This window comes from Sinomonas sp. T428B (genome assembly GCF_056780155.1).
The window spans coordinates 1,115,924-1,228,859 of sequence record NZ_JBRAZR010000001.1 but is presented as its reverse complement, the minus strand read 5'-3'; the positions used below and the strand labels follow the sequence as shown (position 1 = coordinate 1,228,859).

The window sequence follows — 112,936 nt, the reverse complement described above, 5'->3', positions numbered from 1 at the left end:
GGCTGGAATTCCCGCCGCATGTGGCTCGTGGACCCCAGTCCCGCGGGCGGGCGCGGCGCCGCGGAGGCCCTGCGGGAGCGGCTCCTCGGGCCCCTCACGCCGTGGCGCGACCTGGCCGGGCGCGAGCGGCTCCTCGGGTGGCTCGTGCCGCTCGCCGTCGGCCTTGTCGCGGCGATCATCCGGTTCACCTCGCTCGACCGCCCGCACGCCCTCGTCTTCGACGAGACCTACTACGTCAAGGACGCCTACTCGTACCTCGTCTCGGGCGTCGAGCGGAACTGGGCCGAGGGCGCGAACGACCTCTTCGTCAACGGCGACACGAGCGGGCTGCTCGCGACCCCCGAATACGTCGTCCACCCGCCCGTGGGCAAGTGGATGATCTCCCTCGGGCTCGCGCTCTTCGGGCCCGGCAGCTCGTTCGGCTGGCGGTTCACCGCGGCCCTCGTCGGGACCCTCTCGGTCGTGCTCACCGCCTGGGCCGCGCACCGGCTCTTCCGCTCGCACGTCCTCGCGGCCTCGGCCGGGCTGCTGCTCGCCGTGGACGGGCACCACATCGTGCTGTCGCGCACCGGGATCCTGGACATCTTCCTCTCCTTCTGGGTGCTCGCGGCCTTCTGCGCCCTGCTCCTGGACCGCGACGACGGCCGACGGCGGCTCGCGGCCCGGCTGGGTGCGCTCGCCTCCCCGGACGGCCGGCTCGCCCCCGCCGTGCTCGCCGTCGGGCCGCGGCTCGGCGTGCGCTGGTGGCGGATCGCCGCCGGCGTGTGCCTCGGCCTCGCGGTCGGGGTCAAGTGGTCGGGGCTCGCGTTCGTCGTCGCGTTCGGTCTCCTGACCGTGCTCTGGGACGCCTCGGCCCGCCGCACGGCGGGCATCCACGGATGGCTCCCCGCGGCCGTCCTGCGCGACGCCCCCGGCGCGTTCGCGAGCATCGTGCTGCTCGGCGCGGCCGTCTACACGGCGTCGTGGTCCGGGTGGTTCGCCTCGGACCTGGGCTACTTCCGCACGTGGGCCGCCGAGCACCCCGACCCCGCCTGGGGATGGGTGCCGGAGGCCCTCCGCTCGCTCGCGCACTACCACGCCGAGGCCTACTCGTTCCACAACGGCCTGTCCTCGCCGCACCCCTACGCCTCCACGCCGTGGAGCTGGCTCGTGCAGGGCCGGCCCACGTCCTTCTACTACACGGAGCCCACGGGCGCCTGCGGGACGGACCACTGCTCCTCGACCGTGCTCTCGGTGGGCAATCCCCTCATCTGGTGGGGCGGGACAGTCGCGCTAGGGATCGTGGCCCTGCTGTGGGCCGGCCGCCGCGACTGGCGCGCCGGGGCGGTCCTCGCCGGCGTCGCGGCGGGCTACCTGCCGTGGTTCCTGTACCCGAACCGGACGATGTTCGCGTTCTACTCGGTGGCCTTCGAGCCGTACCTCGTCCTCGCGCTCGTGCTCGCGCTGGGGCTCGTGCTCGGCCGCCGGTCGGACCCCACGTGGCGGCGCCAGGCCGGGCTCCTCGCTGTCGGGGTGTTCCTGCTCGCGGTCCTCGCGGTCTCGGCGTACCTCATGCCGATCTGGAACGCCGAGCCCATCCCGTATCTCGAGTGGCGCCTGCGGATGTGGATGCCCAGCTGGACGTAGACCTGGACCTGCAACTACCCAAGGGAGGAGAGGGCACATGAGCGCCGAGGACGTCCACGGCTCCGGCTCCCCGCGCCGCGAGGCGGCGGCGGACGCCGTCGCGGACCTCGATCCATCCGTCAACGTCACCCAGCTGCTCCTCGACCGGGCGGCGTCGGCGCCCGACGCCGAGCTCTTCGCCCGTCGCACGGACGCCGGCTGGGCCCCGGTCACGGCCGCGCAGTTCCTCGAGCAGGTGCGGGCCCTCGCCCGCGGGCTCATCGCGAGCGGCCTCGACACGGGCGACCGCGTGGCCATCGTCTCGGCGAGCAGCTACGAGTGGGCCCTGGTCGACTTCGCCGTATGGTTCGCCGGCGGCGTGCCCGTTCCCGTCTACGAGACCGCCTCGACGTCGCAGATCGCGTTCATCCTCGCCGACTCGGGCGCGCGGCGAGTCTTCGTCCAGGACGCGGACACCGCCCGCCGGGTCGAGGACGCCGTGCACGGCCACGCCGCGCTCGCGGACACGCTGCTGCCCATCACCGTCATGGCCGACGACGGCGAGGGCGCGACGCTGCGCAGCCTCGCTGGGCCGGGGCTCGGGGTGAGCGAGGCCGAGCTCGAGCGGCACCGCGCTGCCGCGGGGCTCGAGGCCCTCGCGACGCTCGTCTACACGTCGGGGACGACGGGCAGGCCCAAGGCCTGCGAGGTCACGCACGGCAACCTCGCCCTGCTCGCGGTGAACCTCCGCGCCCACCTGCCCTCCGTCGTCGGGCCCGGCGCGCGGACGCTCATGTTCCTCCCGCTCGCCCACGTGCTCGCCCGCGCTGTCCAGGTCACGTGCCTGGCCGCGGGCGTCGTGGTCGGCCATTCGCGCCAGGCGGACCTCGTCGAGGACCTCGGAACGTTCCGGCCCACCTTCCTGCTCGCGGTGCCGCGCGTCTTCGAGAAGGTGTACGCCGCGGCGCACGCGCGGGCCTCGCAGGGGCTGCGCGGCGCGGTCTTCGAGCAGGCCGCCCGCACCGCGCGGGAATACTCGCAGGCGCTCGACGACGAGGCCTCGGGCCTCGGCGACGGGCCCGGCCGGCGGCTGCGCGTCCGCCACGCCGTCTTCGACCGGCTCGTCTACGCGAGGCTCCGCGCCGCGTTCGGCGGAAGCCTTTCCACGATCGTCTCCGGGGCCAGCGCGCTGAGCCCCACTCTCGCGCACTTCTTCCGGGGGGTCGGCCTCACTGTGCTCGAGGGCTACGGGCTCACCGAGACCACCGCGCCGTGCACCGTCAACACCCCCGAGGCGACGCGCGTGGGGACCGTGGGCCGCCCCGTGCCGGGCACCTCGCTCCGCATCTCCGACTCCGGCGAGGTCCTCGTCAGGGGCATCGGGGTCGCCGCCGGCTACCGCGGGGCGGCGCCGGGCTCGCCGGAGTCCCAGGCCTTCACCCCCGACGGCTGGCTCGCGACGGGCGATCTGGGCCGGCTCGACGAGGACGGGTACCTGCGCATCACGGGCAGGGTCAAGGACATCCTCGTGACGGCCGGGGGCAAGAACGTCGTGCCGGGACCGCTCGAGGAGGCCCTGCGCGAGTCCGAGATCATCGCGCACGCCGTCGTCGTGGGCGAGGGACGGCCCTTCGTGGGCGCGCTCGTGGCGCTCGACGCCGACGGGCTGGCCGCGTGGTGCCGGCACCGCGGGCGGTCGCTCGGCATCGCGGAGGCGGCGGCCGATCCGGAGGTCGCCGCTGAGGTGCAGCGCGCCGTCGAGGCGGCGAACGCCGGCGTGTCCCGGGCCGAGTCGATCCGCCGATTCGAGATCCTGCCGCGCGAGCTCAGCCTCGGGGACGGCGACCTCACGCCGTCGCTCAAGCTGCGCCGCCAGGCCGTCCTCGAGGCCTTCGCGGGCACGGTCGAGGCCCTCTACTCCTAGGAGGCCGCACGGGGCCTAGCCCTGCTGCGCGGCCCATTCCTGGACGCGTCGGCTGCTCTCCTCCTCGGAAAGGTCCTCGACTCGGGTCATGACGGACCAGCGGACGCCGAAGGGGTCTCGGATGCTGGCATAGCGGTCGCCCGAGACGAAGGTCGCGAGGGGCTCGCGGATGGCTGCCCCGGCCTCCTCGGCCCGCTTCACGAGGTCGTCCGCATTCGAGCAGTACAGGCCCAGCGAGTAGCAGTCCTTCCCGCCCGCCGGCGCCGGAACCAGGTCGTACTCCGGGTTGGGCTCGCCGAGCTGGAGGCGGCCGTTGCCGAAGTCGAGCTCTGCGTGAACCACAACCCCGCCCATCTCCGTGGCGCTGATGAGGCGGGCGCCGAAGACGTCCCGGTAGAACGCGATGGCCTTCGTGGCGTCGGCGACGGCAAGGAACGGGGTGATGCTCGTGAGCCCCTTCGGGATCCCGTGGACGGTGTGCTCGCCGTGGGCGGCCGTGCTTGCCTGAGTGCTTGTAATGTCGTTCATGCCTGTGACGCTACGTGCCGTGGCGGTCCCGGCGCTTGAGGATTCGCGACAGTCTGGGGGTCTCGTGGAGGGTTCGTTCAAGGGCATCCTGTACCCGGCCCGCCTACCCGCATTCCACCGGCTCCCGGCTCCTTCCTCCGTCGCCGACCTGGTCCAGTGGTTCTGGATCCCCGAGTGGGACATCGAGCCCGGCCGCACCTCACGGCAGCACGTGATCGCGTACCCGAGTTCGAATCTGGTCGTGCAGCCTGACGGCGTCATCTTCTCCGGCCCGACAACCCGTGCCTCGTACCGCGACCTGAGCGGCCGTGGCTGGGCGGTTGGCGCGCTCCTGCGCCCAGCCGCCGTGCCACTGTTCACGGACGACCCCGCCGGGCTGTGCGACGCGGAGGCCGCCCTGACTCTCGAGAACCTCCGCCTTCCCGTCGCGACGGCGATGAGCGCGTCCGAGGGCGAGAGTCGTCTGGCGCACGCAGTGGAGGCCTTTGCGAGGTGGTTGGGCCCCTTCGGCGGAGACTCCGTCTCGGAGGAAGGCCTGCTGGCGAACCGCCTCCTGGACGCGGTGGATTCGGACGCCTCCTTGACCCGGGTTGAGGAGGTGGCTGCGCGATTGTCCGCATCGCCGCGGACCCTGCAGCGCGTGGCCAGGAAGTACATCGGCCTCAGCCCTGCCGCTCTGATCCGCCGTCGGAGGCTCCAAGACGCCACCGAGCGCGCGCGGCTGGACGCTTCAGCGGATCTCGCGAAGATTGCCGCCGAGGTCGGCTACGCCGACCATGCCCACCTGACGAATGACTTCCAGAAGCACCTGGGGCTCACGCCGAGTTCGTACCGGCGGGCCGTCGGCGGGGAGGAGTCCTAGCCGGGAGTTAGGAGGCTGCGGGCTCCGTGCCCTCCACCGTCTGGGCGCGCGACGCGCGCCGCTTGGGCGTGGGCCAGCAGAAGATGGCCACGAGCACCGACGTCAGCAGCACGAGGACGCCGATCGTCACGGCGGCGTCCATCCAGAACTGCCCGGGGAACAGCCTGATGAGCGTGTCCTCGAGCCGGAAGGTCCAGGTGCCGTCTGCGAAGAAGATCCGGTGGAACTCCGTGAAGAACTGCTCCCATCCCAGGAACGCGAGGACCGCGAGGGCGGCAATGAGGCCGAGGGTCACGAGAGACCCGGCGAAGAGGCCGCGCGCGAACGCGCCGCGTGCCTTGCGCAGGCCGAAGAAGGCGGCGATGAAGAAGACCAGGAGCAGGGCGCCCGCCCCGTAGGCGGAGAGGACCACGAGCTTGACGTCCGCCATGTGGCTGACCTCCCCCGCAGTGAACAGGCGGTCCCCGTTGGAGAACACGAGATCGCCGAGGTAGCGCGGCGAGGCGGCGTTGGCCAGGTAATCGACGGCGTACGAGGCGTAGGTCAGCCGGTCGTCGGCGGAGAAGCCGTAGCCATCCCCAGGGAAGCCCGGGCGGTGGTACTCGGCCCACAGGAACAGCGGGCTCGCGACGACGCGCACGGCGGCGATGAGGATCAGGAACGGGAACAGGATCGCCATGAGCACCTGGAGCACGCGCGGCGCCACCGGCTTCGCCCGGGCCGCGGCATCGCGCTCGGCGCTGCGGCGCTGGACCTCCTCCTCGGGCGGGCGGGCGTTGAGCACCCCGGTGGGCGAGGGCTCCGTCCTCCCCTCGGCGGGCTGGGTTCCTGCGGGCCGCGACTCGGCGGGCTGGTCGTTGCCGTTGGGCCGGGCATCGCCGTTGGGCCGTGCCTCGCCGGGGACCGCCGCGTGCCGCCCGACGCTCGTCTCGCCCCGCATCCACTCGAACGCGGGCTCGTCGCTGTCCTGGGACTCGTCGAACCCGGTGCCGGGCTCTGATCCGGATCGTTTGTCGGTCAACACAGTCACCGTCCAGTCACGGCCCTCCAGGGACCTCGGTCAGCATGGTCTGACTCCACCGTACCCGCTGCCCCCTGCGGCTCCCGGGCACGGCAGGCACGTGTGGCCGAAGCGTTACCCTCAGCGCTTCGCGTACGTCGCCCAGTCCAGATTCCAGTCGCCCCAGCCCTCGAGGGGCTCGACGGCGGGCGCGCCCGTGTTGAGCGTCTGGACGATGTCGCCGGGCTTGAAGGTGGCGAAGAACCAGGCGGCGTCCGCGGGCAGGAGCCCGACGCACCCGTGCGAGACGTTCCGCACGCCCACGTAGGGGATCGCGGAGTCGAGGGCCTGATGCACGTAGACGCCCGAGGTCGTGAGCCGGTTCGCATGCTCGACCGTGAGCGGCGGGTAGTAGCCCTTGTCACCCGGCTTGAGGCCGATGCTGCCGGCGTTGAAGTTCGAGCGGCGCTCCTGCTCCATGATCACCGCGTAGCCCGTGGGCGAGAGCCAGTCGGGGTCGCCGAGCGTGACGGGGAAGGTCTTGACGTGGGCCCCGTCGATGAAGACCTGCATCGTCTTGGTCCTGTCGTCGACGACCGCCAAGCGGGACGGGCCGGTGGTGAAGCTCACGTCTGCGTCGAAGTTGCCGACCATCCCGCCGCCGAACTCCACCCCGAAGAGCTTGAGGGAGACGGTTACCTTCGAGTTGCCCGCCCAGAACGTCTCGGGCCGGATCCGCGCCATCCTGTCGCTGTACCAGTGCCAGCGCACGGGCTGGTTGGACGTCGAGGTCACCGTCACGGCCTTCTCGACGGCCTCCTTGTTCGTGACCGGCTCACTGAAGGTGATCTGGATCGGCTGGCCCGTGCCGACGGTCGAGCCGTCACGCGGGAAGACGGCGGCGTCGGCCTCGTTCTTGGCCGTGACGGTGTGGAAGGTCTGCTTCTTGGTGGTCTTGCGGCCCGCGCCGTCGGCGAGCGTGAACTCGTAGGTGTAGTTCATGTTGAACTCGAGCGCGCCCGTGGCGGTCCACGTCGAGCCGTCGGCGCTCGTCTCGCCGGGGACCACGGCGCCGTTCGCGTCCACGAGCCGCACGGACACGACCGTCCCGTTGACGGCCTTGACCTGCGGGCTGATCGCCGGGTTGACCTCCTCGGCGCCGTCGGTGGGCGTCACGCCGAGCTCGAGCGGCTTGATGACCGGGACCACGAGCCCGGGCTCGGTGCGCAGCGGGCTTCCGGCCTCGGACGACGGCGCCGGGCGGGCCCAGGTGGGCGCTGTCGCCACGCCGGCGGCGCCGCCGAGGACGCCGACGACGAGCAGCGCCGTCAAGGCGATCTTGGAGCCCCGGCCGAGCCCGCGGCGCTGGGGCTGACCTCGTTCCGGCTGCCCGTGCACAGTACGGTGCTGTCCCACAGTGCTGTCCCCCTGGTCCGCTCGAAATGACTCCTTCAAGCCTACGGCAGGGCAGGACATGCCCCGGTCACGCCCAGGACGCGGTCAGGGCACGATCGGGGCATGCCCTCCAAGGCAGCTCCGGCCCCGCCACACGGGCGGGACGGCGATGGGGCTCAGTAGCGGTAGTGGTCCGGCTTGTACGGCCCGGCGACGTCGAGGCCGAGGTATTCGGCCTGGTCCTTGGTCAGCTCGGTGAGCTCGACGCCGAGGGCGTCGAGGTGCAGCCGCGCGACCTTCTCGTCCAGGACCTTGGGCAGGACGTAGACCTGGTTATTGTACTCGCGCTCGCCTTCCGGCTGGTCGCGCTTGGTCCACAGCTCGATCTGGGCGATCGTCTGGTTCGCGAACGAGTTGCTCATGACGAACGAGGGGTGGCCCGTCGCGTTGCCGAGGTTCATGAGGCGGCCCTCGGAGAGCACGATGATCGAGCGCTCCGGGCGCCCGTCGGCGGCGGGGAAGACCCACTCGTGGACCTGCGGCTTGATCTCGACCTTGGTCACGCCCGGGACCTTGGCCAGCCCGGCCATGTCGATCTCGTTGTCGAAGTGGCCGACGTTGCCGACGATCGCCTTGTCCTTCATCGCGGTCATGTGCTCGGCGAGGATGATGTCCTTGCCGCCCGTCGTCGTGATGAAGATGTCGCCCTGCCCCAGCACGGACTCGAGGCGGGCCACCTGGTACCCGTCCATGGCCGCCTGGAGCGCGCAGATCGGGTCGATCTCGGTCACGACGACGCGCGCGCCCTGGCCGCGCAGGGCCTCGGCGGCGCCCTTGCCGACGTCGCCGTAGCCGCACACGACGGCGACCTTTCCGCCCATGAGCACGTCGGTCGCCCGGTTGATGCCATCCGGGAGGGAGTGGCGGATGCCGTACTTGTTGTCGAACTTGCTCTTCGTCACGGCGTCGTTGACGTTGATCGCCGGGAACAGGAGCTTGCCCTGCTCGGCGAGCTGGTAGAGCCGGTGCACGCCGGTCGTCGTCTCCTCGGAGACGCCCTTGATGCCGGCGGCGATGCGGGTCCACTTCTGCGGGTCCTGGGCCTGGCCCGCGCGCAGGACGTCGAGGATGATCCGGTACTCCTCGGGGTCGTCGGCAGTGGCCTGCGGGACGGCGCCGGCCGCCTCGAACTCGGCGCCCTTGTGCACGAGCAGCGTCGCGTCCCCGCCGTCGTCGAGGATCATGTTCGGGCCGAGCGAAGGGTCCTCGGCCGCGCCGGGCCACGTGAGGATCTGCTCGGCGGTCCACCAGTACTCCTCGAGGGTCTCCCCCTTCCACGCGAAGACGGGGACGCCCCGAGGGTCCTCGGCGGTCCCGGTGCCGACGACGACGGCGGCCGCGGCCTCGTCCTGGGTCGAGAAGATGTTGCACGAGGCCCAGCGGACCTCGGCGCCGAGCGCCGTGAGGGTCTCGATGAGCACGGCCGTCTGGACGGTCATGTGCAGGGACCCCGCAATCCGCGCGCCCGCGAGCGGCTGGGAGGCGCCGAACTCCTCGCGCAGGGCCATGAGGCCGGGCATCTCGTGCTCGGCCAGGCGGATCTGGTGCCGGCCCGCCTCGTGGAGGGAGATGTCGGCAACCTTGTACTCGAGGGTCATGCGTGCTCCTGGGCGGTGCTGTCGTCGTTCGTGGCGCGGGGGATGCCGGGGCCGTGCTGGCCGCTGCCGGCGCCCTGCGCAGCCGGAAGGTGCTCCGGGGGGAGCAGGACGGGGATGCCGTCCTCGATCGGGTAGCGCAGCTCGGCGCCGTCGGGCCCGGGGGCTGTCGCGACGAGCTCGTCGCCGTCCTGGACGAGGGCTGAGCCCGTCACGGGGCACCGGAGCACGGCAAGCAGCGAGGGGCTGAGATTCGGCATGCGCACTAGCCTACAGCCGCCCGCCTCTCGGGGCGGCCCGGGGCGGCCGTGCCAGGAACGCGAGGGTTCAGGAGGCCGCGAGGTTCAGGAGGGCTCGCGCAGGAGCCTCAGGTGCCGGCGGGTCATGGCCTCGCCGGGGGCGGGCGGCTCGAGCGGGGTGCGGGGCCCGCGCTCGGCGGAGGTGGCCGGCTCCTCCGGCGCCGCTGGGGCCTCGGCCTCGCGCACGGCCTCGGCGAGCGCGACGAGGTCGTCGGGTGCCACGGGCGGGCCCGCGGGGATCGCGAGGCGCAGGACCTCCCAACCCCTCGGGACGGTGAGTCGCTCGGCATGGGCGGCGCACAGGTCGTAGCTGTGGGGCTCCGCGAACGTCGCGAGCGGGCCGAGGACGGCTGTCGAATCGGCGTAGACATACGTCAGCGTGGCCACCGCGGCCTGGCGGCAGGCAGATCGAGAACAATGGCGTAGTGGGCCCACGGCACAGAACCCTACCGCCCGCCGGGGCGTTCGCCGGGCATTGACCGACGCCGGCCCCCTCCGCGCCGCACTCCCGCCGAACAGCCCCGCCGCCCCACGCCGCCGAGCGCGGGGCCGGCGCGCCCGGTCCGGCTCGCCGCTCGGGCCGGGGGCGACTACAGTCGATACATGCAGGATCGTTCGTCTCCGGCGGCGCCCCGGGATCCCGTCCCCGGGCACAGCCTCAGCATCCGGCCCGTTCCTCCCGCTGGAGAGCCGGGCGCGGGCCAGGGCCGCAGCTTCCGCAGCCGGCACCGGAACCGCCACGGCCGGGGGCTGCGCGGCGAGATCCTCCCCGCCGTCCTCCCCGCGAGCCGGACCCGCGCCGAGCGCTTCGAGGACTGGGTCTTCGACGCGGCCGACAGGCTCCAGGACCTCCGCGGCTCCGAGCTCGACGGCGTCGAGTACGCCGTCGAGGAGATCCCCCCGGGCCTCGAGCAGCTCCTGCGCGACCGCGGGCGGCCGCCGCAGGGGCACTTCACCCCGGGCGGCCCCGGCCGGGCCCCGCGCATCACCGTCTACCGCCGCGTCGTCGAGACCGCGGCCGGCACCCAGGCCGAGCTGCAGGACCTCGTGCACGACGTCGTCGTGGAGTACACCGCGCTCATGCTCAACGTCGCCCCCGAGACGCTCGACCCCTACTACCGCTTCCGCTGACTCCGCCGGCCCCGACGCACCGGCGGGTCAGGCGTCATTGGCCGAGCGTGACGGGCAGCGATTGCGCCCCGCCGACGGGCGGGACGAACGCGGCGTCGGCGATCTCGTTCCCCTCGCCCGTGGTCACGAGCGAGCCGTACGCGGGGTCCCCGGACGCCGAGACGATGTAGCCGGCCACCGCCGACCCCTCGACGGAGTCGGCGGCCTCGAGGACCGCCGTCGTGCCTCCCGCGACGTCGATCGTGACGGCGGAGTGCTGGCGCCCGTCCTCGGTCACCGGGACGGCGCGTACCTCGGCCCGGCCCTCGGGTACTCCGACCACGATGGACCGCGTCCCGCCTGCGCCCACCGGCACCACGTGGCTGTCGCCGAGGCGCACCGAGGCCCCGGGCGCGGCGAAGTCGAGCGGCTGGGCTGCGTCGAGCCCGCGCGTGACCCGGGCGCCCGCCGTGAAGAAGACGTCCGCGCTCGCCGAGACGGAGTACGTCCCGGCCGGGAGCCCGGCCAGGGAGACAGTCGTGACCGAGCCAGCCTTGGCCGTGACCACGCCCCCGCCGGGCAGGTTCACCTGTCCGTTGCGCCCGTACACGCGCAGCTGCACGACGGCGTCGACGGCGCCCGGGACCGTGAGCTGGACTGACGCGCCGGCGTCGGCGAAGCCGCTCCGCGAGGCGAGCTCGCGGGCACGGCCCGGGTCCTGGAGCTCGAGGCCCGTCACGGTCTGGCGGGACGCCGGAGGGGCCGCGGGCGTGAGGAACTCGACCCCGCCCGGGGTCAGGCCGCGCAGCGTGGACTGCTGGATCGAGGCGGCAACGGGGCCGCCCCTGCTGAGCACGTGCACCGACAGGCTCGACTGCCCGGGCAGGAAGCCCGCGAGCGCGATCGACTTGGACGACCCTGGGGCGACCTGGAGGCCGCGGCTGCCCGGGGGCGCCTGCTCGAGGGGCTTGTCGCCGAAGAACTCGAGGTCCACGGTCGCGGGCGTGCGGCTCGTGTTCGTCAGCGTCAGGACCGACGTGCGGCCCACGAGGGTCGAGGCGCCCACGAGCCACTGGTCGTTCGACGGCGCTGTGCAGGCGGCCGTGGCCAGGCCCCGGAGGTCGCCGTCGCCGGCGGAGAAGCGGAAGAGCGCCGCCGCGGACGACGCGCGCCCGCCCTCGGCCTCGACCTCCAGCGTCGCGGGGGCGTCCACGGCCTCGCGCGGCAGGACGGTGGCATGCGGCTGGGCCCCGGCCCCGGTGTCGGCGAGCCGCTGCTCGACGGGACGGAGCACGCCGCCCTCCGGGGACTCGAGGGCCCCTGCCGGGAGGGCGCCGGTGGCCGTCGAGGGGATGATGGCGCTCAGCGAGCTCTCCGCCGTCGTGCTCACGGGGCTGAACTGGGCGTCGCCCGCCACCGGCGTGCCCTCGAGCAGCCGGGCGGGCCCCGGGCACGTCCGCACGGTGTTGCCAGCGGGGACCTCGGCGAGGCGGGGCGTCCCGGGCGCGAGGGACGACGGCACGGGCAGGCCCGATGCCGCGACGGCGAGGCCCGCCCCCGCGGCGACGAGCAGCGTCCCGAGGGCGGCGGAGAGGGCGGCGCGCGCTCGGCGGCGGTTCCGGACAGGGCGATTCTGGGCGGTGCGCTCAGACGCGGGCTTCACGGCCGCTGGCCTCCTTCCCCTCGGCGGCAGTCTCATCGGTCTCGGTCACGGTATGCCTCTGGTCATCGGCCGCCGGCGCCGGCGGGTCCCCGGGCTCGCCTCCGCCCGGCACGGGGTCGCGCCCCTCCCCCGGTGCGGGACCGCCCCGCGGGCGGGCGGGGCCGCCCGCGGCGAGCGCGCGGTCCCGTGCGGCCAGGGCGACCCGCAGGGACCCGCCGCCGAGCCCGGGCGACGACGAGGACCGGCGCGTGCGGGCGGGGACGGCGAGGAGCACGGTCACGACGAGGACCACCGCGGCGAGGAGGCCGAGGGGCCACGAGGCGGGGTGCGCGTAGCGGACCTCGAGGTGCCCGCCCGCGGCGGGAAGCTCGAACGCCTGGGCCCAGCCGTCGGCGCCCATCCTCCCCACCGAAAGGGCCTGGCCGTCGAGCCGGGCGTCCCAGCCGGTGCTCGAGCGTTCGGCGAGCACGAGCCGGCGGCCCTCACCGCCGGCCGGGATGTCCACGGAGATGCGCTCGGGGCCCGAGGGGACGAACGTGAGGGTCGTGCCGCGGGAGTCGACGATCCGGGCGCGGTGCGCGATCGAAAGACCCTCGGCGACCTCGCCCGAGCGCGGTGTCACGCGCCAGAGCCAGCCGGCGTCGGTGCGCCCGACGGCCACGAGCCCGGGGACGGCGTCCACCCGCGAGGCGAGGAGGGCGTCCCCGGCGTCGCGCTCCTGCAGCACGATGAAGCCGACGCCGAGGTCCTCGAGCTCGTCCCCCGGGTCGACCCCCTGGGCAGCCACGATCGTGGCGGCTGCCTCGCGGACGGCGGCGTCGGCCGAGTCGGGGTCGGCGATCCGCTCCTCGCCCCACTCGCCCGTGATGCGGCTCGCCGAGGCGGTCGCGGAGAGCGTGTCGAGCGTCGTTCCGGCGCCCCGCATGAGCGAGGCCACGATCCCGCCCCCCTCCGCCGTGCGCAGCACGAGGGTCCGGGTCTGCTGGCTCCCCAGGCCGAGGTCCGAGGCCGTCGCAGGGAGCGTGCGTCCGCGCGAGGGCTCGACGAGCCGCTCGGGGCCGAGCCCAGCGGTCGGCTCGGCGGCGGGCAGCATGCCCGCCGAGGCCCAGTGCGCGAGGGCCGCGACCGGGCCGACGCCCGCCAGCGCGAGCGCGGCGGCCGCGCAGGCCGCGACGGCGCGGTGGCGATGTTCACCGAGTTTCCCGAGTTTGCCGGGCCGTGCCGCCAGGGCGCGGCGGTGCTCGAGGAGCCGGTCGGCGCCCAGCACGGCGGCGGCGAGGAAGCCGAGCATCCCCGCCCCGACCGCGGGGCCGGCGGACGGGGCCACGAGGCTGTCCCCGGAGACCGCCGTCGGGATGCGGGAGACCGCCCACGCGTACGCGAGGGCGAGCACGCCCGCGCCGACGAGCGCGCGGGCGGCGCTGCCGCGCCGGCCCTGGAGCACAATGGCGGATGCGGCGGCGCCTGCGAGCACGGGGGCGCCGAGTGCGAGGGCGGCGACGAGGGACCACGGGACGCCCGCAGGGAGCCAGCCGAGGCCCGCGAGCCCCGCGCCGCCGTCGAACGCGACGGGCTGGCCGAGCGCGAGCTGCCACGGGGCCGCGGGCTCGGAGGCGAGCGGCACGCCGGGATCGGCGATCCACGCGCGGGGGTCGTCCAGGGCGGCGACCCACACCGGCAGGAAGAGGGCGACGGAGGGGACGAGGGTCCACCACAGCGAGCGGGCCCGGGAGCGCAGCGCGAGGGTCACGAACAGGACGACGGCGGCCGCGAGCGGCAGCAGGGACGGCGCGCCGGCGGTCGCGACGGCGAGGGCGAGGCCGCCCGCCGCGGCGGCAGTCCAGGACGGCACCCCTCCGGACCCGGCCCGGGCGGCCGAGTCGGACCCGATCGTGCGCACGCGCGCCGCGCCGACCGCGCGCAGCATGCCGAGGAGCGCCCACGGCAGCGCCGCGTGCGCGAGGGCCGCGCCGAGCCGGCCCTGGCCGACGGCGACGAGCAGGACGGGAGCGGAGGCCCACGTCAGCGCCGCGAGCACGCGCGGGGTGCGGTGCGCGGTGAGGGAGGCCGCGAGAGCCCAGGCGCCGAGGGCCGCGAGCGGCGCGGCGGCGAGGAAGGCGACGACCACTGCGCGGTTCGCGTCGCCGAGGCCGAGGAGCCCGAGTAGGACGAGGAGGAGCCCGAAGGGGTCGCCGTGCCCGGGGACGCCGGCCCCGACCTGCGTCCACCAGCCGGTGGCGTGCGCGAAGAGTTCCCCGAGCGTCGCGGAGACGGGCAGGAGGGCGCCGCCGGCGGCGGCCGGGGCACCGAGGAGCGGCGCGAGCGCGATCGCCGAGGCCAGGAGCGCGACGCCCGCGGCGACGAGGGCCCCGGTCCCGGCCCAGCCGCGGGTCGCGACCGCGAGGGCAGCGAAGTCGTGCTGGGAGTCGCCCGTCGGCTCCTCCGGGCCGTCCGCGATGCCGGTGCCGTCCCCGGCGACGGAGTCCGACTCCGCGGCGGCGGATTCGAGGAGCGCGCGGCGGTAGGCCCAGATCTCGGCCCGCGAGGTCGCGAGCGAGCGCAGGAGCGCGCGGGAGACGCTGCGCGTGCGGGCCGCGCGGCGTCGGCCGCGCACGAGGGGGCCGACGGCGACGAGCGCGGCGAGGCTCGCCCCGAGGCGGGCAGCGCCGAGGCCGGGCTCCTTGAGGACGATCCCGGCCACGAGCTGCCACAGCCCGCCGAGCAGGGCCCCGACGGCCTGGAACGGGAGCTGCCACAGCGGCGCGTGCTTGAGCCGCGAGTACACCTCGGCGCGGCGGGCCGCGTACGCCGAGCCCGCCGCGTGGGCGTGCTGAAGGTGGTAGACGCGGGCCGAGGGCACGACGACGACGCGGTGCCCGGCGAGGCGCGCCCGCCAGCAGTAGTCGACGTCGTCGCCCGTGGCCGGCAGTGCCGGATCGAAGCCCCCCAGCTGCTCCCAGACGTCGCGGCGGACGATCATCCCAGCCGAGTTCACGGCGAAGACGTCGCTGCGCGCGTCGTACTGGCCCTGGTCCTGCTCGTCGACGTCGACGAGCGCGAGCCGCTCGGCCCAGCGGCTCACCGAGAGCCCGACGTCGACGAGCCGCCGCGGGTCCGCCGCGTCGAGCTGCTTGCATCCGGCCACGGCGACGCTCGGGGCGCGCTCGACGGCCGCGAGCAGCTCGGCGAGGGCGTCCGGGGCTGGCGCCGAGTCGTCGTGCAGGAGCCACAGCCACTCGGCCGCAGGGTCGGGCCCCGCGGGGGCGAGCGCGGCGAGGCCTCGGGCCACGGCCCCGCCGAAGCCGCCGTGGCCGCGCGACGCCACGACGGCGTCCGGGCCGAGGGTCGCCAGCAGGAGCTCCGTGGAGCCGTCATGCGAGCCGGCATCGACGCCGATGACCGCATCGGCGGGACGGGTCTGGGCCGCGAGGGAGGCGAGGGTCGCTGGGAAGTGGGCTTCGCCGTCGTGCGCAACGACGACGGCAGTGACGCTGACGGACTCCAGGATCAGACCGCCCGCTTGCGCAGCCGGCGGCGCTCCCGCTCCGAGAGGCCGCCCCAGATGCCGAACCGCTCATCGTTAGCGAGGGCGTACTCGAGGCACTGGGCCCGCACGGCGCAGGATCCGCACACCTTCTTGGCGTCCCGGGTCGAGCCGCCCTTCTCGGGGAAGAAAGCCTCGGGGTCCGTCTGGGCGCACAGCGCGTCCGCCTGCCACGCGAGCTCGCCCTCCTCGGGCTCCCCCGGGTGGGCGAGTCCGATCAGGACCGGCTGGACGCTGTGCCGCTCGGGGCTCGCGAGGGCGCGCTCGACGGCGTCGTCCCCGGCCTCTCCCTCCGCGTCTTCCTCCGCCTCGTCGTCGAGGTCCTCGGGCTCGTCGTCCTCGTGCGCGGTCAGGAAGGCCGTTGCCGCGTCCTCGAGGGACTGCGCGGACAAGGCCGCGTACCTCTCACGGGCCTCCGGGTCTGCCGGGTCGACATACCAGTCCGCAGGAATCCCCCTCGACCGATACGTGGCCGATGCCTCTCGCGCAACGGCCGACTCATACTGGATACGCTCCGCCTGTCCCACGGTGCTCCTCCTCGGGTCGTTTTCTGCTGGGCGTGCCGCAGTTGACCAGCGCCAGGAGGATTCCCGGTGCCGGACCCCCCGGTACATCGGATGAGAACCCCCACTGAGTCTCAACCGAGAACCGCCGGCGCAGTTACTGTCCCTGCTAATTACATGCTTGTAAGTACGGCGGAGTCAAGCCGTGGCCGCGAATTCTAGCTATCCGCTGTGGGACTTTCCGGAGCCAACACGCCGGATGTGCGTCACGCCCCCAGGCCCATGCCGGACGCGGCCGGTGTGGGCCGTGGCGTACGACGGGAATTTCATCCGCTTTGCCTCGATGATTCCTCACCTGTTCCCCGCTGGGAATACCCGAGAGATGCGCTCCCAAAACGTGGCAACGACCACGTCGGGTGAAGAGTTCCCGCCGCCCGCGGACGCGCCGGCAGAATTTCCCCGGACTTTTGCGAGGCCATTTGCGGCCGGCCGCTTCCGGGCCGTTCCGCCTCGCCCTGCCCACGGGCAAGAATGGGGTCCATGGCTTCCACGATCCTTGACCTGCTCCACCGCCTGCGCAGCGGCAACTCCGGCGCCCCGCGGCTCACTTGGTACGGCCCGGGAGGCGAGCGCGTCGAGCTCTCAGGGCGCGTTCTGGACAACTGGGTCTCCAAGACCTCGAACCTCCTCACGGAGGAGCTCGACGCCGAGCCGGGCACCCGCGTGCGGCTCGAGCTGCCCCCGCACTGGAAGACCGCCGTCGTCGCCCTCGCCGCATGGCAGGCGGGCGCCATCGTCGTGGACGACGACGGCGACGCCGACGTCACGTTCGTCGGCCCGCCGGACGCCTCGGCCGAAGGCGGACCGGCGCTGTCAGGGGCGGGGCAGGCCCGTGCGCGGACCGGGGCGCGCGTCGCCGTCGCCCTCGGGGCCCTCGAGACCGCGTATCCCGGGCCGCTGCCCGACGGCGCACTCGACTACGCGGCGCTCGTGCGCCAGTTCGCGGACTCCTTCGACCCCTTCGATGTCCCCTCGCCCGGCGACGAGGCCCTGCGGACCGTGGACGGGTCCTTCACCCAATCCTCGCTGCTGGACGAGTTCGCGACGTCGACGAGTGCCGGTGCCCGGGTCCTGCTCTCCTCCAGCGACGGGCTGCGTTCGGTCCTCGCCGGCCTCCTGGGGGCGTGGGCGGCCGACGGCTCGGCCGTCCTCCTGCATCCCGACGTCGAGGACACGGAGCACCTCCGCCAGACCGAGCAGGTCACGGCCTGAGCGGTCACGCCAGGGGCGATCAGGCCCCCGGCGATCAGGCCCGGGCGCTCAGCTCCCGTCGGCGGCCCGGCCCTCGATCGGGACGTCGGGCGCGCTGTCCCGCGCTGCGGCATTCCGCGCCGCAGCGCCCGGGACCGCCCGGTGCTCGGGATGGTGGTGGATCTCGATGAGCTCGTGGTCCGCCTCGAAGCCGGGCTCGGCGTCGAGCTCCTCGTTGAAGACCCAGAAGCGGTAGGCGAAGAAGCGGAAGATCGTGCCGAGGATGAGCCCGACGATCGAGCCGGCCACGAAGATCGAGACCTTGTCCGTCATGTCGAGGATGTACTTCGTGAAGCCCACGCAGCCGGCCGCGATGAGCAGGCCGATGCCGTTCATGATCGCGAACATGACGGCCTCGCGGACGGCGTTGGCCTGCTTGCGGTGCCGGAAGGTCCAGTAGCGGTTGGCCACCCACGAGAAGATGCTCGCCACGACGGTTGCGATGGACTTGGCCCAGACCTCGCCGCTGTGCAGGGGCCCATTGAGCAGCCAGATGAACACCGCGGAGTCGATCACGAAGGCGATCCCGCCGACCGTTCCGAACTTGGCGACCTCACGCCAGAAGAGCGAGACGAGGCCGCGCAGGCGGTCGGAAATGGTGCTGATCATGATCCTCCACAGATGGTGTCCGGCCTCCCGCGGGCAGGCCGAACGCGGCACGGGCTCGTGAATTGTACCGCCGCGTCCTTGGAGCGGCCCGAGGGGCCGCAGCCGGTTGGGTAGGCTGTGGGGGTGAGTTTTCCTGTGATCGGTGTCGTCGGCGGCGGCCAGCTTGCCCGCATGATGGCCCCCGCCGCGACCGCCCTCGGCCTCGAACTGCGCGTCCTCGCCGAAGCGGAGGACGTCTCGGCCGTCCCCGCCGTCCCCAGCGCCCCCGTGGGCGACTACCGCAGCCTCAAGGACCTGCGCGAGTTCGCCCGCGGCGTCGACGTCCTGACCTTCGACCATGAGCACGTGCCGACCGAGCACCTCGCTCAGCTCATTGACGAGGGGGTGAACATCCAGCCCGGCCCGGCCGCGCTCGTGCATGCCCAGGACAAGCTGCGGATGCGCGCCGCCATCGACGAACTCGGCCTGCCCAACCCGCGCTGGGCCGCGGTCCACCACGTCGAGGAGCTCGTCGAGTTCGGCGAGCGGATCGGGTGGCCGATCGTCCTGAAGACGCCCCGCGGCGGCTACGACGGCAAGGGGGTGCGCGTCCTGCGCTCGCCCCTTGACGCCGAGGAGTCGATCGACTGGTTCGGCACGATGACCCCGCTCCTCGCCGAGGAGATGGTCGAGTTCTCGCGGGAGCTCTCCGCGCTCGTGGCCCGCACGCCCGACGGCGCGTCCCGGGCCTGGCCCGTGGTCCACACGATCCAGGTCAACGGCGTGTGCGACGAGGTCATCGCGCCCGCCCCGGGCCTCGACCCCGAGGTGGCCGAGGCCGCCCAGTCGGCAGCCCTGCGCATCGCCGAGGAGCTCGGCGTCACGGGGGTCATGGCCGCGGAGCTCTTCGAGACCCCCGGCCGCGGAGCCGGCTTCCTCGTCAACGAGCTCGCGATGCGCCCGCACAACACGGGCCACTGGACCCAGGACGGGTCGGTGACGAGCCAGTTCGAGCAGCACCTGCGCGCCGTCCTCGGCCTGCCCCTCGGAGCGACTGACGTCCTCGGCGACTGGGCCGTCATGAAGAACTACCTCGGCGGCGCGAACCAGGACCTCTACAGCGCCTACCCCGCCGCGCTCGCGGCGGATCCCGCGGCCAAGGTGCACAGCTACGGCAAGACCGTGCGCCCCGGCCGCAAGATCGGCCACGTCAACCTCGTCGGCGGGCCTGGCTCCGACCCCGAGGACCTGCGCGCCCGCGCCTCCCGGGTGGCCGCGATCGTCCGCGACGGAGCACCCACGACTGCCACGGCCGAGGAGAACGCATGAGCACGCACGCAGCGCAGGGTACGCCAGCCCAGGACACGGCCCAGCCCCTCGTCGGGCTCGTCATGGGCTCGGACTCGGACTGGCCCGTCATGGAGGCCGCTGCGGACGTCCTCGCAGAGTTCCGCGTCCCGTTCGAGGCGGACGTCGTCTCCGCGCACCGCATGCCCGAGGAGATGATCGCGTACGGCAAGAGCGCGCGCGAGCGGGGCCTGCGCGCGATCATCGCCGGCGCCGGCGGGGCCGCCCACCTGCCGGGCATGCTGGCCTCGGTCACGACCCTCCCGGTGATCGGCGTCCCCGTGCCGCTCAAGACGCTCGACGGCATGGACTCCCTGCTGTCGATCGTGCAGATGCCCGCCGGCGTGCCGGTCGCGACCGTCTCGATCGGCGGCGCGCGCAACGCGGGCCTCCTCGCCGTCCGTCTCCTGGCCTCGGCACCTGACGAGCTCGGCGAGCGCCTCGCCGGCGAGCTCACGGAGTTCGCCGCCGAGCTCAACGCGACCGCCACCCGCAAGGGCGAGGCCCTGCGGCACAAGGTCGCGGATGTCTTCGCCGCCGGCCACGCCCAGGCCCGGAGCGCCCGCTAGGGCGCAGCCGGAACCGCAGCCAGGACAGCAGCCCAGACAGCAGCCAGGACAGCAAGGAGGAGCATGGCCCTGCACAGCCCCGGCCGCATGCACCAGACGGACCCGATTCGCCACCCTGAGTCGGCGCCGCCGTCGGTCCTCACCAAGCGGGCGGTCATGCTCCTGGTCCTCACCGTGGTCCTGCCCGGCAGCGCCCAGCTCGTCGCGGGCAGCCGCCGGCTGGCCCGCCGCGCCCTGGCCGTGACCCTCGGGGCGTGGGCCGTGCTCCTGCTGCTGCTCGTCGTCGGCCTCGTGAACCGGGCCGCGGCGCTGACCATCGTCACGCACCCGGTCATCTCGCTCATCGTGATCGCGGTCCTCGTGCTGCTCGCCGTGGCCTGGGCGGCGCTGTTCCTCAACACGCTGCGACTCATCCGGGTCCCGCTGCTCGAGAGGCGCATGCGGCCCGTCATCGTCGTTGCCCTCGTCGCCTCGATGGTGCTCACGAGCGGGAGCCTGGGCTACGCGGCCTACCTCATCGGGGTCGGCCGCGGCGCGATCAGCAGCATCTTCGGCGGCGGCCCGGCGATCGAGCCTGTCGAGGGCCGGTACAACTTCCTCGTCCTGGGCGGCGACGCCGGCGCCGACCGGCTCGGCCGCCGGCCGGACAGCCTCTCCGTCATCAGCGTCGACGCGCAGTCGGGCCGCACGGCCCTCATCTCGATTCCGCGCAACCTCCAGAACGCGCAGTTCGCCGAGGGCTCCCCCATGCGCAGGGTCTACCCGGACGGCTACAGCTGCGGCGACGAGTGCCTCATCAACGCGATCAACACCGAGGTCAACGAGAAGTACCGCGACCTCTACCCGGACTCCGACGACCCGGGCGCGCAGGCCACGATGGAGGCCGTCTCGGGGACACTCGGACTGACCATCCAGGCCTACGTGATCGTGGACATGGGCGGCTTCGAGCAGCTCATCGACGCCCTCGGCGGCGTGCGCGTCAAGGCCGGCGGCTGGGTCCCCATCAGCGGCGCGTCCCTCGACGAGTCCGGCACGCACGCCCAGCCGGAGGGCTGGATCGCCCCGGGCGAGCAGACCCTCGACGGCTTCCACGCCCTCTGGTACGGGCGCAGCCGCGAGTTCGCGAGCGACTACGACCGCATCGCCCGCCAGCAGTGCATCCAGCAGGCCATGATCAACCAGCTCAGCCCGGCCGCCGTGCTGACCAAGTTCCAGGAGATCGCCAACGCCGGGACGAAGGTCGTCGAGTCCAACATCTCCTCGTCCCAGCTCGGGAGCTTCGTGGACCTCGCGCTCGAGGGCAAGGGCGAGCCCGTGAACCGCCTCGTGATCGGCCCGCCCGACTTCGACGCGTCCTTCCCGACGTACCCCGACTTCGACGCGATCCACGCCAGGGTCGACGAGGTCATCGCCGCGAGCACGGGGAAGAGCTCGCCGAGCGCCTCGTCCGGCTCCGCGGCCGGCTCTGGGACTGGCGCGGCGCGGACGACGGCGCCCGTCGCGGGCGGCGCGGGCCTCGCCGGCGGCGTCGGGCTGGCGGCTCCCGGACTCGTGCCCGCCGTCCCCGTGCAGGGAGCCCGCGTGCCGGCCGGGCCCTACAACGACATCGGCCCCGACGGCGTCCCCGTCACGGCGGAGCGGCTGAACTACCTCTTCAGCACCGGACAGAACGACCTCCTGACGGCGATCGTCGCCGGCAACGGCGAATGCACGCCCCTCTGAGACCGCCTGGAACAGCGAGGACCCCTCACATGCACCTGCTGCACAACACCCTGCGCGACTACGCGTGGGGCTCGAAGACCGCGATCGCGGCCCTGCTGGGGCGGGTCCCGAGCGGCGGCCCCGAGGCCGAGCTGTGGATCGGGGCGCACCCGGGCGCGCCGTCGGTCCTCGCCGATGACCAGCGCGCGGGCTCCGCCAGGACGCTCGAGGAGCTCATCGCCGCCGACCCGGCCGGCACGCTCGGGCCCGAGAGCGTCGAGGCCTTCGGGCCGCGGCTGCCGTTCCTGCTCAAGGTCCTCGCGGCGGACGGCCCGCTCTCGCTCCAGGTCCACCCCACGCTCGAGCAGGCCCGGGCAGGCTTCGCGGCCGAGGAGGCCGCGCGCATCGACCGCGCGGCCCCGCACCGGAACTACCGGGACGACAACCACAAGCCCGAGCTGGTCTTCGCGCTCACCCCGTTCGAGGCGCTCTCCGGCTTCCGGGCGCCCGGCGAGGCCGCGGTCCTCTTCGAGGAGCTCACGGCCCTCCTGACAGCCAAGGGCGACGAGGAGGCGGCCGAGGTCACGGAGCAGGTGGCCGAGCTCCTGCGCACCCCCGACGAGGCCGACGCCCTCCGCACGGCCTTCGCACGGCTCATCGCCGGCGGCGACCAGGTGCACGCGTGCGTGGACGCGGCAGCCGCGGCCGTCGCCGCCTCGGGCACCCAGGACCCCGGTATGCTCACCATCGTGGAGCTCGCCGACGAGTACCCCTCGGACCCGGGCGTGCTCGTCTCGCTCATGCTCAACCGCGTCTCCCTCGCCCCCGGGGAGGCCCTCTACCTCGCTGCGGGGAACGTGCACGCGTACCTCAAGGGCCTCGCGATCGAGGTCATGGCCTCCTCCGACAACGTCCTGCGGGGCGGGCTCACGCCCAAGCACGTCGACATCTCCGAGCTCCTGCGCACCGTGGTCTTCGCGGCCGTCGGGGTTCCCCGCCTGGCGGCGGAGGAGTCCGAGCTCGGGCAGGAGGTGTACCGGCCGCCGTTCGCCGAGTTCCAGCTGCAGCGCATCGATGCGGCCCCCGGCGGGGAGCCGGTGCCCGTCGCGCAGTCCGGCCCCGCCGTCGTGCTGTGCGTGAGGGGGAGCCTCACCCTCGACTCGCCGCGGGGCGACCTCGCCCTGCATCGCGGGGACAGCGCGTTCATCCCCGCCTCGGAGGCCCCCGCCGTCGCCCATCCCGGCCCCGGCGGCACGCTCGCGTTCGCCGTCACGACGGGCCTCGCCGTCCACCGGATCGAGGCCCGGGACGCGGGGGTGCGCGCCTGATGGAGCATTTCCTCCAGACGCCCCTGTGGGGCGAGGTCCAGCGCGCCCTCGGGCGGACCGTCGTCGAGCGCGCCGGATCCGGCTGGCGCTACCTCGCGACGCTCGAGCGCAACGCTCTCGGCACCATCCTCTATGCCCCCTACGGCCCTGTGGCCGAGACCGCCGAGGCCCTGCGCGCGGCCCTCGCGTCCCTCGCGGGCGAGGCGCGCCGCCTCGGGGCGATGGCCGTGCGCGTCGAGCCCGTCGAGGCCCCCTTGGACGAGGAGGCGGCGGCCGGCCTGCGCGCGCTCGGCCTCACTCGCGCCCCCTCGAACCAGCAGCCCGAGCTGACGTGGGTCATCGACCTGCGCGGGGACGAGAAGGACATCCTCGGGGCCATGAAGCCCACCAACCGGAACCTGCACCGCAACATCCACAAGAAGGGCGTCTCGATCCGCTCGAGCCAGGACCCGGCGGAGCTTGAGATCCTGCTCGGGTTCCTCCATTCCACCGCGGCCAGGGGCGCCTTCACGCCCCAGAGCGACTCCTACCTGCGGACCGTCGCGCAGACGCTCATGCCCCCCGGGGCCGCGAGCCTCTGGATCGCCGAGCTCGAGGGCACGCCGATCGCCGCGGCGCTCGTCTACGACACCGCGGACACGCGCACCTACGCGCACGCGGCGATCGACGACGAGCACCGCAGGCTCAGCGCGGGCATCCCGCTCGTCGTCGCCCTCATCCTGGACGCGAAGGCCAAGGGGCTCACGTGGGTCGACCTCTGGGGGGTCGCGCCCAGCGACCAGCCGGGCCACCGCTGGGCCGGGTTCAGCGCGTTCAAGAAGTCCTTCGGGGGCCAGGAGGTCTCCCGCACCGGCACGTGGGACCTGCCCGTCAACCGGGCGCGGTACGCCGCCTACCAGGGCGTGCGGAACGTGCGCGGGATCGTCCGCTCGGTGGCCCGGACCGTCCTCTCACGCGGAAAGGCCCTGCTGCAGCGCGGCTGAAGCCGGCGGCAGCAGGGCCTGCGGCCCGCCCCTGGACGGGGGCGGGCCGCATCTTTCAGCAGGGTGCGCTCAGGCCTGGCGGGCCCAGGGCTCCCACTTGCTCGCGTGGTGCTCGGCGTCGACGAAGCGGACCGTTCCGGACTTCGAGCGCATGACGATCGACTGGGTCTTGACCCGGTTCTTCTCGTAGCGCACGCCGCGGAGCAGATCGCCGTCCGTGATGCCGGTCGCGGCGAAGTAGCAGTTGTCGCTCGTGACGAGGTCGTTCGTGGTCAGGACGCGGTCGAGGTCGTGGCCGGCGTCGAGCGCCTTCTGCTTCTCCTCGTCGCTCGTCGGCCAGAGCCGGCCCTGGATGACGCCGCCCAGGGACTTGATCGCGCACGCCGCGACGATGCCCTCCGGCGTGCCCCCGACGCCCATGAGCGCGTCGACGCCGGTGCCCGAGCGGGCCGCGGCGATCGCGCCGGCGACGTCGCCGTCCATGATGAACTTCGTGCGCGCGCCTGCGGCGCGGATCTCCTCCACGAGCGGCTTGTGGCGGTCGCGGTCCAGGACGCAGACCGTGACCTGGTTGATCTTGACGCCCTTGGCCTTGGCGATGAGGTGCAGGTTCTGCTTGACGGGCAGGCGCAGGTCCACGAGGTCCGCCGCCTCGGGGCCCGTGACGAGCTTCTCCATGTAGAACACCGCGGACGGGTCGAACATCGTGCCGCGCTCGGCGACCGCGAGGACCGCGAGGGCGTTGTTGATGCCCATGGCCGTCAGCCGCGTGCCGTCGATCGGGTCGACGGCGACGTCCACCTCGGGGCCCGTGCCGTCACCGACGCGCTCGCCGTTGAAGAGCATGGGCGCCTCGTCCTTCTCGCCCTCGCCGATCACGACCACGCCGTTGAAGTGCACGGTGTGCAGGAAGGAGCGCATAGCGTCCACGGCGGCGCCGTCGGCCTTGTTCTTGTCGCCGAAGCCCACCCAGTGGCCGCCCGCGATGGCGGCGGCCTCCGTGACGCGGACGAGTTCGAGGGCGAGGTTGCGGTCCGGCTCGTCGACTCCGACGTTGAGGGAGCTGGACAGGGTCGAGTACTGGCTGTCGATCGGCGCTTCGGGCACGGTGACCTCTTCTTCGAGCGGGCTTTGTGATGATCATAGTCTTCCCGGCCCCGCGGGTCCGAGACGATGACGCAGCTCACAGCGGGGGCGTCCGGTTCGCCGCGGGGCCACGAGTGCGGGACCATGGAGGGGTGAGCAGCACCGACCACTCCCCCCAGACGCCGCAGACGCCGGAAGCGCCCCGGACGGACGTTCCCGCCAAGCCCGTCATCACCGCCGCCGCGGCCAAGCGCGCAAACGCGAGCGTCATCGGCATGATCCTGGCCCTCGCCGTGAGCGTCCTCGCGTTCCTGCCCGTCGTGCTGCTCAATGCCGCTCCCAAGACCGACGGCTACCGGCCCGCCGTCGACGTCGCCGCCGTCGCCCGCAACGCGGCCCCGGTGGCCGGGTTCGACCCGGTGGCGCCTGCCCTGCCCGAGGGCTACTCCCCCAACTACGCGCGCTGGAGCGCCGCGGGCGCCGACGGCGTCTCGCACTGGGACGTCGGGTGGGTGACGCCGGAGCAGCAGTTCGTCTCGCTCGTCCAGACAGCGACGGCGAACCCCACGTGGCTCCTGACCCAGGTCAAGCAGGCGCCTGTGACCGGCACCCGCGAGGTCGGCGGCGTCGAGTGGACGCTGTACGACAAGCCGGGGATCGAGAAGAGCCTCGTGGGGCAGGTCGAGGGCACCACGGTGGTCCTGAGCGGCTCGGCCGGCTTCGCCGAGCTCGACGTCCTGGCTGAGTCCGTCGTCACATCGGCAACCCGCTAGGCGGGCCTCGCCCGGGCCCCGCTAAAGTAGCCCCCGTGCCCGAGACTCTTACCCCTGCCCAGGCCTGGCGCGCTCTGCGCGAAGGCAACCAGCGCTTCGTGGATGGCACCACCAGCCATCCCAATCAGGACGCCGCCCGCCGCGACGAACTCGTGAGCGGCCAGAACCCCTTCTGCGTCATCTTCGGCTGCTCCGACTCGCGCCTCGCCGCCGAGATCATCTTCGACCTCGGCCTCGGCGACGCCTTCGTCGTGCGCTCGGCCGGCCAGGTCATCGACGAGGCCGTGCTCGGCTCGCTCGAGTATGCGGTCGGCGTGCTCGGCACCCCGCTCATCGTGATCCTCGGCCATGACTCATGCGGCGCCGTCACGGCGACGGTCGGCGCGTACGAGACCGGGGAGATGCCCACCGGCTTCGTGCGCGATCTCGTCGAACGGATCATGCCCTCGGTCCTCACCGCGCAGCGCAACGGCGTGACCGACATCAACGAGACGGTCGTCGAGCACGTCAAGCAGACGGGCAAGCGCCTCCTCGAGACCTCCCAGGTGCTCGCCGAGGCCGTCGAGGAGGGCCGCACGGCCGTCCTGGGCGTGTGCTACCGCCTCAAGGAGGGCAAGGCCGAGCTCGTCTCCGGCGTCGGCGACGTCTGACGCCGGCCGCCTCCGTGAGGGAGCGGCCCCGGCGTCGGCGGCGTCGGTGATCTCCGTCGCACGCCGGTCGGGGCCGCTCCGCGCGGGACTATTCTGGGTCCCATGACTGACTCCGCAGTGCAGGCCCCTGCCACCGACTACCGCATCGAGCATGACACGATGGGCGAGGTGCGTGTCCCCGCCTCGGCGCTCTACCGCGCCCAGACCCAGCGCGCCGTCGAGAACTTCCCGATCTCGGGCAAGACCCTCGAGCGCAAGCACATCGAGGCCCTCGCGCGCGTCAAGAAGGCCGCCGCCCTCGCCAACGCCGAGCTGGGGGTGCTCGACGACGAGCGCGCCCAGGCGATCGCGGCCGCCGCCGACCGCGTCGCGTCCGGCGAGTTCGACGCGCACTTCCCGATCGACGTGTTCCAGACCGGCTCCGGCACCTCGAGCAACATGAACACGAACGAGGTCCTCGCCGAGCTCGCGAGCCGCGCCCTCGAGGACGCCGGCAGCACGACGACGGTCCACCCGAACGACCACGTCAACGCCTCGCAGTCCTCGAACGACGTGTTCCCGACGTCCGTGCACGTCGCCGCGACGGACGCCCTCCTGAACGACCTCGTCCCGGCCCTCGAGTACCTCGCCGCCTCGCTCGAGCGCAAGGCAGAGGAGTTCAAGGACGTCGTCAAGTCCGGCCGCACGCACCTCATGGACGCCACGCCGGTGACCCTCGGCCAGGAGTTCGGCGGCTACGCCGCCCAGGTGCGCTACGGCGTCGAGCGCATCCACGCCTCGCTGCCGCGCGTCGCCGAGGTCCCGCTGGGCGGCACCGCCGTCGGCACCGGCATCAACACCCCGGCTGGCTTCCCCCAGCGCGTCATCGAGCTCCTCGCGGCGGACACCAAGCTGCCCATCACCGAGGCGCGCGACCACTTCGAGGCCCAGGCCAACCGCGACGGCCTCATCGAGGCCTCGGGCCAGCTGCGCAACATTGCGTACTCGTTCATCAAGATCAACAACGACCTGCGCTGGATGGGCTCCGGCCCCAACACGGGCCTCGGCGAGATCGCGATCCCGGACCTCCAGCCGGGCTCCTCGATCATGCCGGGCAAGGTCAACCCGGTCATCTGCGAGGCCGCCATCATGGTCGCCGCCCAGGTGGTCGGCAACGACACGACGATCGCCCTGTCCTCCACGAACGGCGCGTTCGAGCTCAACGTCGGCATCCCGGTCATGGCGGCGAACCTGCTCGAGTCCATCCGCCTGCTCGCGAACACCTCGCGCGTCATGGCGGACAAGATGATCGACGGCATCACCGCCAACGTCGAGCGCGCGCGCTTCCTCGCGGAGGCCTCGCCGTCGATCGTGACGCCGCTGAACAAGTACATCGGCTACGAGAACGCGGCCAAGATCGCCAAGACCGCCGTCAAGGAGGGGCTGACCATCCGCCAGGCCACCGAGAAGCTCGGCTTCGTCGGCGAGGGCGAGGGCAAGGTCTCGGAGGCCGAGCTCGACAAGGCCCTCGACGTCACGACCATGACGGGCCCGGCCAAGGCCTGACCCCCCGCGGTCCCGTTGCGGGGTCACCTCCCAGCGTTGCGGGGTCACCTCCCAGCGTTGCGGGGTCACCTCCCTGCGTTGCGGGTTGCTCCTATGTCAATGGGCGGCCCGTTCCTCGGGCTGTGAGTGTGCCCGTGTCCTTGCCGTGGTCAAGGCCGGGGCCTTCCGGGTGGCCTGCGGCCAGCCTTGACCTCGGCTGCGGCCATCGGGCGGGCAGCCTGGATCGGGGACGGGCCTTGTAGTGGTGGTCAGGCGGCGGCTGGGAGGGAGCTGCTGTTTTCGTGGGTATGGGCGTCGGCGAGCAGGGCCCGGTAGACGGTGTTGCTGATCCGGCGTTTGAGGCAGCGCAGGGCTTCGCGCCTGCTCTTGCCGGAGCTGAGCTGGCGCTTGTAGTAGTCCTGTCCGGGGCCGGGCAGGCGGGCTTGGGTCACGGCGATCCGGTGCAGGGCGGCGTTGGCCTTGCGGTCGCCGCCGCGGTTGAGCCTGACCCTGCCGTGGGTGGCCCCGGACCAGGCCTGGATCGGCGCGGTGCCGTTGAACATCGCGAACGCGTCCGCGGACCGGAACCGGGCCACGGGGCCGGTATCGGCGATCAGCCGGGCGGCCGACAGCGGCCCGCAGCCGCGGATCTGCAGCAGGGCGCAATCCCTGACCAGCGCGGCGATCTCCTTCCCCAACGCGGCGATCTTCGCGGTGAGGTCCTCGATCCGGGCCAGCTCGTCGCGGGCGATCCGCGCCACCACGCCGGCCTGGCCGTGGAGCCACCGGGCCAAGGCGGCGCGCACCTTGGCCCGGTCCAGGGTCCGCGGCGCGGGCTCCCGCTCGGGGTCCAGGCGCTGCAGGAGCTCGCGCAGCCGGTTCTCGTCCCGGGTGCGTTCGCCGACCACCGCGTCGCGGTAGTCGACCAGCAGCTTCAGCTCCTCGGCGGCGGCATCGTGCGCTGGGCCGGGCAGGCCGGGCTCGCGCAGGACCGCCCTGGCGATGGCGAGGGCGTCGATCGGGTCCGACTTCCCCCGGGTCCGGGCCGAGGCGCGGGTGCGTGCGGTCAGCTTCGCCGGGACCCGCACCACGTGCTCCCCCGCGGCCAGCTCGGCCTCGAGTCGCGCGGAGACGGTCCGGCAATCCTCGATCCCCCAGATCCGCTCGCCGTCGCCCAGTCCGATGGCCCAGGCCAGTGCTTGGCGGTGTCCGGCAGCGGTTGCCGGGACGGTGATCTCGTCCAGGCGCCGGCCGTTGCCGTCGACCGCGACCAACGTGTGGGTCTTCTTATGGACGTCAATGCCCAGGACCACGACCATGGTCAGTGACCCTCCCTTTCAATCCGCAACTTGCAGGGGCTCGGGTCGGGACCGGTCGGCGGGCACACCTTGGTGGGGAAGCGCACTCCACGCTCCTATCAAGCCATTGCCGACCGGAACCCTTCCCTCCGGGGGCGCCGGCAGAACCCGCACAAGCCGCCCACCGCGGCAGTCACTTCAAGAGCCAGACGCCCTCGGACGGAAGGATCCAACCACCGGGAACGCCCCGGCACCAGAGAGCATCACACCAAGGTCACCTCGGCGAGTACGACGGCGGCCGCGGCCCTCTCACGAGGCCGCGGCCGCCGTCGTGCTCCCCTTAGGCTGGGACCATGCCGATTCCCGACTTCATCCTGGCCCTGCGCGACAAGATTGGCGGCCATCCCCTGTGGCTCCCCGGGGTCAAGGCAGTCGTGACGGACGACGGCGGGCGCCTGCTCCTCGTGCGCCGGGCCGACAACGGACGGTGGACTGTCCCGGCCGGCATCGTCGAGCCCGGCGAGGAGCCGGCCGCCACGGCGGTGCGCGAGGTGCTCGAGGAGACGGGCGTCGCCGTCGAGGTCACGCATGTGGCAGGGGTGGGGACGACCGCACCCGTCGTGTACCCGAACGGTGACCATGCGCAGTACCTCGACGTCGTCATGGGGTGCCGGTACCTCTCGGGCGAGGCGCGGGTCGCCGACGACGAGAATCTCGAGGTCGGCTGGTTCTCGCCGGACGAGCTTCCGGACCTTCCGCCGCTGCATCGCCGCGCCATCGAGTGGACGCTGGATCCGACGAGGCGCACGCATTTCGTGGAGCCCCTCAACTGACCCCGCATCGCTGAAAGGTGACCCCGCATCCTTGAGAGGTGACCCCGCATCCTTGAGAGGTGACCCCGCATCCTTGAGAGGTGACCCCGCATCCTTGAGAGGTGACCCCGGATCCCTAGGGGGCAGGGGCAGGACGGCGTTCAGGCCGGGAGCAGGAGCGCGAGGGCGGCCCCCGCGAGCATGAACGGGCCGAAGGGGATCGCTGACTTCGCGGTGCCCCGCCGGGCCACGATGATCCCGATCCCGTAGAGCCCGCCGAGGATGAACGCCGCCGCCGTGCCCCAGAACAAGTGGTTCCAGCTCAGGAAGCCGAGGTAGAGCCCGAGGACGCCCGCGAGCTTGACGTCCCCGAAGCCCATCCCGGCCGGGTACACGACCCGCAGGACGAAGTACACGACCCACAGAAGGGCCCCGCCGCCGGCGACCCGCAGGAGTCCGCCGAGCTCGAACGCCCCCGAGCCGAGGGCCGCGGCGAGCGCGAGCGGGATGCCGGTCCAGTAGCTCGGCAGGACGATCCGGTTGGGCAGCAGATGGCTGCGGATGTCGATCACGGCCAGGCGCGCGGCCATCCACGCGAAATAGCACAGGCAGGCGACGACGAGCCAGAACGCGAGCGGGCTCTCGGCCCAGAGCTCAGGCAGACGGTGGGTCACACTCGGACCCTACCTGACCCTCCGCCGGTCGCGGCACCCCGCCACGGCGTGCGCTAGCGTGGCGGGATGCTCACGCTCGATGACGTCTGGCCGCTCTTCCGGCTCCGCCTCGTCACGCCGCGGCTCACCCTGCGGCCGCTGCGCGACGACGACCTCCCGGCCCTGGCAGAGGCCGCAGCCTCCGGGATCCACGACCCAGCACGCACGCCCTTCGCGGCGCCCTGGACGGACGCGCCGGCCGGGGAGCTCGCCGCGAACACGGCGCGCTGGGTGTGGGGGCGCCGATCGGAGCTGTCCGCCGAGGCGTGGACCGTCCAGTTCGGCGTCTTCGCGCACGACGGCGCGCTGCTCGGCGCGCAGGATGTCGGCGCCTCCCGCTTCGCGGACCGCCGGACGGTCGACACCGGATCGTGGCTCCGCCGCGAGGAACAGGGCAATGGCTACGGCGCGGAGATGCGCGCGGCCGTCCTGATGTGGGCGTTCGACTGGCTCGGGGCGGAGATCGCCGAGACCGCGGCCTTCGACTGGAACGCGGCCTCGCTGGGAGTGAGCCGGAAGCTCGGGTACGAGCCCAACGGCGAGGCCCGGCACGTGACCCGGCCCGGCGTCGTCGAACGCGAGCTCAGGCTCCGCCTGCTCGCGCAGGAATTCCGCCGCCCACAGTGGGAGCTCGAGGTCGGCGGCGGCCAAGAGGCCGCCGCCTTCCTCGGCATCGCGGACAGCCGTCGACAGGGGTTCTAGATCTCGGCGCCCTCGAGGAGCTCCGTCACGAGCGCCGCGATCGGCGAGCGCTCGGAGCGGGTCAGGGTCACGTGCCCGAAGAGCGGGTGGCCTTTGAGGGTCTCGACCACGGCCGCGATGCCGTCATGCCGGCCCACGCGGAGGTTATCCCGCTGGGCGACATCGTGGGTCAGGACGATCTTCGAGTTCTGGCCCATCCGGCTCATGACGGTCAGGAGCACGTTCTTCTCGAGCGACTGGGCCTCGTCCACGATCACGAACGAGTCGTGCAGCGACCGGCCGCGGATGTGCGTCAGGGGCAGCACCTCGAGCATCCCGCGGTCCATGACCTCGTCGATGACGTCCGAGCTCACGAGCGCCCCGAGCGTGTCGAAGACGGCCTGCGCCCACGGGTTCATCTTCTCCGTCTCGGAACCGGGCAGGTAGCCGAGCTCCTGGCCCCCGACCGCGTAGAGCGGCCGGAAGACGACGACCTTCTTGTGCTCGCGGCGCTCCATGACCGCCTCGAGGCCCGCGCACAGCGCCAGCGCCGACTTGCCGGTGCCGGCCTTGCCGCCGAGCGAGACGATCCCCACCCCCGGGTCCATGAGCAGATCGATCGCGAGCCGCTGCTCCGCGGAGCGGCCGTGCAGCCCGAACACGTCCCGGTCCCCCTTGACGAGCCGGACCTGCTTGTCGGCCCCGACCCGGCCGAGGGCCGACCCCCGCGGGGACAGGATCACGAGGCCCGTGTTGACGGGCATCTCGGCGGCCGCGGGGATGAAGACGGGCTCGTGCCCGTAGAGCGCGGAGACCTCCGCCTCGCCCGCGTCCACCTCGGCCACCCCCGTCCAGCCCGAGTCCTTGACGAGCTCGTTGCGGTACTCGTCGGCGTCGAGCCCCATCGCCGAGGCCTTGACGCGCAGGGGCAGGTCCTTCGACACGAGCGTGACCGTGCGGCCCTCGTTGGCGAGGTTCTGCGCGACGGCGAGGATCCGCGCGTCGTTGTCGCCGCTGCGGAACCCGGCGGGCAGGACGTCGGCCGAGATGTGGTTGAGCTCGACGACGAGCGTCCCGCCGTCGGCGCCGAGCGGCACCGGCCGGTTGAGGCTCCCGTGCTGCACGCGCAGCTCGTCGAGCAGCCGCAGCGCCTTGCGGGCGAAGTAGCCCAGCTCGGGATCGTGCCGCTTGCCCTCGAGCTCGGTGATCACGACGACGGGGATCACCACCTCGTGCTCGGCGAAGCGCAGGAGCGCACGGGGATCGGACAGCAGGACGGACGTGTCCAGGACGTAGCTCATGCGGACGCCGCTGCCGTGCGTGCTGCGCGGCGTGTGCTGGGCTGAGACGGAATGACCGGCCTCCGCTGCGGTCCGCGCGGTGCCGGTCATGGGGCTCTCGGTCGTGGTGGCCGTGTGGCCTGAGGCGCCCCCTCGCGCCTGCGGCGCCGTTCCTCCAGCCAGTACTTCTGTGCTCGTCACATCGACTCCAGCCCCCGGGCCAGGCCCGGTCAGTTCTCCTCGAGGACCGGATCGGCCGCGAGGCCGGTGCCGGCCTCCCGGAACTGCTGCGCAGTGTCCATGTACGGCCTCCCCGTCGGTGGGCGGGTGCCCTCCGATGCGGACACACTACGCCCGCGGCCGTAACGGGCGTGTGAACTGGGAGGGAGTGTCAGGTGAACCACACGATTGTGACTTCAGGTCCCGAAGCGGCGCTGGCGGCCCGCGTAGTCGCGAAGGGCCCGGAGGAAGTCGACCTTGCGGAAGGCGGGCCAGAGGGCCTCACAGAAGTAGAACTCGCTGTAGGCGCTCTGCCACATGAGGAAGCCCGAGAGCCGCTGCTCCCCCGAGGTGCGGATCACGAGGTCGGGGTCGGGCTGGCCCGCGGTGTAGAGATAGCGGGAGATGTCCTCGACGTCGAGCCGCGTCGCGAGGGCCTCGATGTCCTCGCCGCTGGCGACGGCATCGCGCAGGAGCAGCCGCACGGCGTCGACGATCTCGCGCCGCCCACCGTAGCCAACGGCGACGTTGACGTGCAGCGGCTCCGAGGGGCTGGGCTTCGCGGTCAGCCGGTCGAGCCGCTCGGCGAGGTGGTCCGGGAGCAGCTCGGGCGCGCCCATCGCGTGCACCGAGACCGTCGGGTCCTCGTCGAGCCGGTCGAGCGTCTCGGCGATGATCGCCGTGAGCTCGGAGAGCTCCTCGCTCGAGCGGCTCATGTTGTCGGTAGAGAGCATGTACAGGGTCACGACCCGCACTCCGAGCTCGCGGCACCAGCCGAGGAACTCGTGGATCTTGTCAGCGCCGGCGCGGTGCCCCTGGCTCGTGGGCGCGTTGAACTGGCGGGCCCAGCGGCGGTTGCCGTCGACCATGACGCCGATGTGCCCGGGGATGCTGTCCCGGCTGAGCGAGCGCTGGAGCCTCCGCTCGTAGTAGCCGTAGAGGAATCCGGGCAGTTCCAATGCCCCTCCCGCCCGTAGGAATCCGCGCCCTGGCCGGGCGTGCCGCTGTCGCTCATAAGGCTACCGCAGCACCCGGCTCCCCTCCCGCCGCTTGTTACCAGTTGGTAGGGGTAGACTCGATGGATGCAGCCCCCACTCCCGAGTCGAGCCGAGCTCCTGGCGGTCAAACCCTCGTGGCGGGGCTGGATCCACGCCGTGATGGCTCCCATCGCCCTCATGGCCGGCGCCACGCTCGTCGCCCTCGCGCCCATGGAGCGCAAGGCCGCCTGCGCCGTCTACGCCGCGACCGGCCTGCTGCTCTTCACCGTGAGCGCCCTGTACCACCGCGGCACGTGGACCCCGGGGGTCAGGGCGGCGCTCAAGCGTCTCGACCACGCCAACATCATGCTCGTGATCGCAGGGACGTACACCCCGCTCACGTCGGTGCTCCTCCCCGGCCCCGCGGGCACCGCCCTCCTGACGGCGGTCTGGGCCGGCGCGCTCGTCGGGGTCGCGTTCCGCGTCCTCTGGCACGGTGCGCCGCGCTGGCTCTACGTCCCCGCCTACGTCGTCCTGGGCTGCGCGGCGCTGCTGTTCCTGCCGCAGTTCTTCACCGCGAGCGTCCCCGCGGCCGTCCTCATCTGCGCCGGGGGCGCGTTCTACATCGCGGGCGCGGTCTCCTACGGCATCCGCCGCCCGAACCCCAGCTACCACCACTTCGGCTTCCACGAGGTCTTCCACGCATTCACGGTGGCCGGCTTCGGGACCCACTTCGTCGCGATCGCCCTCGCCGTGCTCGGCACGCCCGCCGGGTAGCCGGAGGCTCCCCCGGCCTAGGCCCGGGCCAGCTGCTCCGCGAGCTCCTCGGGCGTCGCGACGGGGAGCCGGCAGGCGAACCCGCGGCACACGTAGGCGAGCGGCCCGCCGTCGGGCGCTGCGGGGCGGTGCTCGAGCAGGGGCACGACGGCGCGCGGCCCGCCGTCCGCGGCGTCCGGCGCCTCCCCGGCACTGCCGAGGGCGACGACGAGCCCGGGGCTCGGGGACAGGAGCGCCGCACGGTGGAGCCGGCGCGTGTCGTCCGCACGCGGGCCCTCGAGCGGGCCGACGACGGCGGCCTCGAGCGGCCCGGCCACCGCGGCCTCCGCGACCGCGAGGAACCAGCCGGCCACGCGCGGGGACTGCCGGACGAGCCCGGGCAGGGCCGCGAGGAGCGCCCGCGCCACTGCGCGGTCCTCCACCGAGCCCGTGTAGGCCGCGTGGGCCAGGAGCGCGCCCGCCAGCAGGGACGTCCCGCCCGGGGCCTCGTTGTCCATCGCGTCGAGCATCCGGGCACCGCCGAGCGCGGCCCCGCTGCCGGCGGATGCCTCCCCCACCGCGACGTCGGAGAGCAGGCCGTCCGCGACGAATCGGGCCTGGGCCGCGGCGAGGAGCTCCCCCGCCCACGAGAACCAGCGCTCCTCGCCCGTCGCCGCGTACAGCGCGAGGGCTCCCTCGGCGCACCCGGCGTAGTCGGCGAGCAGGCCCTCGACCCCAGAGGGCGCGGCGTCGTGCGTGACCCGGGTGAGGCGGGTGCCGTCCCAGTGGGCGTCGGCGAGCAGGAGCGCCGCGCGGCGGGCCTCGTCCAGCAGGTCCGGGCGTTCGAGGATGACGGCGGTGTCGGCGAGCGCCGCGACAGCGAGGCCGTTCCAGCCGGCCACGGCCTTGTCGTCGCGCGACGGCGCGGGGCGTCGGGTCCGGGCGGCCAGCAGGGCGGCCCGGTGCCGCTCGAGGAGCTCCCGCTCCTCGGCGCCGAGCTCCCGGCCCGCGTGCAGCGGCCTGCCGTAGCGCTCCTCGCCATGGGCTGCGAGGTGCGGGGCCGCGTGCGGCCGGCCGGGCACCTCGGCGACGCCGAAGATCCGGGCCAGCCGCGCGCCGTCGTCCGCCCCGGCGGCCTCGGCGAGCTCGGCCTCGGTCCAGACGTAGTAGCCGCCCTCGATGTGCTCCCCGTCCCGCTCGGAATCCGCGTCGAGGGAGGACGCGAAGCCGCCGCCCGGCAGCCCGAGCTCGCGCACGAGCCAGTCCGCGGTGAGCGCGGCAGCGCCGCGCGCCTCGGCCTCGGGGAACTCCTCGGACCCGCCGAGCCGCGCCCAGTGCGCGAGCGAGCGCAGGAGCTGGGCGTTGTCGTAGAGCATCTTCTCGTAGTGCGGGAGCGACCAGTCCGCCGTGACGGAGTACCGCGCGAAGCCGCCGCCGAGCACGTCGAAGAGCGCCGAGCGGCACATGGCGGCGAGGGTGCGCCCGGCCAGGGCGCGGGCCGCCGCGGCGGTCGGGGAGCCGCCGGCGGCGTGCCGGAGGAGGAATTCGAGCACGGGCGACGGCGGGAACTTCGGCGCGCCGCCGAACCCGCCGTGCGTGCCGTCCTCCGCCCGGCCCAGGCCCACGACGGCGGCGGTCGCGAGCGCCGCGAGCTCGGCGTCGTCCGGGCCGCCGCCGGGCTCGTCGAGGCGCAGCAGCTGGGCGGAGAAGAGCCCGCCGAGGCCCGCGGCGAGGTCCGCGGCCTGGCGTTCGACGGCGTCGCGCCGCTCCCGCCACGCCTCGCCGACCGCCTCGAGCACCTGCCGGAAGCTCGGCCGGCTCGGGTGCGGCCGGGGCGGGAAGTAGGTGCCGGCGTAGAACGCGCGCCCGTCGGGGAGCGTGAAGATGCTCAGGGGCCAGCCGCCCTCCCCCGTCATGGCCTGGCACGCGGCCATGTAGGCGGTGTCGACGTCGGGGCGCTCCTCGCGGTCGACCTTGACGCTCACGAAGCCGGCGTTGAGCAGCTCGGCCGTCGCGGGGTCCTCGAAGGACTCGTGGGCCATGACGTGGCACCAGTGGCAGGCGGCGTAGCCGATCGAGACGAAGACCGGCACGTCGCGCCGGGCGGCCTCGGCGAACGCCTCGTCGCCGAAGGGCTGCCAGTGCACGGGGTTGTCCGCGTGCTGGCGCAGGTAGGCGGACGCGGCCCCGGCGAGGCGGTTGCCGCCGCTAGGCGCCGGCGCCATCCCTGCGCTCCTCGGGACCCTGGGACCCCTCAGTCCCCTCCGACTCGCCGGCGGCGGCCGCGCGCTGCTCCTCGACCTGGGCCCGGTACCGCACGCGGCGGAGGCGGCGCACCATGTCGACGATGAGGACGATGGTCAGGACGACGACGAAGGCGGTGAGCAGGAACCCCCACGTCCCGGGGCTGATCTGGTCCTCCGTCAGGCCCGGCCGCAGCGTCCCGTCCGGGCTGGGGGTGGACGTGAGGGCGATGAGGAGGTTCTGCACCGGTCTATCCTAGCCCTGCGCTAGCGTAGCCCTGCGAACAGGTCCGTCTCGGTCTCGCCCTCGGCCGGGGAGCCCACCGAGGAGGACACGAGCGAGTAGTCCTCCCAGGGCCATTCCCGCTGCCGCAGCTCGAGGGAGACGGCGAAGAACCAGCCGTCCGGGTCGATCTGCGTCCCGTGCGCCAGGAGGGCCCGGTCCCGGACGTCGAAGTACTCGGCGCACTCGACCTGGGTCGTGACCGGGTGGCGCGAGCGCCACGGCCGGTGCCCCTCGGCGTCGTTCTCCGCCTCGCGCGCGATCCAGTCGGCGTACGGGGACTCGAGGCCGGCCGCGGCGAGCGCGTCATGGATCCTGCGCACCCTCTCCGGGTTGAAGGGCACGTCGTAGTACAGCTTGGCGGGCTCCCACGGCTCGCCCGTGCCGGGGTAGGCGTCCGGCTTCGCGGCGGCGTGGAAGGCCTCGACGGCGACGCGGTGCGCCATGATGTGGTCGGGATGCGGGTAGCCGCCGTTCTCGTCGTACGCGACGACGACGTGCGGCCGGAACTCGCGCACGAGCCGCACGAGCGGCGCGGCGGCCTGCTCGAGCGGGAGCGTCGCGAAGGAGCCCCACGGCAGCGGCGGGAGCGGGTCGCCCTCGGGCAGGCCCGAGTCGGTGAAGCCGAGCCAGCGGTGCTGGACGCCGAGGATGCGCTGCGCCTCGGCCATCTCGAGGCGCCGGGCCCCGGCCATGTCCCGCTTGGGGTGTGGCGCGTCGACGAGGTGGGGGTTCTGGATGTCCCCCCGGGAGCCGTCGGTGCAGGAGACCACCATGACCTCGTGGCCTTCGGCAAGGTACTTCGCCATCATGGGCGCGCCCTTGCTGGATTCGTCGTCGGGATGGGCGTGGACGGCCAGGAGCCGCAGGGGTCCGTGGTTCTCTCGCACGCCTCCTAGAATAGACGGGTGACCCAGAACCCCGCGCTCGCCGCCCGCTACGGAGCCCCGCGGCGGATGCTGACGCGGAGGACGGCGCGGATCCTCATCGCCCTGGGCCTGCTCGCGGGCATCGCGGTGGCCGTGTGGCTCGCCGCCGGCACGAGCGCTCCGGGCGTGTCGTTCAAGGACGTCGGCTTCCGGACCGAGGGCGCCGGGCGCGCGGAGATCGACTTTGAGGTCTCGAAGGACGCCTCGGCGACCGCCGTGTGCGCGGTCAAGGCCCTCTCCGAGACCTATGCGGTCGTGGGCTGGAAGGAAGTCCGGATCGGCCCCGAGCCCGAGCGCAGCGGCGTGGTCACGTCCTCCCTGACCGTCCCCCTGCGCACCGAGAGCGCCGCGGTCGCCGCCGTCGTGGACTCCTGCTGGACGACATCGGGCTGAACGCCGTAAGGCAGGGCACAGTCAGGCTGAACCCGGATTCGGCGGAGGGCGAACGGGACACGCCAAGCGCCCGGCTTGGGTTCGGACTGGGCGGTCACTAGAATGTACGAATACCCATTGCCCCGCCGGTGGCCAGAAGCGCTCCCGAGGCATCCGCCTCTGGGGGGTGCGCGCAGGCCGTTGGCGGGGTCTTTGCATGGAGACGCGACGAGGAGACGACATGTCCACCACTACCCACGGCGGCCCTTGGCTGACGCAGGAGGCGTACGACCGCCTCAAGGCGGAGCTGGACCACCTTTCGGGCGCCGGCCGCCATGAGATCGTCGAGAAGATCGAGGCCGCCCGTCAGGAGGGCGACCTGAAGGAGAACGGCGGCTACCACGCCGCCAAGGAGGAGCAGGGCAAGATCGAGGCCCGCATCCGCCAGCTGAGCGACCTCCTGCGCAACGCCCACGTGGGCGAGAAGCCTGCGGACGACGGCGTCGTGGAGCCCGGGATGCTGGTCGTGGCGAAGATCGCCGGCGACGAGGAGAAGTTCCTGCTCGGCTCGCGCGAGATCGCCGACGGCTCGGACATCGACGTGTTCAGCGAGAAGTCCCCGCTCGGCGCCGCGATCGTGGGCCACAAGCAGGGCGACAAGCTCTCGTACACCGCGCCCAACGGGCGCGAGATCCCCGTCGAGATCATCTCGGCGACGCCGTACAACGGCTGACCCCTACGCGACCCGCGCCGGCAGCCGCCGCGCGCACGACGGCGCCGTTCCCCGCCCGGGGTGCGGCGCCGTCGTCGTGTGCGGGGTGCCCCGGTAGCTCGGCCCGGTGCGCGTCAGGCGGCGGCGCGCTCGCGGGGGCGCAGCACGAGCGCCGCGACGACCCCGCCCGCGAGGCCGAAGAAGTGGGCCTGCCACGAGATCCCCCGGCCCACGCTGGGCAGGACGCCGAGCAGCACGCCGCCGTAGGCGATGAACAGGGCGACGGCGAGCAGGATCTGCCCCCAGCTGCGGTTGAAGAACCCGCGCACGAGGAGGAAGCCGAAGAGGCCGAAGATCACCCCCGAGGCGCCTACCGTGACGGAGGGGAAGCCGAAGAGGCTCCCGCCGAAGAGCCACACGCCCACCCCCGAGGCGAGCCAGGACAGGGCCACGGCGGTGAGGAACTGGCGCAGCCCGGCGAGGAACGCGAGGAAGCCGAAGACCACGAGAGGCAGCGTGTTGGCCGCGAGGTGGTTCCAGTTCGTCGGGTCGTGCACGAGCGGGGACGTGAGGATGTCCGGCAGGCTCCCGACGTCCCGGGGCCGGATCCCGAAGGTCCTGCTCAGGAACCCGAGCGTGGCCATGTTCACGATCTGGATCGCGTACAGCACGGCCGTGACCAGCGCCATCGTGAGGAGCCCCACGCGGGCCCTGCCTGCCAGTCCTCCCCCCATGCCCCCTCCTTCGACCGGGCCGTCAGACGTGGATGACGATCGGCTGGAAGCCCTCCGCCCGCAGGGCCCGCAGGACCTGCTCGCAGTGCTCGTGCCCCTTCGTCTCCATGTCGATGGTGATGGCCACGTCCCCCATGCTGATGGAGCCGCCGACGCGCGTGTGGTCGACGCCGGTGACGTTCGCGTCGTTCTCCGCGATGATGCGCGAGATCGTCGCGAGCGAGCCGGGACGGTCGTCGAGCATCATGCGGACGGTGAAGAAGCGGCCCGCGGCCGAGAGGCCGCGCTGGATGACCTTGAGCATGAGCATCGGGTCGATGTTGCCGCCGGAGAGGATCACGGCGGTCTTCTTCGCGTCGATGCCGAGCTCGGCGAGCTTGCCGTCCATGAGCGCGGCCACGCCGACGGCGCCCGCGGGCTCGACCACGAGCTTGGCACGCTCGAGGAGGAAGATGAGGGCGCGGGCGAGCGAGTCCTCGCTCACGGTCACGACGTCGTCGACGAGCTCGCGGATGATGCTGAACGGGATCTGGCCCGGAAGGCCGACGGCGATGCCGTCCGCCATCGTCGCGACCCTCTGCAGCGGCACGAGCGCGTCGGCGGCCAGCGACGGCGGGTAGGCGGCGGCGTTCTCCGCCTGGACGCCGATGACGCGGATCTCGCGGCCGAGCTCCCGTGCGCGGGCCTTGACCGCGACGGCGACTCCGGCCAGGAGCCCGCCCCCGCCCACGCCCATGAGGATCGTGTCGACGTCGGGCACCTGCTCGAGGATCTCGAGGCCCAGGGTTCCCTGCCCGGCGACGACGTCAGCGTTGTCGAAGGGGTGGACGAAGACCGCGCCCGTCTCCTCCGCGTACTTCTTGGCCTCCGCGAGCGCCTCGTCGACGTTGTGCCCGTGCAGGATGACCTCGGCCCCGTGGCTGCGCGTCGCCTGGAGCTTGGGCAGGGCGACGCCCACGGGCATGTAGATGCGCGCGCGGATGCCGAGGCGCTTCGCGGCGACCGCGACGCCCTGGGCGTGGTTGCCCGCCGAGGCGGCGACGACGCCGCGGGACCGCTCGGCTTCGCTGAGCCGGGCCATGCGCACGTAGGCTCCCCGGACCTTGAAGGAGCCGGCCCGCTGGAGGTTCTCGCACTTGAAGTACACCTCGCCGCCGACCATCTGCCCGAGGGCCCTCGACGTCTCGATCGGCGTCTTGGCAATAATGCCCTCGAGCAGCTCCTGCGCGGCCAGGACATCGTCCAGCGTCACAGCGAGTGTCTTGAGGGCTTCCATGCTCATGGCTCCTAGGGTTCCTGGGTGGACACGGGGCCCGGCCGGACGTCGGGGACGTCCGGGGGCACCACTTCAGTGTCCCATGCCCGGGAGGCCACGTAGCGCACGGCCGCGTTGAGGACGGCGAGGGTGGGCACGGCGAACAGCGCCCCGGGGATCCCCGCGAGGTAGGAACCCGCGGCGACCGCCAAGATCACGGCCACGGGGTGCAGGGCCACCGCGCGGCCCATGATGAGCGGCTGGAGCACGTGGCTCTCGACCTGCTGGACCACGAGGACGATGATCAGCATGATGAGGGCGTTCACGAGGCCGTTGGCGACAAGCGCCAGCAGGACGGCGACCACACCGCTCACGAGCGCACCGACGACCGGGATGAAGGACGCGATGAAGACGAGGATGCTGAGCGGAAGGGCGAGCGGCACGCCGAGGATCGCGGCGCCCACGCCGATGCCGACGGCATCGACCGCCGCGACGAGGACCTGGACGCGCACGTAGTTCACGAGCGAGGCCCACCCGCTGCGGCCCGCGCCGTCGGCCGGGATCCGGGCCTGCCGGGGCAGGAGCCGGACGAGGAACGTCCAGATGCGCTCGCCCTCGAGCAGGAAGAAGATGAGCACGAAGAGCGCGATGAGCGCCCCCGTGACGATATGCCCGGCCGAGCTGCCCACGCTCAGGACGCCGCTGACGAACGTGCCCTGGTTCGTGGAGAAGAAGTTCTGCGCGTCCCGGATGTAGGCGTCCAGATCGCCCTCCGAGACGTGCAGCGGGCCCTCGGCGAGCCAGCGCTGGATCTCGCCGAGGCCCACGAGCGCCTGGTCCCACAGCTCGCGGAAGCCGGCGGTGAGCTGGCGGCCGACGAGCGTCAGGAGGCCGGCAACGAGCGCGATGAAGCCGATCTCCGTGATCGCGACGGCCGCCCCGCGGGGGATCCCGATCCGCCGCAGCCAGGCCACGGCGGGCAGGAGCAGGCCTGCGAGGAGGGCGGCGACGAGGACCGGGATGACGAGGAAGCTCAGGTGAGCGAGGGCCCACACGACGGCGGCGCCGAGGAGGATGACGATGCCGAGGCGCCACGACCACGCCGCGGCGATCCGCAGGGCGAAGGGCAGGTCGGAGTCGGTCACGGGCCGGGAGGAGCGGCGTCGGCGTGCGGCCTCGGCGGCCGCGTGGCGGATATGGGCTGCGTCGACGGGGTCTGGGCTGATGTGCTCCATGGCCCCATCCTGTCAGAGGTGCGAGCCGATCCCCCAGAGGATCGAGGCCTCCCCGCCGGGCGCCAGCCAGCGCAGCCCCTCGCCGCTGTTGAAGGCGTTGGCCGGCGCCGTCATGGGCTCGAGGGCGACCGCCTTGGGCCGGCCAGGGTAGCGGTCGCTCACGTAGACGTGCACGTAGGGGCACGCCTGGTCCTGCCACAGCCACACGGAACGGCCGTCGGGGGCCTCGAGCAGGCTGCGCGTCCGGCCGCCCTCGAAGGCAAGCCCCGTGTAGGCGGCATCGATGCCCAGCCCGCCGACCACCCGGCCGCCGCGAAGGTCGGCATCCCCGGAGACCGGCTCGGACGAACGCGGGATGAGCCGGGAGTCGGCGACGAGGCGGGTCGTGGCGGGCACGCGGAGGGTGAGCTCCTCGGTCGGGACGTCCCCGAGCCGCAGGTAGGGGTGGGCGCCGAGGCCGAAGGGCGCCTCACGCGCCGAGTCGTTGGCGAGGGTCTGGCGCACGCTCAGCCCGCCGTCGCCGTCGAGCGTGTACTCGACGCGGTGCCGGACGAGGAAGGGGTACCCGTGCTGCGGGAAGACCACGGCCTCGAGGGCGACCGAGCCCTCGGTGCGCTCCACGGCCTCGTAGCCGGTGTTGCGCAGGAGGCCGTGGCTCGCGTGGCCGCGCGACGGCTCGGTGATGTCGAGCTGCTGCACGGCACCGTCCAGCGTCCAGCGGCCGTCCTCGATCCGGTTGGCCCAGGGCGCGAGCGTGATGCCGGCGGCGCCGGGCGGAAGGTCGGCGTCGCCGAAGGTCTCGACGAGGGCGACGCCGTCGCGCTCGTAGGAGCGCAGCGTCGCCGCGAGTTCGGTGACGACGGCGACGGCGCCGCCGCGGCGGAGCTCGTACTGGCGGCCGGTCGCAGCCGGGCGGGCGCTGCGGGCGGCCCGGGCAGGGGCGGCCGTCGGCTCAGACGCACCGAGGGCGGAGGCCCCGGGCCCGGCCGGGAGGGAGGAGGCAGTCATGGGCCCCACCGTAGCCGTCCGCACGGGCCCGCGACAGTCACGCAGATCCGCCCCCAGCCCCTTCCCCTCGGGAGCCAGCGATGTTATCTTTTGTTAGAAAGATGTTGATTATGTGAACTGCTCTGGCCGCATAGCCCAGGGCACTGCTCGGGAGGACAAGCCATGCTGGCAGCGGAGCGGCACGCGAGGATCGTGGCCGAGCTCGAGCAGCGCGAGGCGGTGCGCGTGGCGGAGCTCGCGGCCGTGCTCGGCGTCTCCGAGATGACCATCCGGCGCGACATCGAGCACCTCGAGCAGCAGGGGCTCGCGCGGCGCGTCCACGGCGGGGCGGCCCGGCCCACCGACGTGGGCTTCGCGGAGCCCGGCTTCGCCGCCAAGAGCGAGCAGCGCCCCGACGCGAAGAGCGCGATCGCCGATCGCGCCCTCGAGCTCGTGCGGCCGGGCGCGACGATCTTCGTCACGGCCGGCACGACGACCTACGCGTTCGCGCACCTCCTCGCCGCCGTCCCGGACCTCACCGTCGCGACGAACTCGATCAAGGTTGCGGAGGCGCTCGGCGACCCGGGCCACGGCGTCCGCACGATCCTCACCGGCGGCGAGCGCACGCCGTCGGAGGCCCTCGTCGGCCCGCTCGCGACGGCGACCCTTGCCCAGCTGCACGTCGAGACGTGCTTCATGGGCGTCCATGGCCTGCACCCCCGCGCCGGGCTCACGACCCCCAACATGCTCGAGGCCGAGGTCAACCGCGCCGCCGCCGAGGCCGCGGCCCGGCTCGTCGTCCTGGCGGACCACAGCAAGTACGGGCTCGTGAGCCTCTCGCACATCCTCCCGCTCGACGCGATCGACATCCTCATCACGGACGACGGCCTCTCGGCGGCGGCGCTCGACGAGCTCAAGCAGAGCGTGCCCGAGCTCATCGTCGCCGCCGTGCCCTGACCCGATCTCCCCCATCAGCCCAGCCCACCCTGAGGACCCCCCATGAGCACCCACTCCCCCCACGTGACGAGCGCCAGGCTCGCCGACGGCCGCGAGCTCATCTACTTCGACGACCCCGGCACCGGGCCGCGGACCCCCGTCCCCGACGCGCGGCCCCTGCCCGGGCGGTCAGAGCCCGGCCACGTGCGGTACGACGAGCTCAGCGGCGACTGGGTCGCCGTCGCCGCGCACCGCCAGAGCCGCACGCACCTACCGCCCGCCGACGCGTGCCCGCTGTGCCCCACCACGCCCGCGAACGCCTCCGAGGTCCCGGACCCGGACTACGACGTCGTCGTGTTCGAGAACCGCTTCCCGTCCCTCGGCCCAGACGCCGCCGAGCTGCCCGCGGCCCTTCCCTGGGGCCAGACGGCGCCCGCCGTCGGCCGCTGCGAGGTCGTGTCCTTCACGTCCTCGCACACGGGCTCCTTCGGCGAGCTGCCCTACGAGCGGGCGCGCACCGTCGTCGAGGCCTGGGCGCACCGCACCGCGGCGCTGAGCGCGCTGCCCGGCGTGCGCCAGGTCTTCCCCTTCGAGAACCGCGGCGCCGAGATCGGCGTGACCCTGCACCACCCGCACGGGCAGGTCTACGCCTACCCCTACGTCACGCCCCGCGCTGCCCAGCTCGGCGCCGTCGCGCGCCGCTTCTACGACGACGCCGCAGGGCGGCAGACGCTCCTCGGCAGCCTCCTCGAGCGCGAGCGGTCCGCCGGCGACCGCATGGTCCTCGAGGGCGGAGCGTTCAGCGCCTACGTCCCCTTCGCCGCGCGCTGGCCCCTCGAGGTCCACCTCGTCCCCCACCGCCAGGTCGCCGACTTCGCCGGGCTCACAAGCGCCGAGAAGGACGAGCTCGCCGAGCTGTACCTGCGCCTCCTGCGGGGCGTCGACGCCCTCTACGACACGCCCACCCCGTACATCGCCGCCTGGCACCAGGCCCCGCTCGAGGCATCGCTGCGCCCCGCGGGCAGGTTCCACCTCCAGCTGACCTCCCCGCGCCGCGCCGCGGACAAGCTCAAGTACCTCGCCGGCTCCGAGGCCGCCATGGGCGCCTTCATCAACGACACGACGCCGGAGCAGGTGGCCGAGCGGCTCCGCGCCGCGGTGGCAGCCGCCATGCACACCGCCTCCTCGGCCGAAACCGCCGCCGACCTCGCATGAAAGGCCTGCACATGAGCACGGAGAACCCCGCCCCGGGCACCGAGAAGATCCATGGCGCCTTCTCCACGGCGTTCGGCGGAGCGCCCGACGGCGTGTGGCAGGCCCCCGGGCGCGTCAACCTCATCGGCGAGCACACGGACTACAACGAGGGCTTCGTCCTGCCGTTCGCGATCGACCTGGCCGCCCGGGTCGGCGTGCGGGTGCGGCCCGACCGGACGATCCGGCTCCTGTCCACCTACGGGCGGCAGGGCGTCGTCGAGCTCGACCGGGACGCGCTCTCGCGCGAGTCCGCCAAGGGCTGGACCGTGTACCCCGCGGGCGTCGTGTGGGCCCTCGCCGAGCATGGGGTCGACGTGCCGGGATTCGATCTGGTCCTCGACTCGGGCGTCCCGCTCGGCTCGGGCCTGTCCTCCTCGCACGCGATCGAGTGCGCGGTCGCGACGGCGCTCACCGAACTGGCCAGGGCCGAGCTCGAGCCCGAGGATCTCGTGCTCCTGACCCAGCGGGCCGAGAACGAGTTCGTCGGCGCCCCGACCGGGATCATGGACCAGTCCGCGTCCCTGCGCGGCGCGGCCGGCCACGCCGTCTTCCTCGACTGCCGGGACCAGAGCGTCGAGCTCATTCCCTTCGACGCGCCCGCGGCCGGGCTGTGCGTCCTCGTCATCGACACGAAGGTCGCGCACTCGCACGCCGACGGCGGCTACGCGAGCCGCCGAACGGCGTGCGAGCTCGGCGCCGAGGTCCTCGGCGTTCCCGCCCTGCGCGACGTCTCCTCCGAGGATCTCGCCGAGGCCCGGGGGCTGCTCGACGAGGTCACGTTCCGCCGCGTGCGGCACGTCGTGACGGAGGACGAGCGGGTGCTGCGGACGGTGGAGGTCCTGCGCTCCGAGGGCCCCGCCGCGATCGGCGCGCTGCTCGACGCGAGCCACGCCTCGATGCGGGACGACTTCGAGATCTCCTGCCCCGAGCTTGACCTCGCCGTCGAGACGGCCCGCTCGGCCGGGGCTGTCGGAGCGCGCATGACCGGCGGCGGGTTCGGCGGCTCGGCCATCGCCCTCGTGCCGACGACGGCGGAGGGCCGCGTGCGCGAGGCGGTCACCGCGGCCTTCGCGGCCGCCGGCTACCGGGCGCCGGACCTCTTCACCGTCTCCCCCGCGGATGGGGCGCGGCGCGTCGGCTGAGCCGGCGCCCCGGGGCGCCGACACGCAGATGCCCCGGACCAAGCGGTCCGGGGCATCTGCGTGCTCGGGAGCCGGCGGGGCGAGGGATCCCCAACCCGCTCCGGGACCGGGGGTCAGTCGTCGCTGTTGAAGATCGCGAGGATGCGCAGGATCTCCGTGTAGAGCCAGACGAGCGTCACGGTCAGGCCGAAGGCGGCGGTCCAGGCGTAGCGGCGCGGGGCGCCGGCGCGCACGCCCTCCTCGATGCTGTTGAAGTCGAAGATGAGCGAGATGGCGGCCAGGACCACGGCGAACAGGCCCACGACCACGCCGAGCGGGATGCCCATGACCTCCATGCCGCGCAGGCCCCACGGGTTGTCCACGACGCCGAAGAGGATGAGGCCGAGGTTCACGAGGCTGAAGGCGAGGTAGCCCACGATCGCGATGAGGAAGAACTTCGCGAGGCCCGGCGTCGCCCGGACCTTGCCGCTCTTGTAGAGGGCGAGGGTCACGCCGGTCACGACGACGGTCCCGAGCACGGCCTGGAGGCCGACCCCGGGCGCGAAGGCGTCGATGAGGCGCGTGAGCCCGCCGAGGAAGAGCCCCTCGAGCGCCGCGTAGGCGAGGATGAGGCCGGCGACCGGCTCGCGCTTGAACGAGTTCACGAGCGCCAGGACGAAGCCGCCGATCGCGCCGAGGACCATGAGGCCCAGAGCCATGCCGGCGGGCACGAAGAGCGTCACGGCCGCGCCCAGGACCACGAAGCCCAGGCACGCGAGCGTCTTCATGATGACGTCGTCGTAGGTCATGCGGCCGGTCTCGACCGGGCCGGCGGAGGGCGCCTTGTAGAGCTGGTCGAGCTGCTCGGGCGTCATCTGCTGCCCATAAGGCGGCTGCTGCTGCCCGTACGGCGGCTGCCCGTAGGGCTGCTGCTGTCCATACGGCTGCTGTCCATACGGCTGCTGGCCGTACGGCTGCTGGCCGTAGGGCTGACCATACGGCTGCTGGCCATAGGGCTGCTGGCCGTACGGCGCGTGCGGGACGGGAGGCGCGGTGGCTACAGCCTCCTTGAAGTTCTTCCCCCGGAAGACCGGGTTGCCCCCAAATGCCATTGTCGGCTCCTTGTCGACGGCCTGCCGGTGGGCAGGCACTCACTCGTGAGGAATGCGAGAGTTCCTCGTGTTTCAACGCTATCAATGCCACGATCGGCGTGGGGCGAAAGTTCCGCGCCTTTCCCGGGGTTCCGCCAGTTCCCGGGATTTCCGGGGATTTCCCTAGAATGGTGCGGTGCCACGCGAAGAGTCCGCCGTCAGTACCCCCGCCGCCTCCTCCGCCAACGCCGACGGAGGCCCCGCGCGGCTGCCCCTGCGCATGCTCCACGACAGGATCCTCGTCGAGCTCGACCGGGAGGCCAGCGAGCGCCGGTCCGCCTCGGGCATCGTCATCCCGGCGACGGCCGTCCTCGGCAAGCGGCTCGCGTGGGCCACGGTCGTCGCCGCAGGGCCGAGCGTCCGGCAGGTCGCCCTCGGCGACAGGGTCCTCTTCGACCCCGAGGACCGTGCCGAGGTCGAGGTCTCGGCCCACGACTACATCCTGCTGCGCGAGCGGGACCTCCACGCTGTCGCCGAGCGCGACGAGCCCTCGAGCGCCCTCGGCCTCTACCTCTAGCCCCCTCACCGGTTGGCGTCCGGCCTTCAGCCGGACCCACCGTCAGCCCCGCTCCTCGTCTCCGAGGGCGGGGCTTCTGGAGTTGTTACCGGATCGCGATCTTCCGCGCTCCACGCCCCCGCCGTCCCGGGGTTTACCGCGAGTAACATGACGTTCCAACGGGTGAGCCGTATCACACTCACGGGTCGATGCGGCGCGCTCGCCGCACCGAACGCTCGGCTGGCCTGAAGCCAGCAGAACCCCCGGAAGACGGAGGCCCCTACGTGAAAAGCACAGCCCTGGCCGCCCACCCGCCGCGCAGGCCGCGGGTGCTCGTGGCCGCGGGCGCCCTGATCGGCGCCGTCCTCGCAGTGCTGCTGGCGCTGGCACCGGCGGCGGAGGCGACAACCTCGCCGTCGCCCTCCCCCAGCCCCTCGCCGACCCAGTTCCAGAACACGATCACCGGCTTCCTGCGCAACGAGGGACAGCCGCTCTCGGGCGTCAAGATCAAGGTCTCGGGCAACGGCTTCGAGGGCACGGCCACGTCGACCCAGAACGGCTCGTGGTCGATCGGCGTCCCCACCCAGGGGACCTACACGCTCGAACTCGACGAGTCCACGCTGCCGGAGGGCATCAAGCTCGCCGAGGGGCAGGAGAACCCCAGGACGGTGACCTTCACCCAGACCTCGAACGTGAGCTCGATCTTCACCTTCGGCAGGGGCATCCAGGTCGTCCAGGCCGACTTCGGCCAGCAGCTCCTGAACCGCCTCGTCGCGGGGCTGAGCTTCGGGCTCCTGCTCGCCCTGGCCGCCGTCGGGCTCTCCCTCATCTTCGGGACCACGGGCCTGACCAATTTCGGCCACGGCGAGATGGTCACGCTCGGCGCCGTGGCTGTGTTCAGCCTCAGCGCGGCAGGCCTGCCCTTCTGGCTCGCGATCCTCCTCGCGCTCGTGGGCAGCGCCGCGTACGGATACATCCAGGACGCCGGGCTCTGGAAGCCCCTGCGGCGACGCGGCACGGGCCTTGTGCCCATGATGATCGTCAGCATCGGCCTCGCCCTCGCGGTCCGCTACGTCATCCTCCTGTTCTTCGGCGGCTCGACCCAGCAGCTGCCCTATGCGCAGAGCCCGGACATCCAGCTCGGGCCGGTCTCGATCTCGCCGAACAACCTCTGGTCGCTGCTCATCTCGGCGATCGTCATCGGCGCGATCGGCTTCGTCCTGCTCAAGACCCGGCTCGGGAAGGCCACGCGGGCCGTCGCGGACAACCCCGCGCTCGCCGCGGCGTCGGGCATCGACGTCGACGGCGTCATCCGGCTCGTGTGGGTCACCGGCGGCCTGCTCGCGGGCCTCGGCGGGATCCTCTGGGCGTACTACCGCCCCGGTGTGAACTTCGAGATGGGCCAGCAGATCCTCCTCATGATGTTCGCCGGAGTGACCCTCGGGGGCCTCGGGACCATCTTCGGCGCGCTCGTCGGCTCTGTCATCGTCGGGGTCTTCGTCGAACTCACGACGGTCTTCGGGCTCACGGCTGACCTCAAGTACGTCGGCGCGCTCGTGATCATGATCGTCGTGCTCCTGTTCAGGCCGCAGGGCATCCTCGGCCGCCGCGAGCGAGTGGGCTGAGGAGGCTCCCATGGACTTCGGATACGTTCTCAGCAGCGCGCTCGGGGAGATCGCGACCCCGACGACGGCGGCCTACGCGCTCGCCGCGCTCGGCCTCGCCGTCCACTTCGGCTACTCGGGCCTGCTCAACTTCGGGCAGGCGGGCTTCATGGCGGTCGGCGCCTACGGGTTCGCGATGACCACGATCCACTTCGGCGCGAACTTCTGGATCGGGCTCCTCGTGGCCCTCGTGGCCTCGGTGGTCTTCGCCCTCATCCTCGGCATCCCGACCCTCCGGCTGCGCGCCGACTACCTCGCCATCGTGACCATCGCCGCGGCGGAGATCATCCGCTACGTCGTCACGACCAACGCCCTGACCGACGTGACGGGGTCGGCTGACGGCCTTGCGGCGTTCCGCGAGGACTTCCTGCGCCTCAACCCGTTCCCCGAGGGCAACTACCTCGGCTACAGCAGCAACGACTTCTTCTACCGCTTCTTCGGCTGGGGCATCGTGATCGTCGCCTGCATCGCCATGTGGCTCCTCATGCGGAGCCCGTGGGGCCGGGTCCTCAAGGGCATCCGGGAGGACGAGCTGGCCGTCCGCTCGCTCGGCAAGAACGTGTACAAGTACAAGATGCAGGCCCTCATCATCGGCGGCATCCTCGGGGCGCTCGCGGGCATGATCTTCACCCTGCCGCGCGACGTCGTCCAGCCGGGCAACTACGGCACGGAGCTGACGTTCTTCCTCTGGACCTGCCTGCTCCTCGGCGGCATGTCCACGATCCTCGGGCCCGTGGTCGGCGCCATGATCTTCTGGGTTGTCCTCTCTCTGACCCAGGGGATCCTCACGGGCCTCATCGAGTCGGGCGCCGTCACGTGGCTCTCGACGACCCAGGCCGGGCAGCTCCGCTACGTCCTCGTGGGCGTTGCGCTCATGCTGCTGATGATCTTCCGACCGCAGGGCGTGTTCGGCAACAAGAAGGAGCTGGCATTCGCATGAGCCACGCCGCAGAATCCCCGCGGCCCGCGGGAGCCATGGCGCCCGAGGGCGCCCCGGACTACATGACGGACACGCGGCCCATCGCGGTCGGCCCCGCAGCGCCAGGCTGCAAGAAGCGGGACCCGATCGTCATCATGGACAACGTGAGCCGCAGCTTCGGCGGCATCAACGCCGTCGACGTCGAACATCTCGAGATCCCGCGGCACAAGATCACCGCCCTCATCGGCCCCAACGGCGCCGGCAAGACCACGCTCTTCAACCTGCTCACGGGCTTCGACACGCCCAACAGCGGCAAGTGGCAGTTCGAGGGCAACAACATCGCGGGCGTCTCCTCCTACAAGGTCGCGCGGATGGGCATGATCCGCACGTTCCAGCTGACGAAGGTCATGGGCAAGCTCACGGTCATGGAGAACATGCGCCTCGGCGGCTCGGCCCAGCCGGGCGAGAAGCTCCGCAACGCCCTCTTCCGCGGCATCTGGGGCTCGCGGGAAAAGGAGATCACCGCCCACGCGGAGAAGCTCCTGGCCAAGTTCAAGCTCGACGCGAAACGGGACGACTACGCGGCCTCGCTCTCTGGCGGACAGCGCAAGCTCCTCGAGATGGCGCGCTCGCTCATGGCAGACCCCAAGCTGGTCATGCTCGACGAGCCCATGGCCGGCGTCAACCCCGCCCTCACCCAGAGCCTCCTGGACCACATCAAGGGCCTCAAGGCGGAGGGCATGACGGTCCTTTTCGTCGAGCACGACATGCAGGTGGTCCGGCACATCGCTGACTGGGTCGTCGTCATGGCCGAAGGCAAGATCGTGGCCGAGGGCCCGCCGGGCGAGGTCATGCGGGACCAGGCTGTCATCGACGCCTACCTCGGCGCCCACCACGACGTCGACCTCGGCGCCGCTGGCGGCCTCAAGGCCCTCGAGGAGGAGCTCGCCCTCGACGAAGAGTCCATCGTCGGCACGGAAGACGCCGGGATCATCGCCCCCGAGGCGGTCCTCGGCGACGCCGAGGTGCTCCACGTGGACATCGAGAAGCGCGAGGAGGGTAGCAGGTGAGCGGGAAGCACGAAGCAGCATCGAATGGCTCGGCAGGCGGCGCAGCCCAGCCCCGCCCTGCGGGGACGGAGGCAACGAAGGATGGGGCGACCCCGGCCGACGACGCCGTGGTCTCGGTCAAGAACCTCGTCGCCGGCTATCTCCCGGGCGTGAACATCCTCAACGGCTGCAGCATCGAGGCCCGCCGCGGGGAGCTCATCGGCATCATCGGCCCCAACGGCGCCGGCAAGTCGACGCTCCTCAAGGCCATGTTCGGGCTCGTCAAGGTCCACTCGGGGTCCGTGATCGTACGCGGCCAGGACCTCACGGGTCTCAAGGCGAACAAGCTCGTGACTCGCGGCGTCGGCTTCGTCCCCCAGACGAACAACGTCTTCACGACGCTCACGATCGAGGAGAACATGCAGATGGGCCTCTTCCAGAAGCCCAAGGTGTTCAAGGAACGATGGGACTTCGTCACCCAGCTCTTCCCCGAGCTCGGGCGGCGGCGGACCCAGCGCGCCGGCTCCCTCTCGGGCGGCGAGCGGCAGATGGTCGCGATGGGCCGCGCGCTCATGATGGACCCTGCGGTGCTCCTGCTCGACGAGCCCTCGGCGGGCCTGTCCCCCGTCAAGCAGGACGAGACGTTCCTGCGTGTGCACGAGATCAACCGGGCGGGCGTCTCGGTCATCATGGTCGAGCAGAACGCCCGCCGCTGCCTGCAGATCTGCGACCGAGGCTACGTCCTCGACCAGGGCCGCGACGCCTACACGGGCACGGGCCGGGAGCTGCTGAACGACCCGAAGGTCATCCAGCTCTACCTCGGAACGCTCGCGCAGACGGTCGAGGACGAGGACAGGTAGCCCTCGCTCCCCCGCCCGCTGCGCGCGGCCGGCGGGGGTCCGACAGCACAAGGGGGAGGCCCCCGGTCCCTGAAGGGACCGGGGGCCTCCCCCCTTGCTGGCGGTGCCAGCCGCGGATGCGGCTAGCCCAGCTTGCCGAACTCGGACTTGATCGGCTTGTTCTTGTTGTCGTCTCCGAACTCGTAGATGCCGATGAACGCCTCGGACGGGTCGCCCGCGTCGGTGAAGCTGATCGGCCCGGAGTAGCCGTCGTAGTCGATGTCCTTGCCCTCGCGCAGGAGCGTGACGCACGAGGCGAAGCCCGTGCACTTCTCCCCGCCCTCGGACACGGCCTTGAGCTGCTTGGCGATGTCGGTGCCCTTGACGCTCTTGGCCGCCTCGGCGGCGAGGGCGATGACGTTCACGGCGTCGTAGGACTCGCCGGCGTAGTTGTAGTCCTTGAGCGCCGGGTCGATCTCCTTGAGCGCCGCCTGGAAGTCCGCCTTGGCGAACGTCCCGGGCTGGGTGCCGTGCGCGCCCGTGAGCGTGCCGGGCTGGAAGTCCTTGCTGTAGTCGAGGGTGTTGCCGTCCACGAGGAACAGCTGGTTGCCCTTGATGCCCTTGCCCGTCAGGAGCGGGATGATCTGCTTGGCCTCGTCGAAGCTGATCAGCGCGATCGCGTCGGGCTTGGCCGCGAGGACCTTGTCGACCTGCGTGCTGAACTGCGAGTCGCCCGTGTTGTACAGCTCGGCCGCGACGACCTTGCCGCCCGCGCCCTCGAAGGCCTCGGTGACCGTCTTCTGGAGGCTCGTGCCGTAGGCGTCGTTGAGGACGATCATGCCGAGGGTCTGCACGCCGCACGAGGCGATGTAGTTGCCCAGGACGCGGCCCTGCAGGACGTCGGAGGGGGCGGTGCGCCAGTAGAGGCCCTTGTCGTCCCACGTCGTGAAGTCGGTGCCGGTGTTGGCCGGGGACATCTGCACGACGCCCGCGCCGGTGATCTGGTTGATCACGGTGCGCGAGACGGACGACGACGCCGCACCCACGATGGCGCCCACGCCCTGGCCGAGCAGGTTCGTCACGGACTGGGTCGCGAGGTCGGTCTTCGTGTCGCCGGAGTCGCGGTGGATGACCTCGACCGGGTGGCCGAGGACGCCGCCGACGTCGTTGATGCGCTTGATGGCGTAGTTCACGCCGGCGATCTCGGGCGGGCCGAGGAAGGCGAGGTTGCCCGTGACCGGCAGGAGCGAGCCGATCTTCAGCGGGGTATCGGACGTGGTCGTGGCGGCGGGGGCGCTCGTGGGCTCGGCCGGGGACGTGCCGGCGCCGACCGGCTCGGAGGGTGCGGGACACGCGACGCCCGCGGGAGCCGCCGTCGTGGTGCCCGTACCGGAAGGGGTACCAGAAGGGCCTCCGCACGCGGTGGCCAAGAGAGCGACACCCATCCCGAGGGCGGTCAGCTTCCCGGCTCGCGGCAATGCCGAATGACGTGGAATCATGCGTATTCTCCTCCAAGGGAGGGCAGCAGCCCCCCGGATGCGAACCACAGGTGTCTCCTGATGGACACAGGCTAATTGAACGCTTAACCCTGAATACAGTGTTTCAGGTCACATCCTTGTAACGGCTCCGGGCGTCTCCTGCACACAAGGACGGCCCGCCTTCCGGAGGGGGAAGACGGGCCGTGGAGGCAGTGCCCCAGCAGGGACTCGAACCCTGACTGAGCGGATTTTAAGTCCGCTGCCTCTGCCGATTGGGCTACTGGGGCGCGGCACCAGACTACCGGGCGCGCCGGTACGGGAACGACGACGGCGGCCGCCGCCTCGTGCGTGAGGCGGCGGCCGCCGTCGTGAATGCCCTTCAGGCGCGCCGGCGCCGTGGCCTAGGCGCCGACCTTCTCCTTCGCCGGCTCGGCGGCGGGAGCGGGGGCGGGGGCCGGGGCAGGCTTGGGGGCCGGGCGGGCCGCAGCCTCGAAGGCAGCGCGCGGGTTGTCGAGCCCCTGCAGCGGGGTCGTGTCGCGGCCCGCGAAGAGCGAGGCGAACCAGTCGAGCACCACGCGGAACTTGCGCTCGAAGGTGGGGATCGCCATGCCGTGGTAGCCGCGGTGGGCGAGCCACGCGAGCGGGCCCTTGAGGCCGATCCGGCCCACGAGGTTGATGTTCGCGACGCCCTTCCAGGGGCCGAAGCCGGCGACGGCGCCGAGGTTCTTGTGCTTGTAGTCGCCCATCGGCTTGTCCCAGCGGGAGGCCCAGAGGTTCTTGGCGAGCTGCTTGGCCTGGCGCAGGGCGTGCTGGGCGTTCGGGACGCACGTGCCGTCCGGCAGGCCGTTGCCGGTGAGGTCCGGGACGGCGGCGATGTCGCCCGCGGCCCACGCGTTGTCGACGATGCCCTCGTCCCCGGCGATGCGCAGGTCGGGCAGGACCCGGACGCGGCCGCGCGGCTCGAGCGGGAAGTCGGTCGAGCGGACCACGGGGTTCGCCTGGACGCCGGCGGTCCAGATGAGCGTGTCGGCCTCGAACTCGTCGGCCGGGGACTTGTCCGGCATGTTGATGAGCTTGAGCGCGCCCTCGGCGTTCGCGAGGGAGGTGTTGAGCAGCACCTCGACGCCGCGGCTCTTGAGGTGCTCGACGACCCACTCGGCCTGCTCGGCCGTGACCTCGGGCATGATGCGGCCCATGGCCTCGACGAGGACGAAGCGGACCTCCTCCTGCCGCACGCGGCCGTTGTTGCGCACGGCCTCGCGGGCGAGGTCCTCGAGCTCGGCGATCGTCTCGATGCCGGCGAAGCCGCCGCCGACCACGACGAAGGTCAGCGCGCGGCGACGCTCGGCCGGGTCAGTGGCCGTCGAGGCGAACTCGATGCGCTCCACGATCTGGTTGCGCAGCGCGACGGCCTCCTCGATGGTCTTGTTGCCGATGCCCTTCTCGGCGAGGCCCGGGATCGGGAACGTGCGCGTGATCGCGCCGGCCGCGAGGACGACGTCGACGTACGGCACCTCGACGGTGCCCTGCTCGCCGGGGAGGGCCACGACGGCCTTGCGGTTCGCGTGGTCGATCGCCGTCACGGAGCCCTGGATGACCTCGGACTCCTTGAGGTGCTCGCGCAGCGAGACGACGGCGTGGCGCGCCTCGATATTGCCGCCGGCCACCTCGGGCAGGAACGGCTGGTACGTCATGTAGGGAAGCGGGTCCACGACCGTGACGATGCCACCGGCCTTGGCGATCTTCTTCTGGAGGTTGAGGGCCACGTAGAGGCCCACGTAGCCGCCACCGACGACGAGGACGCGGGGGCGGTCGACAAGCTGGAGCGAGGAAGGCATGCCCTCAGCATAGCAGCTTGTGAAAATATTCACTAGCTCGCGTCGGAATCCCCCTGCGGGCCCCCGCCCGACGGCGCGAGATGCCGCCGCCGGGGCGGTGCGGCGTCGTCCGCGGGCCCCCGCTCGGCGGCGACGCGGCGCAGGTGGAGCGTCCCGCCGAGGGCGATCGCGGCGATCACCGCGGCGCTGCCGAGGACGACGACCGGCGGCCAGGGGTTGTCCGCCGAGGACGGCTGGCTCGGCACGGGAGCGGCCGCCTCCGGGACCGGCTCGGAACCCGGCGTCGGGGCAGCCTGGTCGCCGCCCGGCGGGGCGGTCGTGGCCGCCGCGCCGCGGCGGTGCACGCGGATCCAGTCGGCGATCGAGCCGAGCGGGTTCGAGGCGACCGGGGCGACGTCGGCTGTCAGTGCCGCCTCGGCGTCGAGCACGCCCGAGCCGTAGAGCGGGTCGTGGCCGGGGACGCCCGCGTCCTTCGCCGTGCCGATGATCCGCTGGATGACCTGCGCGGCGCTCAGGTCCGGCCACTTCGAGCGGATGAGCGCGGCCACGCCGGCCACGATCGGCGCGGCGCCGGACGTCCCTGCCCACTCGGCATAGCCGGTGCCGGGCAGGGCGCCGACGAGGTTCTCCGCGGGGGCGGCGACGCCGATGCTGATGCCCTGGGACGACGAGTCGACGCTCGCCACCCGCTGCCGGTCGAGGCCCGCGACGGTCAGCACGCCCGGGATCGTGGCCGGGGCGCCGACCTGGACGTTGCCGCCCTCGCGGTTGCCTGCGGCCGCGACGATCACGACGTCCTTCTGCTCGGCGTAGAGGAACGCCGAGTCCCAGCTCTGCGGCCACGTCGGCTGGGTGCTGCCGAGGGAGATGTTGATGACCTTGGCGCCCTGGTCGACGGCCCAGCGCACCGCGGCCGGGATCTGCTCCTGGTCCGAGAGGCCTGCCGGGTTCGGGGAGCCGAGCCATGCCGAGACCGCGAGGACCTGGGCCTCGGGGGCGACGCCGACGACGCCGTCGGGCCCGCCCGCGGGGTCGCCCTCCTTGGCGTCCTTCGCGTGGCCGCGGCCGGCGAGCATCGACGCGACGAGCGTCCCGTGCTCCGTGCGCGAGCCGATGGGCTTCTGGCCGTCGGGGCTTCCGGCCCCGGAGGCGTCGTGCCCGCCGACGACGACGCCGCGCAGGTCGGCGTGGGCGCCGTCGACGCCGCTGTCGATCACCGCGACCTTGACGCCGGCGCCCTTGGACACCTCCCAGGCCTTCTCGATCCCGTACTCCTTGAGCCAGTATTCGCGGTCCCTGATGCTGTCCGCCGCCGCGGGGGCGGCCCCGAGGAGGGCCAGCGGAGCGAGCGGGACGAGAACTGCCAGTGCTGCCAGGGCTGCGTGGACGCGGCGGATCACTGGCCGGCACCCGCCGCGGCGCTCAGGGCGATGCCGTCGAGGATGTCGTGCTCGCTCGTCACGGCAGTCGCGATGCGGCTGTCGGTGAGCTCGGCGAGGCGCGCGAGGATGCGTCGCCACACGAGCGCCCCGGCGCCGATGACGTCGACCCGCCCGGGGTGCATGTACGGCAGGGCCGCCCGCTCGTCGTGGGTAAGCGACAGGAGCGACGAGCACGCCGCGGACACGTCGGCGAGCCGCAGCTCGGCCCCGTGGATCCGCTCGGGCTGGTAGGAGGGCAGCCGCAGGGCGTGCGCCGTGACGGTCGTGATCGAGCCGGCGACGCCGATGACCGCCGTCGCGCGGCCGAGCGGCACCTCGGCGAGGGCCTCGTCGATGCCGCGGTCGACGTCGTGCTCCGCCGCGGCGATCTGCTCGGCGGTGGGCGGGTCGGAGCGCAGGTGCCGCTCGGTGAGCCGCACGCAGCCGATGTCGACGGAGCGGGCGGAGATCACGCCGCCGGCGTCGCCGAGGACGAACTCGGTGCTGCCGCCGCCGAGGTCGACGACGAGCACGGGCTCCCCGGCCGCGAGGCCCAGGACGCTCGCGGCGCCGGCGAAGCTGAGGGAGGCCTCCTCGGAGCCGCTGGCCACCTCTGGGGCCACCCCGAGGCGGGCGCGGATGCCGGCCGTGAACTCGTCGCGGTTGCGGGCGTCGCGGGTGGCCGACGTCGCGACGAAGCGGACCCGCTCGGCCCCGAGCCCGCGGATGACGGCGGCGTAGTCCTCCGTGGCGGCAAAGGTGCGCTCGAGCGCCTCGGGCGCCAGGACGCCGGTCGCGTCGACGCCCTGGCCGAGCCGGACGATGCGCATCTCGCGGTGGACGTCGACGAGCCGCGGCGCCACGGCGCCGTCCTGCACGGCGCCGTCATGGCGGTCTGCGACGGTGTCCGCGACGAGGAGCCGGATCGAGTTGGTCCCGCAGTCGATGCCCGCGACCCTCATGCTGTGCCCTCCTGGCCCGGGGTCTCCCCCGCTCGTTCGTGCGCTGGTTCCTCGGCTGGTCCTTCGGCGGGCTCTTCGGCTGCCCGGCGCACCGGCGCGGGCCGGCCCGTCATCGACGGCAGGCCCTGCGGCCCGTGTCGCGAGAGGTCCCGGTCCGGGGCGGGGCCGACGGTGTCCCACGCGCCCTCGCAGTAGCACCGGTCGCGGGTCCACCATTCGGCGATGCCCGCGATCGCCTCGTCGCCGAGGGGATTGACGCCCTCCCCCATCGCGAGCGACTGGCCGACGAGCACGTGCAGGCACTTGACCCGGCTGGGCATCCCGCCGGCGGAGACGCCGTCGATCTCCGGCACCGGGCCGGTCCCGGCGCGGCGGCCGATCTCGGCACGCGCCGCGAGGTACGCCTCGTGCGCGCCCCGGTAGGCGGCGGCGAGCGCAGGGTCCTCGACGAGCCTGTCGTTCATCTCGTTCATGAGGCCCGCCGCCTCGAGCCGCGATACCGCCGAGGTCACGACGGGGTGCGTGAGGTAGAAGGTGGTGGGGAACGGCGTGCCGCTGGACAGGCGCGGCGCCGTCGCGGCCACGAGCGGGTTGCCACACACACAGCGCGCGGAGATCGCGACCACGTCGCGCACGGGCCGTCCGAGCTGCCGGCTCAGCACGTCGAGGTCGTCCGCGGTGGGCTCGTCGCCGGTCGGCGTGGGGGTCTCGGTCACTTCTGGGAGGTCCTTGCTGTCGGTCGGTGGCGGGCGGGCCGCACAGGGCGCCGCCGCGCCCGGTCAGGGGACGTCAGTCAGTCGCGGCGCGCCGGAGCGAATCCCAGACGCCGGAGAGCCAGGGCTGCTCCTGATCGCCCCCGGTGGACGTTCCGGAGCTCGCCGCGGACGGGCTGCCGGCATCGCCGAACACCCAGTAGGAGGTCTCGCCGGGCATGACCATGTTAATGCGGTCCCGGGCCTGCTGCTTGACGTAGTTCGGGTCCTCCCAGCGGGAGATCTCCTGGCGCAGGTCCTCCTGCTCGGCCCTCTTCGAGGCGATGTCCGCCTCGAGGGCGCTGATCTCGGCGCGCTGGTTCAGGAAGACCCGCACCGTCGGGGCCAGCATGACGGTGATGGCGACAAGGACCACCGCGAGGGCGAGCATCCGGCCCGAGAAGGCCCGGGCGGGGACGGGCGCGGCGTCATGCGCCTCGGAGGACGACGGGGCGGCCGCGGCACGTGCGGCGGGCGCCGCTGCCGCGCGGCGGGCGGAGGCCCGGGCGGCCTCGGTCCGCCCAGCAGAGGGGCGTGCGCCCAGGGGCCGGCCCTCGGAGGCGCGGCCGGCTTGAATCCGCCCATCCGAGGGGCGCCCGTGCAGGCCGGCCCCGTCCGCGGGGGGCGCCGGCGAGGGCTCGGGACGCTTCGCGGCGCGCGCGGTGCCCGTCGTGCGGGGCACCTGCGGTCGACGCGTGGCCATACAGCTCCTTGTCACGGGCGGACGCCAAAGGTGGAAAGTGAAGCGCCGCGGCGGCAGTGGTCTCGTTCAACCATAGCCGCCGCGGCGCGTCATCCGCCCCAGCGTCGAGCGGGAGTGTCAGCCCTTGAAGCGCGGGAACGCGCTGCGGCCGGCGTAGCGCGCGGCGTCGTCGAGCTCCTCCTCGATGCGCAGGAGCTGGTTGTACTTCGCGACGCGCTCGGAGCGGGCCGGGGCGCCGGTCTTGATCTGGCCGGCGTTGGTGGCCACGCAGATGTCAGCGATGGTCGTGTCCTCGGTCTCGCCGGAGCGGTGCGAGGTGATCGTCGTGTAGCCCGAGCGCTGGGCGAGGGACACGGCGTCGAGCGTCTCGGTGAGCGAGCCGATCTGGTTCACCTTCACGAGCAGCGAGTTGGCCGTGTTGGCGTCGATGCCCTGCTGGAGGCGCTCCGGGTTGGTCACGAAGAGGTCGTCGCCCACGAGCTGGACCTTGTCGCCGATCGAGTCGGTGAGGACCTTCCAGCCCTCCCAGTCGTTCTCGTCGAGCGGATCCTCGATCGAGACCAGCGGGAAGTCCGCGACGAGCTCCGCGTAGTACGCGCTCATCTCGGCGGCGGAGAGGGACTTGCCCTCGAACTGGTACGCGCCGTCCTTGTAGAACTCGGAGGAGGCGACGTCGAGGGCGAGCGCGATGTCCTTGCCTGGGGTGTAGCCGGCCTTCTGGATCGCCTCGGTGATGAGCTCGAGCGCGGCCCGGTTGCTCGGCAGGTTCGGGGCGAAGCCGCCCTCGTCGCCGAGGCCCGTGGAGAGGCCCTTCTCCTTCAGGACGCCCTTGAGGTTGTGGTAGACCTCGACGCCCCAGCGGAGGCCCTCGGAGAAGGTCTCGGCGCCGATCGGGGCGATCATGAACTCCTGGATGTCGACGTCGGAGTCCGCGTGCGAGCCGCCGTTGAGGATGTTCATGAGCGGCACGGGCAGGACGTGCGCGTTCGGGCCGCCGAGGTACTTGTAGAGCGGCAGGTTGGCCGAGTCGGCGGCCGCGTTGGCGACGGCGAGGGAGACGCCGAGGATCGCGTTCGCGCCGAGGTTGGACTTGTTGGCGGTCCCGTCGAGGTCGATCATCGCCTGGTCGATCGCGCGCTGGTCGGTCGCGTCGAAGCCCTCGAGGGCCGGGGCGATCTGGTCGAGCACGGCCTCCACGGCCTGCTGGACGCCCTTGCCGAGGTAGCGGCCCTTGTCGCCGTCGCGGCGCTCCACGGCCTCGAACTCGCCCGTCGAGGCGCCCGAGGGAACGGCAGCGCGGCCCAGGGAGCCGTCGCTCAGCAGGACCTCGACCTCGACCGTCGGGTTGCCGCGGGAGTCCAGGATCTCGCGGGCGTGGATGGCATCGATAAGCGCCATGGATGTGCTCCTCGGTAAATGGAACGTGCAAGACGGACGGCGGTGACTGAAGGGTTGTCCACCGTGTCGGTCCCCAGACTAGTCGGCCCGCGGCGCGGCCCGCGACCTTGTGACGCATCCGTGCCCGCGCACAGGGGCTTGGATCGGCTCACAGGCGGGCGACGGCGGCGCGCAGCGCCCGCTCGGCGTCGAGCCCCCGCGCGCGGGCCGCCCGGACGACGTCGAGGAGGAACTCCCCGAGCTCCTCCTCTGTGGCAAACGCCGCGCCGGACCCCGCCGAGATGGGGTCCTGCGATGCCGAGATGGGGGCCTGCGACGCCGAGATGGGGTCCTGAGCCCGAGCGCCGTCGAGGGCCCTGCGTCGCTCTGCCCGCCCGAGCGCCTTCTGGGCGAGCGCGAGCGCGGGCAGGTGCCGCGGGAGCCCCTCCAGCGTCCCCGGCCCGACGAGCCGGGGCGAGTCGGGCCCGTCGGCCCCTGCACTGGCCGCCTTCTCCTGCCGCTTGGCCTCGTCCCACGAGGCGATGATCTCCTCGATCGTCGCCGGGAAGCTCGGCTGGAGCCCGCCGTCGGGCGTGAAGACGTGCCGGTTGCGGCGCACCATCTTGTCCGTGAGGGCCACGGCGACGCCGTCCAGGTCGAAGGCGCCGCGCTCCCGCGCGATCTCGGCGTGCAGGACGATCTGCAGGAGCAGGTCCGCGAGTTCGCCGCGGAGCTCCTCCTCGGGATGACCGTCCTCGATCGCCTCGACGAGCTCGTAGGACTCCTCGATGAGGTAGGTCACGAGCGAGGCGTGGGTGAGCGCCGCCGTCCACAGGCAGTGCTCGCGGAGGAGGCGGATGACCTCCACGAGACGGTCGACGGCGGCGCTCACCCTTGGCCCTGCCCTATCTGTGTTCTGCCTACCTGCACTCTGCCTATTCGGCGAGGTTGGCGTAGGCCTGGTTGATGTACTCGACGAGGTCCTCGCGGTCCTCGAGCGGCAGGAACGCGGCCTCGGCGGCGTTGAGCGTGAGCTCGAGCAGGTCGTCGAGGTCGTAGTCGAAGGCCTCGATGAGCAGCTCGAACTCGTCGGTGAGGGTCGTGCCGCTCATGAGCCGGTTGTCCGGGCTGACCGTGACGTTGAAGCCGAGCTCGAAGAGCATGTCGAACGGGTGGTCGAGGATGTCCTCGCCCCACTGCTCGATCGCTCCGGTCTGGAGGTTCGACGACGGGCAGACCTCGAGCGGGATGCCCCGGTCCCGGACCCACGCCGCGAGGGGGCCGAGGGTCACGTCGAGGATGGGCACGCCGTCGTCGTCGACCTCGTCGGTGGACTGGACGGTGATGTCCTCGGCGATCCGGACGCCGTGGCCGAGGCGCAGGGCCCGGCCGTCGACGAGGGCCGACTGGATGCTCGCGAGCCCGGCCGCCTCACCCGCGTGGACGGTCGCCGGGAAGTTGTTCTGGGCGAGGTAGGTGAAGGCCTCGGTGAAGCGCGAGGGCGGGAAGCCGTCCTCGGCGCCGGCGATGTCGAAGCCGACGGCGCCTCGCTCGCGGTGGCGGACGGCGAGCTCGGCGATCTCCTGGCCGCGGTCGGCGTGCCGCATCGCGGTGATGAGCTGGCCGACGGCGATGACGCGGCCGGTCTCCTCGACGGCCGCCATGCCCTCCTCGAGCCCGGCCTGGACGGCCTCGACGGCCTCGTCGAGGCTGAGCCCGCGGGTGAGATGCTGCTCCGGCGCCCAGCGCACCTCGCCGTACACGACGCCGTCGTCCGCGAGGTCCTCGACGAACTCCCGGGCCACGCGGCGCAGCCCGGCCTCGGTCTGCATGACGGCGACCGTGTGGTCGAAGGTCTCGAGGTAGCGCGGGAGCGAGCCCGAGTCGGCCGCCTCGCGGAACCACTCTCCGAGGGCCACCGGATCGGTGGACGGCAGCGTGTGCCCGATCTCGGCGGCGAGCTCGATGATCGTCGCGGGGCGCAGGCCGCCGTCGAGGTGGTCGTGGAGGGAGACCTTGGGCAGGCTCCGCAGGTCGAAGGTCAGGTCCGGCGCGGCGTGGATGTTCGGCTCAGTCACGCTCCAACTCTAGTCACCGGTGAAGCGGGACGGCTCATGCACGCGCGGGGCGTAGTCGTCCGGGGCGGGGCCGGGGTGGGCCGCCTGCTCGCGCTCGTGCTCCGCCGTGGCCTCCGCGGCCGCCTTGCGGGCGTCGACGGTGTCGCGCCAGCGGTGGAACAGGGTGATCGCGTGGTCCAGGACCACTCCGAGGACGACGGCGAACACGACGGCCACGAGCACGCCCATGAGCGGGTTGTCGTGCAGCCACGGGAACGAGCTCGCGAGCAGGCCGACGCCGATGGAGTAGCCGACCCACGTGAGGCACGCGAACGCGTCGAGCCAGAAGAAGGTGCGGTGGCGGAAGCGCGTGGTGCCTGCGACGTAGTTCACGGCCACGCGGCCCCACGGGACGTAGCGTGCCGTGAAGATCAGGACGGCGCCGCGCTTGTCGAGCTCGTGCCGGGCCCACGCGAAGACCTTCTGCACTTTGCGCCGGCGCATCCATTTCCATCGATCAGTGCCGATCTTGCGGCCGAGGAGGTACGCCATGTTGTCCCCCGCGATCGCGCCGACGAGCGCCGTCGTGCCCAGGATCCACAGGTTCGGCTCTCCGCTGTGGCGCCAGTACGCGGCGAGGGCGACGATGAGGGTCTCGCTCGGGGCCACCATGGCGAAACCGTCGACGAAGAAGAAGACCAGCAGGATGGGATAAATCCACCACTGCCCGGCGGCATGGAGGATCACTTCATTGATGCTGTCCAGCATGCCGGGGCGCTCCTTGACGAATGTGACTTGATTCAGTGTCGCATGGCGTGTTTGCGCACGTCATCAGCCTTGCGGAGGATCCGTCGGCCGGCGTGTCTCGGCGGGTGCGGCGGCCTCCGGCTCCTCCTCCTCTTCCTCCTCGATGGGGAGCTTGCCGCGCACGCGCGAGATGACGATGTCGATCACGATCCCGAGGGTGATGGCGCACAGGATCGCGATCGATGCGCCGAGCAGGTGGTTGTCCTCGAACCACTGCCCGAAGAACAGGCCGATGAGCACCGAGTAGCCCGCCCAGAGCACCGCGGAGAGGGCCGTGAGGGGCATGAAACGGCTGCGCGGAAAGCGCGTGGCCCCGGCGGTGAAGTTGACAGCGACGCGGCCCACGGGGATGAAGCGGGCGACCATGATGAGGGACGCCGCGCGCTTGCGCAGCTCGCGCCCGGCCCAACGGAACGCGGCCTGCATGCGCAGCGAGCGCATCCACCGCCAGCGGTGCGTGCCGACCGCGCGTCCGATCGCGTACGCGAGGTTGTCCCCCACGAAGGCCCCGGCCGCGGCGGCGCAGAACAGGATCCACGCGTTGGGCACACCGGCCGAGGCCGAAACCGCGGAGAGCCCGACGACGAGGGACTCGCTCGGCACTGGCGGGAAGAAGCCGTCGATGGTGCAGAACGCCAAGAGGACGATCGGCACCCACCCCTGCCCGGCCGCCGCCAGGATCGCCTCGTTGATCTGCTCCATCACCCCTGCAGTGTCCCACGGGTAACCGGTCCCACGGTCCCCGCGGTACGGGGGATTCAGGGCGCTCTCAGGGGCGGTTCAGGGACGTCCCCCACGTCCCTCTGCGGTGTCGCCTCAGGCGATCCGGTCGAGGATGAGTCGGCGCGCGGGCCTGGACCCCGCGGGCGCGATCGTGACCGCGTCCTCGAGGGCCTCCTTGGCCCGGGCGAACCGCTCGGGGGTGTCGGTCAGGAGCGTCATGAGCGGCTCGCCGGCCCGCACGGCCGCCCCGGGCTTGGCGTGCAGCCGCACCCCGGCCCCCGCCTGGACGGCGTCCTCCTTGCGCGCGCGCCCGGCGCCGAGCCGCCAGGCCGCGACCCCCACGGCGAGCGCGTCGAGGCCCACGAGGACGCCGTCGGCCGGAGCGTAGATGGTCTCGCTCTCCTTGGCCTGCGGCAGGGGCGCGTCCGGGTCGCCGCCCTGCGCGGCGATCATCCTGCGCCAGACGTCCATCGCGCGCCCGTCCTGGAGGGCGCGGGCAGGGTCGGCGTCGCGGACGCCCGCCGCCGCGAGCATCTCCTCGGCGAGGCGCACGGTGAGTTCGACGACGTCCTCGGGCCCGCCCCCGGCCAGCACCTCGAGCGACTCCTCGACCTCGATCGCGTTGCCCGCCGTGAGCCCCAGGGGCGTGTCCATGTCGGTCAGGAGCGCGACGGTGGAGACGCCGGCCTCCTGCCCGAGCGCCACCATCGTCTGGGCGAGCTCCCGCGCCTGCGCCTCGTCCTTCATGAACGCCCCGGAGCCGACCTTGACGTCGAGGACGAGGGCGCCCGTGCCCTCGGCGATCTTCTTGCTCATGATCGACGAGGCGATGAGCGGGATCGCCTCGACCGTGCCGGTCACGTCCCGGAGCGCGTAGAGCTTGCGGTCCGCCGGGGCGAGCCCGGCCCCCGCGGCGCAGATGACGGCGCCGACGCCCTCGAGCTGGGACATCATCTCGTCGTTGCCGAGCCGCGCGCGCCAGCCCGGGATGGACTCCAGCTTGTCGAGCGTCCCGCCCGTGTGGCCCAGGCCGCGGCCCGAGAGCTGGGGGACGGCCACGCCGAAGGCGGCCACGAGCGGGGCGAGCGGGAGCGTGATCTTGTCCCCCACGCCACCGGTGGAGTGCTTGTCCGCCGTCGCCCTCCTGCCCCCGCCGGGGGCGCGCAGCGACGAGAAGTCGAGCCGCTCGCCCGAGGCGATCATCGCCGCCGTCCAGCGCGCCGTCTCGCGGTGGCTCATGCCGTTGAGGAGGATCGCCATGGCGAGCGCGGACATCTGCTCGTCGGCGACGGCGCCGCGCGTGTAGGCATCGATCACCCAGTCGATCTGGGCGTCGGCGAGCTCGCGGCGGTCGCGCTTGGCGCGGATGATGTCGACGGCGTCGAAGGGCTCGCCGGCGCTGCCCTGGCTGCCCTGGCTGCTCGCGGTCTCGGCGCTGCTCGCGGTCACTGGGGATCCTTCCGGTCGGGGTCCAGGTTCTCGGGGCCGAAGGCGTCGGGGAGCACCTCGTCCATGCTGCGCACCCCGCGCGTCGTGAGCAGGCGCATGCCGGGGGCGCGGAACTCGTAGAGGAGCTGGCGGCACCGCCCGCAGGGCATGAGGATCTCCCCCGCGGCGTCGACGCACGCGAACGCGACGATCCGCCCCCCGCCGCCCATGGCCAGGGCGCTCACGAGCGAGCATTCCGCGCACAGCGTGAGGCCGTACGAGGCGTTCTCGACGTTGCACCCGGACACGATCCGGCCGTCGTCGACGAGCGCTGCGGCGCCGACGGGGAAGCGCGAGTAGGGCGCGTAGGCCCGCCGCATCGCCTCGGTCGCGGCGGCGACGAGCCCGTCCCAGTCGACGGCGTGGGGGCCGGCGGCGTCGGGGCCGGCAGCGGCTGGCTCCACGGCGTCGGGGAAGTCCGCGTCAGCCCTTGACATACGGTATGCCCTCCGCGGCCGGCGGCCTCGAGCGGCCCACGAGCCCCGCGACGGCGAAGACCGTGACGAGGTACGGCATCATGGCCATGAACTGGCTCGGGACCGGGGTGCCGATGATGGTCAGGATGGCCTGGAGGTTGTCCGCGAAGCCGAACAGGAGCGCGGCGAAGAACGCGCCGATCGGGTTCCAGCGGCCGAAGATGAGCGCCGCGAGGGCGATGAACCCGCGCCCGCCGGAGATCTCCTTGGTGAAGCTGTCGATGGCCACTAGCGTGAAGAACGAGCCGCCGATGCCGGCGATCGCGCCGCCGAGGGTGACGTTCCAGAAGCGCGTCGCGTTGACCCTGATGCCGAGCGTGTCGGCGGCCTTGGGGTGCTCGCCGACCGCGCGCATCCGCAGACCCCAGCGGGTCTTGAACAGTCCCACCCAGACCGCCGCGACGGCGATGTACATGAGGTAGCCCACGACCGACTGCCTGAACAGGATCGGCCCCAGGATCGGGATGGCGCTCAGCACCGGGATCTCGATGATCGGCAGACGGCCCGGGCTGTTGAACAGCTCCGGGTCCTCCTGCATGACGGTCGTGAACAGGAAGCCCGTGAGCCCCGAGACCAGGACGTTGAGCACGACGCCGACGATGATCTGGTTCACGAGGTACCGGATCGAGAAGACGGCGAGGACCATCGACACGAGGGCGCCGGCGAGCGCCGCGGCTACGAGGCCCAGGGCCGGGCTGCGCGTGACGGACGCGACGATCGCCGCGGTGAACGCGCCGCCGAGGAGCTGGCCCTCGATCGCGATGTTCACGACGCCGGAGCGCTCGCAGAGCACGCCGGAGAGCGACCCGAACACGAGCGGCACGGCCAGCGTGACGGCACCCGCGATGAGGCCGGCGAGGGAGATCGAGGGCGTCCGCGCGCTGGCCACGACCCAGACGAGGAACGAGAAGACGAACATCACGGCGAACACCGGGCCGACCCAGCCCGGCGTCCGGCGGCCCTGGAGCTTGAGCCACACGGACCAGGCGGCCAGGCCCGCCATGAGCACGCCCAGCACGATCGAGGTCGCCATGCCCGGGACCCGCAGGGCAGGGAGGGCGAAGGCGTCCCCACTCGCGCTGATGCCGAACTCGGCGGTCTGCGGCGAGCCGAGGAAGCCGAACACGACCAGGCCGACGACGCCGAGCACCGCCAGCGTGGCCGGGACCTTCCAGCCCACGGGAGCGCCCGGCGCCGCTGCGGGGGCGCTGACGGCAGGGGCGGCTGCGAGGCTCATGCGGCACCTCCGGCGGTCGTGGCCTGCGAGCCCGCGGCACGCTTGGCGCGCCGCCTGGCCCCGCGCCCGAGCCCGAAGAGCGAGCGGACGAGGGGCGGGGCTGCGATGAACAGGACGATGAGGGACTGGACGACGAGCACGATGTCGATCGGCGTGCCGGTCTGGATCTGCATCTGGACGGCACCGGCCCTGAACGCCCCGAAGAGGAGGCCGGCAGCAAAGGTGCCCCACGGGCTCGAGCGGCCGAGGAGCGCGACCGTGATCGCGTCGAAGCCGTAGCTCGCGGCGACGCCCGTCGTGAGGACCTTCTCGGTGCCCGCGACCTGCGCGACGCCGGCCGCGCCGGCCAGGGCGCCGGCGAGGGCCATGACGAGCACCGTCGAGCGGCCGACGTCGACCCCGGCGGTGCGGGCGGCGGATGGGTTGGCGCCGACGGCGCGGAACTCGAAGCCCACCGTCGAGCGGGACAGGATCCACCAGACGGCGACGGTGAGGGCGATCGCGACGAGGAAGCCCAGGTGGAGGCGCGAGCCGGGCAGCGCGGGGAACACAGCTGTGTCATCCAGTCGCGGGGAAATAGGGTTCGTCTCGCCTGGGCGCTGGAAGGCGGGCGTGTTGAGCAGGAAGTCCACGAGGTACAGCGCCACGTAGTTGAACATGATCGTGAGAATGACCTCATGGGCTCCCGTGCGTGCCTTGAGGTAGCCCACGAGCCCGCCCCACACGGCGCCACCCACGACGCCGAGGGCTAGGACGAGCAGGAGGTGCAGGCCGAAGGGAAGGTGCCATGCGAAGCCCGCATAGGCCGCGAGCGTGCCGCCGATGATGATCTGCCCCTGGGCGCCGATGTTGAAGAGCCCTGCCCGGAAGGCGAGGGCGACGCCGAGGCCCGCGCAGATGAGCGGGGTCGCGACCGTGAGGGTCTCGAGGAGGGGCGCGAAGCCCTGCCGGGGGTTGAACACGGCCCCCTGGAAGAGCGCGAGGTAGGAGCTCGTGGCGGCCGTCCAGAGCGCCTGGAGGAAGTCGGTCGGCCGGGCCAGGAAATAGCCGAGCGTGCGGCCCACCCGCTCGTCGGTGCTCGCGATGAGCAGCCCCCCGAGGACGAGGGCGGCGACGACGGCGAGCAGCGACACGAGGCCGCTGCCGGCCACGATCTCGCGCAGCACGCTGACGCCCTCGGTCTTGGCGGCGGTCGTCGCCGTGACGGGGACCGGCGGCGGCGCCTGGGCGGTCGCGGGGCTGTCCTCCACGGGCGCGCTGCCCGACGGGTCGAGCTGGCTCACGGGGTCCCTCCTTCGCTGTCACGGGTGGGCTTCGCGGGGTCCTCTGCCCTGGCGTCGGCCGCCGCGGGCTCGGCCGCGTGTTCTGCTGCTGCTTCTGCGTCTGTTTCTGCCTTCGGCGGTGTCATGCCCGCCATCATGAGCCCCAGGACGTCGCGCGGGGTGCCGGCGGGCACGATCCCGACGAGCCGGCCCTTGTACAGGACGGCGATGCGGTCGGCGAGCTCGAGAACTTCGTCGAGCTCGGTCGAGACGATGAGCACGGGCGTGCCGCGGTCGCGCTCGGCAACGATGCGGCGGTGCAGGAACTCGACGGACCCGACGTCGACACCACGCGTGGGCTGGGAGGCGATGAAGAGCTTGAGCGGCCGGGAGAGCTCGCGGGCCATGACGACCTTCTGCTGGTTTCCGCCCGAGAGGGTCCCGGCGGCAGCCTCGGCAGTGGGCGTCCGGATATCGAACTCCTCGACCCGCTGCACCGCGTTCGCCCTGACCTCGGCCGGCCGCATGGCGATCCCGCGTGCATAGGGCTCGCGGTCGTAGAGGTCGAGGACGAGGTTCTCCGCGACGGACAGCGGGCCCACGAGCCCGTGCACCGTGCGGTCCTCGGGGACGAAGCCGACGCCGGCCCGCAGGACCTCCTTGACGCTGCGACCCAGGAGCTCCTGCCCCTCGAGCCGGACGCTCCCGCTCACGTGGTGCTGGAGGCCGAGGATGGCCTCGGTGAGCTCGGTCTGACCATTGCCCTGGACGCCCGCGACGGCGAGGATCTCGCCGCGGGCGATCCCAAAGCTGAGGCCATCCACGGCCCGTGTCCCGTTCGGGGCGGTCACCGTCAGGTCCGAGACCTCGAAGGTGGTCTCGCCCGGGACCGCGGGCGCCTTCCCGAGGGACAGGCTCACAGGACGGCCGACCATCATCGCGGCAAGCTCCGACGGCGAGGCGCTCGGCGGCGCGTCCCCGACGACCCGTCCTCGGCGGATGACCGTGATGACGTCGGCTACGGCCTTGACCTCCCGGAGCTTGTGGGAGATGAAGACGATCGAGGTGCCCGAGGCCTTGAGCTGGCGCATGATGTCGAGCAGCTCGTCGGTCTCCTGGGGCGTGAGCACCGCCGTCGGCTCGTCGAGGATGAGCACCTTGGCCTCCCGGACGAGGGCCTTGATGATCTCGACGCGCTGCTGGACGCCGACGGGCAGGTCCTCGATGAGGGCGTCCGGGTTGACGTGGAAGCCGTAGCGGGCGGAGATCTCGCGGATCCGCTTCCGCGTCACGTCGAGGTCGAGGAAGCCGGCGCCGCGGGTGGCCTCGGCCCCGAGCGCGACGTTCTCCGCGACCGTGAAGACGGGCACGAGCATGAAGTGCTGGTGGACCATGCCGATCCCGGCGGCCATCGCGTCCCCGGGCCCGGAGAAGCGGACGGGTCGGCCGTCGACGAGGATGCGCCCCGACGTCGGCTCGTAGAGCCCGTACAGGACGTTCATGAGCGTGGACTTGCCCGCGCCGTTCTCCCCGAGGAGGCAGTGGATCTGCCCCTCCTCGACGGTCAGGTCGATGTCCTGGTTGGCGTAGAAGGATCCGAAGGCCTTCGAGATCCCCTGGAGTTCGAGCTTCACGACACCACCGTTCTCCTTGTGGGCCACTCGCCGTCCGCGGGCGTCGGCAGGCTCAGCCTAGAGCGGACGCACAGGCGCCGCCAGCACCGGCGCGCGGTGCTGGCGGCGCCTGCAGTGAGCGGTGGCCGCCGACGACTACTTCTTGGGGCTGGCCTGGGACGTGACGGTCACCTTGCCGTCGATGATGTCCTTCTTGAGCTGCTCGAGCTCGGCCTTGGTCTCGGCGCTGACCTTCGAGTCGAAGTCGTGGAACGGGGCGAGCGCCACGCCGTCGTTCTGGAGGGTCCCCACGTAGGGGTCGTTGCTGAACCGGCCCTCCACGTCGTCCTTCACGACCGCCTCGACGGCCTCGCCCATCTTCTTCATGACAGACGTGAGCATGAGGTCCTTGTAGTCGGGGGCCGTGAGGTAGCCGTCGGAGTCGACCCAGATGAGGGCGACGTCCTTGCCCGCGGCCTTGGCCTCCTTGAGCGCCGCGCCCGTGCCCTTGCCGACCGGCCCGGCGACGGGCATGATCACGTCTGCGCCCTGGTCGAGCAGGTTCTGGGTGAACTGCTTGCCCTTGTCCTGCTTCTCGAAGTCGCCCGTGAATGTGCCGTCCTGGGCCGCCTTGTCCCAGCCGAGGAGCTTGACGTCCTTGCCTTTGGCCTTGTTGTACGCGGCCACGCCGTCGGCGAAGCCGTCCATGAAGATCGTGACGGTCGGGATCTTCATGCCGCCGAACGTGCCCACGATCCCGGTCTTGGTGGTCGCCGCCGCGGCGTAGCCGGCGAGGTAGGCCGCCTGCGCCGTGTCGTAGACAACCGGCTTGATGTTGGTGATTGGCTGGGCGTACGCGAAGTCGATGATCGCGAAGTGCTTGTCCGGATTGGCCTCAGCCGCGGCCTTCGTCGCGTCGCCGAGGAGGTAGCCGACCGTGAAGGTGAGGTTGCAGCCGGCCGAGACCATGCCGTTGAGATTGGTCGCGTAGTCGTTGTTGCTCTTGGACTCCGCCTGCTTGACCTTGATGCCCAGGTCGGCCTCGGTCTTCTTGAGCCCATCGTAGGAGGACTGGTTGAACGACTGGTCGTCGAAGCCGCCCGAGTCGGAGACGATGCAGCCGGTGAAGTCCGGGGCGCTCGCTGTCGGCCCGGAGGTCTCTGGCGGAGCGCCGCAGGCGGAGAGGACGAGGGCTGCGGCGCCTGCCAGCGCGGCGCCGGCGGCCGCCCTCTTCGTGAAGCGGGGGCGTTTGGTGATCATCGGTTCCTCCAGATGCACAGGCGCAGCGTGCCGGGAAGCGGGAGAGGCCGCCGCGGACGCGTGGTACACCTCACACACTACTCGTCAAACAACTCCTTCACACGGCTTGGCCCAGCCGCATCCGGATCGTTGTCGATGTGTTACCTCGCGGTAGAGGCGGCACCGGGCCTGTCCGGCATAGACGGCTACAGGAGGTCGCGGACGCTGCGCAGCGCTGCGGCGGCGAGGACCTGGACCCCACAGCCGATCGCGCGCTCGTCGACGACGAGGTCCCCGCGGTGCAGGTCGTACTCCTCCCCGCCCGGCGTGTGCGTGCCGAGGCGGAACATCGAGCCTGGCACTTCGGCGAGGAACCAGGCGAAGTCCTCGCCGCCCATCGACTGGGGTGTGAGCACAACGGCGTCCTCCCCCAGCTCGGCCCGTGCCGCCGCCTCGATGAGCGCCGTCTCGTGCTCGGAGTTCACGACCGGCGGGACGCCCCGCGTGTGCGAGAGGCTCACGTCGACGCCGTAGGGCGCCGCGACCTGCTGAACGACCTCGTCGAGGAGCTCACCCGCGCTGTGCCAGGCCTCGCGATCGAGGCAGCGCATGGTCCCGGACATGGACCCGGACGCGGGGATGGCGTTGGGCGCCGAGCCCGCGGAGATCTGGCCCCACACCATGGACACGCCGCTGCGGACGTCGACGCGGCGGGACAGGACGGCGGGGACGTTGATCGCGATCTGCGAGAGCGCGAAGACGAGGTCCTCGGTCAGGTGCGGGCGGGAGGTGTGCCCGCCACGGCCCGTGAGCTCGATCCGGATCGTGTCCGAGGCCGAGGTGATGGGCCCGATGCGCGTGCCGATCTTCCCGACCTCGATCCGCGGGTCGCAGTGCAGCGCCATGATCCGCGGGACGCCCGAGAGCACGCCCTGGTCGATGCACGTGAGAGCCCCGCCGGGCATGGTCTCCTCGGCAGGCTGGAAGATCACGCGCACGGTCGCGCCCAGGGGACGCTCGCGGTCCATCTCGGCGAGCAGGAGCGCGACGCCGAGCGCCGCCGTCGTGTGCACGTCGTGGCCGCAGGCGTGGGTGACGCCGTGGTTCCGCGAGGAGTACGGCAGGCCGGACTCCTCGATGATCGGGAGGGCGTCGATGTCGCCGCGCACGGCCGTCGCGATGGGGCCCGCGCCGATGTCGACGACGACGCCGGTTCCCTCGAGCCGCTCCGGGGAGAGGCCGGCCTTCTCGAGCCGGGCCATGATCCTGTCGGTGGTCCTGAATTCCTGGAACGAGAGCTCGGGATGTGCGTGGAGGTCCCGCCGGAAGTCGATCAGCTCTGGGAGAAAGGCCTCGAGCCTGGGGCCCACAACCGGTGTGGGTTCGGCTTCCGTCGTATAGTTCCGCACGCGTTCACTCTAGCGTCACCGGAGCGTGCGTCCTGCGCGGCGGCCCCCCGACGAGGTCACAGTACGGTGTCACAGGACGGCCTCACCGGACAGAGTCAGTGGAGGCGTCCTGTGACGGGATCACAGGACGTCGGTGTCGCCGCTGGCCTTGAGCGCGTCGACGGTGCGCTTGACCTTCTGGGCGTGCTCCTTCGTGGTCACGAGCAGCGCGTCGGGCGTGTCCACGATGACGACGTCCTCGATGCCGATGAGCGCGATGACGCGCTTCGTGTCGGAGACGACGACGCCGGAGGCCGAGTCGGCGAAGACGCGCGCCCCCTCGCCGAGCACCGTGACGTTGTTGTCCTCGCGCGCGCTGTTGAGCCGGCCGATCGCGGCGAAGTCGCCGACGTCGTCCCAGCGGAAGGCGCCGGGCACGACGGCGACGTCCCCGGCCGCCGCGGCGGGCTCGGCGACGGCGTAGTCGATCGCGATCTTCGGCAGCGACGGCCAGACCCTCGCGGTCACGGCGTCCCGCTCCGGGGTGTCCCATGCGGCGGCGATCTCGGTCAGACCCGCGTGCAGCTCGGGCTGGTTGGCCTCAAGGTGCTCGAGCATGAGCGCGACGGGGGCCACGAACATGCCCGCGTTCCAGAGGTACTCGCCCGACCCGAGGTACTTCTCGGCGACCTCGAGGTTCGGCTTCTCGACGAACTCGGCGACGGCGCGGGCGCTCGGGGCTCCGGGGACGTCGAGCGGGGCTCCCCCGCGGATGTACCCGAAGCCGGTCGAGGGGTGGGTCGGCTCGATGCCGATCGTGACGATCTTCCCCCGATTCCCGCGACCGCCATCGGCGGCGGTGTAGACGGCCTCGCGCACGGCGGCCTGGAACACCTCGTTGGGGCTGATGACCTGGTCCGCGGCGAAGGAGCCCATGATCGTGTCCGGGCTGCGGCGGTGCAGGATCGCGGCGGCGAGGCCGATGGCGGCGGCCGAGTCCTTGGGCTCGCTCTCGAGCACGAGGTCGTCCGGGTGGAGCTCGGGGATCTGCCGGCACACGGCAGGCTCGTGCGCACGGCCGGTGACGACGAGGAAGCGGCCGTCGGCGAGCGGCTTGAGCCGGTCGTACGTGGCGCGGATGAGCGTGCTGCCCGAGCCGGTGAGATCGTGCAGGAACTTCGGCGCAGCCGCACGGGAGAGCGGCCACAGCCGGGTCCCGACGCCGCCCGCAGGGATCACTGCGACGAAGCGGTCGAGGGGGGCGCGCGTCGGGGCAGGCTCGGCCGGGACAGCCGGGAAGGATTGTGTGCTCATCGCCCCCACTGTAACCGAGCAGCCTGCGTATTCACGCCCGCGGCGTGCGCGCAAGAGGGCGGAACGTGATAATTCCCACGCCCTGTCAACTGCCTTTAAGGGCGGATTCGGTAAGCTCTGAGCGAAGCCTAGATTTAGGCTGTTGCTCAAGAGCGAATGTGCCTCTTCATGTCCTTGGTGCATGGAAGGGCCACTCTGCACCGGCTGCCCCCTCCGCATGGGCCCCATGCGGGCGCCGGTGCCCGCAGGGAGGTTTATTCAGTGCCGACAAAACCAGCTGGCACCCTGTACCGCGGCCGTGAAGGCATGTGGTCCTGGGTCGGACACCGGGTCACCGGCGTCGTCATCTTCTTCTTCTTGTTGGTCCACGTCCTGGACACCTCATTGGTGCGTGTGTCCCCCGAGGCGTACACCGCCGTCATCGGCGCCTACAAGAACCCGCTCATGGCCCTCGGCGAGACAGGTCTCGTCGCCGCCATCCTCTTCCACGCCTTCAACGGCCTGCGCGTGATCCTGGTCGACTTCTGGAAGAACGGCCCCAAGTACCAGCGCCAGCTGCTGTGGGCCGTGCTCGTGATCTGGCTCGTGGCCTTCGCCGGGTTCGCGATCCGCCATCTGTCGCTTGCGCTGGGAGGCCACTGAGATGAGCACTGCACCTGAGATCCGCGCCCCGCGCAGCACGTCGCAGACGGGCCGCATCGCACCGCAGTACCGCCGTTCGGGCGGGCCCAAGGGCCAGACAGAGATGATCTGGTGGCTGTTCATGCGCCTCTCCGGGATCGTCCTCGTGGTCCTCATCTTCGGCCACCTCTTCGTGAACCTCCTCGTCGGCGAGGGCATCCACGCGATCGACTTCGGCTTCGTCGCCGGCAAGTGGGCCGACCCGTTCTGGCAGTTCTGGGACCTCGCGATGCTCTGGCTCGCGATGCTCCACGGCACCAACGGCGTCCGCACGATCATCAACGACTACGCCGAGCGCGACAGCGTCCGGTTCTGGCTCAAGGTGGTCCTGTTCGCCGCCACGACGCTGATCATCATCCTCGGCACGCTCGTGATCTTCACGTTCGACCCGTGCCCGGTGATCGACGGCGTCCGCCATGTTGCCGACTACTGCCCCGCGCCGTAGCGCGCCCCGACGAGAAGGAAGCATCCAAGCATGCAGGTCCACAAATACGACGTGGTGATCGTCGGCGCCGGCGGCGCCGGCATGCGCGCAGCCATCGAAGCGGGCCAGCGCGCGCGCACCGCCGTGCTGACCAAGCTCTACCCCACCCGCTCCCACACCGGCGCCGCCCAGGGCGGCATGTGCGCCGCCCTCGCGAACGTCGAGGAGGACAACTGGGAGTGGCACACCTTCGACACCATCAAGGGCGGCGACTACCTCGTCGACCAGGATGCTGCGGAGGTCATGGCCAAGGAGGCCATCGACGCAGTCCTCGACCTCGAGAAGATGGGCCTGCCGTTCAACCGCACCCCCGAGGGCCGGATCGACCAGCGCCGCTTCGGCGGCCACACCCGTGACCACGGCAAGGCCCCGGTGCGCCGCGCGTGCTACGCCGCCGACCGCACGGGCCACATGATCCTCCAGACGCTCTACCAGAACTGCGTCCGGCACAACGTCGAGTTCTACAACGAGTACTACGTGCTCGACCTCCTCATCGTCGAGGAGGACGCGACCCGCGCCGACGGCACGCCGTACAAGCAGAAGCGAGTCGCCGGCGTCGTGAGCTACGACCTCGCCTCGGGCGAGCTGCACGTCTTCCAGGCCAAGTCGGTCGTGTTCGCCTCGGGCGGCGCCGGCAAGGTCTTCAAGACGACCTCGAACGCGCACACCCTCACGGGCGACGGCATGGGCATCGCCTTCCGCCGCGGCATCCCGCTCGAGGACATGGAGTTCTTCCAGTTCCACCCGACGGGCCTCGCGGGCCTGGGCATCCTCCTGACCGAGGGCGCCCGCGGCGAGGGCGCGATCCTGCGCAACTCGGAGGGCGAGCGCTTCATGGAGCGCTACGCCCCGACCATCAAGGACCTCGCGCCGCGCGACATCGTCGCCCGCGCGATGGCCAACGAGGTGCGCGAGGGCCGCGGCGCGGGTCCGAACAAGGACTACGTCTACCTCGACCTGACGCACCTCGAGCCCGAGCACATCGAGGCGAAGCTCCCGGACATCACCGAGTTCGCCCGCACGTACCTCGGGGTCGAGCCGTTCACGGAGCCCGTCCCGGTGTACCCGACCGCGCACTACGCGATGGGCGGCATCCCGACGAACATCAAGGCCGAGGTGCTCCAGGACAACGACACGGTCGTCCCGGGCCTGTACGCCGCCGGCGAGGTCGCGTGCGTCTCGGTGCATGGCTCCAACCGCCTGGGCACCAACTCGCTCCTGGACATCAACGTCTTCGGCAAGCGCGCCGGCATCTACGCCGCCGAGTACGCCAAGACGGCGGAGTTCGTCGAGCTGCCGGAGAACCCGGCCGCGTACACGGAGGCCCTCCTCGAGTCCCTGCGGGTCTCGAACGGCACCGAGCGGATCGCGCACATCCGGCGCGACCTGCAGGAGACCATGGACGCGAACATGCAGGTGTTCCGCACCCAGGAGTCCCTCGAGACCGTGCTGCGCGACATCGAGAAGCTCGAGGAGCGCTACCGCAACATCTCCGTCGGGGACAAGGGCAAGCGCTTCAACCTCGACCTGCTCGAGGCCGTCGAGCTCGGCTTCCTGCTCGAGATCGCCAAGGTCATGACCGTCGGGGCCCTGCACCGCAAGGAGTCCCGCGGCGGCCACTACCGCGAGGACTACCCGGACCGCGACGACGCCAACTTCATGAAGCACTCGATGGCCTACCTGGACCCGTCCGTCACGGCGGAATCCTCGGCCGAGGGCGTGGCTGGCATCCGGCTCGACACCAAGCCCGTCGTCTTCACCCGCTACGAGCCGATGGAGCGTAAGTACTGATGTCTGCTGCAACTGCCGAACCCGCATCCAAGGTCGAGCTCGCCGAGGCGTCCGGCGGCGGCGCCGTGCCGAGCTTCGACATCACCCTGCGCGTGCGCCGCTACGACCCGGAGGTCTCCGAGGAGGCCCGCTGGGACGACTTCAAGCTCACGATGTACGGCACGGACCGCGTGCTGGACGCCCTGCACAAGGCCAAGTGGGAGCACGACGGCTCGGTCTCGTTCCGCCGCTCGTGCGCGCATGGCGTGTGCGGCTCGGATGCCATGCGCATCAACGGCCGCAACCGCCTCGCGTGCAAGACGCTCCTGAAGGACCTCGACACGTCCAAGCCGATCACGGTCGAGCCCATCAAGGGCCTGCCGGTCGAGAAGGACCTCATCGTGGACATGGAGCCGTTCTTCCAGTCCTACCGCGAGATCATGCCGTTCCTCATCTCGAAGGGCCACGAGCCCACGAAGGAGCGCATCCAGTCGGTCGAGGACCGCGAGCGGTTCGACGACACGACCAAGTGCATCCTCTGCGCCGCGTGCACGTCCTCGTGCCCGGTGTTCTGGACGGACGGGCAGTACTTCGGCCCGGCCGCGATCGTGAACGCGCACCGGTTCATCTTCGACTCGCGCGACGATGCCGGTGACATGCGCCTCGAGATCCTCAACGACAAGGAGGGCGTGTGGCGCTGCCGCACGACCTTCAACTGCTCGGAGGCGTGCCCGCGCGGCATCCAGGTGACCAAGGCCATCGCCGAGGTCAAGCAGGCCATCCTGGCCCGCCAGTTCTGACGCACCCGGCCGCTGGTCCCCTGGCCCGGCCCGCTCCGCGAGAGGGCGCCGCTGCACTGCAGCGGCGCCCTCTGCGCGTCCGGCTCCTCTACGCGGGGCGGGTCAGCGGACGGCGGCCCCGCCGCGGCCCCTCCCCAGGCCGCGGAGCCACGCAAGCGGATGCAGCGCACGACGGCGGGGCTCGGCTGGGTGCCGCCCGTCGCCGTCGTCCGCCTCCTGCGCGAGGGAAGCTGCGGCGGGCGGAACTGCCGCCGGTGCCGGGCGGTGCTCCACGTGCTCGCGGGCCCGGGCGAGCGCCGGGGACGCGTGCAGGCCCGGGCGGGCCGAGCCGAAGGACTCCGGCGAGCGGTGGCCGGCGGCCGTGCGGTCCGCCTCACGGATCGTGCTCCAGGCCGCCGCGACGAGGTAGACCTGGCTCACGAGGTTGAACCAGATGAGCAGCCCGATGATGATCGCGAACGGCGCGAGGAGCGGGTTCGCCCCCGACCGGGCCAGCAGCTGCGTGCTGAAGGCCTGCAGGAGGGAGGTGCCCACGCCGGCCAGCAGCGCGCCCTCGACGAACGCCCGCCGGCCGAGCGCGAGCCCGCCCGCGATCCGGAACAGGATCACGGCCGTGAGCGTGTTGAGCGCGAGCGGCACCGCGAGGCCCACGAGCCAGCCCACCGGCTGCACGAAGGCGCCGTCGATCCGGAGGGTGTCGGTGATGAAGTCCAGGGCCGCGGTGAAGACGACGCTCACGGCGGACGTGAGGACGATGAGCACGCCCAGGAGCAGGAGCGTGCCGACGTCCCGCAGCGTGAGCAGGAGCGGGTTGACCGTGAGGGGCGGCAGGCCCACGATCCCCCGCAGGCCGTCGCGCAGGCTCCGGATCCAGCGGAGCGAGGAGTAGACGGTCACCGCCACGGCAACGAGTGCCGCGACGCTCAGGCCCGTGGGGTTGAGCAGGTCCTCCGGGTCGACGAGGCCCTCCGAGCCGTCCACCTTGAGCAGGCCGGGGGCCGCGGCGGCGACGCTCTCCACGACCCGGTCGACGAGGGCCGGCTGGCCCGCGAGCACGAGCGCGGCGAGGGAGAAGCCCGTGGCGAGGAGGCCGAAGACCGAGAAGAACATGTTGAAGCCGATGCCCGCGCTCATGAGCGGGCCGTGCTCGAGGCTGTAGTGCTGGAACGCCCGCACGGGGCGGAACGCCTTGAGCCGCGCGACGAGCCACTGCACGATCGCGAGGGCCACCTTGACCGGCCCCTCGCGGCTCAGCCGCGCCCTGCCGACGTCCTGCCGCCTGTGCAGGACCTCGAGCCTGAGCTTGGCGAGCTCCCTGGGCAGGGGCTGCTCAGCCGGGGAGCGGCCCCTCGGAGTCTTCGCCAGCCTTGCGCCCCTTGTGGCTGTTCGTCGCTGTGCCAAATCGAAGCTCTTCCCTCAGCTGCCAGAACCCATCGGCGTCGTGCTCATACAGGCCCATGCTAGCCACTGTGAAGGATTCGCTGTAGGAATCGAGCGCGGACTCGGCCGCATCGAGCTGCTCGGCGGGCACATCGTGCGCGACCGTGACGTGGGGGTGGTAGGGGAACGGGAGGTCGCGCTCGAGCGGCCCCTGCTGGAGGGCCCTGTGCAGCCGGACGCACTCGTCGAAGCCCTCGGTGACCTTGACGTAGACCACCGGGGACACCGGGCGGAACGAGCCCGTCCCGGCCAGCTCGACGCGGAACGGCTCCGTCTGGGCCGCGACGCGGCGCACGTGGGCGGCCGCCGCGTCCCAGTCGTCCGTCTCGGTCGTGGTCACGAGCGTGATGTGCGCGGGGATGACCTCGGCCATCGGGTCGCCGAACGAGGCTCGCCAGGCCTTGAGCTCCCGCGCAACGCGCTCGGGGAAGCCGAGGATGACCCCCACGAGCGGCGGGGCCGGGGCGGGGGGCACGGCGTCGCCGGCCATCCGGACGTCGTCGAGCTCCGGCATGGGCTAGGCGATCGTGGCGGCCGCCGGGGCGAGGGCGGGCAGGAAGCCGACCCGCTCGTAGACCTCCGCGAGCGTCGGGACGGCGATCTCGCGGGCCTTCGCTGCCCCGTGGGCGAGAAGCCGGTCGAGCTCGGCGGGGTCCGTGAGGAGCTCCTCCGTGCGCGCCTTGATCGGGGCCAGGGCCTCGACGACGACCTCGGCGAGGTCCACCTTGAGGTGGCCGTACATCTTGCCCTCGTAGGAGGCCACGATGTCCTCGACCGTGCGGCCCGTGACCGTCGAGTAGATGCTCAGGAGGTTGGAGACGCCGGGCTTGGCCTCGCGGTCGTAGCGGATGACCGTGTCGGTGTCCGTGACCGCCGACTTGATCCGCTTGGCCGTGACCTTCGGATCGTCGAGGAGGTTGATGAGGCCGTTGGGCGAGTCCGCGGACTTGGACATCTTCGCCATCGGGTTCTGGAGGTCGTAGATCTTCGCCGACGTGCGCGGGATGAGCGGCGCGGGGACGGGGAAGGTCTCGCCGAAGCGCGTGTTGAAGCGGTGGGCGAGGTCGCGGGCGAGCTCGAGGTGCTGGCGCTGGTCCTCCCCCACGGGCACGCCGTAGGGCTTGTAGAGCAGGATGTCCGCGGCCATGAGCATCGGGTAGGTGAAGAGGCCCGAGCTCGCGGAGTCGCTGCCCTGGCGCGCGGACTTGTCCTTGAACTGGGTCATGCGCGAGGCCTCGCCGAAGGTCGTGAGGCACATGAGGACCCACGCGAGCTGGGCGTGCTCTGGCACGTGGGACTGGACGAAGAGCGTGGACTTCTCGACGTCGATGCCCCCGGCGATGTACTGGGCCGCGGTGAGCCGGGTCCGGTGCAGGAGCTCCGCCGGGTCCTGCGGGACGGTGATCGCGTGCAGGTCGGGGATGAAGTAGAAGCAGTCGTACTCGTCCTGCTGCGCGACCCAGTTCACGAGCGCGCCGAGGTAGTTCCCGAGGTGCAGCGAGTCGCCCGAGGGCTGCATGCCGGAGACGAGCCGCTGGCGGGTGGCAGGGGTCGTGGGGTTTGTCATGGAGTGAGCTTCCGGTGTCTAGAGCTTGTAGTCGATGACGAGCGGGGCGTGGTCGGACCAGCGCGTGTCCCATGCCGTGGCACGGTCGACGACGGCGTTCCTCGCCGCGGCGGCGAGGGCGGGGGTGGCCATCTGGTAGTCAATGCGCCACCCGGCGTCGTTGTCGAAGGCGCGGCCGCGTTGGGACCACCACGTGTAGGGGCCGTCGATCTGGCCCGAGAGCTCGCGGTGGACGTCCTTCCAGCCGATCTCGTCGCCGAAGAAGCGGTCGAAGTAGGCGCGCTCCTCGGGCAGGAAGCCAGCGCGCTTCTGGTTGGCCTTCCAGTTGCGGATGTCCAGCTGCGTGTGGCCCACGTTGAGGTCGCCGACGACGAGCGCGTGGTCGCTGTACTCGGCGAGCTCGGGCAGGCGCTTGAGCATGACGTCGAGGAAGCGGTACTTGTCGTCCTGCTTGGGGGTGCCGGCTTCGCCGGAGTGCACGTAGGCGCTCACGACCGTCAGCTGCCCGCCGCCCTCGAGGGCGAAGTCCGCCTCGATCCAGCGGCCTGCCGTGGCGAAGTAGTCGTCGCCGATCCCGATGCGGGTCTCCGTCGGGGCCTCGCGCGAGGCGATCGCGACGCCGGCGCGGCCCTTCGCGTCGGCCTCGGCGTGCAGCACATGCCAGCCCTCGAAGTACTCGTGCACGGTCGGGTCGGGGGCACGGACCTCCTGCAGGCACAGGATGTCGACGTCGCGCGTCGCGAGCCACTCCGGCATGCCCTTGCGCCAGGCGGCGCGGAGGCCGTTGACATTCACAGTGGCGATGCGCAGGGCGCCGTCCTTGGGCGCGTAGGCAGGCGTGGTGGCAGTAGCGTCGAGGGTCACTGTGCCACTCTACCCCTCGTCGACGACGGTCCCCGAGACGGGTCCCTCCTGGTCGGGGCGGAGCATGTCGCGGGCGTTGGCCGCGGTGATCTGGATGGTCTCGAGCGCGCGGGCGACCTGCTCGGCGTCCTTGCCGAGGTTCTCGCGGACGACCCGCTCCTGGACCTGGATGATCTTGAACGAGTGGTCGAGCTTGAGGTCGCGGGCGTCGTCCACCGTGCGGGCCTCCCCCGCGCGGCCGCCGGACATCGAGGGGGCGCGGCCGCCGAACTGGCGCGCGGCCTCCTCGATGCGGGCTTGGGCCCGGCGGCCGGCGCCGCGGACCGTGACGAAGACGAAGACGGCGAAGGCGAGCCAGCCGAGCGAGACGACGGCGACGATCCAGCCGATCACGTCGTTCTGGTTCGCCGCGAAGATCACGGCGACGAGGAAGGACAGCACGAGCACCGAGAGGCCGAGCGCGCTGACCCTGAACCCCGCCGGGCGGCGGGCCCCCTGGGCGGGACCGGGCTGCGGGGACGGGCTGTTCTGGCCGAGACTCTGCATGGCCCCCATTCTCCCAGACCCCGACCGGTCCCCCGGACCGCGAGCCCGGGCCACCGAACCGCCGAGATGGGGTCCTGTGACGCCGCGATGGGGGTGTGGGACGCCGAGATGGGCCCACTGATCGTGGGGGCCCTCCTGGTCCACGGCCCAGAGCACGGGCTGGCGGACGACGGCGCCTCCCGAACTTCCCCATCCGTCGGCGCCAGGTGGCCCCGGATGCCCCCGGTGACTGCCCCGGCGCGGCGACTCCCCGCCGTCGTCCGTCTCTGCCTCCTGCCCGCGTCGCTAGCGCCGCATTTCGGCGTCCTAAGCCCCCATTTCGGCGCCCCAAGCCCCCATCTCGGCGTCAGCGGAGGAAGAGCGAGCGCAGGCGGCGGGTCGTGAAGGCGACCCCGACGAGGATCATGGCGGCGTAGTAGCCCACATGGATCCACGTCGCGGGCGTGAAGACCCCGATGCTGATCTGCCGCATGAGCTCGACCCCATGCCAGAGCGGGAACGCCTGGATGGCCCACTGGATCGGCTCTGGGTACACGGACAGGGGGAAGAACGTCGCCGAGAACAGGAACATCGGCAGCATGACGAACGTGATCAGGTCCATCTGCTGGAACGTCTTCATGTAGCTCGTCACGGCCATGCCGAAGCTCGCGAAGCCGAACGCCACCATGACCGAGGCCGGGACGAGCAGGAGGGCCCACGGCGTCGTGATGAGCCCCATGATCCCCATGACCCCGGTGAACCCCACGGCGTAGAGGAACCCGCGGAACAGGGCCATGAAGATCTCCCCCATGGCGATGTCGAGCGGCCCGAGGGACGTGTAGAGCATGCCCTGGTAGAGCTTGCCGAAGTGCATCTTGAAGTACACGTTCCACGTGGAGTCGTAGATGGCGCCGTTCATCGCCGAGACGGCCAGCAGCGCGGGCGCGATGTACGCGGCATAGGAGACGGGCGCCCCGCCCGGGCCCTCGACCTCGCCCACGAGGCTGCCGAGCCCGATCCCCATCGAGAGCAGGTAGAACACGGGCTCGAAGAACCCGGAGAGCAGGATGACCCAGTTCTGGCTCCGGATGACCCGGAAGCCGCGCCCGATCACGGCCCGGGCGTTCCGGGCGTAGACGGCACTGAAGGGCCGCGGGTCGGCGGCGAGCACGGCGCCGTCGTCCTGGGGCCCGCTCATGCCCCGAGCCGCCTCGTGTAGTTCCGGCCGGCCCACACGATCCCCGCCGCCCCGAGCACGGCGAGGTACGCGACGTGGACGGCGACGAGCCACGGCGGCTCGGCAAGCCCGTAGGAGACGGCGCGGCCGAGCTGGTTCCCGTGCCAGAGCGGCGAGACCCAGCCGATCCACTGCATCGCGGCGGGCATGGCCTCGAGCGGGTAGAAGGTCCCGGAGAACAGGAACAGCGGCATCACGACGAACCGCTGGATCATCGAGAACTGGAAGTTCTCCTTCTCGAGGCGCGCGGCGTACGCCATGACCGGCGCGCCGAACGCCATGCCGGTCGCGACGCCGAGCGGGATGAGCAGCCACGCGTTCGCGCCCGGCGCGGCGCCGAACGCGAGCATGATGAGGAAGAAGACGGCGGATTGGACCGCCAGGCGGCCGCCGACGGCGATGATGTGCCCGGCCGCGAGCTGCCGCGGGGCGAGCGGCGTCACGTGCGGCCCGTAGTAGATGCGCCGCCACTTGAAGCCGTCCATGACCGGGAACATCATCTCGTTCGCGCAGGTCATGACGGCGCTCGAGACGAGCAGGGCCGGGGCGGAGTACGCGAGGTAGCCCACGCCGTCGAACCCGCCCGCGACCTTGCGGTCCACGATCGCGGCCAGACCCACGCCCATCGAGAACAGGTACAGGAGCGGGTTGCCCACGCTTGTGACGACGATCGTGAGCAGATAGGCGCGCATGGAACGCAGCTGGTGCTCGGCGAAGTAGAGCGAGCCCCAGCGCCGCGCCCGCGCGGCGGAGACCTCCGGCGTGTGGGCCCTCAGCCGCCCCGCCCCCGCCTCAGTCAACGAGGGACCGTCCAGTCAGGCGCAGGAAGACGTCCTCGAGCGAGGCACGCCGCACGAGGGACGTGAGCGGGTGCAGGCCCTTGGCGCGGAGGTGCTCGAGCGAGCGCTCGCCGTCGTCGGTGTAGACGAGGACCCGGTCCGGGAGGGGCTCGATCCGCTCGCCCGTGCCCTCGAGCTCGCGCACGACGGCGGCGTTACGCTCCGCACCGAACCGCACCTCGAGCACCTCCCGGCTCGAGTGCTCGCGGATGAGCGCGGCGGGCGATCCCTCGGCCATGATGCGCCCCTTGTCGACGACAATGAGCCGGTCGCACAGCTGCTCGGCCTCGTCCATGTAGTGGGTCGTGAGGACGAGGGTCACGCCCTGCTCCTTGAGCCGGAACAGCCGGTCCCACAGGATGTGCCGGGCCTGGGGGTCGAGGCCCGTGGTGGGCTCGTCGAGCAGGAGGATCCGGGGCTCGTTGACGAGCGAGCGGGCAATGGTCAGGCGGCGCTTCATGCCCCCCGAGAGGGAGTCGACCTTGGCGCCGGCCTTGTCCTCGAGCTGGGCGAAGGCGAGGAGCTCGTCGGCGCGCTGGCGCAGGTAGGCCAGCGGCAGGCCGAAGTAGCGGCCGTAGACGATGAGGTTGTCACGGACGCGCAGCTCCTCGTCGAGGTTGTCCTGCTGCGGGACGACGCCGAGGTGGGCCCGCACCTCGGGGCCCTGCCGCTCGGGGTCGAGCCCCATGATCGTCAGGCGCCCCGACGTGCGCTGGGTGACGCCGCCGATCATCCGCATCGTCGTGGACTTCCCGGCGCCGTTCGGCCCGAGGAGGCCGAACGACTCCCCCGGCGCGACCTCGAAGCTGATCCCGTCGACGGCGGCGAAGTCTCCGTACCGCTTGACGAGGTCCTGGGCCGAGATCACCGCCGGGCGGGGCGCCCCGGCGGCCGAGGACGCCCTCGGGGAGGGGGCTGCTTGGTGTGACACTCATCGCACACTAGCGCGGGCCGGGGGCATCCGCAACGAGTCTTTCACAACGGCTCTGGCGGGCCGCCGAGCGCCTCGACGGCGAAGTCCACGAGCGCCGCGGCGCGAGGGGTGAGCGCCATGTCCTCAGGCCAGATGGCGACGACATTCGTGCCCATCCCGGGCGGATCGAGCGGCCGGACGGCGAGGGGGCGCCCCTCGACGCTCACGGGGAGGCTGTTCGGGCGGGACATGAGCAGGCCGTAGCCGACCCCCCGCGCGACGAGCGCCTGGACGAGGATGACCTGCGGGACGCTCGCGACGATCCGCGGCGTCAGCCCCCGGGCAGCGAACACGCTGTGGGTGTTGGCCGTGCTCGGGCTCGACTCGTACATGACGAGCGGCTCCGCCGCGAGGTCGGCGAGGTCGACGGCGTCCCTGGCCGCGAGCGGGTGGTCCGCGGGGAGCACGGCCTCGAGCTCCGTCGGGAAGATCTCGCGCTGGGCGTAGCCGGTCGGCAGGAGCATGTCGTACACGATGGCGACGTCGAGCCGGCCCGACTGCAGGGCGGGCAGGAGGTCCTCATGCGTGCCGACGGTGACCTCGACGTCGACCTCGGGGAAGCGCCGCGGGAAGCCGTCGAGGATCTCCGGGACGACGGCGCTCGCGAAGCTCGCGAAGCAGCCGAGCTTCACCGGCCCGCGCAGCCCCCCGCCGTCGCCCTTCGCCCCGAGCACGAGCTCGCGCGTGTCCGCGACGATCCCCCGCGCGCGGGCGGCGAAGTGCTGGCCCGCGGGGGTCAGCTGCAGGCCGCGGGCCTTGCGCCGGACGCACAGCTGCTCGCCCACGGCGCGTTCGAGCGCGGTGATGGCCTGGGAGAGCGCGGACTCGGAGATGTGCAGGTGGTCCGCCGCGGCGCTGATCGTCGGGAAGTCCGCGAGCGCGGAGAACAGCTCGAGCTGCCGGAGGGTCACCTCGGACACTGAGGGCCTTTCGTCGTGCGCATGGAGGGGGAATACCTAAGCTGAATCAAAGTATATTGACGGATTTCTGAAGTTTACATACGGAAGTGCGGTGGTTCACGATGGTTGCACCGTCGACTCCCTTCCGGCGCACAGTTGCGCCCCCCGTGCGGCCACAAGCCGCCCCGCCACGGCATCGCCGTCGATGCCGACCAGCAAGGACACCGCATGAACACTTCCGGCGCCTCCGCCGCGTCCCGCGGAACGAACGCAGCAGCCAACCAGCGAAGGGTCGCCTTCGCGACGATCATCGGCACCACCGTCGAGTGGTACGACTTCTTCATCTACGCCACCGGCGCCGCGCTGGTCTTCGCCGAGCTCTTCTTCAAGCCCGCCGGCAACGACATTGCGCTCCTGCTCTCCTTCGCGACGGTCGGCCTGTCCTTCCTCTTCCGCCCGCTCGGCGCGTTCCTGGCCGGGCACTTCGGGGACCTCATCGGCCGCCGCGCCATGCTCGTCATCACCCTGCTGCTCATGGGCGCGGCGACAACGCTCATCGGCTTCCTGCCCACGTTCGCCCAGATCGGCGTCGCGGCCCCGATCCTCCTGCTGGCCCTGCGCATCGTCCAAGGCATCTCCGCCGGCGGCGAATGGGGCGGGGCCGTCCTCATGGCGGTCGAGCACGCCCCCGCGGACCGCCGCGGGCGCGCCGGCTCGTACCCGCAGCTCGGCGTCCCGCTCGGCATGCTCCTCGCCTCGGGCGTCATGGCCCTCATGACCGGCGTCGTCTCCCCCGGCGCCGCCTTCCTCGAGTGGGGCTGGCGCGTGCCGTTCATCCTGAGCATCGTGCTCATCGGCGTGGGCTACTTCGTCCGGCGCTCGGTCGACGAGAGCCCCGTCTTCGCGGAGATCGCCGAGCGCGGCCAGCAGACCAAGGTCCCGATCGTCGCCCTGTTCCGCCGGCACTGGCACCTCGTGGCCCTTGCTGCCCTCGTCTTCGTGGGCAACAACGCCGTGGGCTACATGACCACCGGCGGCTTCATCCAGGGCTACGCGACCACCGGCCTCGCGATGGACCGCACCGCGGTCCTCGTCGCGGCCACCGTCGGCTCGGCGGCCTGGCTCGTCTCGACCCTTGCCGCGGGGATCCTCTCCGATGCGATCGGCAGGAAGAAGACGTACTTCATCGGCTTCGTCCTCCAGGCGCTCGTCGTGTTCCCGGTCTTCTGGCTGGTCGACACGGCCAGCCTCGCGGGGCTCTACGCCGGCCTCATCGTCCTCTCGATCGGCCTCGGCCTCACGTACGGGCCGCAGGCTGCGCTGTACTCGGAGATCTTCCCCGCCTCGGTGCGCTTCTCCGGCGTCTCGATCTCCTACGCGATCGGCGCGATCCTCGGCGGGGCCTTCGCCCCGACCATCGCCCAGGCCCTGCTCCAGGCGACCGGGACCACGGCGGCCGTGTCCCTCTACCTGCTCGTCGCGACCCTCGTCTCCATCGGCGCGGTGCTGTGCCTCCGGGACCGCAGCGGCATCCCGCTCGGCCCCGACCACGAGGAGGAGCAGGCCGTCGGCGCCACCGTCTTCGGCCCGGCGGCCCCCGCCCCGGCGCGGGACGAGGCGCCCGCCACCGCCTGATCCCCCCAGTCTCGCTCGTGAGGCGTGAGGCGGTTGGCCTCACGCCTCACGAGGCTCACGCCTCACAAGTGGAGCGAGTGGCGCGTTCAGGTCTTCCTGCGGTCCGACTTCAGGACCTCGAGGCGCTGTCGGTACTCCGTCTCGTCGATCTCCCCGCGGGCGTAGCGTTCGCGGAGCACCGACTCGGCGCCCGCGCCCTGCATCTCGCTCATGTTCCGCCGCCACCAGAAGCGGCGCGCGAGCGCGAAGAACAGGATGAACAGGAGGATCCAGAACAGCGGGATGAGGAGGAACCACGGCCCCGCCCACGCCCCGGCCCAGTGACCCGTGTAGTCCGCGGCGGCCTCCGCCGCGATGAGTGCTGCAGTCATGGCGTCGTCTCCCAGACTCTGTGATGCCGGCTGGCCTTCAGCCGCTGGCTCCAGTCTTCGCCCCCGGCCTGCGGCGCGCGTCGGCCGCCGGGAGTCACTTCGCGGCGTCGGGGTACTACCGCGGGAGCACGAGCGCGTGCGCCCTCACGCGAGCCAGCCCGGCCGCACGAGCCCCGACTCGTAGGCCAGCACGACGAGCTGGGCGCGGTCCCGCAGCCCGAGCTTGGTCATCGCGCGCGAGACGTGCGTCTTCGCCGTGAGCGGCGTGATCACGAGGCGCGCGGCGATCTCGGCGTTGTTGAGCCCCTGCCCGACGAGCGCCACGACCTCCCGTTCGCGGTCGGTGAGCAGGCCGACGTCGGCCGGGGCCCGCCCAGCGCCCGCTGGATGCTCCGCGGCGAGCCGCTCGAGGAGCCGGCGGGTGACGGACGGGGAGAGCATCGCGTCGCCGTCGTGCACGGAGCGGACGGCGCGGATGAGCTCCTCCGGCTCGGTGTCCTTGACGAGGAAGCCGCTCGCGCCGGCCCGGATCGCGCCGGTGACGTACTCGTCGAGCTCGAACGTCGTGAGGATGACGACGCGGAGCCCGGCCGGCGCGGCCTCGAGGATCCGGCGCGTGGCCTCGAGGCCGTCGCCGCCGGGCATGCGGATGTCCATGAGCACGACGTCGGGGGCGAGCCGGAGCGCCGCGGACACCGCCTCCGCCCCGGTGCCGGCCTCGCCCACGACCTCCATGTCCGGCTCGGCGTCGAGCAGCGCGCGGAAGCCCGCGCGGATGAGGGCCTGGTCGTCGGCGATGAGGACTCGGATCATGCGTCCCCACGCTCCGGCCCGCCGGCGCCGCCCGCCTCGGGGAGCTCAGCGCGGACCCGCAGCCCGCCGTCGTCCGCAAGGGTGAGCCGCCCGCCCGCGGCCTCGACGCGCTCGCGCATGCCCCGCAAGCCCGCGCCGGGCACGGCGCCGCGGAGCCCCGCGCCGTCGTCGTGCACCTCGACCACGATCCGGCCGCCCTCGCGGGCGAGGGACACTCGCACCTGCCGGGCCCCCGCATGCCGGACGGCGTTCGTGAGCGCCTCCTGGACGACCCGGTAGGCGATCCGCGCCAGGGCGGGCGACGGCGGCGGGTCGAGGCTGGCGTCGAGGGTCGCCGCGAGCCCGGCCCCGCGGGCGTCCTCGACGAGGGCCGGGAGCCGCTCGAGCGGGTCGCCGGGCGTCGTCGGGGCGTCCTGGCGCAGGACGCCGAGCAGGTCGCGCACGTCGCCGAGGGCCTCGTGGCTCGCGAGCTTGATGGCCTCGAGGGCCGGGCGCAGCTCCTCGGGCCTGCGGTCGGCGAGGTGCAGGGCGACGCTCGCGCGGACGTTGATGAGGGACAGAGAGTGCGCGACCACGTCGTGGATGTCCCGCGCGAGCTCGAGCCGCTCGAGGTCGCGGGCCTCACGGCGGCGCGCCTCCCCCTCCCGGCGGCGTTCGGCGAAGCGCTCCCTGCGCACGCGCAGGCCCTCGCCGATGAGGAGCACGACGGCGGTCCACGCCACCGCCGCCCCGGCGCGCACCCAGTCCCCCGCCAGAACGGCCCAGACGGCCGCCGCCGCGGCGAAGGCCGCCCCGGCGGACCAGGTCCAGCGGCGCGCCCCGGCCGCCGTCGCGGCGACAAGGCCGATCGCGGGCGAGGCGAGCACGGGCCCCCACGGGTAGCCGGCGGCGAAGTAGCCGATGGTGAGGGCGACCACCGCGGCGGCGGCCGGGCCCGGACGCCAGCGCAGGGCCAGGAGCAGGGCCGGGCCGGCGACGAGCAGGGCGGCGCCGAGCGCGTCGAGGGGGCGCGCGTCGGGCTGCCTGAAGGAGGCGCCGTGCGTCCCGGCGAGCTGGATGGCCGCGAGCACCGCGGCGCCCGTCACCGCGAGCGGCAGCGGCGCGCGCCACCGGGGCGCGCCGAGCTCCTCGCTGTGCCACCGCATGAGCCGAGCCTACGCGCGCCAGCGGCCGGACGTCGTCGCCCGTTCGGTGCACTGGGCCCGCGTCCCGCTACTCCCCCGGGAGTATGCCTGGGTGCCCCCGGGACAGCGCGACAGGACGGCGGCGCGGGACATTGTCGGTGCTGGAGCCCGCGCGTAGCGTGAAATGCGTCACGCGGATCTTCCGCGTGCCGTCATCACGAGGAGTGCACCATGCGTCTCTACCCTGCCCGATGGAGGGCCATCGCCGCCGCCACCGCCGTCCTCGCACTCGCCGGGGCCTCCGCGCCGGCGCTCGCCGTCAAGGGCGGCGTCCCCGCCATTCCGCTCAATACCGAGCAGGAGACGACCGGCTCGGACACCGGCGCCTCGGGCTTCTTCAGCTACACGATTGAGGGCAACCAGTTCTGCTACACCCTCGAGGCGCGCGACCTGTCCGTGTCCGCGTCCGCGGCGCACATCCACCTCGGCGACCGGAATGTCGCCGGCGGGGTCGTCATCCCCCTCACGGTGGGCTCGGGGACGAGCTGGACCGTGGACACGTGCACCACGGTGACCAACGCGGCGCTCCTGGCCGCGATCGCGGAGAACCCGCGCGACTACTATGTCAACGTCCACACCGCGACCTTCCCGGGCGGGGAGATCCGCGGGCAGCTCAAGTAGCGCCCCGGCGGATGCGAAAGGGCGACGGCGGCACCCAGGTGGGTGCCGCCGTCGCCCTTTTGTGCGGCGGGGGAAGCGGTGGGCGGCTAGGCCCGGGCCGCCGCGCGCTCGGCCGCCTCGACCACGTTGGTCATGAGCAGCGCCACGGTCATGGGGCCCACGCCGCCCGGGTTGGGCGAGATGTACCCCGCGACCTCGGCCACGGCCGGGTCGACGTCGCCGAACACCTTGGGCTTGCCGCCCTCGGGGTCGTCCTCGCGCGTCACGCCGACGTCGAGCACGGCTGCGCCGGGCTTGACGTCCTCGGCCTTGACGATGTGCTTGACGCCCGCCGCGGCCACGATGACGTCCGCCTCGCGCAGGTGCTTGGACATGTCCGGCGTGCCCGTGTGGACCACCGTCACGGTCGCGTTGACCTCGCGGCGCGTGAGCAGGAGCGGCATCGGCCGCCCGATGGTCACGCCGCGGCCGACGACGACGACGTGCTTGCCCTTGAGGTCGTAGCCGTTGCGCAGGAGCAGCTCGATCACGCCGCGGGGCGTGCACGGCAGCGGCGTGTCGATTGTCCCGTTGACGTTGAGCACGAGCTTGCCGAGGTTGGTCGGGTGGAGCCCGTCAGCGTCCTTGGCCGGGTCGATGCGCTCGAGGATCGCGTCCGTGTCCAGGTGCTTCGGCAGCGGCAGCTGCACGATGTACCCGTGGCAGGACGGGTCCGCATTGAGCTCGTCGATGAGGGCCTCGACCTGCTCCTGGGACGCGTCCGCCGGCAGCTCCTTCTGGATCGAGTTCATCCCGATCGCGTTGGACTGCTTGTGCTTCATGCCGACGTACAGCTGCGAGGCCGGGTCGGCGCCGACGAGCACGGTCGCGATCCCGGGCGTGACGCCCTGGGCCTTGAGGGCCTCGACCCGCTCGGCGAGCTCGGCCTTGATGGCAGCGGAAGCGGCCTTCCCGTCGAGGACGATGGCCTTGCTCGAGGTGCGCTCCGTCATCTGTGCGCTCACCACTCCTCGTGCCCCGGGTAGAGCGGGAAGTCGTTGGCGAGCCTGTCGACGCGGGCGCGGAGGGCGTCAAGGCCGGAACCGGCAGAGCCGGCGCCGCCCTTGAGCGCTGTCGCGATGATGTCGGCGACCTCGGTGAACTCGGTGGCGCCGAAGCCGCGCGTCGCGAGGGCCGGGGTGCCGATGCGCAGGCCGGAGGTGACCATCGGCGGGCGCGGGTCGAACGGCACGGCGTTGCGGTTGACCGTGATGCCGACCTCGTGGAGGAGGTCCTCGGCCTGCTGGCCGTCGAGCTGGGAGTTGCGCAGGTCCACGAGGACGAGGTGGACGTCGGTGCCGCCGGTGAGGACGGAGACGCCGGCGTCGGCGACGTCCTGCTGGTTGAGGCGGTCAGCGATGATCCGCGCGCCCTCGAGCACGCGCTCCTGGCGCTCCTTGAACTCCTCGGAGCCCGCGATCTTGAAGGCCACGGCCTTCGCGGCGATGACGTGCATGAGCGGCCCGCCCTGCTGGCCGGGGAAGACGTTGGAGTTGAGCTTCTTGCCGAACTCCTCCTTGGCGAGGATCACGCCGGAGCGCGGGCCCGCGAGGGTCTTGTGCACCGTGGACGTCACGACATGGGAGTGCGGGACCGGGGACGGGTGCAGGCCCGCGGCGACGAGGCCGGCGAAGTGCGCCATGTCGGTCCAGAGGAACGCGCCGACCTCGTCGGCGATCGAGCGGAACGCGGCGAAGTCGAGGTGCCGCGGGTACGCGGACCAGCCGGCGATGATGACGTTCGGGCGCTCGGCGAGGGCCTGCTCGCGGAGCTTGTCCATGTCGACGCGGAAGGTGTCCTCCTCGACCTGGTACGCGGCGACCTGGTAGAGCTTGCCGGAGAAGTTGAGCTTCATGCCGTGCGTGAGGTGGCCGCCGTGCGCGAGCGAGAGGCCGAGGATCTTGTCGCCCGGGTTGATGAGGGCGGAGAGGGCGGCGGCGTTGGCCTGGGCGCCCGAGTGCGGCTGGACGTTGGCGTACTCGGCGCCGAAGAGGGCCTTGACCCGCTCGATCGCGAGATTCTCGGCGACGTCGACGTACTCGCAGCCGCCGTAGTAGCGCTTGCCGGGGTAGCCCTCGGCGTACTTGTTGGTCAGGACCGAGCCCTGGGCTTCCATGACGGCGCGCGGGGCGAAGTTCTCCGACGCGATCATCTCGAGGGTGTTGCGCTGGCGGCCGAGCTCCTGGTCCAGGACGGCGGCGATCTCGGGATCGACCTCGGCGAGCGGCAGGTTGCTGACGGCGGACACGGTGGGAGTAGTGGGAGTCACGGGATCTCCTGTTGCAGGTGGCGGGAGGCTACTGGTCAGGCTACCGGCCCAACCCGTCCGCCGGTACTGGATGGCGGAGCGTGAAGGACGCGGCATTACTCGACCCCCGGCCCAGGCGTACGATCCGCGGAATCCCGTGCGCGCGGCACCTGGGGCCCGGGAGGAGCCCGGGGCGTCGGTGCCGCGCAGTGCCGCTCCCCGGTGGTGACCCACCCAACGCCAGTCGCGACCCGGCCAGTCTACCGGGCGGCCGGGAACACAAGAGCCCCCCGTCCGGTTGACGAGAATAATTGACACGTCAGGCAGGAGGGGTCGTGGAGGAACTCAGGGCAGTGGTCGTCGGAGCGGGACAGGCGGGGCTCAGCGCCGCCTACTGGCTGGCCAGTAGGGGCCTGGGCCCGTGGGAGGACTTCGTGGTCCTCGACGCCAACGAGGGGCCCGGGGGCGCGTGGCGGCACCGATGGGACTCGCTGACCTTCGACGCCGCCCACGGCCTCCACCCCCTCCCCGGCCTCCCGCTCGGGGCGCCCGACCCGCGCGAGCCGGCCTCCGCCGTCGTGAGCCGCTACTACGGCGCGTACGAGCGCGAGCTCGGGATCCCGGTGATCCGCCCCGTGCGGGTCGCCTCGGTCTTGCACGCGGACGACGGCGGCGGCCTCCTCGTGCGCGCGGCCGACGGGCGCGCTTGGCTCGCCGAAACCCTCATCTCCGCCACCGGCACGTGGGACCGCCCCCACTGGCCGCACTACCCCGGCCAGGAGCTGTTCCGCGGGCGGCAGCTGCACACGCACGACTTCGTCTCGGCCGAGGAGTTCCGCGGGCAGCGCGTGCTCGTCGTCGGCGGCGGGACGAGCGCCCTGCAGTTCCTCCTGCAGCTCGACGCAGCGGGCGCCGAGACCGTCTGGTCCACACGCCGGGCGCCCGACTTCGCCGAGACGCCCTTCGACGCCGACTGGGGCGTCGCCGTCGAGCGCCGCGTGGGCGAGCGCACCCGCGCGGGCCTCCCCCCGCTCTCGGTGGTCGCCGCGACGGGGCTGCCCCTCACGGAGCAGTACCGGGCGGGCATCGAGTCCGGCGTCCTCGTCTCGCGCGGCCCGCTCGCCCGGATCACTCCCACGGGGGCCGTGCTCGCGGACGGGAGCGCCCTCGAGCTCGACGCGATCCTGTGGGCCACCGGCTTCCGGGCCTCGCTCAGCCACCTCGCGCCCCTGCGACTGCGCGAGCCCGGCGGCGGGATCATGATGGGCGACGACGGCGTCTCGGCCGTGCGCGAGCCGCGCCTGTTCCTGGTCGGGTACGGCGCCTCGGCCTCGACCGTCGGGGCGACGCGGGCGGGCCGCGCCGCGGCCGTCGCCGCGACCCGGTTCCTCGCGCGCTCGTCCCGGGACGCGAGGCTCGCCTCGGTACCCTAGGACGCGTGGAACGCAACTCCTTCATCGTGACCCTCTCCTGCCCCGACCGGCCCGGGATCGTCCACGCCGTCTCCGGAGCACTGCTCGAGGCCGGGTGCAACATCGCCGAGTCGCGGCAGTACGAGAGCCCGGACACGGGAACCTTCTTCATGCGGGTCACGGTGGAGACCGCCTCCGAGCGCCCCGCCCTCGAGGCCGCGCTGGCGCCCGTCGCCGAGGCCTTCTCGATGAAGCTCGGCATCTACAACGGCGGCGAGCCCGTGCGCACGCTCATCATGTGCTCGAAGGACGGCCGCACCCTGAACGACCTGCTGTTCCAGCAGCGCACCGGCACGCTGCCGATCGAAGTGCCGGTCGTCGTCTCGAACCACACCGAGCTCGCGCCGATGGCCGAGTTCTACGGCGTGCCGTTCGTGCACCTGCCCGTGACCCCGGAGACCAAGGCCGAGGCCGAGGCGAAGCTCCTCTCGCTCGTCGAGGAGCACGGCGTCGAGCTCGTGGTGCTGGCCCGGTACATGCAGGTCCTCTCCGACGGCCTGTGCCGCGCACTCGAGGGCCGCGCGATCAACATCCACCACTCGTTCCTGCCCTCCTTCAAGGGGGCCCGCCCGTACCACCAGGCACACGCGCGAGGGGTCAAGATTATCGGGGCCACCGCGCACTACGTGACCGCGGCGCTCGACGAGGGGCCGATCATCGAGCAGGAGGTCATCCGCGTGGACCACGCGAAGACCCCCGAGCAGTTCGTCCGTCTCGGCCGCGACGTCGAGGGGCGCACCCTGTGCCGCGCCGTGCAGTGGCACGCCGAGCACCGAGTCCTCCTCGACGGGCACCGAACGGTCGTCTTCGACTGACGCCGAGGCGGGGGTCAGTGGGTCGCGTTGGCCTTGCGGTGCGCCCTGGCCAGATCCACGTAGTGTGACGCGTTGCGGTGGACGCCGGCGACCTCCTCGTCGGTGAGCTCACGCCGGACCTTCGCGGGGACGCCTGCCACGAGCGAGCGCGGCGGGACGACCGTGCCCTCGAGGACGACGGCGCCGGCCGCGACGAGCGAGCCCCTGCCGATGACGGCCCCGTTCATGACCGTCGCCCCCATGCCGATGAGCACGTCGTCCTCGACCGTGCAGCCGTGGACCACGGCGTTGTGCCCGATCGAGACACCCGCGCCCACGGTGCACGGGAAGCCCTCGTCGGCATGGAGGACCACGTTGTCCTGGAGATTGCTGCCGGCGCCGACGATGATCGTCGCCGAGTCGGCGCGGACCGAGACGCCGTAGAAGGCGCTCGAGCGCTCGGCCAGGTGGGCATCGCCGATGATCGATGCCGTCGGGGCGACAAAGGCGCTCGGGTGGATGTCGGGCGCGCTGCCCCCGAACTCGATGACTGGGCTCATGGCCCAAGAGTAGCCTCCGCCCCCGCCCTCATCGCGAGGGGGGCTTGTGTTCATTTCTTGACGACAAAGGCGTTCGAGAGGAAGCTAAGTCGCATGGTCTCCACGTTGCGCTCGACGACGAGCGGCGCCGCCAATCCGGGCTCGCAGTCCGCGCTCCGACGGCTCAACGAGCAGCGCATCGTCGAGGCGCTCATGGGAGGCCCGGCAACCCAGGCCGAGCTCTCGCGGTCGACTGGCCTCTCCACGGCCACCGTCTCCAACATCGTCAAGGTCCTGCTCGACGCGGACATCGTCTCGACCGAGCCGACGACGAGCTCGGGCCGGCGCGCGCTGAGCGTGCGGCTCAACAGCAACTCCGCCGTCGCCGTCGGGATCGACTTCGGCAGGCGCCACCTGCGCGTCGTCCTGGCGAACCTGGCCTACGAGGTCCTGGCCGAGGAGACCGTCACCCTCCCCCTCGGCCACGAGGCCGACGTGAGCATCTCGACCGCCGTTGACCTGCTCGAGACCCTGCTCGCGGAGGCGGGCGTGCGGCGGGCCGACATCGTGGGGGTCGGGGCCGGGATCCCCGGCCCGATCGACCACCGCACCGGCACGGTCGCCCAGGGCGCGATCCTGCCCGAATGGGTCGGCTTCCAGATCCTCGACCGGCTCGAGCACCACCTCCGACTGCCCGTCTTCGTCGACAACGACGCGAACCTGGGGGCGCTGAGCGAGGTCACCTGGGGGCCGCACAGCGGGGTCGAGAACCTCATGTTCGTCAAGATCGGCTCGGGCATCGGCGCGGGACTCATCCTGGGCGGCGTGCCGTTCTACGGGCACGTGGGCGTCACCGGCGAGATCGGCCACGCGACGATCGTCGAGCACGGGCACGTGTGCCGCTGCGGCAACCGCGGCTGCCTCGAGACAATCGCCTCGACCACGACCATGTCGGAGCTCTTGAGCCGCGGGGAGCCCGAGCCGCTGACCCCTGACGAGATCGTGCGGCGGGCGCTCGCTCGGAACCCCGCCGTCCTGCGCGTGATCGACGACGCCGGGCACGCCGTCGGCCGCGCCCTCGGCAATGTCGCGAACCTCATCAACCCCGAGGTCATCGTGGTCGGCGGCCCGCTCGCCGAGCTCGGGGAGATCCTCCTCGAGCCCGTGCGGCGGGGCCTCCTGCGGCACGCCGTGCCCCTCATCGGCGAGACCACGACCCTCGCCATGTCCGCCCTCGGCGCGCGCGCCGAGGTCCTCGGAGCCGCCGCCCTCGTGTTCCAGCACGCCGACATCGCGCACCACGGCTAGCCCTCCCCTGCCGCCTGCTTCAGGCGCGCGGCCGACCGATTGCGTTCAACTCTTGACGCCAACGGCCGCTGACTTGTTTACTTTCTTCTCAGACGGCGCCGCCGAAACTGGCCGCCGGACAACGACGTTCGACCAGGAGGCAAGGGGCACATGGCGCCGAACGAAGCGGTCATCCTCGAGATGAGGTCCATCACGAAGGAGTTCCCGGGGGTCAAGGCACTCTCGGACGTGAACCTCAAGGTCAAGGCCGGCGAGATCCACGCGATCTGCGGCGAGAACGGCGCCGGCAAGTCCACCCTCATGAAGGTGCTCTCCGGCGTCTACCCGTACGGGACGTACTCGGGGGACATCGTCTACCAGAACGAGATCCAGCAGTTCCGCGACATCCGCGCGAGCGAGCACGCAGGCATCGTCATCATCCACCAGGAGCTCGCGCTCATCCCCGAGCTCTCGATCATGGAGAACATCTTCCTCGGCAACGAGCCCGTCCGCCGCGGCGTGATCGACTGGAAGGAGGCCCGCAAGCGCTCCCTCGAGCTCCTCGCCCGCGTGGGCCTGCGCGAGGACCCGGACACCCCCATCAAGGAGATCGGCGTCGGCAAGCAGCAGCTCGTCGAGATCGCCAAGGCCCTGAGCAAGTCCGTCAAGCTCCTCATCCTCGACGAGCCGACGGCCGCACTCAACGAGCACGACTCCCAGCACCTGCTGGACCTCATCCTCGGCCTCAAGGGCCGCGGAATCACATCGATCATCATTTCCCACAAGCTCAACGAGATCGAGCAGATCGCGGACTCGATCACGATCATCCGCGACGGCAAGTCCATCGAAACGCTCGACGTCAAGGCCGACGGCGTCGACGAGGACCGCATCATCAAGGGCATGGTGGGGCGCACGCTCGAGTCCCGCTTCCCCGACCACACTCCGAAGATCGGCGAAGTCCTGTTCGAGGTCAAGAACTGGACCGTGCAGCACCCCAACGTCCCGGACAGGCTCGTGTGCAAGGGCTCGAGCTTCTTCGTCCGCAAGGGCGAGATCGTGGGATTCGCCGGCCTCATGGGCGCGGGCCGCACGGAGCTGGCCCGCAGCATCTTCGGGCGCTCCTACGGGAAGTTCATCTCGGGCCACACCTACATGCATGGCAAGGAGGTGCACATGCACACGGTCGGGCAGGCCATCGAGGCCGGCCTCGGCTACGTCACCGAGGACCGCAAGACGCTCGGCCTGAACCTCCTGGACGACATCAAGACGACCACCGTCTCGGCCGCGCTCAAGAAGATCACGCGAGGGCTCGTCGTCGACCGCAACCGCGAATACCAGGTCGCCGAGGAGTACCGGAAGTCGCTGCGGACCAAGACCCCGAGCGTGGACGAGGGGGTCGCGAAGCTCTCGGGCGGGAACCAGCAGAAGGTCGTCCTCGCGAAGTGGATGTTCACCGAGCCCGAGCTGCTCATCCTCGACGAGCCCACCCGCGGCATCGACGTCGGGGCGAAGTACGAGATCTACGGGATCATCCAGCGCCTCGCGAACCAGGGCAAGGGCGTCATCGTCATCTCGTCCGAACTGCCCGAGCTTCTGGGCCTCTCCGACCGCATCTACACGATCTTCGAGGGCGCCATCACCGGTGTCCTGACGAAGGAGGAGGCCACGCAGGAGAGCCTCATGAAGCTCATGACCCAAGCCCGCAAGTCGGCGGCCTGAGACGAAGAACCAGGAGACCTAAGGACACCCCATGGACGCCCTCAAGAAGCTGTTCGGCGGCAACACGCGCCAATTCGGCATGATCTTCGCCCTCGTGGCGCTCGTGATCCTCTTCCAGATCATGACCGGCGGGCTCACGCTGACCCCGGACAACGTCATCAACCTCTTCAACGGCAACTCCTACATCCTGATCCTGGCCATCGGCATGGTCCTCGTGATCATCGCCGGGCACATCGACCTCTCGGTCGGCTCGGTGGCCGCCTCGGTGGGCATCATCGTGGCCATCACGATGCGCGACTGGAACCTGCCCTCGTGGGTCGGAATCCTCTTCGGCCTCGCGATCGGGGCGGTGATCGGCGCATGGCAGGGCTTCTGGGTCGCCTATGTCGGCATCCCCGCCTTCATCGTGACCTTGGCCGGCATGCTCATCTTCCGCGGCCTGAACCAGTACATCGGCAAGTCGAACACCATCCCGGTCGACCGGGACTTCCAGTTCATCGGCGCGGGCTTCCTCCCCGAGATCGGTCCCGTGACCGGCTACAACAACCTCACGCTCCTCATCGGGCTGGTCGGCGTCGCCGCCGTCGTCTACTTCGAGCTCAAGAACCGCCGCGAGGCCATCGCGCTCGGCGCCGAGGTCCCCGAGCTGTGGGTCACGGTGACCAAGCTCGTGCTCATCGGCGGAGCGATCCTCTACGCGACCTACCTCTTCGCGACGGGCCGCCCCGGCACCTCCTTCCCGATCTCGGGCATCATCCTCGGCATCCTCGTGCTGCTGTACGGGTTCATCTCGGCCAAGACCGTCGTCGGCCGGCACATCTACGCCGTCGGCGGCAACCGGCACGCGGCCGAGCTCTCGGGCGTGCAGTCCAAGAAGGTCAACTTCCTCGTCATGATGAACATGGCCATCCTCTCCGCCCTCGCCGGCATGGTCTTCGTCGCCCGCTCCACAGCCTCCGGCCCGTTCGACGGCACCGGCTGGGAGCTCGACGCGATCGCGGCCGTGTTCATCGGCGGAGCAGCGGTCACGGGCGGCGTCGGCACGGTCATCGGCTCCATCGTCGGAGGCCTCGTCATGGCCGTGCTCAACAACGGCCTGCAGCTGCTGGGCGTGGGCGCCGACATGACGGCGATCATCAAGGGCCTCGTGCTCCTCGCCGCCGTCGCCTTCGACGTCTACCAGAAGATGCAGGGCCGGCCGTCCATCCTCGGGCTCCTCATCCGCGGAGGCCGCGGCACGGGCGGACCGACGGTCAACGGCGGCAAGGGGACCCCGTTCCAGCCGGACGAGACGACCAAGACCAGCGAGGTCGTGGCGAAGGAGGTCTGAGGCCCCTCCGCACCTGTACCCCCAGCAGTCCAGAAACTCCACAACAATCAGGGATCAGAGAAAGCAGAGAACATGCGCATGTTTTCGAAGGCAGCCAAGGCCGCAGCGGTCGTTGGCATCGCAGCACTGGCGCTGACGGCCTGCGGCCGTGCCGACACAGGTGGGGGCACGGGCGGCACTGCCGCCGCGGGCTTCCCCAAGGACTCGCTCATCGGCGTGGCCCTCCCCCAGAAGACCTCTGAGAACTGGGTCCTCGCGGAGCAGCTGTTCAACGACGGGCTCAAGGAGGCCGGCTTCAAGTCGGACGTCCAGTTCGCCAACGGCGGCGTGTCCGAGCAGCAGAACCAGATCTCCGCCATGGTCACCAAGGGCGCCAAGGTTATCGTCGTCGGCGCGATCGACGGCTCGCAGCTGGGCACCCAGCTCGCCCAGGCCAAGTCCGCCGGCGCGACCGTCATCGCGTACGACCGGCTCGTGAAGAACACCGACGCCGTGGACTACTACGTCGCGTACGACAACTTCAAGGTCGGCGAGCTCCAGGGCCAGGCCCTCCTCGAAGGCATGAAGGCCAAGAAGGCCAGCGGCCCGTACAACATCGAGCTGTTCGCCGGCTCCCCCGACGACGCGAACGCGAAGGTCTTCTTCGACGGCGCGATGAGCGTGCTCAAGCCGAAGATCGACGACGGCACCCTCAAGGTCGTCTCGGGCCAGACCTCGTTCGAGCAGGCCGTGACCCAGGGCTGGAAGGCGGAGAACGCCCAGAGGCGCATGGACACGCTCCTCGCGGCGAACTACACCACAGCGACGCTCGACGGCGTGCTCTCGCCGAACGACACCCTCGCCCGCGCCATCATGACCTCGGCCAAGAGCGCCGGCAAGCCCGTCCCGGTCGTCACGGGCCAGGACTCGGAGGTCGAGTCGGTCAAGTCGATCATGGCCGGCGAGCAGTACTCGACCATCAACAAGGACACCCGCAACCTCGTGAAGCAGGCCATCGAGATGGTCAAGCAGCTCCAGGGCGGCCAGAAGGCGTCCGTGAACGACGAGAAGTCGTACAACAACGGCGTCAAGACCGTCCCGGCCTACCTGCTCCCGCCGGTCATCGTCACGAAGGCCAACGCCAAGGAGGCCTACGCGAACGACCCGACGCTGAGCAAGCTCACGCAGTAGGGCCAGCGAGCAGCAGCGCCCGCCAAGGCGGGCACGCACGACGGCGGCCGTCCCCACTCAAGGGGGCGGCCGCCGTCGTGCACCGGGCCCCCGCGTGGAAGGATGGGGCGCATGACGCGTCACATCCAGCGCCCCTGGCTGACCACTCAGGAGAACACCGACCCGCTCGCCGCGACCGGTCGCCCGCTGCGCTGGGGCATCGTCGCGACCGGCGGGATCGCCCGCACGGTCACACGGGACCTGTCCCTCCTGCCGGACGCGGACCTGCGGGCGGTGAGCTCGCGCAGCGCTGAGCGGGCCATCCAGTTTGCCCGCGAGTTCGGCTTCGAGCGGGCCTACGGGGACGAGGACGGTGTGCCCGGCTACGTGCGCCTGGCCGCGGATCCCGAGGTCGACGTCGTCTACGTCGCCGCCCCGCACGGGCAGCACTACGAGGTGACCAGGGCAGCGCTCGAGGCCGGCAAGCACGTGCTCGTCGAGAAGGCCTTCACCGTCAACGCGCACGAGGCGCAGGGGCTCGTTGACCTCGCCTCGGAGCGCGGGCTGTTCCTCATGGAAGCCGTGTGGAGCCGCTTCGTGCCGGGCATGGTCCGGGCCTTCGAGATCGTCGAGTCGGGTGAGCTCGGCGATGTCCAGTGGGTCTCCGCCGACCTCGGCTTCCCGGCACCGAAGGACCCCACGAGCCGTGTGTGGGACGTCGCGGCGGGCGGCGGCGCGCTCCTGGACCTCACCGTCTACCCCCTCCTGTGGGCGATCGGCACGCTCGGCTTCCCGGACTCGCTCACGGCCGTCGGGACCCTCAACGACGACGGCGTCGACACCCAGAACGTCCTCGCCCTCTCCTACGCGGGCGGGCAGCTCGCCTCGCTCACCTCGTCGCTCCTCGCGCACGGGCCGCGCACGGCCACCGTCGCCGGGTCCGAGGGCGTGCTCACGACGGTGGCGAGCGTGAACAACCCCGCAGAGATCGTCGTCCGGCGGGGCTGGGACCCGGCGCGGGTCGAGAAGATCGACATTGTGGGCCGGGGCTATGTCTACGAGCTGCGCGAGGTCACGCGCTGCATCCAGCAGGGGCTCGTCGAGAGCCCCACCATGCCGTGGAAGCACACGCTCGACACGATGCGGCTCTTCGATGGCGTCCGCGCGCAGCTGGGCGTCCAGTACCCGAACGACGCGCGGATCGGCCACCGCCGCTGACCCTCGCCCTCCCCCGGCGCCCGAGATGAATCCGTGACAATCGCTGCCTGAGATCTGGACGGCCCCTGGAGGCCGACCTAGCATGGCAAGCATCATCGGCCTCTGGGGACTTCTGCTGGGAGGAGGGCTGATGCGAAGCGAGAGCTCATGGCGGTCGCGCGCGGCTGCCCTCGCCCGCCACGCGGCCGGAGCCGCAGGACTCGGGCTTGCCTGGATCGTCCTCTCGGGATCCCCCGCCGCCGCCCTCGGTGAGATCACCGACCTCGTCGGCGGCGCGGCGTCGTCCGTCGTCTCGACCGTCTCCGACACAGCGTCGGCCCCCGTTCAGATCCTCCCCGGCGGGGAGGACTCGGGCGGCCCGGTCACCGGGACGCTCGGCGGGGTGCCAAGCACGACGACGTCGAGCCTCGCCTCCGTCGTCGAGGCCGCTCCGGCGGCCGTCGAGCCCGTGCTCCCTGAGCCGCTCGAGCCCCTCGTCCCGGTCCTCGACGAGACCACCGGGGCGGCGTCGGGCCTCGTGCAGGATCTCGGCGGCACCACCGCCGGCGTGCTCGAGCTCGCAGACACCCTCGTCGAGGACCCGCTTCAGGTGCTCCCCGTGCCCGCGGCGCCGCCTGTGCCCGGGATCGCGACGGCGCCTGCTCCCCTGCAGCCCGCGGCGGCACCGGCCGTCCCCGCGCCGGAGTCTGACCCCGCTGCTGCGATCGCCGCGGCCCCCGCGCCGCCGCTATGGGAGCCCACGATCCTTGTGCGGCTAGCCGCCTCCGGGCTGGCCCTCGTCCCCGAGGCTCGCGCCATGGTGCCCGTCCTCGGCTCGTTGACGGGGCCGCCGGACAGATGGCGCTTCGACCTTTCACTGCTCGCCGTACCTGCGTCTCCCGGAGGCGTGGGCTCCGGTGGCATGCTCGGCGGCCCGCTGCTGGCCCTCGCCGGCGGCGCCTACCTGCTTGCGCTGATGTGGCGCGCGGGGCCGCGGCTCTTCCGCGCAGCCCCTGGACTTCCCGCTTCGCCGGCCTTCGATCCCGGCTCCACTCCTGACTGAGGAGGGGACGAGTCTGCCCAACGGCAGGCATCTCGTCCCGACGCCCTAGCGCGTCCATCTACTCTGTCAGGAGAGAACTGTGAATACCCTTGCGCGCCGAGCCTTGCTCGGCACCCTGGTCGCGGGAGGCCTCCTAGGCCTCGGCCAGGCCGCCGCCCATGCGGAGGACCTGACCGCGACCACGAATCCCGCCGCGTGGGTCACCGCACCCACTGCACTCACCACCGGCGACGGTCTGCTCGACGGCACCACCGTCACCACCGTCCCGGCCCTCGCCGCCACCGCACCGACCCAGGTCAACCTGGGCGACGGCACCGGCGACGGTCTGCTCGACGGCACCTCCGTCACCACCGTCCCGGCCCCGGCCGCCACCGCACCGACCCAGGTCAACCTGGGCGACGGCACCGGCGACGGTCTGCTCGACGGCACCTCCGTCACCACCGTCCCGGCCCCGGCCGCCACCGCCCCGACCCAGGTCAACCTGGGCGACGGCACCGGCGACGGTCTGCTCGACGGCACCTCCGTCACCACCGTCCCGGCCCCGGCCGCCACCGCCCCGACCCAGGTCAACCTGGGCGACGGCACCGGCAACGGGCTGCTCGGCGACGGGCTGCTCGACGGCACGACCGTGACCACCGTCCCGGCCCTGGCCGCCACCGCCCCGACCCAGGCCACCCTGGGCGACGGCACCGGCAACGGGCTCCTGGGTGACGGGCTGCTCGACGGCACGACCGTGACCACCGTCCCGGCCCTGGCCGCCACCGCCCCCACCCAGGCCACCCTGGGCAACGGCACCGGCGACGGACTGCTGGGTGACGGGCTGCTCGACGGCACGACCGTGACCACCGTCCCGGCCCTGGCCGCCACCGCCCCCACCCAGATCAACCTCGGCGACGGCACCGGCAACGGGCTGCTCGACGGCACGACCGTCACCACCGTCCCGGCCCTGGCCGCCACCGCCCCCACCCAGATCAACCTCGGCGACGGCACCGGCAACGGGCTGCTCGACGGCACGACCGTCACCACCGTCCCGGCCCTGGCCGCCACCGCCCCGACCCAGGTCAACCTCGGCGACGGCACCGGCGACGGGCTGCTCGGCGACGGGCTGCTCGACGGCACGACCGTCACCACCGTCCCGGCCCTGGCCGCCACCGCCCCGACCCAGGTCACCCTGGGCAACGGCACCGGCGACGGGCTGCTGGGTGACGGGCTCCTCGACGGCACGACCGTCACCACCGTCCCGGCCCTGGCCGCCACCGCCCCGACCCAGGTCACCCTGGGCAACGGCACCGGCGACGGGCTGCTGGGTGACGGGCTGCTCGACGGCACGACCGTGACCACCGTCCCGGCCCTGGCCGCCACCGCCCCGACCCAGGTCACCCTGGGCGACGGGCTCCTCGGCGACGGCCTCCTGGGCGACACCTCCGTGGCTACATCTCCGGTGGTGGTTGTGGGGCTTCCGTCCCAGCTCGTCCTCGGCTCCGGGGATGGCAAGGCGGACGGCGGCCGGCTTGGCGATGACTCGGCCAAGGGCACCGGTGACGGGCTCGGCGATGGCATCCTCGGCGGTGGGTCCGGCGACGGGCTCCTCGGCGATGGGGTCCTCGACCTCAAGCTCCTCGACGGTGGCAACCTCCTGGACCTCCTCGGCACCGATGGGCTCGTTGACCTGATCGGCGGCGGGGACTCCAAGGGTGGCTCAGACAAGGGCACCGGCTCCGGCGAGGGCTCGGGCGGCCGCTTGGGCGGGGGCACGGGCGCTGGCACCGAGTCGGGGGCCGGCTCCGGCCAGGGCATCGGCTCTGCGACCGGGACGGACGGCACGCGTACCATCGTGATCCGCATCGTCGTCGAGCACACGGGCGCTGGGCTGGCCGACACTGGCTCGACCGCCACGCGTGAACGCGTCGTCGTCGGGTCCGCGCGAGGCACAACGACCGGAGGCTTGGCTGCGACCGGTGGTGCCGGTGCGGCCGCCGATACCGGGGCTGCCGCCGCCGCTGGGGGGACTGCTGCTGGCGGTGCGGCGGCTGCCCTGGACATGTGTCCGGCAGCTCTCGTGGACACCCCGCGTGAAGCGCTGAGTGTGGGCCTGGCCACCCTGATCGCGGGGGCCGCGCTCGCACTCGGCATCGGCCTGGGCCTCGGCCTCGGCCTCCTGCGCCGCCGGCCGGCAGCCTGACGGCCTTCCGGGGAAGGGCCGAGCGCTGGGGGCTCGACCCCTCCCCGGACCGCTCAGACAAGACTGCCGACCTGCACGATCACACACCCGGAATCACACAGGCCAGCCTCAAGAGAGAAGGGAGGGAAGAGCAATTGTCGGGTTGAGGCCGGTCCGAGGTCTCGGCACCGGGCTCAACCCGACAATTCTCGTCTGAAGCACACTACGGAGGCGAGGACGAGACGTGGTCCGGCCGCCACGGTTGCGTGCGCCGCGGCGGACCGGGCCGCCGGCCTGCGCCCTGAGGCACATTGACTGCTTGGCAGGTGAGGGCCGGCGCGTCAGGCGGCCAGCGGCGACCAGCGGTCGCGGCGGCCGAACAGCTTCCCGTCCACGGACAGGCGTCCCGGCCCCACGAGGGCCAGCGCGGCGGCGCCCGCGGCGAGGACGAGGACGAACTCGATGCCGCCCTTGTCGGCGAACATGCCCGCCGGGAGGTGGACGAGGACGAGGGCCGCGAGCATCTGGACCGCGAGGAGGGCGGCGACGATGCGGGTCACGAGGCCCAGGATCAGGGCCGCGCCGCCGACGAGCTCGAGGCTCGCCACGACGGGGGCGGCGATCTCCGCCGCGGGCACGCCCATCGTGCCGAAGGCGCCCTGGGCGCCGGGGATCGTGAACTGGAAGAACTTCTGCCAGCCGTGGGCGAGGAAGACGACGCCGAGGGCGACGCGCAGGATCAGGCGGGCGAGGTCGGAGGCGAGCGTCGTGGACATGGGAGCTCCTAGCTGTCGGTGGTCATCGGGATCGGTGGCCGCCAGGCAGGCGACTTTGGTTGAAGCTTCAACTTCATCCTCGCAAGGCGCCTGTTGTGCTGTCAAACGCCAGTGGCAGCCTGACGTCACGACTCATGCACGACGGCGCCCCGCACCCGGGTGAGGTCTCTCACCCGAGGCGCGGGGCGCCGTCGTCCGTTAGAGCGTGCTAGCCGGCGATGCCGTCCACGATGCCGTTGAGCGTCGCGGACGGACGCATGACCGCGGAGGCCTTCTCGGCATCGGGGCGGTAGTAGCCGCCGATATCGACCGGGGAGCCCTGGACGGCCAGGAGCTCGGAGACGATCGTCTGCTCCTGCGACGTGAGGGCCTCGGCGACCGGGCGGAACGCCTCGGCCAGGGCAGCGTCCTCGCTCTGGCCGGCCAGCTCCTGGGCCCAGTAGAGGGCGAGGTAGAAGTGGCTGCCGCGGTTGTCGATCGTGCCGAGCTTGCGGCCCGGGGACTTGTTCTCGAGCAGGAACGTCGCCGTCGCCCGGTCGAGGGCGTCGGCGAGGACCTTCGCGGCGGGGACCCCGGCCTGCTCGGCGTAGAGCTCGAGCGAGGGGACGAGGGCGAAGAACTCGCCGAGGCTGTCCCAGCGCAGGTAGTTCTCGGCGATGAGCTGCTGGACGTGCTTCGGCGCGGAGCCGCCGGCGCCGGTCTCGAAGAGGCCGCCGCCGTTGATGAGCGGGACCACCGAGAGCATCTTGGCGCTCGTGCCGAGCTCGAGGATCGGGAAGAGGTCCGTGAGGTAGTCGCGCAGGACGTTGCCCGTGACGGAGATCGTGTCCTCGCCCTTGCGGAGGCGCTCGAGGGTGAAGGCCGTGGCCTTGACCGGGGAGAGGATCTCGATCTGCAGGCCCTCGGTGTCGTGCTCCTGGAGGTACTCGCGGACCTTCGCGATGAGGTTCGCGTCGTGCGCGCGGTCCTCGTCGAGCCAGAAGACGGCGGGGGTCTGGGTCGCGCGGGCGCGGGTCACGGCGAGCTTGACCCAGTCGCGGACCGGGATGTCCTTGGTCTGGCACGCGCGCCAGATGTCGCCCGGGGCGACCTCGTGCGCGAAGAGCACCTCGCCGGCGGAGTTGAGGACCTGGACGGTGCCCGCGGCCTGGATCTCGAAGGTCTTGTCGTGGCTGCCGTACTCCTCGGCCGCCTGCGCCATGAGGCCCACGTTGGGGACGGTGCCCATCGTCGTCGGGTCGAACGCGCCATGCTCGCGGCAGTCGTCGATGACGACCTGGTAGACGCCCGCGTAGGAGCTGTCCGGCAGGACCGCGAGGGTGTCGTGCTCCTGGCCGTCCGGGCCCCACATGTGGCCCGACGTGCGGATCATGGCCGGCATCGAGGCGTCGACGATCACGTCCGAGGGGACGTGCAGGTTGGTGATGCCCTTGGCCGAGTCGACCATCGCGAGCGCCGGGCCGTCGGAGAGGCCCTTCTCGATGAGGCCCTTGACGCCCTCGCGGACGTCCTCGGGCAGCTCGTCCAGACCGTTGAGGATCGAGGCGAGGCCGTTGTTCGGGCTCAGGCCGGCGGCGGAGAGCTGCTTGCCGTAGGTGTCGAAGAGCTCGGCGAAGTAGGCCTTGACCACGTGGCCGAAGATGATCGGGTCCGAGACCTTCATCATGGTGGCCTTGAGGTGCGCGGAGAAGAGGATGCCCTCTTCCTTCGCGCGCTTGACCTGCGCGGCGAGGAACTCGTCGAGGGCCGCGGCGCGCAGGACGGTGCCGTCCACGACCTCGCCCGCGAGGACCTTGAGGCCCTTCTTGAGCTCCTTGACGGTCCCGTCCTCGAGGACGAGCTGGATGGAGAGCGTGTCGTCGGCGGGGATGACGACGGACTTCTCGTTGGACCGGAAGTCGTCGTGGCCCATGGTCGCAACGTTGGTCTTGGAGTCCGCGCTCCATGCGCCCATGGAGTGCGGGTTCTTGCGCGCGTAGTTCTTGACCGACAGCGGCGCGCGGCGGTCGGAGTTGCCCTCGCGCAGGACGGGGTTGACGGCCGAGCCCTTGATCTTGTCGTAGCGCGAGCGGATGTCCGTCTCCTCGTCCGAGGAGGGGTTGTCCGGGTAGTCGGGGAGGGCGTAGCCCTGCGACTGGAGCTCGGCGATCGCGGCCTTGAGCTGCGGGATCGAGGCGCTGATGTTGGGCAGCTTGATGATGTTCGCCTCGGGCGTCTTCGCCAGCTCGCCCAGCTCGGCGAGCGCGTCGGACGTGCGCTGCTCCTCGGTCAGGTAGTCCCCGAACGCCGCGACGATGCGGCCCGCCAGGGAGATGTCGCGGGTCGTCACGCTCACGCCGGCGGCCGAGGCGTATGCCTTGACGATCGGCAGGAACGAGTAGGTGGCAAGCATCGGCGCTTCGTCGGTGTGCGTGTAGATGATCTGGGCCATGGGTGGGCGCCCTCCTGCGAGCTGGAGCGGACCGCGGCGTCGGTGCGCGTCAGCGTTTTGCGCCGCAGTAAGCGTGGGTGCTGCTATATCAACGTCCTTAACTTACCGCCAGTCGCGAGGCCTCGCGGTGCCCTGCCTCACGGACCCACAGTGTTCTGGGTCATAGACTGCCTCCGGACTGCATGAAGGACAGCCCGTGCGCCGGCAAGGGCGCGCGCCACGACCAGGGGGAGACCATGGCACAGCATTCCGCCGAAGCCGGCGACGACGACGTTTCGGGGGCCGACGAGCTCGGCACCCTCGTCCTGCGGGTGTGGCGCGAGCCCGGCACCGAGGAGGGCCTGCGGATCCGGATCATGGCGGCAGAGGGCTCCCAGGAGCCCGTGACCGTCTCCGTCGCTTCGGAGCCGGAATCGGCGATCGAGTCGGTGCGGGCGTGGCTCGCCGGGCTGGGCAAGCCCGCATCCTGAACGCCCGCCCGGGCCTGCGGCCCTGACGCACGACGGCGCGTCCCCGGCCTGGGGACGCGCCGTCGCCGAGCGCTGGCCCTCCCCCCGAGGGGACGGGCCTGAGGGGCTCAGTGGAAGAAGTGCCGCGCCCCGGTGAAGTACATCGTGACGCCGGCGGCCTTGGCCGCGGCGATGACCTCGTCGTCCCGGACGGAGCCGCCGGGCTGGACGACGGCGGTGACCCCGGCGTCGATGAGGATCTGCAGGCCGTCGGCGAACGGGAAGAACGCGTCCGAGGCCGCGACCGCGCCGCGGGAGCGCTTCGGGGCCGATCCCGAGCCGCCGGCGGCCGACGCGCCGCCGGCCGAGTCGACGTCGGAGGCGACCTCGACCCCGAGGGTGTTGGCGCGCTCGACGGCGAGGCGGCACGAGTCGACGCGGTTGACCTGGCCCATGCCGATGCCCACGGACGCGCCGTCCTTCGCGACGAGGATCGCGTTGGACTTGGCCGCGCGGGAGGCCTTCCATGCGAACGCGAGGTCCGCGAGCGTCGCCTCGTCGGCGGCGTCGCCCGCGGCGAGGGTCCAGTTCTCGGGGGCGTCGCCGTCGGCGTCGAGCGTGTCCGAGACCTGCACGAGGACGCCGCCGGAGATCTGGCGGATCTCGGTCGGGTACCGGCCGTAGCCCTCCGGGAGGGCGAGCAGGCGGATGTTCTTCTTCTTCGAGAGGATCTCGACGGCCTCGGGCTCGAAGCCGGGGGCGATGACGACCTCGGTGAAGATGCCTGAGAGGGTCTCGGCCATGCCCCGGCTCACGGTGCGGTTCGCCGCGACCACGCCGCCGTAGGCGGAGACCGGGTCGCACGCGTGGGCCTTCGCGTGGGCGTCGGCGATCGGGTCCGCGGCGCCCGGGGAGGCGACGGCGATGCCGCACGGGTTGGCGTGCTTGATGATCGCGACGGCGGGCTCGTCGAAGTCGAACGCGGCGCGGAGGGCGGCGTCGGCGTCGACGTAGTTGTTGTAGCTCATGGCCTTGCCGTGGAGCTGGTCGGCCTGGGCGATGCCGGCCGGGGCGGCCTTGTCGACGTAGAGCGCGGCCTGCTGGTGCGGGTTCTCGCCGTAGCGCAGCACCTCGGATCGCTCGAGCGCGAGGCCCGCGTAGGCGGGCCAGTCGACCACGCCATCAGCATCCTCGTCCTTGAACTGGGACGCAGTCCACGTCGCGACCGCCGTGTCGTAGGCAGCGGTGTGCGCGAAGGCCTTCGCCGCGAGCCGGCGGCGCGTCGCGAGGTCGAAGCCGCCGCTCGAGGCGGCGGACACGACGTCGCCGTAGGCGGCGGGGTCGACGACGATCGCGACGGCGGCGTGGTTCTTCGCCGCAGAGCGCACCATCGCGGGGCCCCCGATGTCGATCTGCTCGACGACGTCGTCGAGCCCCGCGCCCGAGCGGACCGTCTCGACGAACGGGTAGAGGTTCACGACGACGAGGTCGAACGGCTCGATCTCCATCGCCGCGAGCGTGTCCATGTGCGCCTGGACGCGGCGGTCGGCGAGGATGCCGCCGTGCACGCGGGGGTGCAGGGTCTTGACCCGGCCGTCGAGCATCTCGGGCGAGCCGGTGACCTCCTCGACCTCCTGGACGGGGACGCCCGCCGCGGCGATCTTCTTCGCCGTCGAGCCCGTGGAGACGATCCTCACGCCCGCCGCGTGCAGTCCCTTCGCGAGGTCCTCGAGGCCGGTCTTGTCGTAGACCGAGATGAGGGCACGTCGGATGGGGACACGGTCAAGCTGGATCACAGGGCGCTCGTCTCTCTCGAAGGCGTGGGGGAGGTCCGGGCCATTCTATCGTCGGAAGGGTTGACCCCTCCCAGCGGGCGTGCTTGTCTGGCGGGCATGGCTGAAGCCGTCCGGCCGACATCCCCTCAGGCAGGAGGAGCGACATGCGGGCCATGGTGTATCGCGGTCCCTACAAGATCCGGGTCGAGGAGAAGGACATCCCCCGGATAGAGCACCCGAACGACGCCATCGTCAGGGTCTCCCTCGCGGCCATCTGCGGGTCGGACCTGCACCTCTACCACGGCATGCTGCCGGACACGCGGGTCGGCACGACGTTCGGCCACGAGTTCATCGGGGTCGTCGAGGAGGTCGGCCCCTCCGTGCAGAGCCTGGCCAAGGGCGACCGGGTCATGGTCCCCTTCAACATCTCGTGCGGCTCGTGCTACTTCTGCGTGCGCGGCCTGACCTCGAACTGCCACAACGTCAACGCGAACGCCACCGCCATCGGCGGCGCGTTCGGCTACTCCCACACAGCGGGCGGGTACGACGGCGGGCAGTCGCAGTTCGTGCGCGTCCCCTTCGCCGACGTGGGGCCCGGGATCATCCCCGAGTGGATGTCTGACGAGGACGCCGTCCTGCTCACCGACGCCCTGCCGACCGGGTACTTCGGGGCGCAGCTCGGCGAGATCTCCGAGGGCGACACGGTCGTCGTCTTCGGCGCGGGGCCCGTGGGGCTGTTCGCCGCGGCGTCGTCATGGCTCATGGGTGCTGGCCGCGTGATCGTCGTCGACCATCTCGAGTACCGG

Annotated in this window: 103 protein-coding genes and 1 tRNA gene (2 of these 104 cut by a window edge); 43 read left to right on the top strand and 61 right to left on the bottom strand. The window is 72.0% G+C overall.

The annotated features are described in order from the left end of the window. Both ACUYMY_RS05765 and ACUYMY_RS05760 read left to right on the top strand, forming a co-directional pair. Window positions 1–1,626 carry the 3' portion of a dolichyl-phosphate-mannose--protein mannosyltransferase gene (locus ACUYMY_RS05765; RefSeq protein ID WP_481702660.1) on the top strand. The gene continues 36 nt to the left of window position 1, outside the view, so 1,626 of the gene's 1,662 nt are visible here — the last part of the coding sequence; its start codon lies off the left edge, out of view; its stop codon occupies window positions 1,624–1,626. A gap of 37 nt (window positions 1,627–1,663) precedes the next feature. Further along, window positions 1,664–3,529 carry an AMP-dependent synthetase/ligase gene (locus ACUYMY_RS05760; RefSeq protein WP_481702659.1) on the top strand — a complete coding sequence of 622 codons (1,866 nt, stop codon included), beginning with the start codon at window positions 1,664–1,666 and terminating at the stop codon, window positions 3,527–3,529. Between the two features lie 15 nt (window positions 3,530–3,544). Here the strand turns inward: ACUYMY_RS05760 and ACUYMY_RS05755 are convergent, their stop codons facing one another. After that, on the bottom strand, window positions 3,545–4,057 hold the full coding sequence (locus ACUYMY_RS05755) for a VOC family protein (RefSeq protein WP_481702658.1): 513 nt from the start codon (window positions 4,055–4,057) through the stop codon (window positions 3,545–3,547). A gap of 64 nt (window positions 4,058–4,121) precedes the next feature. Here ACUYMY_RS05755 and ACUYMY_RS05750 point away from each other — a divergent pair, with 64 nt between their 5' ends. Further along, window positions 4,122–4,919: a helix-turn-helix domain-containing protein gene (locus ACUYMY_RS05750; RefSeq protein WP_481702657.1), complete on the top strand. Its 798-nt coding sequence runs from the start codon at window positions 4,122–4,124 to the stop codon at window positions 4,917–4,919. Window positions 4,920–4,926: 7 nt separating this feature from the next. Here ACUYMY_RS05750 and ACUYMY_RS05745 read toward each other — a convergent pair whose 3' ends face one another. The 5 genes from ACUYMY_RS05745 to ACUYMY_RS05725 all read right to left on the bottom strand — a co-directional run bounded on the left by ACUYMY_RS05745 (window position 4,927) and on the right by ACUYMY_RS05725 (window position 9,703). Then, a complete protein-coding gene (locus ACUYMY_RS05745; protein WP_481702656.1) occupies window positions 4,927–5,940 on the bottom strand; it encodes a TIGR01906 family membrane protein in 1,014 nt (337 codons plus the stop codon). Between the two features lie 120 nt (window positions 5,941–6,060). Then, a complete protein-coding gene (locus ACUYMY_RS05740) occupies window positions 6,061–7,335 on the bottom strand; it encodes a L,D-transpeptidase (protein WP_481702655.1) in 1,275 nt (424 codons plus the stop codon). A 155-nt stretch (window positions 7,336–7,490) separates the two neighbouring features. Then, window positions 7,491–8,972 carry an adenosylhomocysteinase gene (gene ahcY, locus ACUYMY_RS05735; RefSeq protein WP_481702654.1) on the bottom strand — a complete coding sequence of 494 codons (1,482 nt, stop codon included), beginning with the start codon at window positions 8,970–8,972 and terminating at the stop codon, window positions 7,491–7,493. Further along, on the bottom strand, window positions 8,969–9,229 hold the full coding sequence (locus ACUYMY_RS05730) for a Trm112 family protein (RefSeq protein WP_481702653.1): 261 nt from the start codon (window positions 9,227–9,229) through the stop codon (window positions 8,969–8,971). Before ACUYMY_RS05730 ends, ahcY begins: the two co-directional genes overlap by 4 nt. An 84-nt stretch (window positions 9,230–9,313) precedes the next feature. Further along, the gene (locus tag ACUYMY_RS05725; RefSeq protein ID WP_481702652.1) at window positions 9,314–9,703 is read right to left on the bottom strand and encodes a DUF3499 domain-containing protein; all 390 of its coding nucleotides are present in this window, start codon (window positions 9,701–9,703) and stop codon (window positions 9,314–9,316) included. A gap of 168 nt (window positions 9,704–9,871) precedes the next feature. Here ACUYMY_RS05725 and ACUYMY_RS05720 point away from each other — a divergent pair, with 168 nt between their 5' ends. After that, on the top strand, window positions 9,872–10,399 hold the full coding sequence (locus ACUYMY_RS05720; RefSeq protein WP_481702651.1) for a metallopeptidase family protein: 528 nt from the start codon (window positions 9,872–9,874) through the stop codon (window positions 10,397–10,399). Between the two features lie 34 nt (window positions 10,400–10,433). Here ACUYMY_RS05720 and ACUYMY_RS05715 read toward each other — a convergent pair whose 3' ends face one another. From ACUYMY_RS05715 to ACUYMY_RS05705, 3 genes are read right to left on the bottom strand one after another with little or no spacing between them, the layout of a single operon-like run. Next, entirely contained in the window at window positions 10,434–12,041 is a 1,608-nt protein-coding gene (locus tag ACUYMY_RS05715) for a DUF5719 family protein (protein WP_481702650.1), read from the bottom strand. Next, on the bottom strand, window positions 12,025–15,546 hold the full coding sequence (locus ACUYMY_RS05710) for a glycosyltransferase family 2 protein (protein ID WP_481704972.1): 3,522 nt from the start codon (window positions 15,544–15,546) through the stop codon (window positions 12,025–12,027). The genes ACUYMY_RS05715 and ACUYMY_RS05710 overlap by 17 nt, the downstream gene beginning before the upstream one ends. Before the next feature lie 2 nt (window positions 15,547–15,548). Continuing rightward, window positions 15,549–16,112 (bottom strand): WhiB family transcriptional regulator, encoded by a 564-nt coding sequence (locus ACUYMY_RS05705; RefSeq protein WP_481702649.1) that lies wholly within the window; start codon window positions 16,110–16,112, stop codon window positions 15,549–15,551. Between the two features lie 516 nt (window positions 16,113–16,628). On the opposite strand from ACUYMY_RS05705, the gene ACUYMY_RS05700 reads away from it, so the two are divergent. Then, the gene (locus ACUYMY_RS05700) at window positions 16,629–17,360 is read left to right on the top strand and encodes a TIGR03089 family protein (RefSeq protein ID WP_481702648.1); all 732 of its coding nucleotides are present in this window, start codon (window positions 16,629–16,631) and stop codon (window positions 17,358–17,360) included. Between the two features lie 48 nt (window positions 17,361–17,408). On the opposite strand, the gene ACUYMY_RS05695 is transcribed toward ACUYMY_RS05700, so the two are convergent. Continuing rightward, complete coding sequence (locus ACUYMY_RS05695; protein WP_481702647.1) at window positions 17,409–18,008, bottom strand: GtrA family protein; 600 nt, start codon at window positions 18,006–18,008, stop codon at window positions 17,409–17,411. Window positions 18,009–18,179: 171 nt separating this feature from the next. Here ACUYMY_RS05695 and ACUYMY_RS05690 point away from each other — a divergent pair, with 171 nt between their 5' ends. The 5 genes from ACUYMY_RS05690 to ACUYMY_RS05670 all read left to right on the top strand — a co-directional run bounded on the left by ACUYMY_RS05690 (window position 18,180) and on the right by ACUYMY_RS05670 (window position 23,915). After that, a complete protein-coding gene (locus tag ACUYMY_RS05690; RefSeq protein WP_481704971.1) occupies window positions 18,180–19,316 on the top strand; it encodes a 5-(carboxyamino)imidazole ribonucleotide synthase in 1,137 nt (378 codons plus the stop codon). After that, a complete protein-coding gene (gene purE / locus ACUYMY_RS05685) occupies window positions 19,313–19,903 on the top strand; it encodes a 5-(carboxyamino)imidazole ribonucleotide mutase (RefSeq protein ID WP_481702646.1) in 591 nt (196 codons plus the stop codon). The genes ACUYMY_RS05690 and purE overlap by 4 nt, the downstream gene beginning before the upstream one ends. A 63-nt stretch (window positions 19,904–19,966) precedes the next feature. Beyond that, window positions 19,967–21,625, top strand: coding sequence for an LCP family protein (locus ACUYMY_RS05680; protein WP_481702645.1), 1,659 nt, complete (start codon window positions 19,967–19,969; stop codon window positions 21,623–21,625). 29 nt (window positions 21,626–21,654) lie between these two features. Beyond that, a complete protein-coding gene (gene manA / locus ACUYMY_RS05675; protein WP_481702644.1) occupies window positions 21,655–22,932 on the top strand; it encodes a mannose-6-phosphate isomerase, class I in 1,278 nt (425 codons plus the stop codon). After that, window positions 22,932–23,915 carry a lipid II:glycine glycyltransferase FemX gene (locus ACUYMY_RS05670; protein WP_481702643.1) on the top strand — a complete coding sequence of 328 codons (984 nt, stop codon included), beginning with the start codon at window positions 22,932–22,934 and terminating at the stop codon, window positions 23,913–23,915. The genes manA and ACUYMY_RS05670 overlap by 1 nt, the downstream gene beginning before the upstream one ends. A 69-nt stretch (window positions 23,916–23,984) precedes the next feature. Here ACUYMY_RS05670 and glpX read toward each other — a convergent pair whose 3' ends face one another. Then, entirely contained in the window at window positions 23,985–25,007 is a 1,023-nt protein-coding gene (gene glpX / locus ACUYMY_RS05665; protein WP_481704970.1) for a class II fructose-bisphosphatase, read from the bottom strand. Between the two features lie 146 nt (window positions 25,008–25,153). Here glpX and ACUYMY_RS05660 point away from each other — a divergent pair, with 146 nt between their 5' ends. The 3 genes from ACUYMY_RS05660 (at window position 25,154) to ACUYMY_RS05650 (ending at window position 27,969) form a co-directional block, all read left to right on the top strand. After that, complete coding sequence (locus tag ACUYMY_RS05660; protein WP_481702642.1) at window positions 25,154–25,774, top strand: DUF4245 domain-containing protein; 621 nt, start codon at window positions 25,154–25,156, stop codon at window positions 25,772–25,774. Between the two features lie 35 nt (window positions 25,775–25,809). After that, window positions 25,810–26,424 carry a carbonic anhydrase gene (locus ACUYMY_RS05655; RefSeq protein WP_481702641.1) on the top strand — a complete coding sequence of 205 codons (615 nt, stop codon included), beginning with the start codon at window positions 25,810–25,812 and terminating at the stop codon, window positions 26,422–26,424. A 102-nt stretch (window positions 26,425–26,526) separates the two neighbouring features. Then, window positions 26,527–27,969 (top strand): class II fumarate hydratase, encoded by a 1,443-nt coding sequence (locus ACUYMY_RS05650; protein ID WP_481702640.1) that lies wholly within the window; start codon window positions 26,527–26,529, stop codon window positions 27,967–27,969. Between the two features lie 248 nt (window positions 27,970–28,217). Here ACUYMY_RS05650 and ACUYMY_RS05645 read toward each other — a convergent pair whose 3' ends face one another. Continuing rightward, window positions 28,218–29,267, bottom strand: a complete 1,050-nt coding sequence (locus ACUYMY_RS05645) for an IS110 family RNA-guided transposase (RefSeq protein WP_481702639.1) — start codon at window positions 29,265–29,267, stop codon at window positions 28,218–28,220. Window positions 29,268–29,599: 332 nt separating this feature from the next. On the opposite strand from ACUYMY_RS05645, the gene ACUYMY_RS05640 reads away from it, so the two are divergent. Beyond that, the gene (locus ACUYMY_RS05640; protein ID WP_481702638.1) at window positions 29,600–30,079 is read left to right on the top strand and encodes an NUDIX hydrolase; all 480 of its coding nucleotides are present in this window, start codon (window positions 29,600–29,602) and stop codon (window positions 30,077–30,079) included. Window positions 30,080–30,219: 140 nt separating this feature from the next. Here the strand turns inward: ACUYMY_RS05640 and ACUYMY_RS05635 are convergent, their stop codons facing one another. Then, a complete protein-coding gene (locus tag ACUYMY_RS05635; protein WP_481702637.1) occupies window positions 30,220–30,732 on the bottom strand; it encodes a prepilin peptidase in 513 nt (170 codons plus the stop codon). Between the two features lie 66 nt (window positions 30,733–30,798). On the opposite strand from ACUYMY_RS05635, the gene ACUYMY_RS05630 reads away from it, so the two are divergent. Continuing rightward, the gene (locus tag ACUYMY_RS05630) at window positions 30,799–31,473 is read left to right on the top strand and encodes a GNAT family N-acetyltransferase (protein ID WP_481702636.1); all 675 of its coding nucleotides are present in this window, start codon (window positions 30,799–30,801) and stop codon (window positions 31,471–31,473) included. On the opposite strand, the gene ACUYMY_RS05625 is transcribed toward ACUYMY_RS05630, so the two are convergent. Both ACUYMY_RS05625 and ACUYMY_RS05620 read right to left on the bottom strand, forming a co-directional pair. Then, window positions 31,470–32,843: a PhoH family protein gene (locus tag ACUYMY_RS05625; protein WP_481702635.1), complete on the bottom strand. Its 1,374-nt coding sequence runs from the start codon at window positions 32,841–32,843 to the stop codon at window positions 31,470–31,472. The two genes, ACUYMY_RS05630 and ACUYMY_RS05625, sit on opposite strands and share 4 nt — an antisense overlap. A 305-nt stretch (window positions 32,844–33,148) precedes the next feature. Then, on the bottom strand, window positions 33,149–33,910 hold the full coding sequence (locus ACUYMY_RS05620) for an isoprenyl transferase (protein WP_481702634.1): 762 nt from the start codon (window positions 33,908–33,910) through the stop codon (window positions 33,149–33,151). 123 nt (window positions 33,911–34,033) lie between these two features. On the opposite strand from ACUYMY_RS05620, the gene trhA reads away from it, so the two are divergent. Beyond that, window positions 34,034–34,705, top strand: coding sequence for a PAQR family membrane homeostasis protein TrhA (gene trhA, locus ACUYMY_RS05615; RefSeq protein WP_481702633.1), 672 nt, complete (start codon window positions 34,034–34,036; stop codon window positions 34,703–34,705). Between the two features lie 17 nt (window positions 34,706–34,722). On the opposite strand, the gene ACUYMY_RS05610 is transcribed toward trhA, so the two are convergent. The 3 genes from ACUYMY_RS05610 to mca are packed head-to-tail and all read right to left on the bottom strand — an operon-like array spanning window position 34,723 to window position 38,100. Then, the gene (locus tag ACUYMY_RS05610) at window positions 34,723–36,909 is read right to left on the bottom strand and encodes a thioredoxin domain-containing protein (RefSeq protein ID WP_481702632.1); all 2,187 of its coding nucleotides are present in this window, start codon (window positions 36,907–36,909) and stop codon (window positions 34,723–34,725) included. Next, a complete protein-coding gene (locus ACUYMY_RS05605; protein ID WP_481702631.1) occupies window positions 36,893–37,174 on the bottom strand; it encodes a hypothetical protein in 282 nt (93 codons plus the stop codon). The genes ACUYMY_RS05610 and ACUYMY_RS05605 overlap by 17 nt, the downstream gene beginning before the upstream one ends. 20 nt (window positions 37,175–37,194) lie before the next feature. Next, the gene (mca, locus tag ACUYMY_RS05600; RefSeq protein WP_481702630.1) at window positions 37,195–38,100 is read right to left on the bottom strand and encodes a mycothiol conjugate amidase Mca; all 906 of its coding nucleotides are present in this window, start codon (window positions 38,098–38,100) and stop codon (window positions 37,195–37,197) included. An 18-nt stretch (window positions 38,101–38,118) separates the two neighbouring features. Between mca and ACUYMY_RS05595 the strand changes: the two genes are divergently transcribed. Continuing rightward, complete coding sequence (locus ACUYMY_RS05595; protein ID WP_481702629.1) at window positions 38,119–38,532, top strand: DUF4307 domain-containing protein; 414 nt, start codon at window positions 38,119–38,121, stop codon at window positions 38,530–38,532. Between the two features lie 220 nt (window positions 38,533–38,752). Beyond that, on the top strand, window positions 38,753–39,244 hold the full coding sequence (gene greA / locus ACUYMY_RS05590) for a transcription elongation factor GreA (protein WP_481702628.1): 492 nt from the start codon (window positions 38,753–38,755) through the stop codon (window positions 39,242–39,244). A 113-nt stretch (window positions 39,245–39,357) separates the two neighbouring features. Here the strand turns inward: greA and ACUYMY_RS05585 are convergent, their stop codons facing one another. From ACUYMY_RS05585 to ACUYMY_RS05570, 4 genes are read right to left on the bottom strand one after another with little or no spacing between them, the layout of a single operon-like run. Beyond that, entirely contained in the window at window positions 39,358–39,957 is a 600-nt protein-coding gene (locus ACUYMY_RS05585) for a rhomboid family intramembrane serine protease (RefSeq protein ID WP_481702627.1), read from the bottom strand. 22 nt (window positions 39,958–39,979) lie between these two features. Further along, the gene (gene ilvA / locus ACUYMY_RS05580; RefSeq protein ID WP_481704969.1) at window positions 39,980–41,233 is read right to left on the bottom strand and encodes a threonine ammonia-lyase; all 1,254 of its coding nucleotides are present in this window, start codon (window positions 41,231–41,233) and stop codon (window positions 39,980–39,982) included. 11 nt (window positions 41,234–41,244) lie between these two features. Further along, the gene (locus tag ACUYMY_RS05575) at window positions 41,245–42,447 is read right to left on the bottom strand and encodes an AI-2E family transporter (protein ID WP_481702626.1); all 1,203 of its coding nucleotides are present in this window, start codon (window positions 42,445–42,447) and stop codon (window positions 41,245–41,247) included. 12 nt (window positions 42,448–42,459) lie between these two features. After that, entirely contained in the window at window positions 42,460–43,455 is a 996-nt protein-coding gene (locus ACUYMY_RS05570; RefSeq protein ID WP_481702625.1) for an aldose 1-epimerase family protein, read from the bottom strand. Window positions 43,456–43,617: 162 nt separating this feature from the next. Here ACUYMY_RS05570 and ACUYMY_RS05565 point away from each other — a divergent pair, with 162 nt between their 5' ends. The 3 genes from ACUYMY_RS05565 to galK are packed head-to-tail and all read left to right on the top strand — an operon-like array spanning window position 43,618 to window position 46,766. Continuing rightward, window positions 43,618–44,391 (top strand): DeoR/GlpR family DNA-binding transcription regulator, encoded by a 774-nt coding sequence (locus ACUYMY_RS05565; RefSeq protein ID WP_481702624.1) that lies wholly within the window; start codon window positions 43,618–43,620, stop codon window positions 44,389–44,391. A gap of 42 nt (window positions 44,392–44,433) precedes the next feature. Then, the gene (galT, locus tag ACUYMY_RS05560) at window positions 44,434–45,585 is read left to right on the top strand and encodes a galactose-1-phosphate uridylyltransferase (protein ID WP_481702623.1); all 1,152 of its coding nucleotides are present in this window, start codon (window positions 44,434–44,436) and stop codon (window positions 45,583–45,585) included. 11 nt (window positions 45,586–45,596) lie between these two features. Beyond that, window positions 45,597–46,766 carry a galactokinase gene (galK, locus tag ACUYMY_RS05555; RefSeq protein ID WP_481702622.1) on the top strand — a complete coding sequence of 390 codons (1,170 nt, stop codon included), beginning with the start codon at window positions 45,597–45,599 and terminating at the stop codon, window positions 46,764–46,766. 113 nt (window positions 46,767–46,879) lie between these two features. On the opposite strand, the gene ACUYMY_RS05550 is transcribed toward galK, so the two are convergent. Beyond that, window positions 46,880–47,857, bottom strand: a complete 978-nt coding sequence (locus ACUYMY_RS05550) for a Bax inhibitor-1/YccA family protein (RefSeq protein WP_481702621.1) — start codon at window positions 47,855–47,857, stop codon at window positions 46,880–46,882. Window positions 47,858–48,116: 259 nt separating this feature from the next. Here ACUYMY_RS05550 and ACUYMY_RS05545 point away from each other — a divergent pair, with 259 nt between their 5' ends. From ACUYMY_RS05545 to ACUYMY_RS05525, 5 genes are all read left to right on the top strand, one after another. Next, entirely contained in the window at window positions 48,117–48,413 is a 297-nt protein-coding gene (locus ACUYMY_RS05545; protein WP_481704968.1) for a GroES family chaperonin, read from the top strand. A gap of 263 nt (window positions 48,414–48,676) precedes the next feature. Beyond that, window positions 48,677–50,017 (top strand): branched-chain amino acid ABC transporter permease, encoded by a 1,341-nt coding sequence (locus tag ACUYMY_RS05540; RefSeq protein WP_481702620.1) that lies wholly within the window; start codon window positions 48,677–48,679, stop codon window positions 50,015–50,017. 10 nt (window positions 50,018–50,027) lie between these two features. Beyond that, window positions 50,028–50,996, top strand: coding sequence for a branched-chain amino acid ABC transporter permease (locus tag ACUYMY_RS05535; RefSeq protein ID WP_481702619.1), 969 nt, complete (start codon window positions 50,028–50,030; stop codon window positions 50,994–50,996). After that, the gene (locus tag ACUYMY_RS05530) at window positions 50,993–52,045 is read left to right on the top strand and encodes an ABC transporter ATP-binding protein (RefSeq protein WP_481702618.1); all 1,053 of its coding nucleotides are present in this window, start codon (window positions 50,993–50,995) and stop codon (window positions 52,043–52,045) included. Before ACUYMY_RS05535 ends, ACUYMY_RS05530 begins: the two co-directional genes overlap by 4 nt. Window positions 52,046–52,152: 107 nt before the next feature. Beyond that, on the top strand, window positions 52,153–52,884 hold the full coding sequence (locus ACUYMY_RS05525; protein WP_481704967.1) for an ABC transporter ATP-binding protein: 732 nt from the start codon (window positions 52,153–52,155) through the stop codon (window positions 52,882–52,884). Window positions 52,885–53,006: 122 nt separating this feature from the next. Here the strand turns inward: ACUYMY_RS05525 and ACUYMY_RS05520 are convergent, their stop codons facing one another. The 20 genes from ACUYMY_RS05520 to ACUYMY_RS05425 all read right to left on the bottom strand — a co-directional run bounded on the left by ACUYMY_RS05520 (window position 53,007) and on the right by ACUYMY_RS05425 (window position 74,998). Further along, complete coding sequence (locus tag ACUYMY_RS05520; RefSeq protein ID WP_481702617.1) at window positions 53,007–54,362, bottom strand: ABC transporter substrate-binding protein; 1,356 nt, start codon at window positions 54,360–54,362, stop codon at window positions 53,007–53,009. Between the two features lie 192 nt (window positions 54,363–54,554). After that, a tRNA-Leu gene (locus ACUYMY_RS05515) sits at window positions 54,555–54,628 on the bottom strand. Window positions 54,629–54,742: 114 nt separating this feature from the next. Continuing rightward, window positions 54,743–56,179, bottom strand: a complete 1,437-nt coding sequence (locus ACUYMY_RS05510; protein ID WP_481702616.1) for an NAD(P)/FAD-dependent oxidoreductase — start codon at window positions 56,177–56,179, stop codon at window positions 54,743–54,745. 32 nt (window positions 56,180–56,211) lie between these two features. Continuing rightward, window positions 56,212–57,579, bottom strand: a complete 1,368-nt coding sequence (locus tag ACUYMY_RS05505) for a S8 family serine peptidase (RefSeq protein ID WP_481702615.1) — start codon at window positions 57,577–57,579, stop codon at window positions 56,212–56,214. Beyond that, on the bottom strand, window positions 57,576–58,562 hold the full coding sequence (locus ACUYMY_RS05500; RefSeq protein WP_481702614.1) for a Ppx/GppA phosphatase family protein: 987 nt from the start codon (window positions 58,560–58,562) through the stop codon (window positions 57,576–57,578). Before ACUYMY_RS05500 ends, ACUYMY_RS05505 begins: the two co-directional genes overlap by 4 nt. After that, the gene (locus ACUYMY_RS05495) at window positions 58,559–59,278 is read right to left on the bottom strand and encodes a DUF501 domain-containing protein (protein ID WP_481702613.1); all 720 of its coding nucleotides are present in this window, start codon (window positions 59,276–59,278) and stop codon (window positions 58,559–58,561) included. The genes ACUYMY_RS05500 and ACUYMY_RS05495 overlap by 4 nt, the downstream gene beginning before the upstream one ends. Window positions 59,279–59,351: 73 nt before the next feature. Beyond that, window positions 59,352–60,017: an FtsB family cell division protein gene (locus tag ACUYMY_RS05490; protein WP_481702612.1), complete on the bottom strand. Its 666-nt coding sequence runs from the start codon at window positions 60,015–60,017 to the stop codon at window positions 59,352–59,354. A 117-nt stretch (window positions 60,018–60,134) separates the two neighbouring features. Next, window positions 60,135–61,415 (bottom strand): phosphopyruvate hydratase, encoded by a 1,281-nt coding sequence (gene eno, locus ACUYMY_RS05485; RefSeq protein WP_481702611.1) that lies wholly within the window; start codon window positions 61,413–61,415, stop codon window positions 60,135–60,137. 148 nt (window positions 61,416–61,563) lie between these two features. Beyond that, a complete protein-coding gene (locus tag ACUYMY_RS05480; RefSeq protein WP_481702610.1) occupies window positions 61,564–62,286 on the bottom strand; it encodes a MazG nucleotide pyrophosphohydrolase domain-containing protein in 723 nt (240 codons plus the stop codon). A 43-nt stretch (window positions 62,287–62,329) separates the two neighbouring features. After that, on the bottom strand, window positions 62,330–63,472 hold the full coding sequence (locus ACUYMY_RS05475) for an adenosine deaminase (protein ID WP_481702609.1): 1,143 nt from the start codon (window positions 63,470–63,472) through the stop codon (window positions 62,330–62,332). A gap of 9 nt (window positions 63,473–63,481) precedes the next feature. After that, a complete protein-coding gene (locus ACUYMY_RS05470) occupies window positions 63,482–64,216 on the bottom strand; it encodes a DedA family protein (RefSeq protein WP_481704966.1) in 735 nt (244 codons plus the stop codon). Window positions 64,217–64,282: 66 nt separating this feature from the next. Continuing rightward, complete coding sequence (locus tag ACUYMY_RS05465) at window positions 64,283–64,960, bottom strand: DedA family protein (protein WP_481702608.1); 678 nt, start codon at window positions 64,958–64,960, stop codon at window positions 64,283–64,285. Window positions 64,961–65,074: 114 nt separating this feature from the next. Then, the gene (locus tag ACUYMY_RS05460) at window positions 65,075–66,430 is read right to left on the bottom strand and encodes a thymidine phosphorylase (protein ID WP_481702607.1); all 1,356 of its coding nucleotides are present in this window, start codon (window positions 66,428–66,430) and stop codon (window positions 65,075–65,077) included. Then, window positions 66,427–66,906 (bottom strand): cytidine deaminase, encoded by a 480-nt coding sequence (locus ACUYMY_RS05455; RefSeq protein WP_481702606.1) that lies wholly within the window; start codon window positions 66,904–66,906, stop codon window positions 66,427–66,429. The genes ACUYMY_RS05460 and ACUYMY_RS05455 overlap by 4 nt, the downstream gene beginning before the upstream one ends. Continuing rightward, entirely contained in the window at window positions 66,893–68,182 is a 1,290-nt protein-coding gene (locus ACUYMY_RS05450; RefSeq protein WP_481702605.1) for an ABC transporter permease, read from the bottom strand. Before ACUYMY_RS05450 ends, ACUYMY_RS05455 begins: the two co-directional genes overlap by 14 nt. After that, on the bottom strand, window positions 68,179–69,432 hold the full coding sequence (locus ACUYMY_RS05445; protein ID WP_481704965.1) for an ABC transporter permease: 1,254 nt from the start codon (window positions 69,430–69,432) through the stop codon (window positions 68,179–68,181). The genes ACUYMY_RS05450 and ACUYMY_RS05445 overlap by 4 nt, the downstream gene beginning before the upstream one ends. A 29-nt stretch (window positions 69,433–69,461) precedes the next feature. Further along, the gene (locus ACUYMY_RS05440) at window positions 69,462–71,078 is read right to left on the bottom strand and encodes an ABC transporter ATP-binding protein (RefSeq protein WP_481702604.1); all 1,617 of its coding nucleotides are present in this window, start codon (window positions 71,076–71,078) and stop codon (window positions 69,462–69,464) included. A 135-nt stretch (window positions 71,079–71,213) separates the two neighbouring features. After that, window positions 71,214–72,317 (bottom strand): BMP family lipoprotein, encoded by a 1,104-nt coding sequence (locus tag ACUYMY_RS05435; RefSeq protein WP_481702603.1) that lies wholly within the window; start codon window positions 72,315–72,317, stop codon window positions 71,214–71,216. A gap of 185 nt (window positions 72,318–72,502) precedes the next feature. After that, window positions 72,503–73,705 carry an amidohydrolase gene (locus ACUYMY_RS05430; RefSeq protein ID WP_481702602.1) on the bottom strand — a complete coding sequence of 401 codons (1,203 nt, stop codon included), beginning with the start codon at window positions 73,703–73,705 and terminating at the stop codon, window positions 72,503–72,505. 120 nt (window positions 73,706–73,825) lie between these two features. Further along, on the bottom strand, window positions 73,826–74,998 hold the full coding sequence (locus ACUYMY_RS05425; RefSeq protein WP_481702601.1) for a mannose-1-phosphate guanylyltransferase: 1,173 nt from the start codon (window positions 74,996–74,998) through the stop codon (window positions 73,826–73,828). 261 nt (window positions 74,999–75,259) lie between these two features. Between ACUYMY_RS05425 and sdhC the strand changes: the two genes are divergently transcribed. From sdhC to ACUYMY_RS05405, 4 genes are read left to right on the top strand one after another with little or no spacing between them, the layout of a single operon-like run. Beyond that, entirely contained in the window at window positions 75,260–75,640 is a 381-nt protein-coding gene (gene sdhC / locus ACUYMY_RS05420; RefSeq protein WP_481702600.1) for a succinate dehydrogenase, cytochrome b556 subunit, read from the top strand. 1 nt (window position 75,641) lies between these two features. Continuing rightward, the gene (locus ACUYMY_RS05415; protein WP_481702599.1) at window positions 75,642–76,124 is read left to right on the top strand and encodes a succinate dehydrogenase hydrophobic membrane anchor subunit; all 483 of its coding nucleotides are present in this window, start codon (window positions 75,642–75,644) and stop codon (window positions 76,122–76,124) included. A gap of 30 nt (window positions 76,125–76,154) precedes the next feature. Next, entirely contained in the window at window positions 76,155–77,954 is a 1,800-nt protein-coding gene (sdhA, locus tag ACUYMY_RS05410) for a succinate dehydrogenase flavoprotein subunit (RefSeq protein WP_481702598.1), read from the top strand. Beyond that, entirely contained in the window at window positions 77,954–78,733 is a 780-nt protein-coding gene (locus ACUYMY_RS05405; protein ID WP_481702597.1) for a succinate dehydrogenase iron-sulfur subunit, read from the top strand. Before sdhA ends, ACUYMY_RS05405 begins: the two co-directional genes overlap by 1 nt. 102 nt (window positions 78,734–78,835) lie before the next feature. Here the strand turns inward: ACUYMY_RS05405 and ACUYMY_RS05400 are convergent, their stop codons facing one another. The 9 genes from ACUYMY_RS05400 to ACUYMY_RS05360 all read right to left on the bottom strand — a co-directional run bounded on the left by ACUYMY_RS05400 (window position 78,836) and on the right by ACUYMY_RS05360 (window position 87,098). Next, window positions 78,836–79,963, bottom strand: coding sequence for a YihY/virulence factor BrkB family protein (locus ACUYMY_RS05400; RefSeq protein WP_481702596.1), 1,128 nt, complete (start codon window positions 79,961–79,963; stop codon window positions 78,836–78,838). A 100-nt stretch (window positions 79,964–80,063) separates the two neighbouring features. Further along, a complete protein-coding gene (locus tag ACUYMY_RS05395; RefSeq protein ID WP_481704964.1) occupies window positions 80,064–80,663 on the bottom strand; it encodes a 2'-5' RNA ligase family protein in 600 nt (199 codons plus the stop codon). A gap of 27 nt (window positions 80,664–80,690) precedes the next feature. Next, window positions 80,691–81,740: a tryptophan--tRNA ligase gene (gene trpS / locus ACUYMY_RS05390; protein ID WP_481702595.1), complete on the bottom strand. Its 1,050-nt coding sequence runs from the start codon at window positions 81,738–81,740 to the stop codon at window positions 80,691–80,693. 18 nt (window positions 81,741–81,758) lie between these two features. After that, a complete protein-coding gene (locus ACUYMY_RS05385; protein WP_481702594.1) occupies window positions 81,759–82,604 on the bottom strand; it encodes an exodeoxyribonuclease III in 846 nt (281 codons plus the stop codon). A 9-nt stretch (window positions 82,605–82,613) separates the two neighbouring features. Further along, a complete protein-coding gene (locus ACUYMY_RS05380) occupies window positions 82,614–83,150 on the bottom strand; it encodes a hypothetical protein (protein WP_481702593.1) in 537 nt (178 codons plus the stop codon). A gap of 346 nt (window positions 83,151–83,496) precedes the next feature. Next, on the bottom strand, window positions 83,497–84,327 hold the full coding sequence (locus tag ACUYMY_RS05375; protein WP_481702592.1) for an ABC transporter permease: 831 nt from the start codon (window positions 84,325–84,327) through the stop codon (window positions 83,497–83,499). Further along, on the bottom strand, window positions 84,324–85,166 hold the full coding sequence (locus ACUYMY_RS05370; RefSeq protein ID WP_481702591.1) for an ABC transporter permease: 843 nt from the start codon (window positions 85,164–85,166) through the stop codon (window positions 84,324–84,326). The genes ACUYMY_RS05375 and ACUYMY_RS05370 overlap by 4 nt, the downstream gene beginning before the upstream one ends. After that, complete coding sequence (locus tag ACUYMY_RS05365) at window positions 85,159–86,136, bottom strand: ABC transporter ATP-binding protein (RefSeq protein WP_481702590.1); 978 nt, start codon at window positions 86,134–86,136, stop codon at window positions 85,159–85,161. Before ACUYMY_RS05365 ends, ACUYMY_RS05370 begins: the two co-directional genes overlap by 8 nt. Before the next feature lie 44 nt (window positions 86,137–86,180). After that, window positions 86,181–87,098 (bottom strand): LysR family transcriptional regulator, encoded by a 918-nt coding sequence (locus tag ACUYMY_RS05360; protein ID WP_481702589.1) that lies wholly within the window; start codon window positions 87,096–87,098, stop codon window positions 86,181–86,183. Between the two features lie 207 nt (window positions 87,099–87,305). On the opposite strand from ACUYMY_RS05360, the gene ACUYMY_RS05355 reads away from it, so the two are divergent. Beyond that, window positions 87,306–88,712, top strand: coding sequence for an MFS transporter (locus tag ACUYMY_RS05355; protein ID WP_481702588.1), 1,407 nt, complete (start codon window positions 87,306–87,308; stop codon window positions 88,710–88,712). An 86-nt stretch (window positions 88,713–88,798) separates the two neighbouring features. On the opposite strand, the gene ACUYMY_RS05350 is transcribed toward ACUYMY_RS05355, so the two are convergent. From ACUYMY_RS05350 to ACUYMY_RS05340, 3 genes are all read right to left on the bottom strand, one after another. Beyond that, entirely contained in the window at window positions 88,799–89,083 is a 285-nt protein-coding gene (locus ACUYMY_RS05350) for an SHOCT domain-containing protein (RefSeq protein ID WP_481702587.1), read from the bottom strand. Between the two features lie 144 nt (window positions 89,084–89,227). After that, on the bottom strand, window positions 89,228–89,896 hold the full coding sequence (locus ACUYMY_RS05345) for a response regulator transcription factor (RefSeq protein WP_481702586.1): 669 nt from the start codon (window positions 89,894–89,896) through the stop codon (window positions 89,228–89,230). Beyond that, window positions 89,893–91,041: a sensor histidine kinase gene (locus ACUYMY_RS05340; protein ID WP_481702585.1), complete on the bottom strand. Its 1,149-nt coding sequence runs from the start codon at window positions 91,039–91,041 to the stop codon at window positions 89,893–89,895. The genes ACUYMY_RS05345 and ACUYMY_RS05340 overlap by 4 nt, the downstream gene beginning before the upstream one ends. Before the next feature lie 210 nt (window positions 91,042–91,251). Between ACUYMY_RS05340 and ACUYMY_RS05335 the strand changes: the two genes are divergently transcribed. After that, the gene (locus ACUYMY_RS05335; RefSeq protein WP_481702584.1) at window positions 91,252–91,701 is read left to right on the top strand and encodes a CHRD domain-containing protein; all 450 of its coding nucleotides are present in this window, start codon (window positions 91,252–91,254) and stop codon (window positions 91,699–91,701) included. Between the two features lie 86 nt (window positions 91,702–91,787). Here the strand turns inward: ACUYMY_RS05335 and ACUYMY_RS05330 are convergent, their stop codons facing one another. Next, entirely contained in the window at window positions 91,788–92,693 is a 906-nt protein-coding gene (locus ACUYMY_RS05330; protein WP_481704963.1) for a bifunctional methylenetetrahydrofolate dehydrogenase/methenyltetrahydrofolate cyclohydrolase, read from the bottom strand. An 8-nt stretch (window positions 92,694–92,701) separates the two neighbouring features. Continuing rightward, window positions 92,702–94,009, bottom strand: coding sequence for a serine hydroxymethyltransferase (glyA, locus tag ACUYMY_RS05325; RefSeq protein ID WP_481702583.1), 1,308 nt, complete (start codon window positions 94,007–94,009; stop codon window positions 92,702–92,704). A gap of 314 nt (window positions 94,010–94,323) precedes the next feature. Here glyA and ACUYMY_RS05320 point away from each other — a divergent pair, with 314 nt between their 5' ends. Both ACUYMY_RS05320 and purU read left to right on the top strand, forming a co-directional pair. Then, on the top strand, window positions 94,324–95,421 hold the full coding sequence (locus ACUYMY_RS05320) for an NAD(P)-binding domain-containing protein (protein ID WP_481702582.1): 1,098 nt from the start codon (window positions 94,324–94,326) through the stop codon (window positions 95,419–95,421). 5 nt (window positions 95,422–95,426) lie between these two features. Then, on the top strand, window positions 95,427–96,275 hold the full coding sequence (purU, locus tag ACUYMY_RS05315) for a formyltetrahydrofolate deformylase (RefSeq protein WP_481702581.1): 849 nt from the start codon (window positions 95,427–95,429) through the stop codon (window positions 96,273–96,275). A 14-nt stretch (window positions 96,276–96,289) separates the two neighbouring features. Here purU and ACUYMY_RS05310 read toward each other — a convergent pair whose 3' ends face one another. Next, on the bottom strand, window positions 96,290–96,814 hold the full coding sequence (locus tag ACUYMY_RS05310; RefSeq protein ID WP_481702580.1) for a gamma carbonic anhydrase family protein: 525 nt from the start codon (window positions 96,812–96,814) through the stop codon (window positions 96,290–96,292). A gap of 93 nt (window positions 96,815–96,907) precedes the next feature. Between ACUYMY_RS05310 and ACUYMY_RS05305 the strand changes: the two genes are divergently transcribed. The 7 genes from ACUYMY_RS05305 (at window position 96,908) to ACUYMY_RS05275 (ending at window position 106,720) form a co-directional block, all read left to right on the top strand. Continuing rightward, a complete protein-coding gene (locus ACUYMY_RS05305) occupies window positions 96,908–98,101 on the top strand; it encodes an ROK family transcriptional regulator (protein WP_481702579.1) in 1,194 nt (397 codons plus the stop codon). A 150-nt stretch (window positions 98,102–98,251) separates the two neighbouring features. Beyond that, a complete protein-coding gene (gene mmsA / locus ACUYMY_RS05300) occupies window positions 98,252–99,799 on the top strand; it encodes a multiple monosaccharide ABC transporter ATP-binding protein (protein WP_481702578.1) in 1,548 nt (515 codons plus the stop codon). Window positions 99,800–99,830: 31 nt separating this feature from the next. Further along, window positions 99,831–101,129, top strand: a complete 1,299-nt coding sequence (gene mmsB, locus ACUYMY_RS05295) for a multiple monosaccharide ABC transporter permease (RefSeq protein ID WP_481702577.1) — start codon at window positions 99,831–99,833, stop codon at window positions 101,127–101,129. A gap of 72 nt (window positions 101,130–101,201) precedes the next feature. Next, window positions 101,202–102,299 (top strand): substrate-binding domain-containing protein, encoded by a 1,098-nt coding sequence (locus ACUYMY_RS05290; RefSeq protein ID WP_481702576.1) that lies wholly within the window; start codon window positions 101,202–101,204, stop codon window positions 102,297–102,299. A 111-nt stretch (window positions 102,300–102,410) separates the two neighbouring features. Beyond that, complete coding sequence (locus ACUYMY_RS05285) at window positions 102,411–103,496, top strand: Gfo/Idh/MocA family protein (RefSeq protein ID WP_481702575.1); 1,086 nt, start codon at window positions 102,411–102,413, stop codon at window positions 103,494–103,496. A 130-nt stretch (window positions 103,497–103,626) separates the two neighbouring features. Further along, entirely contained in the window at window positions 103,627–104,538 is a 912-nt protein-coding gene (locus ACUYMY_RS05280; RefSeq protein ID WP_481702574.1) for a hypothetical protein, read from the top strand. Window positions 104,539–104,641: 103 nt separating this feature from the next. Then, window positions 104,642–106,720 carry a hypothetical protein gene (locus ACUYMY_RS05275; RefSeq protein WP_481702573.1) on the top strand — a complete coding sequence of 693 codons (2,079 nt, stop codon included), beginning with the start codon at window positions 104,642–104,644 and terminating at the stop codon, window positions 106,718–106,720. Window positions 106,721–107,040: 320 nt separating this feature from the next. Here the strand turns inward: ACUYMY_RS05275 and ACUYMY_RS05270 are convergent, their stop codons facing one another. Together ACUYMY_RS05270 and ACUYMY_RS05265 are read right to left on the bottom strand one after the other, a co-directional pair. Continuing rightward, window positions 107,041–107,475, bottom strand: coding sequence for a DoxX family protein (locus ACUYMY_RS05270; RefSeq protein WP_481702572.1), 435 nt, complete (start codon window positions 107,473–107,475; stop codon window positions 107,041–107,043). Between the two features lie 208 nt (window positions 107,476–107,683). Continuing rightward, window positions 107,684–109,906 carry an NADP-dependent isocitrate dehydrogenase gene (locus tag ACUYMY_RS05265; protein ID WP_481702571.1) on the bottom strand — a complete coding sequence of 741 codons (2,223 nt, stop codon included), beginning with the start codon at window positions 109,904–109,906 and terminating at the stop codon, window positions 107,684–107,686. A 182-nt stretch (window positions 109,907–110,088) separates the two neighbouring features. On the opposite strand from ACUYMY_RS05265, the gene ACUYMY_RS05260 reads away from it, so the two are divergent. Further along, window positions 110,089–110,376, top strand: a complete 288-nt coding sequence (locus ACUYMY_RS05260) for a hypothetical protein (RefSeq protein WP_481702570.1) — start codon at window positions 110,089–110,091, stop codon at window positions 110,374–110,376. 107 nt (window positions 110,377–110,483) lie between these two features. Here the strand turns inward: ACUYMY_RS05260 and purH are convergent, their stop codons facing one another. After that, on the bottom strand, window positions 110,484–112,148 hold the full coding sequence (purH, locus tag ACUYMY_RS05255) for a bifunctional phosphoribosylaminoimidazolecarboxamide formyltransferase/IMP cyclohydrolase (protein WP_481704962.1): 1,665 nt from the start codon (window positions 112,146–112,148) through the stop codon (window positions 110,484–110,486). A gap of 146 nt (window positions 112,149–112,294) precedes the next feature. Between purH and ACUYMY_RS05250 the strand changes: the two genes are divergently transcribed. Continuing rightward, window positions 112,295–112,936: the 5' portion of a zinc-dependent alcohol dehydrogenase gene (locus ACUYMY_RS05250; RefSeq protein ID WP_481702569.1), read on the top strand. The gene runs 507 nt beyond the window's last position; the window shows 642 of its 1,149 coding nt (coding positions 1–642); it begins with the start codon at window positions 112,295–112,297; the stop codon falls past the right edge of the window.

Bases quoted from the DNA above. Each gene is read 5' to 3' on its own strand.
- ACUYMY_RS05760 (WP_481702659.1), top strand. From the start codon at position 1,664: ATGAGCGCCGAGGACGTCCACGGCTCCGGCTCCCCGCGCCGCGAGGCG.
- ACUYMY_RS05755 (WP_481702658.1), bottom strand. From the start codon at position 4,057: ATGAACGACATTACAAGCACTCAGGCAAGCACGGCCGCCCACGGCGAG.
- ahcY (WP_481702654.1), bottom strand. From the start codon at position 8,972: ATGACCCTCGAGTACAAGGTTGCCGACATCTCCCTCCACGAGGCGGGC.
- ACUYMY_RS05730 (WP_481702653.1), bottom strand. From the start codon at position 9,229: ATGCCGAATCTCAGCCCCTCGCTGCTTGCCGTGCTCCGGTGCCCCGTG.
- ACUYMY_RS05720 (WP_481702651.1), top strand. From the start codon at position 9,872: ATGCAGGATCGTTCGTCTCCGGCGGCGCCCCGGGATCCCGTCCCCGGG.
- ACUYMY_RS05700 (WP_481702648.1), top strand. From the start codon at position 16,629: ATGGCTTCCACGATCCTTGACCTGCTCCACCGCCTGCGCAGCGGCAAC.
- ACUYMY_RS05695 (WP_481702647.1), bottom strand. From the start codon at position 18,008: ATGATCAGCACCATTTCCGACCGCCTGCGCGGCCTCGTCTCGCTCTTC.
- ACUYMY_RS05690 (WP_481704971.1), top strand. From the start codon at position 18,180: ATGATGGCCCCCGCCGCGACCGCCCTCGGCCTCGAACTGCGCGTCCTC.
- purE (WP_481702646.1), top strand. From the start codon at position 19,313: ATGAGCACGCACGCAGCGCAGGGTACGCCAGCCCAGGACACGGCCCAG.
- ACUYMY_RS05680 (WP_481702645.1), top strand. From the start codon at position 19,967: ATGGCCCTGCACAGCCCCGGCCGCATGCACCAGACGGACCCGATTCGC.
- manA (WP_481702644.1), top strand. From the start codon at position 21,655: ATGCACCTGCTGCACAACACCCTGCGCGACTACGCGTGGGGCTCGAAG.
- ACUYMY_RS05670 (WP_481702643.1), top strand. From the start codon at position 22,932: ATGGAGCATTTCCTCCAGACGCCCCTGTGGGGCGAGGTCCAGCGCGCC.
- ACUYMY_RS05650 (WP_481702640.1), top strand. From the start codon at position 26,527: ATGACTGACTCCGCAGTGCAGGCCCCTGCCACCGACTACCGCATCGAG.
- ACUYMY_RS05645 (WP_481702639.1), bottom strand. From the start codon at position 29,267: ATGGTCGTGGTCCTGGGCATTGACGTCCATAAGAAGACCCACACGTTG.
- ACUYMY_RS05640 (WP_481702638.1), top strand. From the start codon at position 29,600: ATGCCGATTCCCGACTTCATCCTGGCCCTGCGCGACAAGATTGGCGGC.
- ACUYMY_RS05630 (WP_481702636.1), top strand. From the start codon at position 30,799: ATGCTCACGCTCGATGACGTCTGGCCGCTCTTCCGGCTCCGCCTCGTC.
- ACUYMY_RS05625 (WP_481702635.1), bottom strand. From the start codon at position 32,843: ATGACCGGCACCGCGCGGACCGCAGCGGAGGCCGGTCATTCCGTCTCA.
- trhA (WP_481702633.1), top strand. From the start codon at position 34,034: ATGCAGCCCCCACTCCCGAGTCGAGCCGAGCTCCTGGCGGTCAAACCC.
- ACUYMY_RS05610 (WP_481702632.1), bottom strand. From the start codon at position 36,909: ATGGCGCCGGCGCCTAGCGGCGGCAACCGCCTCGCCGGGGCCGCGTCC.
- greA (WP_481702628.1), top strand. From the start codon at position 38,753: ATGTCCACCACTACCCACGGCGGCCCTTGGCTGACGCAGGAGGCGTAC.
- ACUYMY_RS05585 (WP_481702627.1), bottom strand. From the start codon at position 39,957: ATGGGGGGAGGACTGGCAGGCAGGGCCCGCGTGGGGCTCCTCACGATG.
- ilvA (WP_481704969.1), bottom strand. From the start codon at position 41,233: ATGGAAGCCCTCAAGACACTCGCTGTGACGCTGGACGATGTCCTGGCC.
- ACUYMY_RS05575 (WP_481702626.1), bottom strand. From the start codon at position 42,447: ATGGAGCACATCAGCCCAGACCCCGTCGACGCAGCCCATATCCGCCAC.
- ACUYMY_RS05570 (WP_481702625.1), bottom strand. From the start codon at position 43,455: ATGACTGCCTCCTCCCTCCCGGCCGGGCCCGGGGCCTCCGCCCTCGGT.
- ACUYMY_RS05565 (WP_481702624.1), top strand. From the start codon at position 43,618: ATGCTGGCAGCGGAGCGGCACGCGAGGATCGTGGCCGAGCTCGAGCAG.
- galT (WP_481702623.1), top strand. From the start codon at position 44,434: ATGAGCACCCACTCCCCCCACGTGACGAGCGCCAGGCTCGCCGACGGC.
- galK (WP_481702622.1), top strand. From the start codon at position 45,597: ATGAGCACGGAGAACCCCGCCCCGGGCACCGAGAAGATCCATGGCGCC.
- ACUYMY_RS05550 (WP_481702621.1), bottom strand. From the start codon at position 47,857: ATGGCATTTGGGGGCAACCCGGTCTTCCGGGGGAAGAACTTCAAGGAG.
- ACUYMY_RS05545 (WP_481704968.1), top strand. From the start codon at position 48,117: ATGCTCCACGACAGGATCCTCGTCGAGCTCGACCGGGAGGCCAGCGAG.
- ACUYMY_RS05535 (WP_481702619.1), top strand. From the start codon at position 50,028: ATGGACTTCGGATACGTTCTCAGCAGCGCGCTCGGGGAGATCGCGACC.
- ACUYMY_RS05530 (WP_481702618.1), top strand. From the start codon at position 50,993: ATGAGCCACGCCGCAGAATCCCCGCGGCCCGCGGGAGCCATGGCGCCC.
- ACUYMY_RS05520 (WP_481702617.1), bottom strand. From the start codon at position 54,362: ATGATTCCACGTCATTCGGCATTGCCGCGAGCCGGGAAGCTGACCGCC.
- ACUYMY_RS05510 (WP_481702616.1), bottom strand. From the start codon at position 56,179: ATGCCTTCCTCGCTCCAGCTTGTCGACCGCCCCCGCGTCCTCGTCGTC.
- ACUYMY_RS05500 (WP_481702614.1), bottom strand. From the start codon at position 58,562: ATGAGGGTCGCGGGCATCGACTGCGGGACCAACTCGATCCGGCTCCTC.
- ACUYMY_RS05490 (WP_481702612.1), bottom strand. From the start codon at position 60,017: ATGGCCACGCGTCGACCGCAGGTGCCCCGCACGACGGGCACCGCGCGC.
- eno (WP_481702611.1), bottom strand. From the start codon at position 61,415: ATGGCGCTTATCGATGCCATCCACGCCCGCGAGATCCTGGACTCCCGC.
- ACUYMY_RS05465 (WP_481702608.1), bottom strand. From the start codon at position 64,960: ATGGAGCAGATCAACGAGGCGATCCTGGCGGCGGCCGGGCAGGGGTGG.
- ACUYMY_RS05455 (WP_481702606.1), bottom strand. From the start codon at position 66,906: ATGTCAAGGGCTGACGCGGACTTCCCCGACGCCGTGGAGCCAGCCGCT.
- ACUYMY_RS05450 (WP_481702605.1), bottom strand. From the start codon at position 68,182: ATGAGCCTCGCAGCCGCCCCTGCCGTCAGCGCCCCCGCAGCGGCGCCG.
- ACUYMY_RS05435 (WP_481702603.1), bottom strand. From the start codon at position 72,317: ATGATCACCAAACGCCCCCGCTTCACGAAGAGGGCGGCCGCCGGCGCC.
- ACUYMY_RS05425 (WP_481702601.1), bottom strand. From the start codon at position 74,998: ATGAGCACACAATCCTTCCCGGCTGTCCCGGCCGAGCCTGCCCCGACG.
- ACUYMY_RS05415 (WP_481702599.1), top strand. From the start codon at position 75,642: ATGAGCACTGCACCTGAGATCCGCGCCCCGCGCAGCACGTCGCAGACG.
- sdhA (WP_481702598.1), top strand. From the start codon at position 76,155: ATGCAGGTCCACAAATACGACGTGGTGATCGTCGGCGCCGGCGGCGCC.
- ACUYMY_RS05405 (WP_481702597.1), top strand. From the start codon at position 77,954: ATGTCTGCTGCAACTGCCGAACCCGCATCCAAGGTCGAGCTCGCCGAG.
- ACUYMY_RS05395 (WP_481704964.1), bottom strand. From the start codon at position 80,663: ATGGCCGGCGACGCCGTGCCCCCCGCCCCGGCCCCGCCGCTCGTGGGG.
- trpS (WP_481702595.1), bottom strand. From the start codon at position 81,740: ATGACAAACCCCACGACCCCTGCCACCCGCCAGCGGCTCGTCTCCGGC.
- ACUYMY_RS05380 (WP_481702593.1), bottom strand. From the start codon at position 83,150: ATGCAGAGTCTCGGCCAGAACAGCCCGTCCCCGCAGCCCGGTCCCGCC.
- ACUYMY_RS05375 (WP_481702592.1), bottom strand. From the start codon at position 84,327: ATGAGCGGGCCCCAGGACGACGGCGCCGTGCTCGCCGCCGACCCGCGG.
- ACUYMY_RS05355 (WP_481702588.1), top strand. From the start codon at position 87,306: ATGAACACTTCCGGCGCCTCCGCCGCGTCCCGCGGAACGAACGCAGCA.
- ACUYMY_RS05350 (WP_481702587.1), bottom strand. From the start codon at position 89,083: ATGACTGCAGCACTCATCGCGGCGGAGGCCGCCGCGGACTACACGGGT.
- ACUYMY_RS05345 (WP_481702586.1), bottom strand. From the start codon at position 89,896: ATGATCCGAGTCCTCATCGCCGACGACCAGGCCCTCATCCGCGCGGGC.
- ACUYMY_RS05340 (WP_481702585.1), bottom strand. From the start codon at position 91,041: ATGCGGTGGCACAGCGAGGAGCTCGGCGCGCCCCGGTGGCGCGCGCCG.
- ACUYMY_RS05335 (WP_481702584.1), top strand. From the start codon at position 91,252: ATGCGTCTCTACCCTGCCCGATGGAGGGCCATCGCCGCCGCCACCGCC.
- ACUYMY_RS05330 (WP_481704963.1), bottom strand. From the start codon at position 92,693: ATGACGGAGCGCACCTCGAGCAAGGCCATCGTCCTCGACGGGAAGGCC.
- ACUYMY_RS05310 (WP_481702580.1), bottom strand. From the start codon at position 96,814: ATGAGCCCAGTCATCGAGTTCGGGGGCAGCGCGCCCGACATCCACCCG.
- ACUYMY_RS05305 (WP_481702579.1), top strand. From the start codon at position 96,908: ATGGTCTCCACGTTGCGCTCGACGACGAGCGGCGCCGCCAATCCGGGC.
- mmsA (WP_481702578.1), top strand. From the start codon at position 98,252: ATGGCGCCGAACGAAGCGGTCATCCTCGAGATGAGGTCCATCACGAAG.
- mmsB (WP_481702577.1), top strand. From the start codon at position 99,831: ATGGACGCCCTCAAGAAGCTGTTCGGCGGCAACACGCGCCAATTCGGC.
- ACUYMY_RS05290 (WP_481702576.1), top strand. From the start codon at position 101,202: ATGCGCATGTTTTCGAAGGCAGCCAAGGCCGCAGCGGTCGTTGGCATC.
- ACUYMY_RS05285 (WP_481702575.1), top strand. From the start codon at position 102,411: ATGACGCGTCACATCCAGCGCCCCTGGCTGACCACTCAGGAGAACACC.
- ACUYMY_RS05280 (WP_481702574.1), top strand. From the start codon at position 103,627: ATGCGAAGCGAGAGCTCATGGCGGTCGCGCGCGGCTGCCCTCGCCCGC.
- ACUYMY_RS05270 (WP_481702572.1), bottom strand. From the start codon at position 107,475: ATGTCCACGACGCTCGCCTCCGACCTCGCCCGCCTGATCCTGCGCGTC.
- ACUYMY_RS05265 (WP_481702571.1), bottom strand. From the start codon at position 109,906: ATGGCCCAGATCATCTACACGCACACCGACGAAGCGCCGATGCTTGCC.
- ACUYMY_RS05260 (WP_481702570.1), top strand. From the start codon at position 110,089: ATGAAGGACAGCCCGTGCGCCGGCAAGGGCGCGCGCCACGACCAGGGG.